A 112,634-nucleotide genomic window follows, 5' to 3' on the forward strand; every position below is an offset into this window, starting at 1 on the left:
CGGCCGTCCCGGGCGTCTCCGGCACCTGGCGCGACCTCACCGACTCCGTGAACTTCATGGCCGGCACGCTCACCGCGCAGGTGCGCAACATCGCCGAGGTGACCACGGCCGTTGCCCGGGGCGACCTGACCCGCACCATCACGGTCGAGGCCCGCGGCGAGATCCTCGAGCTGAAGACGACCGTCAACACCATGGTCGACCAGCTCTCGTCGTTCGCCGACGAGGTCACCCGCGTGGCACGCGAGGTGGGCACCGAGGGCGTCCTCGGTGGTCAGGCCGACGTGCACGACGTGTCGGGCACCTGGAAGGACCTGACCCAGAACGTCAACATGATGGCGAACAACCTGACCAACCAGGTGCGCAACATCGCCGAGGTCACCACCGCCGTCGCCAGCGGCGACCTGACCCGGAAGATCACGGTCGACGCGCGCGGCGAGATCCTCGAGCTCAAGAGCACCGTCAACACCATGGTCGACCAGCTCTCGTCGTTTGCCGACGAGGTCACCCGCGTGGCCCGCGAGGTCGGCACCGAGGGCGTTCTCGGCGGCCAGGCCCGGGTGCCCGGCGTGGCCGGCACCTGGCGCGACCTCACCGACTCGGTGAACTCGATGGCGAGCAACCTGACCAACCAGGTCCGCAACATCGCCACCGTCTCGACCGGCGTCGCCCGCGGCGACCTGAGCCAGAAGGTCTCGATCGAGGCCCGCGGCGAGGTGGCCGCGCTCGCCTCGACGATCAACGCGATGGTGGACACCCTGCGCGCCTTCGCCGACGAGGTCACCCGTGTGGCCCGCGAGGTCGGCACCGAGGGCATCCTCGGCGGCCAGGCGCACGTGCGCGGCGTCGCCGGCACCTGGCGCGACCTCACCGACTCGGTGAACTCCATGGCGAACAACCTGACCAGCCAGGTCCGCAACATCGCCGAGGTCACCACCGCCGTCGCGAGCGGCGACCTGACCAGGACCATCACCGTCGAGGCCCGCGGCGAGATCCTCGAGCTCAAGACCACCGTCAACCGGATGGTCGACCAGCTCTCGTCGTTCGCCGACGAGGTCACCCGCGTGGCCCGCGAGGTGGGCACCGAGGGCAAGCTCGGCGGCCAGGCGCAGGTGGCCGACGTGTCGGGCACCTGGCGCCGGCTGACCGAGAACGTCAACCAGCTCGCCAGCACGCTCACCACCCAGCTCCGGGCGATCGCGGAGGTCTCCACGGCGGTGACGCAGGGCGACCTGAGCCAGCAGATCTCCGTCGAGGCCCAGGGTGAGGTCGAGGAGCTCAAGGACAACCTCAACGAGATGATCGACAAGCTCCGCGAGACCACCCGCACCAACGAGGAGCAGGACTGGCTGAAGACCAACCTGGCGCGGTTCACCGGCCACATGCAGGGCGGACGGGACCTGCTCGACGTGACCACGCTGATCGTCAACGAGCTGACGCCCCTGGTGGGCGCCCGGCAGGGGTCGTTCTTCATCAGCGACGGCGGGATGAACGGCGACGGGTCGCTGCGTCGGCTGGCGTCGTACGGCTACCGGCAGCGCAAGTCCGTGCCGAGCACGTTCGCGTTCGGCGAGGGCCTGGTCGGCCAGGCCGCGGTGCAGCGATCCCCGATCGTGGTGACCAACGTGCCGCCCGACTACATCCGCATCGCGTCGGGGCTCGGCGAGGCGACCCCGCTGAGCGTCGTGGTCCTGCCGGTGCTGTTCGAGGACCAGGTGCTCGGCGTGGTCGAGCTGGCGTCGTTCCATCCGTTCAGCGAGGTGCACATGCAGTTCCTCGAGCAGCTGATGGAGATCATCGGGGTGTCGCTCAACGCGATCATCGCGAGCTCCCGCACCGGCGAGCTGCTGGTGGAGTCCCAGCGCCTCGCCGCGGAGCTGCAGGACAAGTCCGAGGAGCTCCAGACCCAGCAGGTCGAGCTGCAGCAGACCAACGCCGAGTTGGAGGAGAAGGCCCGGCTGCTCGCGGCCCAGAACCGCGCGATCGAGATCAAGAACCTCGAGATCGAGGACGCCCGGCGCGGCCTGGAGGACCGGGCCGAGCAGCTCGCGCTCTCGTCGCGGTACAAGTCGGAGTTCCTGGCCAACATGTCTCACGAGCTGCGCACCCCGCTCAACTCGCTGCTCATCCTCGCCAAGCTGCTGACCGACAACGTGGAGGGCAACCTCAGCGCCCGGCAGGTGGAGTACTCCCGCACCATCCACAGCGCGGGCACCGACCTGCTGCAGCTGATCAACGACATCCTGGACCTGTCCAAGGTGGAGGCCGGGAAGATGGACGTGCACCCCTCCGACGTCGCCGTCGCCGGGATCGTGGAGTACGTCGAGGCGACCTTCCGGCCGCTCACCGCCGAGAAGGACCTGAAGTTCTCGGTCGGCGTCGCGCCCGACGTACCGCGGGCGCTGCACTCCGACCAGCACCGGCTGCAGCAGGTGCTGCGCAACCTGCTGTCCAACGCGGTGAAGTTCACCTCGTCCGGCGAGGTCACCCTCGAGATCCACTCCGCGTCGACCGAGCGCTTCACGACCCCCGACCTGCGCGACGCCGAGCAGATCGTGGCCTTCGCGGTGACCGACACCGGGATCGGCATCCCGCCGGAGCAGCTCAAGGTCATCTTCGAGGCCTTCCAGCAGGCCGACGGCACGATCAGCCGGAAGTTCGGCGGCACCGGCCTCGGGCTCTCGATCAGCCGCGAGATCGCCCGCCTGATCGGCGGCGAGATCCACGTGGACAGCGAGCCGGGTCGGGGCAGCACGTTCACCCTCTTCGTCCCCAGCCGCTTCTCGGGGGACGGGTCCGGTCCGCGCGAGGTCGGGACCACGCCCTCCGGGCACGCGGTGGAGGCGGCGGCCTCCCTCCCGGAGCCGGTCGACGACCTCGAGGACGACCGCGCCAGCATCGGGCGCGACGACACGGTCCTGCTGGTGGCCCTGTCGGCCCGGCCACTGCGTGAGGCGGCCGTCGAGCTCGGCCGCGAGCACGGCTTCAAGGTGGTCACGACGGAGAACTCCGAGCAGGCGGTCCGGGCTGCCCGGACGCTGCAGCCGGCCGCCCTCCTGGTCGGGATGGAGCTGGTGACCGACACCGGGACCTCGCTGCTCCGTGCGCTCAAGAACGACCCGGAGACCCGGCACCTGCCGACGATCGCGGTGCACTCGCCGCACGCGCCCGAGGACGTCCTCGTCGGGCGGCACGTCGGCGCGATCGGGATCGTGGAGGACCCCGCGACCCCCGAGCGGCTCGACACGGCGCTCGCGGACCTCACCGGCTACCTGTCCCGCAAGACCAGGTCGCTGCTGGTGGTGAGCGGCGCTGGGGCGGACGAGCCGTCGGCCGTGGTGGCGCTGTTCGGGGCCGTGCCCGACGTGGACCTGCACGTCGCCACCTCCGTCGCCGAGGCCGCCGACGCGCTGGACGCGCGCAGCTACGACTGCGTCGTCGTGGAGCTCAAGCTCCCCGGCGGTACCGCCTTCGACGTGATCAAGCGGATGCGCTCGCGCAAGGCGCTTCGGGAGATCCCCGTGGTGGTCAGCACCGGCGGCCCGGTCTCGGCGAAGGACGGCAACCGCCTGCGCCAGTACGCCCGGTCGATGGTGGTGCGGTACCCCGCCACCGACGGGCAGCTGGTCGAGGACGTGGCGCTGTTCCTGCACCGGTCCGGCGTCGAGCTGCCGGACCGGCCGGCCGAGGAGTCACGGCTGAGCGGCCACTCCTCGTTCGCGGGCCGCCGGATCCTCATCGTCGACGACGACGTGCGCAACGTCTTCGCCCTCGCCAGCGCGCTGGAGCAGTTCGGGATCGACGTCGTGTACGCCGAGAACGGCGAGTCCGGCATCGCCCTGCTCGAGCAGGACGCCGGCATCGACCTGGTGCTGATGGACGTCATGATGCCGGGCATGGACGGCTACACCGCGATGCGTGAGATCCGGAGGATGCCGGCGTACGCCGACCTGCCGCTGATCGCCCTCACCGCCAAGGCGATGCCCGGCGACCGGGAGAACAGCCTGGCGGCGGGTGCGTCCGACTACGTCACCAAGCCGGTGGACCTGGACCACCTGCTGTCGCGCTTCCGGGCGTGGCTGGCATGACCGAGCGCGCGCGGATCCTGCTCGTCGACGACCGCCAGCAGAACCTGCTGGCCCTCGAGGCGGTGCTCGGCTCGCTGGACCAGACCCTCGTCACGGCGTCCTCGGGCGAGGAGGCCCTGCGGGCGCTGCTCAAGGACGACTTCGCGTTGATCCTCCTCGATGCGCAGATGCCCGGCATGGACGGGTTCGAGACCGCGTCGCGGATCAAGGCGCGGGTGCGCACGAAGGACGTGCCGATCATCTTCCTGACCGCCGTCGACAAGGACCAGCAGCACGCCTACCGCGGCTACGCGGCCGGCGGGGCCGACTACATCTCCAAGCCGTTCGACCCCTGGGTGCTCCGCGCCAAGGTGCAGGTGTTCGTCGACCTGTGGCTGGCCGGTCAACGCCTCGCGACGCAGGCGACGCTGCTGCGGCGCCGGCTCGAGGGCGACGTCGACGTGGTCGGCGAGCTCGACGACCGGCTCGGGATGGTCGAGGAGTCGGTGGCCGCCCTGCGCGAGCAGGCCGGCAGCGCCGACCCGGTCGTCGAGACGCTGGCCCGCCGGGTGGCGGCGCTGCGGCAGGCACTCGACGTGCTCGACGACGGGCCGTCCCCGACCGGGGCGACCCGCCGCGAGTTCGGCTAGGCCGGGAAGCGGCCGCCGCTCTCCGCGAGGTCGACCAGGTACGCCGGGGGCTCGAAGCGCTCGCCGTACGTCGCCGCGAGCTCACGCGCACGGGCGACGAAGGCGGTCAGACCGCCCGGGTAGCCCTGCATGAGCTGGACGGCGCCGCCGGTGTTGGCGGGGTAGCCGATGCCCATGATCGAGCCGATGTTGGCCGCGGCCGCCGACTCGATGACGCCCTCCTCGAAGCACCGCGCGGTCTCGACCGCCTCGATGAACAGCATCCGGTCCTTGAGGTCGACGAGGTCGTCGAACAGCGGGGTGCGGTCGCTGACCGGGAAGGTGTCGGCGAGGCCCTTCCAGAGACCGAGCCGCTTGCCGGACTCGTCGTAGTCGTAGAACCCGGCGCCGCGGAGTCGGCCGGGCCGGCCGGCCTCGATCATCGTGGCCACGACCTGGTCGGCGGGGTGCGCCGGCACCTCCTGGCCCGCGGCCGCGAGGGCGTCGGCGGTGGCCTTGCGGATCTTGGCCATCAGCTCGAGGTTGAGCTCGTCGGAGAGCTGGAGGGTGCCGACCGGGTAGCCGGCCTGGGTCGCCGCGCGCTCGACGGACACCGGGTGGTGTCCCTCGGCGAGCATCGCGAGGCCCTCGTTGACGAAGGTGCCGATCACCCGCGAGGTGTAGAAGCCGCGGGAGTCGTTGACGACGATCGGCGTCTTCTTGATCAGCTGCACGACGTCGATCGCCTTCGCGACGGTCTCGTCGGACGTCGCCTCGCCGCGGATGATCTCGACGAGCGGCATCTTGTCGACGGGCGAGAAGAAGTGCAGGCCGACGAAGTCGGCGGGCCGGTCGACGCCCTGGGCCAGGCCGGTGATCGGCAGGGTGCTCGTGTTGGAGCAGAGCAGCGCGTCGGGGTTCACGACCTTCTGCACCTCGGCGTACACCTCGGTCTTCAGCCCGGGGTCCTCGAACACCGCCTCGATCATCAGGTCGCAGCCGGCCAGGTCGGCGTAGTCGGCGGTCGGAGTGATCCGCTCGAGGACCTCGGCTGCCTTGTCGTCGGTGAGCCTGCCGCGGGACACCTGCTTGTCGAGGACCTTCTGGGAGTAGGCCTTGCCCTTCTCGGCGTTCTCGATCGCGACGTCCTTGAGCAGCACCTGCGCGCCGGCGCGGGCGCAGACGTAGGCGATGCCGGCGCCCATCATCCCGGCGCCGAGGACGGCGACCTTGGTGGGCACGAACCTCTCGAACCCATCGGGCCGCAGCGACCCGGAGTTGATCGCCTGCAGGTCGAACCAGAACGCCTGGATCATGTCCTTGGAGTTCTGCCCGGTGACCAGGTGCGTCAGGTACCGCGACTCGATCCGGCTCGCGGTGTCGAAGTCGACCTGGGCGCCCTCGACTGCGGCGCAGAGGATCGCCTTCGGGGCGGGGTAGTCGGCGCCCTTGAGCTGCTTGCGGAGGTTGGCCGGGAACGCCGGCAGGAACGCGGCCAGCTTCGGCGTCGACGGGGTGCCGCCGGGCATCTTGTAGCCGGGCCGGTCCCACGGCTGGGCCGCCGCCTCCTCGTCGTCGCGGTGCGCGTTCACCCAGCCCTTGGCGGCGGCGAGCAGCTCGTCGGGGTCGTGCACGAGCGCGTCGACGACGCCCTTCTCCTTGGCCTCGGCGGGCTTCATGCGCGGGCCGAGCAGCAGCACGTTCATCAGGGCGTCGGTCAGACCGAGCATCCGGACGGTCCGGGTCACGCCGCCGCCGCCGGGCAGCAGGCCGAGGGTGACCTCGGGCAGGCCGAGCTGGACGCCCGGCGTGTCCACGACGATCCGGTGGTGGCAGGCGAGCGCGATCTCGAGGCCGCCGCCGAGCGCCGTGCCGTTGATCGCGGCCACGACCGGGCGGCCGATCGTCTCCAGACGCCGCAGCTGCGCCTTGATCTCCATGCCGAGCGCGAAGACCGACCCGGCGTCCTCGGGGCCGGCCTTGACCATCTCGCGGAGGTCGCCGCCGGCGAAGAACGTCTTCTTCGCGCTGGTCACGACGACCCCGGCGACGCCGCCCTCGGCCACGTCGGCCTCGAGCCGGTCGACGGCGGCACCCATCGAGTCCTTGTAGAGCTGGTTCATCGTGTTGGCGCTCTGGGTGGGGTCGTCGAGCGTCAGGGTGACGATGCCGTCGGCGTCCTTGTCGTAGCGGACGGCGGTCTGCTGGGCGGTCTCGGTCATCAGAAGTTCCTCTGCGTGGTTCGGACGAGCTCTCGACGGGTGGTTCCTGAGCCTGTCGAAGGGCTCGACCACCCGGGGGGTGGTCGGTCAGGCCCGCTCGACGATGGTCGCGATGCCCATGCCGCCGCCGACGCAGAGCGTGGCGAGGCCGTAGCGCAGGTCGCGGCGCTCCAGCTCGTCGACGAGGGTGCCGAGGATCATGGCGCCGGTCGCGCCGAGCGGGTGGCCCATGGCGATCGCGCCGCCGTTGACGTTGACCTTGTCGTGGGACAGGTCGAGGTCGCGCATGAACCGCATCGCGACCGCCGCGAACGCCTCGTTGATCTCGAACAGGTCGATGTCGTCGACGGAGAGCCCGGCCTTGGCCAGCGCCTTGCGCGAGGCCGGTGCGGGGCCGGTGAGCATGATCGTCGGGTCGGCGCCGGACACGGCCGTGGCGACGATGCGGGCGCGCGGGGTGAGGCCGAGCTCCCGGCCGACCTGCTCGGTGCCGATGGCGACGAGGGCGGCGCCGTCGACGATGCCGGAGGAGTTGCCGGCGTGGTGGACGTGGTCGATGCGCTCGACCCAGTGGTACTTCTCCAGCGCGACGGAGTCGAAGCCGCCCTGGTCGCCGATGGCAGCGAACGACGACGGGAGCGACGCGAGGGACTCGACGGTCGTGCCGGGCCGGATGAACTCGTCGTGGTCGAGGACCGTGAGGCCGTTGAGGTCCTTGACCGGCACGATCGAGCGGTCGAAGTAGCCGTTGGCCTGCGCCTTGGCGGCCCGGGCCTGCGACTCGGCCGCGAACGCGTCGACGTCCGCGCGGCCGTAGCCCTCCAACGTGGCGATCAGGTCTGCGCCGATGCCCTGCGGGACGAACGACGTACCGATGGCGGTGGCGGGGTCCATCGCCCAGGCGCCGCCGTCGGTGCCCATCGGGACCCGGGACATCGACTCGACGCCGCCGGCGAGGATCAGGTCCTCGAAGCCGGAGCGCACCCGCTGGGCGGCCTGGTTGACGGCCTCAAGTCCGGAGGCGCAGAAGCGGTTGAGCTGCACGCCGGCGACGGTCTCGGGGTAGCCGGCCGCGAGCGCGGCGGCCTTGGCGATGTCGCCGCCCTGGTCACCGATCGGCGTGACGACGCCGAGCACGACGTCGTCGACGCGGGCCGGGTCGAGCGACGGGTTGCGCTCCTTGACCTCGTCGAGCAGGCCGACGACCAGGTCGATGGGCTTCACCTCGTGGAGGGAACCCGTCTTCTTGCCGCGTCCGCGCGGGGTGCGGAGGGCGTCGTACACGAACGCCTGAGGTCCCTGGTCGGTGCTGAGCGCCATCAGCGCGTCCTCTCGGTCGGTGACTGGACGAGGTCATGCGATTGTGACACTCATACTGTTAGCGTCGTCAACCACGACCCCCCTGTGACGTACCTCTCGAAAGGTCCCGATGTCGCTGCCGCAGACCGCCACCGAGGCCGGTGAGCTGATCTCGCTCGAGGAGCTGACCCGGCGCACGGGCATCAGCGTGCGCAACATCCGCTTCTACACGACGCGCGGCCTGGTGCCGGCGCCGATCCGCAAGGGCCGGTCCGGCTACTACTCGAGCGACCACCTCGCGCGGCTCGAGCTGGTCCGTGAGCTGCAGGCGCACGGGTTCACGCTGGCCGCGATCGAGCGGTACGTCGCCAAGATCCCGGACGACGCGTCGCCCGAGACGATCGCACTGCACCGCACGCTGCTGGCGCCGTGGATGGCCGAGCTGCCGGAGACGCTCACGCGCAAGGAGCTGACGAAGCGGGCCGGCCGCGCGCTGTCCGACGACGACCTGGACACGCTCAACGCACTGGGCATCGTGTTCCCCACGAAGCAGGGCCGCTACCAGGTCGCGCTGGCGCACCTCTCCGTCGGCGTCAGCCTGCTCGACCTCGGCATGCCGACCGACGCCGCGCTGGCGGCGCAGGACATCTTCCTGGCCCACGGCCGGGCGATCGCCGACGAGCTGACCGACCTGTTCAAGACCAAGGTCTGGCCGGCGTACGTCGAGGGCGGCGCGACGCCCGACCAGATCCGCGAGGTCGTGGAGCGGTTCAAGCCGGTGACGGTGGCCGCGCTGGTGGCGGCCTACGAGTCGGCCGTCAACGAGACCAAGCGCGAGACCGTCGCGCGCCGCGCGCGATGACCACCGGGGCCGGCCCGCTCGCCGGCGTCCGGGTCGTCGAGCTGGCCGGGATCGGCCCGGGCCCGCACGCCGCGATGCTGCTCGCCGACCTCGGCGCCGACGTGATCCGCATCGAGCGTCCTGGTGGTGCGACGTCGGCCGGCCCGCGCGAGTCGGACCTGCTGACCCGGGGCCGGCCCAGCGTCGCGCTCGACCTCAAGCACCCCGACGCCGTCGTGACCGTGCTGACCCTGGTGGAGCGGGCCGACGTGTTCCTCGAGGGGATGCGGCCCGGTGCGGCCGAGCGTGCCGGGCTCGGGCCCGACGAGCTGCTCGCCCGCAACCCGCGGCTGGTCTACGGCCGGATGACGGGCTGGGGGCAGGACGGCCCGTGGGCGTCGGTGGCCGGGCACGACCTCAACTACATCGGCGTCGCCGGCGTGCTGCACGGCCTGGGCCAGTCGGCGGACCGGCCGCAGTTCCCGGCCAACCTGCTCGGCGACTTCGGCGGCGGCTCGACGTACCTCGTCATCGGCGTGCTGGCCGCGCTGCTCGAGGCACGCACCTCCGGGCAGGGGCAGGTGGTCGACGCCGCGATCGTCGACGGCGCCGCGCACCTCGGCACGATGCTCGCCGGGATGCTCGCCGGCGGGGTCCAGCACGAGCGCCGCGTCGCCGGGCTGCTCGACGGCGGGGCGCCGTTCTACGACGTGTACGAGACCGCCGACGGCCGGCACCTGTCAGTCGGCCCGCTGGAGCCGCAGTTCTACGCCGAGCTGGTCCGGCTGCTCGGTCTCGACGACGCCGCCCCCGACCAGTGGGACGTCGCCCGGTGGGGCGAGCTGCGCGAGCGACTGACAGCGCGGTTCAAGGAACGCACCCAGGCCGAGTGGGCCGAGGTGTTCGCCGGCACGGACGCCTGCGTTGCGCCGGTGCTGCCGGTGTCGGAGGCCGCTCGGCACCCGCACCTCGCCGCGCGCGGCACCTGGGTCGAGCGGGACGGGCTCACCCAGCCCGCCCCGGCGCCACGGTTCTCCCGCACCCCGGCCGCGCTCGGCGCCGGGCCCAGCGTCGCCGGCGGCTCGACCCGGGAGGCGCTCACCGCCTGGGGGATCGAGGACGTCGACGCCCTGATCGACTCCGGGGCGGCCGTCCAGGGCTGAACAGCCGCGGAATGGCTACTGTCGGTCCCACGAACGAGGGACGGGACCGAGACGTGGCAGCAGCCGGCACACGAGCACCATCGCCCCGCGGTCCGCTCGCCCTGCTCGCCGCCACCCACCCGGGCCCGGCGCTCGCTGTCACCGCGGTGGCCGGACTGCTGGCCGCCGCCGAGCAGGCCCCGCCCGACCGGGTCGCGCTGGTCGCTGCCGCCGTCCTGGCGGGACAGCTGTCGATCGGCTGGTCCAACGACCTCCTCGACCTCGCCCGGGACCGGCAGGTCGGCCGGCTGGACAAGCCGCTCGCGACCGGAGCCGTGGACGCCCGGTCGGTGCGCGTCGCGTGCGCCGTGGCGGTCCTGCTGGTCGTCCCGCTGTCCCTCGCGTGCGGGGTGGCGGCCGGCCTCGTGCACCTGGGGTGCGTGGCCTGCGGCTGGGCGTACAACCTCGGCCTGAAGGCGACGGCCTGGTCGTGGCTCCCCTACGCCCTGGCGTTCGGCGGTCTGCCGGTCTTCGTGAGCCTGGCCGCCGGGGTGCAGCCGGCGTGGTGGGCGGCCGCCGCGGGCGCGCTCCTCGGCGTCGGTGCGCACCTGGTCAACACGCTGCCCGACCTCGCCGACGACCGCGCGACCGGCGTGCTCGGGCTCCCGCACCGGATCGGCGCCGGGCCGACGCGGGTCCTCGCGGTCGCCGTGCTGCTGGCGGCGTCGGTGCTGCTCGCCACGGCCGCACCCGACCTGCGGACGGCCGGACGGGTCGTGGTGCTCGCCGCGGCGGCCCTGCTGTCGCTCGTCGCGCTGCGCTCACAGGGACGCCGGCCGTTCCAGGCCGTCGTCCTGCTCGCCGTGGTGGACGTCGTGGCGCTGGTGGTGGGGCGATGAGGACGGCTGCTCACACGTGGGACCTCGTGGTCGTCGGAGCCGGTCCGGCGGGCAGTGCGGCGGCGCTTTCCGCGCTGCACCGCGCGCCCGACCTGCGCGTCCTGCTCGTCGACCGCGCCGACTTCCCTCGCGACAAGGCCTGTGGCGACGGCGTCGCGCCGCACGTGCTCGACGTCCTCGCGACCGTCGGTGTGCACGACCTGCTCGACGACCTCCCGTCCCTTCGACGGCTGCGCATCTCCCAGGGCGGGCACGTCGCCGACCGGCGGCTCGCCCGACCGGTGTGGGTCGTGCCGCGCACCGACCTCGACGCCCGCCTGGTCGCGCGCGCCGCAGCGGCCGGAGCCCGGCGCGAGCGGCACCGCGTGCGCAGCCTCGACGAGCTGGACGCCCAGGTGGTCGTCGGGGCCGACGGCGTGCACAGCGTCGTCCGTGGCGAGCTCCTCGGGGGACGGCCCGGACGGCGCGCCGTCGCGATCCGCGGCTACACCCCGACGCCGCCAGAGCTGGCCGGCCTCCAGGTGATCCGGTACGGCGACCGCCGGCAGCCGTCGTACGCCTGGTGCTTCGACCGCGGCGACGGTCTGGCCAACGTCGGCTACGGCGAGCTGGTCGACGGCGGGGACGACCTGACCCGCTCGCGCCTGCTGGGCGAGCTCGAGCGGCTGCTGCCCGGCACCGTCGCGGACGGGCGCGCGTGGCGGGCCGCCCACCTGCCGCTGTCCGGCCTGCCCCGTCCGCACGCCGCCGGGCGGGTGCTGCTGGCCGGCGACGCCGCCCACCTGGTCAACCCGATGACGGGTGAGGGGATCTACCACGCCGTGGCCACCGGGGTGCTCGCCGGGCGCGCGGCCGCGGACGCGCTGACCGCCGGCCGTCCCGAGTCTGCGGGGCTCGCCTACACGCGGGCCGTCCGTCGGCTTCTCGACCGTCACCAGCGGCACACCGCCCTGACCGCCCGGCTGTCCGCCGTGCCCCGGGTCGTCGCCGCCGCGATCGACGCGGCGTCGCGCCACCAGGGCATCTTCGACGACCTCGTCGAGATCGGCCTCGGCCCGGGCACCATCTCGCCCCGGCTGGTCGGCGGCCTCGCGCACGCCCTCGCCCGGCCCGCACCACTGACCGGCCCGACCGATGTGGAGTCGTCATGGAGATCCTGACCGTCCGCGGTGCGCTGCCCCCGCACCGCTACCCGCAGGGCGAGATCACCGACGCGTTCGCCGACGTGATCGCGCGGACCAGCCTCGACGAGGGCCTGCTCCGCCGGCTGCACGGCAACGCCGGCGTGCAGACCCGGCACCTGGTCCTGCCCCTGGAGGAGTACGGCGGGCTCCGCGACTTCGGCCAGGCCAACGACCTGTTCATCGAGCACGCCGTGCGGCTCGGGTCGGAGGCGCTGGTGGACGCGCTCAAGGCGGCCGGGCTCACCCCCGGCGACGTCGACCTGGTCGTCTCCACCACGGTGACCGGCCTGGCGGTCCCGTCGCTCGACGCGCGGATCGCCGCGGCGGTCGGGCTGCGACCCGACGTGAAGCGGGTCCCGCTGTTCGGGCTCGGCTGCGTCGCCGGGGCGGCCGGGATCGCGCGTCTGCACGACTACCTGGTCGGCCACCCCGACCACGTCGCCGTGCTCCTGTCGGTCGAGCTGTGCTCGCTCACCGTGCAGCGCGACGACACGTCCGTGCCGAACCTCGTCGCCAGCGGTCTCTTCGGGGACGGCGCCGCGGCCGTCGTCGCCCGGGGCGGGCCCCCGTCGGGCACGACGGGAGGCGTCGAGGTGCTGGCCTCACGCAGCCGGCTGTACCCCGACTCCGAGCGCACGATGGGCTGGGACATCGCGTCGTCGGGCCTGAAGATCGTGCTCGACGCCTCCGTGCCCGACCTGGTGCGGCGCTACCTCCGCGAGGACGTCGAGCAGTTCCTGGCCGGGCACGGGCTCGACGTCGGCGATGTCGGCTGGTGGGCCTGCCACCCCGGCGGCCCCAAGGTGATCGAGGCGATCGAGGACTCGCTCGGCCTGCCGCGCGAGGCGGTCCAGCTGACCTGGGACTCGCTCGCCCGGATCGGCAACCTGTCGTCCTCGTCGGTGCTGCACGTCCTCGAGGACACGCTGCGCGACCGGCCGCCGGCACCCGGGTCGTGGGGGGTCGTGATGGCGATGGGCCCGGGGTTCTGCTCCGAGCTCGTGCTGGCCCGCGGGGTCGCGGCATGAGCATGACGTCTCTCGCGTTCTTCACGGTCGTCGTCGGACTCGTCGCGCTGGAGCGGCTGGCCGAGCTCGTCGTGTCCACCCGCAACGCCCGGTGGAGCCTGGCGCAGGGCGGCCGCGAGACCGGTCAGGGCCACTACGTCGTGATGGTCGTGCTGCACACGGGGCTGCTGGCCGGCGCGCTGGTCGAGGCCTGGTGGCGGCGGCCCGCCGTACCGCTGGCGCTGGCGGCCTCGATGCTCGCCCTCGTGCTCGCCTCGCAGGCGCTGCGCTGGTGGTGCATCGCGACGCTCGGCCGGCAGTGGAACACCCGGGTGATCGTCGTCCCGGGCCTGCCGCTGGTCCACGCCGGTCCCTACCGGTGGCTGCGGCACCCCAACTACGTCGCCGTGGTCGTCGAGGGGTTCGCGCTGCCGCTCGTGCACGCCGCGTGGTGGACCGCGGCGGTGTTCACCGTCGCCAACGCTGTCCTGCTCACCGTGCGCATCCGGGTCGAGGAGCGTGCGCTCGACGGCCTCGACGGGGAGGTCACGTGCGCGACCTCCTGATCGCCGGCGGCGGGCCGGTCGGTCTCGCCACCGCGTTGTACGCCGCCCGGGCCGGGCTCGACGTGGCCGTCCGCGAGCCGCGCGCGGGCAGCATCGACAAGGCCTGCGGCGAGGGGCTGATGCCCGGGGCGCTGGCCGCACTGCGCGACCTCGGCGTCGACCCGGCGGGCCACGAGCTCCGCGGCATCCGGTACGTCGACCGCTCCCGCGAGGTCGAGGCGGCGTTCCGGCACGGTCCGGGCCGTGGCGTGCGGCGCACGGTGCTGCACGACGCCCTGCGCGCGGCGGTCGACGCGGCCGGCGTACCGGTCGAGCAGCGGCCGGTGCGCACGGTCGGGCTGCGCGCCGACCACGTCAGCGTCGACGGCGAACCGGTGCGCCACCTGGTCGCCGCCGACGGCCTGCACTCCCCGCTGCGCCGGATGCTCGGCCTCGACGTCACCGCCACGACCACGCGCCGGTACGGACTGCGCTGCCACGTCGACGTCGCGCCCTGGACGGCGTTCGTCGAGGTGCACTGGTCGCCGGTCGGCGAGGCCTACGTGACGCCGGTGGCCGACGACCGGGTGGGGGTGGCCGTGCTGAGCACGGTGCGCCGGCCCCTGCCCGACCTGCTGTCGTCGTTCCCGCGGCTGCTCGCGCACCTGGACGACGCGCCGGTCGGCGCGGTCCGCGGAGCCGGGCCGCTGCGTCAGCGGGCGCGGCGGCGGGTGGTCGGCCGGGTGCTCCTGGTCGGCGACGCCGCCGGGTACGTCGACGCGCTGACCGGCGAGGGCATCGCCGTCGGGCTCGCCCAGGCCCGGGCGGCGGTCGAGGCCGTCCGGTCCGGCCGGCCGGCCGGCTACGAGGCCGCGTGGCAGCGCATCACCCGCCGGCACGACCTGATGACGGCGAGCCTGCTGGCGGCGACCCGGCGGCCGGCGCTGCGCCGGCGCATCGTCCCGGCGGCGGCAGCGCTGCCGCGCGCCTTCGACGCGGCCGTCAACGCGCTGGCGAGCCCGGCATGAACGGTCCGGTCGAGGAGGTCGTGCTGCTCGACGAGGACGGGCGCGCCGTCGGGACGTCACCGAAGGGGTCCGTGCACCACGCCGCGACCCCGCTGCACCTGGCGTTCTCGTGCTACGTCTTCGACGGCGACCGGCTGCTGGTGACACGCCGGGCCCTGCACAAGCCGACGTGGCCCGGTGCCTGGACCAACTCCGTGTGCGGCCATCCCGCCCCGGGCGAGGCGTTGGACGACGCCGTACGCCGCCGGGTCCGCCAGGAGCTCGGGATCGGGCTCGGCGAGCTGCGGCTCGTGCTGCCCACGTTCCGCTACCGCGCCGTGATGCCCGACGGGACCGTCGAGAACGAGATGTGCCCGGTGCTCGTCGCGTCCACCACCTCGGGGGACGCCGTACGGCCGGACCCGGAGGAGGTCGCGGACGCGGTCTGGGAGCCGTGGCCGGCGTTCCGGTCCGACGTGCTCGACGGCAGCCGCGAGGTCAGTCCGTGGTGCCGCGAGCAGGTCGCCGCGCTGCCGGCCGAGCCGTGGACGGCCGCTGCCGCCGACCGATCGACCCTGCCGGAGGCGCTGCGCTGACGGCTCAGTGGTGCTGCATCTGCTCGTGCACCTTGGCGTGCCCGAGGCCGCGGCCGATCATCCAGTGGTTGACCGGGACGGTGACGACGAAGGCGACGAGCAGCGAGAACACGAGCGCGGCCCAGAAGATCCAGTTCGCCAGCCCGGCGTGCAAAGCGCCGGGCACGGTGACCATCACCGCGTTGTCGACGACCTCCATCACCGCGATCGAGACGGTGTCGGCGGCCAGCGCGACCCGGACCGCCGCCGCGAACGGGAGCCCGGCGCGCAGCACCGAGCTCATCGTGAGCAGGTAGCCGAAGAAGAACGCGAGCACCACGGCCAGCGCCACGCTCGGCCACGTCGACCAGCCCCACCAGGTGGCGAGCACCATGCCGAGCACCTCGCCGATCGCACAGCCGGTCAGGCAGTGCAGGGTCGCGCTGATCGCCGTGCGCCAGGCTGAGTCGGTCCGGGTGTCCATGCCCGCCAAACTACCCCCTAGGGGTATCTATTCCCAGCGCTGACCCTCACAGGACTCGCCGGAGGAACTGGCGGGTGCGCTCCTCGCGCGGGTCGCCGAGCACCTGCGCCGGCGGGCCCTGCTCGAGGATCACGCCCTCGTGCAGGAAGCACACGTTGGTCGCGACCTCGCGGGCGAAGCCCATCTCGTGCGTGGCGAGCAGCAGCGTGGTTCCGCGCTCGGCGAGGTCGCGGACGATGTCGAGCACCTCGCCGACGAGCTCGGGGTCGAGCGCGCTGGTCACCTCGTCCAGCAGCACCAGCTCGGGCTCCATCACGATCGCGCGCACCATCGCGACGCGCTGCTGCTGGCCGCCCGAGAGCCGGTCGGGGTGCTCGTCGGCCTTGTCGGCCAGGCCGAAGCGCGCGAGCAGGGTCCGGGCCCGGTCCTCGGCGTCGGCGGCGCTGAGCCCGTGGACCTTGCGCGGCGCGAGCGTGACGTTCTCCAGCACCGTCATGTGCGGGAACAGGTTGTAGGCCTGGAACACCATCCCCATCCGGGAGCGCACGGAGCGTACGTCGACCAGCGGGTCGGTGATCTCGACGCCGCCGAGGTGGATCTCACCGTCGTCGACGGGCTCGAGCAGGTCGATGCACCGCAGCAGCGTCGACTTGCCGCTGCCGGACGCGCCGATCAGGCAGACCACGTCGTGCTGCCGCACGGTGAGCTGGACGTCGTGCAGCACCACCTTGTCGCCGTACGCCTTGCGTAGGTTGGTGATCCGCAGCAGCGGCTCGCCGGTCATCGCGCCCCCGCCCCCTCGCGCCGGGCGTACCGCGCGGCCAGCCAGTCGGTGTAGCGCGCCATCGGCACGGTCAGCGCGACGAAGAACGCCGCCGCCACGACGTACGGCGTGAAGTTGAAGTTGAAGTTCGTGTAGTCGCGCGCCGCGAACAGCGCGTCGAACACACCGACCGCGCCGACCAGCGCGGTGTCCTTCTGCAGCGAGGCGAAGTCGTTGAGCAGCGGGGGTACGACGCGGCGCACCGCCTGCGGCAGCACGACGAAGCGCATCGACTGCGCCGACGACAGGCCGAGCGCGTCGGCGCTGGCGACCTGCGACGGGTGGATCGACTCGATGCCCGAGCGGAACACCTCGGCGACGTACGCGCCGTAGGACAGCACGAGCGCGGTGATGCCGAGCCAGAAGATGCTGGTGGTCACGCCCTGGAGCCGCAGCGCGGGCACGCCGAACACGAAGATGTAGATCAGCAGGATCGTCGGGATGCCGCGGAACACGTCGGTGTAGACGGTGGCCAGCAGCCGCAGCGGGAACAGCGCCGGGGAGACCGTGCTGCGGGTGACGGCGACGAGCGCGCCGAGCAGCAGGATCAGCGGCTCCGCGACCAGGAACATCAGCACGTTCCAGGCGAAGCCCTTGAGGATCGCCGGGAACGACGCCTTCGCGTGGTCCCACGACAGGAAGGTCTCCTGGAACGTCTCCCAGCCCGGCGACAGCACCAGGACCGTGACGAGTCCCCCGACGACGACGAGGGTGGCGACGCTGGCGACCAGGCGTCGACGCGTCCGGAGGCGTCGTCGTACGGCGTCCCGCTCGGCCTGGCGCGGGCTGGGGGTCCAGGCCGTCACTTCAGGACAGGCACGTCGACCACGTCGGACAGCCACTGCTGCTCGAGGTCGGCGAGCGTGCCGGACTCCTCGAGCGACGCCAGCGCCTGGTCGACGCAGCCGACGAGCTCGTTGCCCTTCTCGAACAGCAGGCCGAACTGCTCGGGCTCGCCGCCCTCGGGCTGGAACTGCCCGACGATCGTCGCCTTCGGGATCTCGACGGCGGTGATGTAGAAGGCGGTCGGCAGGTCGACGAGGAAGCCGTCGATCTGGCCGTTGTTGAGCGCCTGCTTGGCCTGGTTGGTGTCCTCGAACGGGTTGATCGTCCTGCCCGGCTGGATCACCTCGCGGAGCACGGTCAGCGACGTGGTGCCGGTCTGGGCGCTGAGGTTCAGGTCCTCGAGGTCGGCGATCGAGGTCGCCTTGCCGGCGGGCGAGTCCTTCAGCGCGACGAGCGCCTGCGCGGCGGTGTAGTAGCCGTCGGAGAAGTCGACGACCTCCGCGCGCTGCGGCGTGATCGAGATCTGGTTGATGTCGAAGTCGAAGTTCTTCGGGCCCGGCGCGTAGGAGTTGTTGAACGGGACCTTCACCCACTCCACCTGGTCGTCGGTGAAGCCGAGCTCCTCTGCGACGGCATACGCCACCGCGGACTCGAAGCCTTCGCCGTTGGTGGGGTCGTTGTCCTTGAACCAGGGCTCGTACGCCGGCGAGTCCGTTCCGATCGTGAGGGTGCCGGGGGTGGTCAGCGGGAGCGAGTCGGTGGCGCAGGCGTCCGCGCTCTCCGACGCCTCGGCCGAGGCGGAGGTGGTGGGCTCCTCGGCGGTGCCGGTGTCCTCCTCGACCGGCGCGCACGCGGCGAGCGAGAGCGCCGCCAGCACGGCGACGACCGGAGCGGCGGCAACGCCGGGACGGAGGCGGGAGGAGCGGGGCACGCGCATGCGCTGAGCCTAGGCCGGGGCGGACCCGGCAGGGCAGGAATCTCGCCGGACGCCGGAGTGACCCAGACCACCTGTGCAACTCGTTGCATAGGGTGCCGCCTGACCGGCACAGTGGGGCCATGGCCCTCGAGCACGCCCTGCTGGTCTCGCTCAGCGAGCGGCCGGCGTCAGGCCTGGACCTGACCCGGCGCTTCGACCGGTCCATCGGGTTCTTCTGGAGCGCGACCCACCAGCAGATCTACCGGGTGCTCGCCCGGATGGAGACCGACGGCTGGGTGCGCTCGGAGGTCGTCGCCCAGACCGGCCGGCCGGACAAGAAGGTGTACGCCGTGGCGCCCGCCGGCGCGGAGGAGCTCGCCCGCTGGCTTGCCGAGCCCGCCCCGGCCGAGTCGTTCCGCAGCGAGGTCGCGGTCCGCCTCCGCGGCGCGTCGTACGGCGACCGGCGCGCGGTGCTGGCGCAGGTGGAGGCGCTGCTCGCCGACCACCGCACCCGGCTCGGGCACTACGAGCACCTGGCCGAGCGCGACTTCCCCGAGCCGGACCGGCTGTCCGGCCACGACCTCGACGTCTACCTCGTGCTGCGCGGCGGCATCCGCCTCGAGCAGTTCTGGGTGGGCTGGCTGACCGAGTACCGCGACACCCACGCCCGCGCCCATGAAGGAGCCCCCGCATGAGCCCGTACCCGCACCTGCTCGAGCCCCTGACCGTCGGCGGCGTGACGCTGCGCAACCGCGTGGTGATGGGCTCCATGCACACCGGCATGGAGGACCGCGCGAAGCACCTGCCGGAGCTCGCGGCGTACTTCGCCGAGCGCGCCCGCGGCGGCGTCGGCCTCGCGGTGACCGGCGGCTACTCCCCCAACCTGCGCGGCTGGCTGCTGCCGTTCGGCTCGATGATGACCCGGCGCAAGCACGCCGACCGGCACCGGCTGGTGACCGACGCCGTGCACGCCGAGGGCGGCGCGATCGCGCTGCAGGTGCTGCACGCGGGTCGCTACGGCTACACCCCGCTCAACGTCAGCGCCTCGAAGTCGCAGAGCCCGATCACGCCGTTCAAGGCCGGGGCACTGAGCGGCCGCGCGGTCGAGCGCACGATCGAGGACTTCGTCGACGCGGCCCGGCTCGCGCGGCGCGCGGGGTACGACGGCGTCGAGATCATGGGCTCCGAGGGGTACCTGATCAACCAGTTCCTCGCGCCGCACACCAACCGCCGTACCGACCGCTGGGGAGGCAGCGCCGAGAACCGGATGCGCTTCCCGGTCGAGATCGTCCGCCGCACCCGCGAGGCGCTCGGCGACGACTTCCTGCTGATGTTCCGGATGTCGCTGCTCGACCTGATCCCGGCCGGCCAGACCTGGGACGAGACCGTCGCGCTGGCCACCGCGCTCGAGGAGGCCGGCGCCTCCGTCATCAACACCGGCATCGGCTGGCACGAGGCCCGGGTGCCGACGATCCTGACCCAGGTGCCGCGCGCGGCGTGGACCTGGACGACCGCGCGGCTGCGGCCCGAGCTCGGCATCCCGGTCTGCGCGTCCAACCGGATCAACACCCCCGACGTGGCCGAGCGGATCCTGGCCGACGGCGAGGCCGACCTGGTGTCGATGGCCCGGCCGCTGCTCGCCGACCCCGACTTCGTCACCAAGGCGGCCACGGGCCGGGCCGACGAGATCAACACCTGCATCGGCTGCAACCAGGCCTGCCTCGACCACACGTTCTCGAACCAGCGCGCCTCCTGCCTGGTCAACCCGCGCGCCGGTCGCGAGACCACGCTCGTGCTGTCGCCGACCCGCACGGCGCGGTCGGTCGCGGTCGTGGGCGCCGGCCCCGCCGGTCTCGCGGCCGCGGTCACCGCCGCCGAGCGCGGCCACCGGGTCACGCTGTTCGAGGCGCAGCCCGAGATCGGCGGCCAGTTCCGGCTGGCGATGCGGATCCCCGGCAAGGAGGAGTTCGCCGAGACGCTGCGCTACTACACGAGGCGCCTGGAGGTGCTCGGCGTCGATGTCCGGCTCTCCACGAAGGCCGACACCGCCACCGTGCAGGAGTACGACGCCGTCGTGGTCGCCACCGGCGTGCGTCCGCGCGTGCCCGACCTGCCCGGCATCGACCACGCCAAGGTGGTCGCCTACCCCGACGCGATCACCGGGGCCGTCCCCGTCGGCGCGACCGTCGCGGTGATGGGCGCCGGCGGCATCGGGGTCGACGTCAGCCACCTGCTCAGCCACGCGGAGGGCGAGGGCGACCCGGAGTGGTTCGACCACTGGGGCGTCGGCGACCCGGCCGTCGACCGCGGCGGCCTGAAGGAGAAGAAGCCGCGCACCTCCCCGCGCGAGGTCCACCTCCTGCAGCGCAAGACGACAGCGATCGGCAAGGGCCTCGGCAAGACCTCCGGCTGGGCGCACCGCGCGGTGCTCAAGGACTCGGGCGTGCACCTCGTGCCCGGCGTGAGCTACGACCGGATCGACGACGAGGGACTGCACGTCACGGTCGGCGAGGGCGAGCCCGGGCGCCCGGGCGACCGCCGTACCCTCGCCGTCGACCACGTCGTCGTCTGCGCCGGCCAGGAGTCGGTGCGCGACCTGTACGACGAGCTCGTCACCGCCGGGGTCGAGGCGCACCTGGTCGGGGGCGCCGACGTCGCCGCCGAGCTGGACGCGAAGCGCGCGATCCGGCAGGGCACCGAGGTCGCCGCGCGCCTGTGACCGCGCTGGGCTGGTATGAAATGGCCATGCCCCACAGCGCGGTGCAGATCCCGGTGCCGGACCTCGAGCCGGTCGTCCGGGCGCGCCTGGAGCGCCGCGACCCCGACGCCGTCCCCGCCGACCCGGACGACACGGTCGCGCACATCACGCTGCTCGGGCCGTTCGCGGGGCTGAGCGACCTGACCGACGGGGTGCTCGACGAGCTGGAGCGGTTCTTCTCGGACGTGACGGCCTTCGACTTCCGGCTGACCGGGATCTCCTCGTTCCCGGGCGGGACCGTCTACCTCGCGCCCAGCCCGGCCGCGCCGTTCCGCCAGCTCACCCACGAGCTGTCCCGGCTCTTCCCCGAGCACCCGCCGTACGGCGGCGCCTTCGACGACGTGGTCCCGCACCTGACCGTGCCGATGCCGGAGGGCGAGGACGTCACGGCCCTGGAGTTCGAGCTCGGCTCGCGCCTCCCGATCAGCACCTACGCCCGGGAGGCGGTGCTGTTCTGGTGGGAGCCGGGCGCGAGCCGGACGATCGCCACGTTCCCGTTCGGCACCTCGGCCGCCTGAGCCCGCGGCAGCGCGGGTCCCCGACCAGCTGTAACGCGGGGTTATGGACGCTCCACCAGGCGCATGCCGCTGGGGAAGCGTGCCTACGCCTGGGGAAGTGCCCCTGGGCGGCGGTCAGCGCGGCCGGCCGCGAGGGGCAGGACGCGCCGACTCGACCGCCTCGCCAGGGCAGGATGCGCCGACTCGACCGCCTCGCCAGGGCAAGACGCGCCGACTCGACCGCCTCGCGAGGGCAAGACGCGCCGACTCGGCAGGTCCGCGAGGGCAAGATGCGCCGACTCGCGACGTCAGGCGCCGATCCGGGCGTAGACGGCCTCGGCGAACTCGTCGAACGCCGCCACGCACTCCTTGAGCAGCGCGTCCGTCTCACCGCGACCGGAGGAGCCGAGCAGGTCGCGCGCGCGGACGTCGCGGTACCAGCGCCGGAGCCGGTCGAGGCTCTGCTCCTCCTCCTCGAGCTCGGCGAGGGAGTACTTCTCGGTGCGGTGCTCCTTGGCGATCTCGGCGAGGTAGCGGCGGCACTCCGAGGCCAGCTCGCGCCACTCGTCGTCGCGCGCGGCGGCGAACATCGCCGCCATCGCCGCCTCGTCGGCCTCATCCCAGCCGCCGGCGCGCAGCCGGACCAGCTCGCCGTCCTCCGCTCTCGCCACGAGCGCGGCGACCCGGTCGACGACCGGCGCCACGACCGGGAGGTCGGGCAGCGCCCAGGTGCCGGAGGAGAGCGGGACCGCGCCGGCCTTGCGCAGCTCGCGCCAGGCGGCGACCCGGTGCCGCGCGGGCTCGCTCGGCAGCCTCAGCACCAGCACCAACCAGCTCAACGGTCCTCCCGCTACGCGGAGCGATGTAACGGCTGTAACATCGAGGCGTGTCCGACTGGATCAGGGTACTCGTCATCGGCGTCGCGGTCATCGCCGCGACCTACGTCGTGCTCGCCGTCCTCGCGCGCCGGCTCCCGCCGGGCATCCTGCGCGACCTCGTCGCGTTCATCCCGGCCTGCCTCACCACGGCACGGGCGCTGCGCAACCACCCTGCGGTCCCGCGCCGTGCGAAGGTCGCGCTGCTCGGCGCGATCGTCTGGACGGTGTCGCCGATCGACCTGATCCCGGAGTTCCTGCCGGTGATCGGACCGCTCGACGACATCGTGGTGATCGCGCTGGCGATCCGGTACGCCGCCCGCGCGGTGCCGCGCGACGTGCTGCTCGACGCCTGGCCCGAGGAGCCGCGCCTGCTGCTCCGGCTCCTGGGCGAGCGGAGCCCGAAGCCGGCGGCCTGACCGGCGTCAGCGGTCTCGTTTCAACCCGGCCAGCACGAAGCCCACCCCGAGCCCGGCGATGATCGAGCCGGTGATCGCCCAGAACGCCGAGTCGGTCATCGGGCTGCCCTTCAGGTAGCCCATCCCCTGGAAGCTGAAGACCGCGCCGACCACGAACATCAGGACGCCGAGGGTGACCGGCAGGGTGCGCTTCATGGGGCCGATCGTAGGGCGTCGGCCGTTATCACGACCCGCGGGTACGGCGGGGCGGAATCGACCAGGTGAGTAGCGGATCTTGACCATCGTCAAGACCGACACGCCGATCTAGACCACTTTCTCGACGAAGCGCCTCAAGCGCCTCGGGGGGCCTGCCGATGACCCGGGAGAAGCACCCCAACCGCCCGCCCCCGAAGCTGCCCTGGGATCCGCATGTCGTCCGCGCCGCCCCGCCCGCTCCTGCCTGCCCGCACGCTCCTGCGCCTGCGCCGACTCGCGGGGCTGGTCGCCGCGCTGGTCGTGCTGGTGCCGGCCGCCGCGAACGCCGTACCCATCGAGGACTTCTCGGGCTACCAGCCGCAGACGACGTGCAGCCCCGACCCCAAGCCGGGGACCGTCGCGCTGTCGAAGTGGCTGATGAGCAAGTACCCGGGCAGCGGCTCCAGTGGCATCTCCCGCGCGTGCGGCGCCAGCGGGGTGTCGGAGCACAAGGAGGGCCGGGCCTTCGACTGGCGGGTCAGCGCCACCTCGGCGCGCGACCGCGGCTACGTCAAGGACTTCTTCGCGACGATCTTCGCCCCCGACAAGGACGGCAACCAGGCCGCGCTCGCCCGCCGCATGGGCATCATGTACCTGATCTGGGACGACCACATCTACGCGTCGTACCGCGGCTTCGAGAAGCGCGCCTACACCCACTCCGGCTGCCGGACGAAGAAGTCCTGCTCCCCCACGCTGCGGCACCGCGACCACGTGCACATCTCGCTGTCGCGCGCGGGCGGTGCCGGCGAGACCAGCTGGTACCACCGCAACGACGCGGGCTGGCAGTCGCCGGTCACACCGACGCCGACGCCGACCACCCCGACGCCGCCCCCGAGCACCCCGCCGCCGGTCGGCGACCCGACGCCGATCCCGGTCGGCCCGCCGGTCGAGGGCGAGCTGCGGTTCACCAAGAAGAAGCAGCTCGCGCGCGTCGCGGTGCCGCTCGACAAGTCGACGTACACGTCGAAGTGGAAGCTCCGCAAGGGCAAGCAGTACAAGATCACCGTCGCCGGCCTCGTCGGGTACGGCGCGCCGGACCAGGTCGGCGACGCCAACTGCGTCTGGTCGCCCACGACGCGCTCGTGGCTGCACAGCGGCAACGGCGTGAAGGTCAACGGTGACCTGCTGTTCGGCCGGACCTGCACGGGCGACCACGTCTACGCGACGACGTACGTCCCGACGAAGTCCAAGCCGATGCGGGTGAAGCTGGCCTCGACCACGGCCGCCGGGACCGGCCGGCTGGTGCTGACGGTGTCGAGGAAGGAGACCGACGTCTCCGCGAAGCTGCCGACCTACCCGGCGCTGGCCGCGGCCCCGGCCGTGCTGCCCTCGAGCCGCGGCAGCCTCAACACGCTCGCCGAGACCGTGCAGGTGCCGGCCGACGCAACGACTCCGGTGCTGACCACGCAGGAGGTCGAGGCCGGCGCCCGCTACCGGATGACCGTCTCGGGCGTCGCGGACCTCGGTGGCGGCGTGCAGACCGACGGCCAGTGCATCGGGGTCGGCGGCGCCTGGTACCAGGCTGCCTCACTCGACCTGCGGTCGCCGGGCGACGACCACGGCAACCTCTACGTCAACGGCTACCCGTTCGGCGGCGACCCGACGACCGACTGCGCGGCGCACTCGCACGTCATGGAGTTCACCGCCGCCGAGACCCGGCAGCTGCAGCTCGCCGTGTGGGACCCGTTCCCGGTCAGCGACAACAGCGGCGCCCTCACGGTGACGGTGCAGCGGCTGTCGTCGCTCGCCTCTCCCCAGAAGGCCCGGGGCGAGTCGCCGCAGAGCGGCGGCATCTACTGGTCGATGCCCGTCGACACGTTCGCGGTCAACCTCGCGAGCCCGGAGGGCACCGTCTCCAACATGCGGCTGCGCAAGGGCGAGCGGGTCACGCTCGTCGTGTCGGGCGCGTTCACCTCGCACGGCGTCACCGCCGACGCGACCTGCGTCAACACCGGCGCCGGCTGGGTGCCGCGCGACCCGGGCCTGGCCCTGGAGCAGGACCCGCTCGAGCTGTGGGTCGACGGCGTCGCGCGGCCGTGGGGCGCGTGCAACGACGCGCACACCTACTCGACGTCGTACGTCGTGGAGAAGAGCGGCCCGATCCGCCTCGCGGTCATGGACCTCGACTTCCGCGACAACGCCGGCAGCCTCGAGGTCGCGCTCACCCGCGGCTAGCTCACGCCACGGAGCGGATCCGGGTGACCAGCACGGAGCCGAGGACGCAGACGGCGGCCGCGACGGCGTACAGCGTCACGTAGCCGCCGGCCTGCGCGATCAGGAACGCGCCGAGGAACGGCGCGAACACCTGGGGTAGCGCGTTGGCGATGTTGATGACGCCGAGGTCCTTGGCGCGGGACTCGGCGTCGGGCAGCACCTCGGTGCACAGCGCGAAGTCGACGGAGAGGTAGACGCCGTAGCCGACGCCGAGCACGGCGGCGCCGACGAGCGCGCCGGTCCAGGTGGGCAGGAGCGCGAGCACGAGGGCGGCGGCGCCGGTGACGATGCCGGCGACGATGACGAACACCTTGCGGCGGCGGAGCCGGTCGGACCAGATCCCGAAGACGACGGTGCTGGCCACGATGAACACCGCGTAGACCACGGTGAGCACGAAGACACCGGTCTCGGGGTCGGAGTAGCCGACGGCGTCGTCGAGGTAGAAGTACAGCAGCAGCGTGCCCATCGCATTGCCGAGGTTGACCAGGAACCGGGTCAGCCAGGCCCACGCGAAGTCGGGGTAGGCGCGCGGGCTCAGCCAGAAGCCACGCAGGAACGCTGCCGTGGACCAGGCCGGGCGCAGCGCCTCCGGCAGGGGTACGTCGTGGCTCCGGAGGAGGTACGGCACGGCCAGGACGACGACGGCGGTGGCGGTCGCGACGTAGCCCGTGGTGAGCCCGCCCGTCGCGGTGGCGATGCCGACGCCGCCGACGATGCCGAGCGTCTGGGACACCGCGACCCAGCCGCCGACCACGCCGCGCTGGCGCACCGGCACGAGGTCGGGGACCGTCGCGGTGAGCGCGGCGTACATCGCGTTGAGCGCGGCCTGCGCCAGGCACCAGCCGAGCACCATCACCGGGACGGAGTCGGCGACCGCCAGCACGAGCAGCGCGATCGCGCCCACGACGCCGCCGCCGAGCACCCAGGGCACCCGGCGCCCGAACCGCGACGTGGTCCGGTCCGACAGCGCCCCGAACAGCGGGTTGGCGACGACGGACACCGCCGACCCCAGCCCGGTCACCAGCCCGAAGACGAACTCCTTGTCGCCCGGTGCGACCGCCTCGGCCTGCTGGGCGAGAAGCACCTGGATCGGGCCGAAGAAGCCGGCCCACACCCCGAGGCCGGCCAGCGTCACCCGGGTCACCCAGCCGCGGCCGACGAGCTGCTCGGGCTCGGCGAGCGCGGTCGCCGCCACCGGCCGGGTCGTCACCGGCGGGCGCGGATCACGCGGGCGTACCAGTCGTAGGAGTCCTTCGGCGTGCGCCGCTGCGTCGCGTAGTCGACGTGCACCAGCCCGAACCGCTGCGTGTAGCCCTCGGCCCACTCGAAGTTGTCGAGCAGCGACCACGTGTAGTAGCCGTCGACGTCCACGCCCGCGCTCACCGCCTCCTCGACCGCGCGCAGGTGGCCGTCGAGGTAGGCGATCCGGCGGTCGTCGTGGATGCCGTCGGCCTCGACCGGGTCGTCGTAGGCGCAGCCGCTCTCCGTGATCGTCACGCTCGGGAGCCGGTCGCCGTACCGCTCGCGGAGCTGCAGCAGCATGTCGCGCAGGCCGTCGGGCACGACCGCCCAGCCGAAACCGGTGCGGTCGTAGCCGTCGAGCTCGACCAGCACGAACGGCAGGTCGCCCGAGGGGGTCTGCCCGATCGGGGTCAGGTCGGTGCCGGGCGCGGCGACCCGGGTGGGGTTGTAGTAGTTGACGCCGTAGAAGTCGAGCGGTGCGGCGATCGTCGCGAGGTCGTCGGCGACCGGGCCGGGCATCAGGTCGCCGAACCCGGCCGGGTAGGAGCCGAGCAGCATCGGCTCGGCGAAGAGCCGGTTCCAGAGGGTGTCGTAGAGGTCGGCGGCGTCGCGGTCGGCCTGGCTGTCGGTCCCGGCGACGACCGGCGTGTGGTTGTTGGCGCAGCCGACGGCCTTCGCCCCCGCGGCCCGCAGCGCCTGCACCGCGAGGCCGTGCCCGAGGAGCAGGTGGTGGGCAGCGGGCAGCGCGTCGAACATCAGCGTGCGGCCCGGCGCGTGCACCCCGGTGGCGTAGCCGAGCATCGTCACGACGTTCGGCTCGTTGACCGTCACCCAGCGCGCCACCCGGTCGCCGAGGGCCTCGCCGACCACGGCGGCGTACTCCGCGAACCGCTCGGCCGTCGCCCGGGACAGCCAGCCGCCCCCGTCCTCGAGCGGCTGGGGCAGGTCCCAGTGGAACAGCGTCGCCATCGGCGCGACGCCGGCCTCGAGCAGCGCGTCGACGAGCCGGTCGTAGAAGGCGAGCCCGGCCGCGTTCACCTCACCGGACCCGGCCGGCAGCACCCGCGGCCACGCGATCGAGAACCGGTAGCCGTCGAGGCCGAGCCCGCGCATCAGCGCGACGTCCTCGGCCCAGCGGTGGTAGTGGTCGCAGGCCTCGGCGCCGCTGCTGCCGTCGCGGACCCGACCGGGCTCGGCGCAGAACGTGTCCCAGACGCTGGGGCCGCGACCGTCGGCCATGACCCCGCCCTCGATCTGGTACGACGCGGTGCTGGCGCCGAACCGGAAGCCCGCGGGCAGTCCGGTGAGGGGAGGGGTGCTGCGCTCGACGGAGGAGCGGGACGGGCGTTCCACGCGGCTACTCTGTCAGCCGGGGCGGGGGCTGCGAAGCACCGACGACCCAGTGGACGGTCGGGCGAAAGGTGAAATCTCACGCGATTCGTCGCGTGGATTGGGGGGATTCGTCACAATCGTCCGGGGTGGCACACAGCAGGGGGGTCTGCATGCGCCGAAAGGACGCCGACGAGAACCGGATCAGGAGTCTCGCCGCGCTGGCGCGCGTCCTCAGCCGGCCGGACACGTTGCACCGGCTTCTGGAGCTGAGCGCGGAGGAGGCGCTGCGCACGCTGCGCGCTGCGTCGGTGTCGGTGTCCCGGCTGCAGCCCGACGGTGTCTCCGTGCGCACCATCGTCAACGTCGGCGACCTCGGCCCGCACGAGGAGCGGTGGCCGCAGAACGAGGTGCACGAGATGCAGGAGCTGACGGGCCTCGACGTCGCGTCCGAGCACCTGGTCACCTGGTCCTACCACCTCGACAGCCCGGCGACCCCGCCCGCCGAGAAGGAGCTGCTCCGCGCGCTCGGGAAGGGCAGCTCGGTCTCCACCCCGCTCGTGGTCGAGGGTGAGCTGTGGGGCGAGGTGTACGCGACGCGGCACCGGTTCGACGACCCGTTCGACGCCGACGACATCGCCTACCTCGAGGCGATGATCGCGATCATGGCCGGGGCGATGGCCCGGGTCGCCCGTGAGGAGTCGCTGGCCCAGCTCGCCTACCACGACCCCCTGACCGGGCTGCTCAACCGCCGCGCGATCGACGACCACGCCCGGATCGCGTTCGAGGTGCCGCGTGGCATGACCCGGCAGGTCGGCGTCGTCGCGCTCGACATCAACGGGCTCAAGCTGACCAACGACCACTACGGCCACCCGGCCGGCGACGAGCTGATCCGCCGCGTCGCCGGCGACCTGGTCCGCTCGTTCGCGGTGCTGTCCGCCTGCGTGGTCGGCCGCGTCGGCGGCGACGAGTTCACGGTGCTCTCGGTCGACCGCTCCGTCGACCCCCTCGTCGAGGTGGCCGACCAGGTGATCGCACGCAGCTGGGAGAAGAACCCGACGACGGCGCTGTCCGGCGGGGTCGCGCACGCGGAGCTGTCGGACCACCTGCGGATCACGCCGTCGGAGATGTTCGCCGCCGCGGACCGGGCGCTGTACGTCGCCAAGCGGGAGCGCCGCCGGCACGCCGTCATGGCCGAGCCGCTCGAGCCGGCCGCCGAGCACGACGAATGAGCGGGCCGAACGCCTCAAGCCGCACCGACGACGGCCGATCACGACCGACAAGGGCACCGCACCCACCCGGAGACCGACCGTTGCTGCCGAAGGACGAGCTTTCTCGCATCCGGAGTCTCGCCGCACTCGCGCGCGACACCGGACGGTCCGGCACGCTCGAGCAGATCCTCGAGGTGGCCGCCGAGGGCGCCCGCGAGGCGATCGGCGCGGCCAGCGTCTCGGTGAGCCGGCTCGAGCCCGGCACCGGCGTCGTCCGCACCCTGCTCAACGTCGGTGAGCTCGGCCCCACCGAGGAGCGCTGGCCCGAGGACGAGACCTACGGCGCCGACGAGTTCGTCTGCCTCAACCTGCTCACCCAGGGCGCGATCTCGTGGGTGACGACGCTCGACGACCCGGACTCCGACCCGCGCGAGGTCGAGCTGCTCCGCGAGCTCGGCAAGGGCTCGTCGATGGGTGCGCCCCTCGTCGTCGACGGTGTGCTGTGGGGCGAGTTCTACGCCACCCGCAACGTCGGCGAGCCGTCGTTCGGGCCCGACGAGACGGCGTACCTCGAGGCCCTCACCGCGATCCTCGCGGGCGGCATCTCCCGCGCGCTGCGCGAGGAGTCGCTGGAGGAGATGGCCTACCACGACCCGCTGACGGGCCTGGCCAACCGGCGCGCGCTCGACGAGCGGGCGGAGTGGGCGTTCGACCACGCCGAGGCCGTGCCGCGCCCGGTCACCGTCGTGGTCGCGGACATCAACGGGCTCAAGCGCGTCAACGACACCCAGGGCCACCTCGTCGGCGACCAGCTGATCAAGTCGGTGGCGAGCGCGATGCGCAAGCACTTCGCGCGGCTGCCCGGCGCGCTGGTGGCCCGCGTGGGTGGCGACGAGTTCACCGTCCTGGTCGTCGGCCACGACCCGGCCGCCGTGGTCGCCGTGTCCGACGAGCTGTGCGGCCTGACCTGGAACCTCGGCATCACGGCGAGCCTGTCGTGCGGTGCCGCGACCGTGATGGTCGGCCGGGGCACGGAGCTCAACCCGCGCGAGCTGTTCGCGGCCGGTGACCGGGCACAGTACGTCGCCAAGCGCGGCCGGCTGCGCACCACCGTCGTGACCGGTGACGTCGCGCACGAACAGGCCGACGAGCCGGCCCTGCCCGCCTGACCCCGTCGGCCTAGGCGCGACCCCACAGGTCGACCGGCGAGCGCCCGGGCCGGAAGCCGCACGCCTCCGCGAGCCGCACCGCGTCGGCGAACCCGTGGGCCAGGCCGTCCGGGTCGTGGGTGTCGCTGGCGAAGCTGACCGCGTCCCCGCCGAGGTCGTGCCACCAGCGCACGACCACCCGCTCGATCGGGCGCTTCGTGCTGACCTCCAGGGCGCGGCCCGACGCGGCGAGCACGCGCAGCACCTCCCTCAGCTCCGCCTCGAAGGCGGTGACGTCGACCGGGCCGGCGTCGTCCGGCCAGGCCCGCAGCGGGAAGTCGACGTGCGCGAGCACCGAGAAGACGTCGCTGCCCTCCAGCAGGGCGACCACCTCGTGCAGGTAGTCGCGCACGACCTGCGCCGGGTCGTCCTGCCGGGCGAACAGCGCCGGCGGCTCGGCGTACCCGTCTCCGCCCACCGGTATCCCGTGCACCGATCCGAGGACCCGCTCGAAGTCGCCGGTCGCGAGGACCGCGGCGACCTGCTCGGCGTGCCGGTGCGGCTCGCCGAGCTCGGCGCCGGTGAGGATCCGCAGGCCCGGGAACCGGTGCCGGCACTCCTCGACCGCGGCGAGATAGCCCTCGGCGTCGAACGGCGGCGGCACCATCGGCTCGTCCGCCGGCCCGGCCTGGAACCGGGCGTGGTCGACGTGCTCGGTGAACGCGACCGCCGGCACGCCGAGCGTCACGGCTCGCGCGCAGGTGGCGACCATGTCGCCGGCGTGCGCGTCCCAGGACCACTCGGTGTGGACGTGGCTGTCGGCGGGCAGCATCAGGCCCACGTCACGAGCGCCACCGGGTCCGGGCGCTCGCGACCTTCTGGTCCTTCGGCGGCAGCGGACCGACCTGGATCTCGGCGCCGTACGACCAGCCCGGCAGCACCGGCAGGGACTCCCCGCTCCAGAACGTGCCGGGGTCGAACCACGACGCCTTCCAGTCGTCCTCGACGACACCCATCTCCTGCAGGGTGATCGCCACGGTCTCGGCGCAGAACGCCGCCTCCGGCCGGACCCGCCTGCCGCGCTTGCGGCGGGGCTGGTAGGCGTCGCGCGCGGTGAGCCAGCGGCCGGCGAGCCGCGCGGTGCTCGGGAACGACACCCCGTCGAGCCGCGCGATGACCTTGAGCATCGCGTCCTCCTCGGGACGGCCGACCTCCGGGCTGAGCTGCCGGAACCACGCGGCCTGGCCGTAGGTCTCGCGCCACCGGGTGACGGACTCGGTCAGGTCGTGCAGCTGGACACCGCGGTGGTGGGTGCCCGACCAGTGGTCGACGAGCGTCTTGCCGAGCTCGGCGTGCCACATCAGGGGCGGCAGGTCGTCGATCACGACCGCCATCCCGACGTGGTTGACCGGCGCGTTGGTGAGGGTCTGGATCGCGCGGTCGGCGGCGGTGCGGCCGCGGAACAGCCACAGGTCGCCGGTCCGGGTCACGCGGGCGGCCTCGTCGACGGAGACGGCTCCGGCAGGCAGGTCGGTCACCCGGCTCATCGTGCCGCATCGTCGACCGGGCGTGGCCTAGCGTGGTCCCATGCGCGCGGCGACCTGGTGGAAGCTCCTCGGCCTGGCCGGCGTCGCCGGCGTGGTCGCGACCGGCGCGGTCGTCGCGCGGAACGAGCGCCAGCGGGCGTCGTACACCCCGGAGCAGGTGCGCGAGCGGCTGCACCAGCGGTACGCCGAGATCGAGGAGCACCCGGAGCCGACGCCCGGGTGACCCCCGCCATGACCATCGACGTACGGCGAGCGGCGGACCGCCCGGCGACCCGGGCGGACGGCCTGGTGTCGCGGCACTCGTTCTCGTTCGGGACCCACTACGACCCGGCCAACGTGGACCACGGCGTGCTCGTCGCGCACAACGACGACACCGTGGAGCGCGGGCTGGGCTACGACACCCATCCCCACCGCGACCTGGAGATCGTGACGTGGGTGGTCGACGGCGGGCTGCGGCACGCGGACGCCGACGGGCTGTCCGAGCGCGCCGGCGTGGTGGTACCGGGCCGGGTGCAGCGGCTCAGCGCGGGCAGCGGGGTGCGGCACTCCGAGCACCACGACCCGGGGTCCGGGCCGATGGTGCGGTTCGTGCAGATGTGGGTGCTGCCGGACGAGCCGGGTGGCGAGCCGTCGTACGCGCAGGCCGACGTGGCGACCGCCCTCGGGGACGGCGGGCTGGTGCCGGTCGCGTCCGGTCGCACGGACGCCGCCCTGCGGATCCGCAACCGCGACGCGACGCTGCACGTGGCGCGGCTCGGCGCCGGGGCGAGCGTGCTCCTGCCCTCCGCGCCGTACCTCCACCTCTTCGTGGCCCGCGGCAGCGCCACCGTCGAGGGCGCGGGCCGGCTGGGCGAGGCCGACGCCGCCCGCTTCGCCGGCGCCGGTCAGGCGCGGGTGACCGCGGGCGCCGACGGGAGCGAGGTCGTGGTCTGGGAGATGCACCGCGGCAGCACTTAGGCTTCGCGGAACAGCACACGACCGACTCGGGGGAACCACACGTGCGTACCGTCTCGCGGCTGCCGGCCGCCCTCCTCGCCCTCGCCCTGCTGGCCGCGACGGGCGGCGCGACCGCGTCGACCAGGACCGTCGACGACGCCGACGACACCGTCGGAAAGCTCGACGTGCGGACCGCGACCGCGGGCCATGCGGGCGACCTGGTCGCGCACACCCTGACCATGCACGAGCGCTGGGCGTCCAAGGCGCTGCAGGCGGGCACCGCGACGATGATCTTCCGGATCGGCAAGCGGACCCGCACGATGAACATCGACTTCCGCCACGGCGCGCTGTTCGCGGAGATCTGCACCGAGGCCGCCGACAGCAGCTTCAGCGACTGCTCCAAGAACGTCGGGCTGAGCCGCCCGGACCGGAAGTCGATCCGGATCACGCTGAAGAAGCGCCTGCTGGAGAAGGGGCTCACGTCCTACCGGTGGACGGCCTCCACCTACCTCAACCAGGGCGAGTCCGGCTGCACCGAGCTGAGCTGCCTGGACTCCGTGCCCGACGACAGCAGCGGGATCAGGCACCGCCTCTGACCGGAGCCGGCGGCGCGAGCACCGTCAGGGCCGCGGGGCGCACGGTCGCGGTGAGCGGCAGCGGGACCAGCCGCTCCCCGTCGCCGTACGCCGTCACCCGCTCGTCGCTCGCGAGCGTGACCTCGCGGCCGCGCAGCACGAGCACCTCGTCGAGGTCGACGTGGCTGCCGTCGTACAGCCGTGGCAGCGCGCGGACCAGCCGGAGCCGGGAGGCCGCGCGCACCACCACCACGTCGAGCAGCCCGTCGTCGACGACGGCGTCGGGTGCGATGCGCATGCCGGCGCCGTAGTAGGCGGAGTTGGCGACCACCACCGTCGCCGCGCGCTCGTCGTGACGCTCGCCGTCGACGGTCACGGTGAAGCAGGTCGGGGTGTAGCGGGCGACCGCGCGCAGCGCGGCATAGGGGTACTGGAGCGACCGGGGCAGCCGGTGTGACCGGTCGACGACGGCGGACGCGTCGGAGTCGACGCCGGCGTAGACGCTGCCCAGCACGAGCCGACCGGCCGCCTCGACCGCGTCGACGGGGCGGGGCGCCGCGGTGAGCAGGAGGTCGGCCAGGACGTCGGGCCGGGCCGGGACGCCGAGCATCCGGGCGAAGTCGTTGCCGCGCCCCGACGGCACGATTCCCAGGACGCCACCGGCCTGGCTGACCGCGGCGGCGACCGAGGCGAGCATGCCGTCGCCACCGACCGCCACCACGACGTCCCCGGCTTCGGCGGCGCGGCGGGCGAGGTCCGCGCAGCCGACCGGTCCGGGGCTGTAGGTGACCCGCACCTGCGCGCCGGCGTCGCGGAGCAGCCGGGTGACCGGCACCACCGCTCCGGGGGCCGACCCGCCGCCCGAGAGCGGGTTGACCAGGCAGTGGAAGGATCGGGTCACGGCACCAGCGCCCCCGGGTTGAGCACGCCGAACGGGTCGACCCGTTCCTTGACCGCGCGCAGCATCTCGACGCCGACCGGCCCGATCTCGCGCGCCAGCCACGGCTTGTGGTCGCGACCCACGGCGTGGTGGTGGGTGATCGTCGCGCCGGCCGCGATCATCGCGTCGCTCGCCGCCCCCTTCGCCGTGGCCCACTGGGCGAGGCCGTCGCCGTCCTGCTTCGCGGCGACGGTGAAGTACAGCGAGGCGCCGGTCTCGTAGACGTGCGAGACGTGGCAGAGCACGATCGGCCCGCCCTGCTCGTCGGTCAGCGCGGTGGTGAGCGCGTCCGCCACGGCGGCGTACAGGCGCGGGAGGTTGGACCAGAACGTCGCGGTCTCGAGGGTCTCGACGAGGACGCCGATGTCGAGCATCGCGTCACGCAGGTAGGGACCGTGGAAGCGTCCGGCGGCCCAGGCCGCGCCGTCCTCGGCGCCGAGCGACGTGCCGCCCGCCTTCTCCAGCCGTGCGGAGACGGTCGCGCGCCGGCGCGCGACGTCGTCGGGCGTGCCCTCGAAGCCGGTGACGACCAGGCAGCCGCCCGCGCTGTCGCCGCCGACCTCGTCGGGCTTGGCCAGGTTGAGGGCGGTCTCGTTCTCGTCGGACAGCCGCAGCACGGTCGGGGCGCAGTCGTGCTGGACCAGGTCGCGCAGTGCGGCGGCGCCGTCGCCGAACGACGCGAAGCGCCAGGTCTCGTAGACCTTCTGCTCCGGGACGGCGCGCACCCGGACGGTGACCGACGTGATCACGCCGAACGCGCCCTCCGAGCCCAGCACCAGCTCGCGCAGGTCGGGACCGGCCGCGTTGGCCGGCGCGCTGCCGAGCTCGAGCGTGCCGATCGGCGTCGCGACGGTGAGGCCGACGACGAGCTGGTCGAACCGTCCGTAGCCCGCCGACGCCTGCCCGCTGGAGCGGGTCGCGGCGAAGCCGCCGATGGAGGCGTACTCGAACGACTGCGGGAAGTGCCCGAGCGTCAGGCCGTGCTCGGCGAGCAGCTCCTCGGCGCGGGGGCCGCGCACCCCCGCCTCGAGCACGGCGGTCATCGACACCGGGTCGACGGACACCAGCCGGTCGAGCCGGCGCAGGTCGAGCGCGACGACACCCGCATAGCCGTCACGCCGCGCCGCGAGGCCGCCGACGACCGACGTACCGCCGCCGAACGGGACGACGGCGACCCGGCGCTCGCCGCACCACGACACGACGGCCGCCACCTCGGCGTGGTCGGCCGGCAGCACGACCGCGTCGGGGGCGTCGCTGCCGTCGCCCTGGCGCATCCGGAGCAGGTCCGGCGTGGACTTGCCGCGCGTGTGCCGCACCCGGGCCTCGTGGTCGGTGCGGACGTGGTCCGTGCCGAGCAGGTCGACGAGCTCGCCGAGGAGGGCGGGGTCGAGCGCCGGCTCGGGCAGGCGTACGTCGGGCAGGGGGGTCGTGGCCCGCTCGACCGCCGGGCCGAAGGCGAGCTCGACGAGCCCGCGGGCGGACGCGGCCAGGGGTTGGGCGGCCTCGGGGTCACCCCAGCGCGCCCAGTGCATGTCGGGAACCTGGGGCATGTCGGGAGACGTCGTCATGCGTTACACTGTGACACATGACGTCACTTCGTCACAACACCTCGTCGGAACCCTCCTTGAGTGACGGCGACCACGCCCTGCTGGACGCCGCTCGCGCGGCGATCCTGGCCGTGGGCTGGAAGCGCACGACCCTCACCGACGTGGCCCGCCGCGCCGGCGTCTCACGGATGACGCTCTACCGCCGCTGGCCCGACATGCAGACGCTGCTGGCGGATCTGATGACCCGGGAGTTCTCCGGCGCGGTCCGCGAGGCCGACGACCTGGCCGGCGGGATCACCGCGACCGTCACCGCGCTGCGCACCAACGAGCTGTTCCGCAAGATCGTGGAGGTCGACCCCGAGCTGCTCGTCCCGTACCTCCTCGACCGCCGCGGCCGCACGCAGGACGTCCTGCTCTCGCTCGTCGAGGCGGCCATCGCCGCGGGCCAGGAGGCCGGCGAGGTGCGCGCGGGCGATCCGGGCCTGCTGGCCCGGTCCCTCCTGCTCGCGGCGCACGGCTTCGCCATCTCGGCGCAGACGATGACCGACGCGGGCGTGTCCGAGGCCGACCTCGACGCCGAGCTCGCCCATCTCGTCGAGAGGTACCTCGCCGCATGAACGCCACCGCCCTCTCCGCCGCCCGCCGGGTCCGCGAGCTGCCCGAGGCGACCGACGGCCGCACGGTCGACCTGCTCGTCGTCGGGCTCGGCGTCACCGGCGCGGGGGTCGCCCTCGACGCCGCCTCGCGCGGCCTCGACGTGGTGGCGGTCGACGCGCACGACCTCGCGTTCGGCACCTCGCGGTGGAGCAGCAAGCTCGTGCACGGCGGGCTGCGCTACCTGGCGCACGGCCAGGTCGGCGTCGCCCACGAGTCGGCCGTCGAGCGCGGCGTCCTGATGACCCGGACCGCGCCGCACCTGACCCGCGCGCTGCCGATGCTGATCCCGCTGGTGCCGATGGTGACGGGCGGCCAGGCCGCGATCGCCCGCGCCGGGCTGGTCGCCGGCGACGCGCTCCGCGCCGGCGCCCGCACCCCGCACAGCGTGCTCCCCCGACCGCGCCGGCTGGGCCGCACCGAGACCCTCGCGCTGGCCCCGTCGTTGCGCCCGACCGGCCTGCGCGGCGGCCTGCTGTCGTGGGACGGGCAGCTCGAGGACGACGCCCGGCTGGTCGTCGCGCTGGCCCGCACCGCCGCCGGGCACGGCGCCCGGGTGCTCACCCGGACCCGGGTGCTGGCCCTCGACGGCACCGGCGCGCAGGTCCGCGACGAGCTCACCGGCACCGAGCACACGATCCGCGCCCGCGCCGTGGTCAACGCGAGCGGCGTCTGGGCCGGCACCCTCGACCCCGAGGTGACGCTGCGGCCGTCCCGCGGCACCCACCTCGTGCTGCGCGGTGAGAGCCTGCCGGGCCTGCGGGTCGCGGTGATGGCGCCGGTGCCGGGCGAGCGCAACCGGTTCGTGTTCGCGCTGCCGCAGCCCGACGGGCAGGTGTACGTCGGACTGACCGACGAGCCGGTCGACGGGCCGGTGCCCGACGAGCCGGTGCCGACCGAGCCGGAGATCGGCTTCCTGCTCGACGTGATCTCGGCCGTGCTCGACCGGCCGCTCGGCCGGGAGGACGTGGCGGGCGCGTACGCCGGGCTCCGACCGCTGCTCGACGTGCCGGGCCAGGGCCGCACCGCCGACCTCTCCCGACGGCACGCCGTGCTGACCTCTCGCAGCGGCGTGGTCACCGTGGTCGGCGGCAAGCTGACGACGTACCGCCGGATGGCCGAGGACGCCGTCGACGCCGCCGTCCCCACGGCCGGCCGCTGCCGGACCCGCGACCTGCCGCTGGTCGGCGCCGCGCCCCGGGCCGAGCTCGCGCTGCTGGAGGAGCCGGCCCGCCTGGTCCGCCGGTACGGCGCCGAGGCCGGCGCGGTGCTCGCCACCGCGCGGGAGCGGACCGGTCTCGACGACGCGACGCTGCTCGCGCCGGTCGCCGAGGGCGTGCCGACGACGCTCGCAGAGCTGGCCTGGGGGGTCAGCCACGAGGGCGCGCTCGGCGTGGACGACCTGCTCGACCGGCGCGTCCGGGTCGGACTGGTGCCCACCGACCGGGCGGCCGCCGAGCCCGCGGCACGAGCGGCGCTCGCGCAGGTTCAGGCCTGACGGATCGCCGACACCTCGGCGCCGGGCAGGTCGGCCAACAGGCCGCCGGGCACGAGCAGCTTGGAGCGGCGCACGCCGCTGCCGATGATCGCGACGTCGATGTCGACCACGAGGTCGTCGACGAGCAGCCGCCAGCCGTCGGGCAGGCCGAGCGGGGTGATCCCGCCGTACTCCATGCCGGTCTCCTCGACCGCACGCTCCATCGGGTGGAACGAGCACTTGCGGACGTCGAGCGCCCGCTTCACCACGTTGTTGACGTCGGCGCGGGTGTCGGCGCGGACCAGGCACGCAGCCAGTCGCTCCTGGCCGTCACGCCGGCCGGACACGACGACGCAGTTGGCGCCGGAGTCCAACGGCAGGTCGTAGGCCTCGGCGCAGGCGGCGGTGTCCGCGAGCTCCGGGTCGATCTCCGCGACGCCGACCTCGCCGGCTCGGGCCCAGCCGGACAGGAACGCGTGCACGGAGTCTGCGAGCAGGTCGGGCCGGTCGAGGGCGGGCACGCCGGTCAGCCGGCCGAGGACGGGGGTGCTCATGGGCGCAACGATAAGGAACCGGTAACGGTGCGCCGACCCGACGTCCGCGCCTCTCAACATCGTCCGCGTTCTGGGCTAGGGTGCCGGAGCATCTGGCTCGTGGGGGCCCGGGGACACAAAGTTCGTCTGCGGTTCGCGCTCTGTCTCCACCGTCGATCCCTCGGGTCCGATCCACTTGTGGAGCCTGCCCACGCGCCGTTCCGACTGCCGGGCGGCAGGCCTGGAAATCGGAGGGAACCCTTTTGTCAGCCAACCCCAAGAAGCGAGCCCTGAGCCTCGTCGCCGCGGCGGCCGGTCTCGGTCTCGTCGCCAGCCCGCTGGCGCTCTCGTCGGCCGTCGCCGACGACGCGTCCGGCACCGCGGCCGCGTCCAGCTCCCAGGCGAAGAAGAAGTCCAAGGTCATCAAGGTCGACCTCTTCGCCCTCAACGACTTCCACGGCCAGCTCGAGGTCGTGCCCTCGTCCAGCTCCGGCGGGCGCGTGGGCACCGAAGCGGCCGGTGGCGCGGAGTACCTCTCCACGCACCTCAAGGCGCTGCGCGCCGCCTCCGCCGACCGCGGGGTCAGCAAGACCTTCACGGTCGCCGCGGGTGACCTCATCGGCGCGACGCCGCTGCTGTCCGCCGCGTTCCACGACGAGCCGACCATCGAGGCGATGAACGAGATCGGTCTCGACGTCTCCTCCGTGGGCAACCACGAGTTCGACGAGGGCTACCGCGAGCTCAAGCGGATGCAGAAGGGCGGCTGCCTCGACGACGGCGCCGGCGCGAACAACCAGAACTCCTGCCCCGACGCGGCCCACGCGTTCGAGGGCGCGGACTTCAAGTACCTCGCGGCCAACGTGAAGTTCGAGAACACCCGCAAGCCGATCTTCGCGCCGTTCAACGTCAAGAAGGTCGACGGGCAGAAGATCGCCTTCATCGGCATGACGCTCGAGGACACCCCCAACATCGTCACGAAGGCCGGCGTCCAGGGCCTGGTGTTCAAGGACGAGGTCGAGACCGTCAACAAGCTGGTCCCGCGCCTCAAGGAGCGGGGCGTCAAGGCGATGGTCGTGCTGCTGCACGAGGGCGCGACCCCCGGCCCGGCCAGCGGCTACAACGAGTGCCAGGACGTCGCCGGCCCGGGCCTGGAGATCGCCAAGCAGCTCGACCCGGCCATCGACGTGGTCATCTCCGGCCACACCCACCAGCCGTACAACTGCGTGGTGAAGGACCCGAAGGGCAAGAATCGTCTGGTCACCAGCGCGTTCTCGACCGGTCGCGTCGTCACCGAGGTCCGGCTGAAGCTCAAGGCCAGCAACGGTCAGGTCATCCGGCCCAAGTCCCGCGCGATCAACCACGTCGTCACCAACGCCGACGGCACCACGCCCGACGCCGCGATCACGGCGCTGATCTCCCGCTACAACGGCCTGGTCGCCCCGATCCGCGACAAGGTCCTCGGCAAGCTCAAGGACCCGGCCGTGCCCAACGAGTCGCTCGCCCGTCCGTCCTCGGTGACCGAGGACTACGAGCTGGGCAACCTGATCGCCGACAGCCAGAAGACCGACCCGTCGGTCGTCACGGGTGGCAAGACCCCGGTCATCGCGTTCATGAACCCGGGCGGCATCCGTGCCGACCTGCGTGAGGACGCCGCCGGCAACGTCACCTACGGTGCGGCGTTCAGCGTGCAGCCGTTCAACAACTACGTCGTCTCGATGGACCTCACCGGCGCCCAGGTGCTGGCGGTGCTCAACGAGCAGTGGAACGGCCGCAACGAGGCGGCGCGCAAGATCCTGCAGCCCTCCGGCATCCAGTACTCCTACGACCTGTCCGACGCCGCCGGCACGGGCAACGCGGTCGTGGGTACGCCGAAGGTGGACCTCGACGGCAACGGCACCTACGAGGCAGACCTCAGCCCGACCACGACGTACCGCGTCGTCGTGAACTCGTTCCTGTCCGACGGCGGCGACGGCTTCGGCACGCTCGACCAGGGCACGAACAAGTACTTCGGCGGCCTGGACATCGACGCGCTGGCGCGGGTCCTCGGCTCGACCCCGGCCTACGTGCCGGGTCCGGCCGACCGGATCACGACCCAGCCCTGATCCGCAGGCATTGAGAAGGGGGTGGCCCGGCGGGCCACCCCCTTCGTCGTGCTCGCGGGCCGGTCGGCCCGGTCGTCCGGTCAGCCCTCGGCGACCTCCTGGCGCAGCCGCAGCCCGGCGAGCGCCGCGAGCAGCAGCGTGACACCGGTGGCGAGCAGCACGCCGGCCGCGCCGAGCGCACCCTCGAACCAGTCGCTGAGCGCCTCGGGCACGGCGATCGTGACCGCCACGACGCCGGTGGCGAGGTAGGGCCAGGCCCGGCTGACGACGTACAGCCAGAACGCCGCGACACCGACGGCGGCGGTGGCGACGTACCCCGGCCACGCGAGCGTGTCGAAGACCGGCACCTGCGCGCCGAGCACCGCGACCACGCAGCCGATCACGCGGGCGGGAAGCACCTCGCGCCACACGCCGCGCTCGGCGAGGACCAGCCAGACCACGCCGAGGAGCAGGTACAGGGCGGCGAGCGGCAGCGGGCTGCTCGAGTCCGTGTCGAGCGAGTCGAGGAACGTCGGGACCGCGACGAGGGCGGGCACCATGATGCCGAGCTGGCCGACCGTGGTCGGCGCGACCAGGTAGCCGGCCAGCGACACGACGAGGCCGACCAGGGCGGCGAGGGCGACGGCGAGGGAGCCGTCGTCCAACCGGTCGGCGAGCAGCAGGCCGGCCCCGAACGCCGCGGAGCCCGCGGCACCGGTCATCAGCACCGACGCGAGCCGGCGGCGGACGGCCTCGTGCCCGGCGGCGAGCCCGCCGCGTCCCCGGGCGGCCGCGGCGAGCGCGAGCGCGGCCGCGACGAGGATGGCGGCCGTGCCGAGCAGGAGCCCGACCTGGACGCCGAGGGTGAGGTCGGCCCAGGTCGCGGAGAAGAAGAGCACCGCGGCGCCGACGACGAACGCGCCGCCGACGTACCCGGCGATCTCCGCCATCCGGCGGCGCAGCGAGCCGGCCATCGGTGAGGGGGCGCCGCTGCCGAGGGCGTCGCGGACCACGGTGTCGGCCTCGCCGCGGCGGGCGGGGTCGACGAGGCCGGCGTCGACGAGCCCGTCGACGACCCGGCGCAGGGTGGAGGTGTCACTGGTCATGGCACCAGGGTGGCGGTCGGCGACCCGGGCGGGACAGAGTCGATGTACTCAGATCGCGGCGTGTCGCGAGCGGGTCTCAGCGGCGCGGCAGCTGCAGCCGGAACGACGTGGTCGGCCCGTCGCCGAGGAACAGCCGGCCACCCAGCGCCTCGGCGATCTCGGCGGCGACGGTGAGGCCGATGCCCAGGCCGTCGTCGCTCGACCCGACGTTGCGGTGGAACACCTCGTCACCCGGGCGGCCGCGGCCCTGGTCGCTGACCCGGACCTCGACGGCGTCGCCGTCCTCGAACACGGCGACGGTGACCGTGCCGGAGCCGTGCACGAGCGCGTTGTCGATGAGCACGTCGAGGACCTGCTCGATGGGGCCCGGCGCCAGGTGCACCTGCACGCAGCCCGGGACGCCCAGCGCGATGTCGCGGGTGCCGGCGGCGGCCCGCCAGCGCTCGACCGAGGTCTTCACGAGCGTGCTCAGGTCGAGGTCGGTGGACCCGCCGATCCGGCGCGTGCGGGCGAGGTCCAGCAGGTCGTTGACGGTCGTCTGCAGCCGGTCGACCTGGCCGAGCGCGCGTCCGAGCTCGTCGGCGACGGGCTGCGGGGTGTCCGGCCACAGCCGGACGTCCTCGAGCTCCAGCCGCAGCGCGGTGATCGGGGTGCGCAGCTGGTGGGAGACGTTGGAGGCGAACTCGCGCTCCCGCCGGACCAGGTCGTGCAGCTGCCCGGCGCTGTGTTCCAGGGCCTGCCCGATCGTGTCCGCCTCGGGTACGGCGTACCGCGGGATGCCGAGGTCGAACCGGCCGCGGCCGAGGGCGAGGGCGTGGTCGCGCAGCTCGATGAACGGACGGGAGAGGGTCCGCGCGGCGACGAACGCGAGCGCCGCCGCGAGCCCGACCAGCACGGCGCCCAGGATCACGAGCGAGGTGATGACGTCGGAGACGCGCTGGTCGATGAGGTAGTCGGAGCTGCGCAGGGTGATCCGGCCGCCACCCGGCACGTCGTGCGACACGACGACGTCGGAGGAGGCCTCGGCCGGGCGGTAGCCGTCGCCGTCGACCCGCAGCCGGCGGCCGTCGGGGGCGACGAAGTCGACGCGCTCCCCGCGGGCGAGGTGAGCGCGGAGGTAGGCCCGGTCGAGCTCCTGGTCCGCCTCGTCGCGCGAGGCGACCAGCTCGGAGAGCAGCTCGACCGACCGGTCGGCCTTGCGCTGCTCTGCTTGGGTGAGCACGCCGTCGGCGGTGTAGGCGCGCACGAGGGTGAAGGTGACCAGGATCCCCAGCGTGAGGAGGACGAAGGCACCGACGATCCGTTCACGCATCGGGTGCGCTGTCCTCCAGCCGGAAGCCGACCCCGCGGACGGTGACGACGCGGTCGGGGCTGCCCGCGTCGTCGAGCTTCTGCCGGAGCCGGCCGACGGTGACGTCGAGCGTCTTCGTCGAGCCGTACCAGTTCTCGTCCCACACCTCGTCCATCAGCCGGGTGCGGGTGACCACGTCGCCGCGTGACTCGTCGAGCAGGGCGAGCACGTCGAACTCCTTGGAGGTCAGCGGGACCTCCCGCTCAGCGACGTGCACCCGGCGGGCGCCGGGGTCGACGCGGAGCCCGGTGGCCGGGCCGGCGTCGGCGGTGGCGGACGGGGCGGGGTTCTCGGGTCCCTGGCGCCGCATCACCGCACGGAGCCGGGCCAGCAGCTCCGCGAGCCCGAACGGCTTGGCGAGGTAGTCGTCGGCGCCGACGTCGAGACCGACCACCCGGTCGAGCTCGCCGGCGCGGGCGGTGAGGACGAGGATGCCGACCCGCTCGTCGAAGGCGCGGACCCGTCGGCAGACCTCGAGGCCGTCGATGTCGGGCAGGCCGAGGTCGAGGATCATCACGCCGACGTCGCCCTCCCGGACCCGGTCGACGGCGGGCAGCCCCTCGGCGACCCGCTCGGCGTCGTACCCCTCGCGCTCCAGGGTGCGCAGGAGCGGTGCGGCGATCCCGTCGTCGTCCTCCACGAGCAGCACGGTGCGGGGCATGGCAGCCAGGGTAGAGGTGTCGGGCGTCGTCACCGCCGCGCTCTCGGACGTGGCGCGCGAAGGAATGCCGCGCGCGCGAGCAGGGAGAGGATGACGACCTCGGCGGCGAGCGCGGTCAGCATCGCCCAGCCGACCTGGCCGCGCAGGTCGGTGGCGGCCGGCAGCCCCGCGAACGTGTTGAGCGCCTGACCGACGAGGGCGAGCGCGACGACGGTGAGGGCGAGGGCGCGCCCGTCGCCGTGCCCGGTGAGCAGGCGGGCAGCGGCGACGAGCGCACCGAGGGCGACCCCCGCGACCACGAGGCCGAGGTACGGCGCCACGTGGACGGTCAGGGGCAGTCGCCAGAGGAGCACCAGCCCCAGGACGACGCAGGCCGCCGCGGTCACGCGGGAGAGGTGCGTGACCGGGGAGTCGGCGGTGCGGGTCGGCTGGGACATCTGTGCTCCGGTGAACGGGGCCCTGGCAGGGACTCGGGGGTTGTGCCCCTGCCAGGGGCTCGGGGTGAGGTGGTGACTCCTTCGACCCGATACGAGAACGCTACGGAGCCGTGTGCCACACCCCTGCCACGCGAGGGCAACGCCCGTTCCACACTTCCACCACAGGGACGGGCCGCACCCCGGCGGCGCCTAGGGTGTGGCTCTCAATTCTGGCCGTCGCGAGCGTCGTCCGGTGCGTGCGATGGCAAGGGGCCGGCGGCCCGTCGAGTGATGTCTTTGTCGGGGTCCCCGCGGGAGCGCGAGCTTGCGAGCGTCTCTCGTGGGGTGACACTGAACGCCGCCAGCGTGCGTGTCCGGGCGGCGCGCAGCAGGCCAATTGAATTGAGAGCTGCGCCCTAGCGAGCGGCGCGGAGCAGCTGTTCCAGCAGCGGGCCGGCGGTGCCGGAGCCCGAGTCGCCGTCCTCGACGAAGGCCGCGACGGCCAGGTCCCCCTGGGCGGCGATCATCCAGGCGTGCGTGCGGAGGCTGCCGTCGCCCTGCGGCTCGCCGTACTCCGCGGTGCCGGTCTTGGCGATGACCGGCGGACCAGGTACGTCGGCGAGGCCACGGCCGCTGCCGCCGCTGACCACGCCGCGGAGCAGGCCGTGCAGCGCCATGGCCTGGGCCTCGTCGAGCGGCTCGCCGGGGCCGGCCGCCTCGTCGGGGGTCTGGTCGGTGAGCAGGTACGGCACGACGGTCCGGCCCTCCTCGACGGACGCGGCGACCGCGGCCATCACCAGCGGCGAGGCGAGCACCTGGCCCTGGCCGATCATCGCGGCGGCCTTGGACGTCTCCGACTCGGGCTCGGGGACCTGGCCGAAGTACGCCGGGAACCCGAGGTCGTGGTCGACGCCCAGCCCGAGCGACGCCGCGGCGCCGGCGACGTCGTCGGCCCGGTCGCGCAGGTCGACGAAGGCGGTGTTGCAGGAGTTGGCGACGGCCTCCGCGAACGTGACCCGGCCGTTGGCCCCGGCCGGGTAGTCGTCGTAGTTCTCGAAGGTCTTGCCGTCCACGACGGTGCTGCGTGGGCAGTCGACGGCGCTGTCCGGGGTGAGCGACGCGCGCAGCAGCGCCAGGCTGCTGACGGCCTTGAAGGTGGACCCGGGGGCGTACTGACCGATCGTCGCGGTCGAGTAGCCGGCCGAGCCCGGTCCGCTCGCCGCGGCGAGGATCTCGCCGGTCGACGGCCGGACCGCGACGAGCGCGGAGGGCGGACCGACCGGGGCGAGGATCTCCTCGGCGGCCTGCTGGAGTCGAGGCACGAGCGTGGTCGCGAGCGGGTCGCCGGGGGCGGCCTCGGTGCTGAACAGGGTGCGCCGGTCCTCGCCCTTCACGGCGGCGACGGAGAGGCCCGGCGTGCCGCGGAGCTGCTCGTCGTACCGCGCCTGGAGGCCGGAGAGACCGGCCTCGTCGCCGGCCCGGTATGCGCCGCCGGACTCCTTCACGATCTCGGCGGAGACCGGGCCGACCGAGCCGAGGATCGGCCGGGCGAACTCGCGGGTCGGCGCGAGCGGGAGCGCGTCCTGCACCGCGCCGATCCCGTCGACCCCGGCGACCTGGGCCAGGGCCCGGCCGGCCTCCTCCTTGCGCAGCACGATCGCCTCGACGAACGCCTGGTCGCCGGCCTCCTGCACGCGCTTCACCAGGGACGCGGCGTCGACGTCGACGATGCCGGCCAGGGTGCGCGCGGCGTCGGCCCAGCCGGCCTCGTCCACCTGGGCCTTGTCGACCCCGAAGCGGACCACCGGCCGGTCCTTGACGATCTCCTCGCCCCCGGCGGCGAGGATCGGGGCGCGCTCGGGCAGGTCCACGGTGAGGTCGAGCCGCTCGCGCGGCTTCACCCCGAACAGCCCGGGCTCCAGCCGCACCTTCCAGCTCGGCTCCGCTCCGTCGCCGTCCGGCACCACCCGCACCAGCCGCGCCGTCGCCTCCTGCGTCCAGGTCTCGTCGGTCAGCGGCAGGTCCCAGGCGTACGTGAGCGGCACCGTTGCCGACCCGCCGTCCTCGGCCTCCTCCACCTCGCCGGCCGTGACCTCGGCGGTCGCTCCGCGCAGGCCGTCGGTGGTCCGGTCCCAGGCGCGCTGCGGCTTCGTGCCGGTCTGCCCCTCGAACAGCGCGGCGTCGAGCCTGCCGCGGGTCAGCTGCTCGGCGAGCGCGCCGGCGGTGTCCTCGGGCGGTGGCCCGTCGTCCGACGTACAGGCGGCGAGGGTGCCGGAGGAGAGCAGGATCGCGGCGGCGGCGAGGCCGGCCCGAGAGGTGCGCACGGGTCGATCCGACCACGCCGCACCGGCCCGGACAAAGTTCTGTGCCGCGCGCCGATGAGTTTCGGGCGCGGCGACGGTCGTACCTGTCGAGGCGGGACGAGGGCGTTCCGCTCGACCCTCCGCCGACCTAGGGTGGAGCCCGACGAGGGGAGAGGCGATGACGGCGACGGAGACGGCCCCGGAGGCGGCGGAGTTCCCGCAGGACGCCGACCAGTACCGCCGCGAGCTGCTCGCGCACTGCTACCGGATGACCGGGTCGGTGCACGACGCCGAGGACCTCGTCCAGGAGACCTACCTGCGCGCGTGGCGCGCGTACCACTCGTTCGAGGGCCGTTCGTCGGTCCGCACCTGGCTCTACCGGATCGCCACCAACGTCTGCCTGACCGCGCTCGAGGGCAAGGACCGCCGCCCGCTGCCGACCGGCCTCGGCCAGCCCGGCAGCACCGCGGGCGACCCGCTCGACCGCCGCGAGGAGGTGCCCTGGCTGGAGCCGGTGCCCGACGCGATGGTGGGCGCGACCCAGGCGGCCGGCCCCGAGGCGGCCGCCGAGGCGCGGGAGAGCATCCGCCTCGCGTTCATCGCGGCGCTGCAGCACCTGCCCGCCCGGCAGCGTGCCGTGCTGATCCTGCGTGACGTGCTGCGGTGGAAGGCCGCCGAGGTGGCCGAGGCCCTCGAGACCAGCACCGCCGCGGTCAACAGCGCCCTCCAGCGCGCGCACGCGCAGATGGAGAAGGTGCAGGCCAGCGGTGTCGACAGGGACACCGTCGCCGAGCCGACCGCGGAGCAGAAGGCGATGCTCGAGCGCTACGTCCAGGCGTTCTGGGACAAGGACATCGACGCGATCGTCTCGATGCTCACGCAGGACGCGATCTGGGAGATGCCGCCGTTCGCCGGCTGGTACCAGGGCGCCGCCAACATCGGCCGCCTCATCGACACCCAGTGCCCGGGCGGCGTGCACGACATGCGGATGGTGCCGACGCTGGCCAACGGCCAGGTCGCCTACGGCCTCTACATGCGCCACGAGGACGGCGGGTACCTGCCGTTCCACCTGCAGGTGCTCACCCTCGACGGCGACCGCGTCACGCACGTCGGCGCGTTCTTCGGCGACGACGTGTTCCGCACCTTCGGGCTCCCCGACTCCCTGCCCGCGGACTACGAGCCCCGCGGCGCCCTGCCCATCCCGGTCTGATGTCCACGGACTTCGCCGCCGGCGGTGCGCTGGGGGCGGTGCTGCTGGAGGGACCGGCGCTGCTGGAGCGCGCCGTCGGCTACACGCGGATCAGCCTCGGGCTGCTCCCCGGCGCCGCACCGAACGCACCCACGCCTTGCAGCGACTGGGACCTCACCCGGCTGCTGCGCCACATGGACGACTCGCTCGCGGCGTTCACCGAGGCCGCCGAGACCGGGTACGTCGCGCCCGCAGGACCGCCCGAGCCCGAGCCCGCGCTGCTCGCCGCCTCGCTCCGCGACCGCGCGTGCCGGCTGCTCGGCGCCTGGGCGCACCAGTCCGGCCGCGCCCGCGTGTCGGTCTTCGGCCACGACGTCTCCGGCTCGCTGGTGGCCGCCACCGGCGCCCTGGAGATCGCCGTGCACGGCTGGGACGTCGCCCGCGCCTGCGGCGTGGACCGGCCCCTGCCCGAGGAGCTCGCCGCGACGCTGCTCGCCATCGCGCCGCTGGTCGTCGACCCGGCCGACCGGCCGCGCCGGTTCGCACCGCCGTACGCCGTACCTCCGACAGCGACCGCGTCCGAGCGGCTCCTGGCGTTCCTGGGCAGGCGCTGAACCGGCGTCCCCTCACAGCGGGCGCACAGCGAGCGGCCGGGTCCCGACCAGGGTCGCCGCACACCATGGACGCATGACAGATCCTCGCTGGCTCGACGCCGACGGCCGCCCCCTCGACGAGGAGGACCGCGGCCTCGTCTACGACGTACGCACCCTGGTCGCGCGCCGCCGCGTCCTCGGCCTCTTCGGCGGCGTGGGCGCCGCCGCCCTGCTCGCCGCCTGCGGCAGCGACGACAGCAGCGCGACCCCCTCCTCCTCGAGCACCCCGACCGCGACCACCGACAGCGGCGCGAGCGGCGGCGACCTCACCGAGGTACCCGACGAGACCGGCGGCCCCTACCCCGGCGACGGGTCGAACGGCGTCGACGTCCTCGACGACTCGGGCATCGTCCGCTCCGACATCCGCTCGTCGTTCGGCTCCTCGACCACCACCGCCGAGGGCGTGCCGCTGACGATCCGGCTCACCGTGCGCGACGCCGCCACCGGCCGCGCGTTGTCCGGCGCGGCCGTCTACCTCTGGCACTGCACCGCCGACGGCAGCTACTCCCTGTACAGCCCCGGGGTGGAGAACGAGAACTTCCTCCGCGGCGTCCAGGAGACCGACTCCTCCGGCACGGTGCAGTTCACGTCGGTCTTCCCCGGCTGCTACTCCGGCCGCTGGCCGCACATCCACTTCGAGGTGTACGGCGGGGTGGACGACGCCGTCTCGTCGGGTCCGATCGTGAAGACGTCGCAGATCGCGCTGCCGCAGGAGGCGTGCGAGGCGGTCTACGCGACGGGCGGCTACGAGGCGAGCGTGCCGAACCTCGCCGGTACCAGCCTGACCCAGGACATGGTCTTCGGCGACGACGGCGGCATCCACCAGCTCGCCTCGATGTCGGGCGACGCCGACGACGGGTACGTGGCGGCGCTGACCATCGGCGTCTGAAACTCCCGTTTCCCGGACGACGGGCCGTGAGTTCGGTCACCCTGGAGCGGTGTCCGCCCGGCTGCCCCGAGGTCGGCGTCGCCACGGTTCTGCACAGCGACCTCAGGTTCCTCAGGAGGCCCGGGGGGCTGCCGAACAGAATTGGGTGAGCCCGTCGACGGTTGGGTACCTTTCCCTGGTGCCCCGGATGCCCAGTCGCGTGAGCCTGCTCGCTCACGCAGCAGCGACCACCCTCGTGGTGGTCGCTCTTGGCATCCTCTTCCACCCGGTCGACCAGGGCGCCGACGCGCAGCTCGCGGGCGCCTACCAGGCCGAGCCACGCGGCGTGGACCGTCCCCCGGTGGGCATCGACGACGGCGACGGCGCCGCGGAGGACTCCGGCCCGGCCGAGCCCCGCCAGCACGTCGCCCGCCAGGTCACGATCGAGCGGATGTCGAAGCAGCAGATCCTGCGGATCGCCCGCAAGAAGGCCGAGGTCGCGGCCCGCGCCGAGATGGTCGCCACGTCGGCGGAGCTCACGATCAGCTCGTTCAACGTGCTCGGCTCCAGCCACACCTCCGGCGGCGGCAAGAACGCCCGCATGGCCTCCGGCGCCGCCCGGATCCGCAACGCCGCCACCCTGCTCAACATCCACGGCGTCGACGTCGTCGGCTTCCAGGAGCTGCAGGGCGACCAGTACCGCTCCTTCCTCGGCGCGGCCGGCGGCGCGTTCGACATCTACCCCGGCCTCGCAGCCGGCCCGCTCGGCGTGGAGAACTCCATCGCCTGGCGCACGTCGGAGTGGACGCTGAAGCAGGCGGGGACCGTGCAGATCCCCTACTTCGACGGCCGGCTCCGCCCGATGCCGTACGTCCTGCTCGAGCACAACGCGACGGGCCGGATGGCGTGGTTCGCCAACTTCCACAACCCGGCGACCAACAGCAAGCGCGGCAACAACGACGGGCACCGCGCCGCGGCCACCGCCCGCGAGATCGCGCTGGTCAACGAGCTCCACGGGTCGACCGGCTACCCGGTCTTCGTCACCGGCGACATGAACGACCGCGCCGTCTACTTCTGCCGGATGACCGCCGGCGCCCCGATGGTCGCGGCCAACGGCGGCTCCAGCAGCGGCGGCTGCGTGCCACCGTCACGGATGCCGGTCGACTGGATCTTCGGCCACGAGATGGTGACCTTCAGCAACTACATCCGCGACGAGGGCCCGCTGGTACGCCGTACCACCGACCACCCGATGATCGTCGCCACCGCCACGCTCGACGAGCAGGACGGTGTCCCGGCCGGCTGAGCCGCCCGTCCGGGCTCGCTCCTCGCGGCCCGTGCCTGCCGGAAAACCTGGGGACAGCGTCCCCGCCGATGAGATTTCCTGTCGGTCCAGGTCGATCTGATGTCGACCTGACCCCAGGAGGATCCATGACCGTCACCCCGGCAGCCACCCGCGCACCGCTCGCCCTCGGCGAGGACCTCGCCCCGATCGCCGTGCGCGACGGGCACGCCGACTACCCCACCGCGCGGGCGACCTACGCCGGGTCCGGCTCCCCCGACGTCGTGCTGCGCGCGACGACGCCCCAGCACGTCGCCGCCGGCATCCGTCTCGCCGTCGACACGGGCCGGCCGCTGTCGATCCGCAGCGGCGGCCACAACGCCTTCGGCTACGGCACCAACGACGGCGGTGTCGTCGTCGACCTGAGCGGCATCGCCGACGTCGAGGTGATCGACGCCGAGGCGCGGCTGGTCCGGGTCGGCGCCGGCGCGACCTGGGGCGCTGTCGCGGCCGCCCTGGCACCCCACGGCCTCGCCCTGACCTCGGGCGACACCACCTCCGTCGGCGTCGGCGGGCTCGCGCTGTCCGGCGGCATGGGCTGGATGGTCCGCAAGCACGGCCTCACCCTCGACCTCGTCCGCGCCGCCGACGTCGTCACCGTCGACGGCCGGGTGCTGCGCGCCAGCGCCGACGAGCACCCCGACCTGTTCTGGGCCGTCCGGGGAGGCGGCGGCAACGTCGGCGTCGTGACCCACCTCGAGCTGGAGGCCGCGCCGGTCAGCCAGGTCGTCGCGGGCATGGTCACCTTCGCGCCCGACGACGTGCCCGGCCTGCTCCGGGGCTACCGCGAGGCGATGCGGGCGGCGCCGGAGGAGCTCACCACCGCGATGCTGCTGATGCCCGGCTTCGCCGAGTGGCCCGCGGCCGTCAGCGTGTTCTGCTGCTGGGCCGGCGACGACGAGGAGGCCGCGGCGGCCGCGATCGCGCCGATCCGCGCGCTGGCCGAACCGACCGCCGACACCGTCGCGCTGCAGCCCTACGCCGACATCCTCGAGGAGGCGCACCCGCCGCCGGGCGTCAGGGGCCTGGTCTCCAACGCGCTGTTCGACGACCTCGACGACCGGGTGCTCGACGCGATCGCCGAGCGCTACGCCGCGGGCTCCGGCGGCGCCGTGGTCTTCGTGCGCTGGCTCAGCGGCGCCCTCAACCGGGTCCCGGCCGACGCGACCGCGTGGGGGCACCGCGGGATCGAGGCCCTCGTCGCGCACGCCGGCTTCGTCCCGGTCGACGCCGACGACGCCACCGTCGAGGCCGTGGTCGCCCCGGGGCGGGCGATCGACGCCCTCGGGGTCGGCGCCTACGCGGGGTTCCTCGGCATCCCCGGCGACGAGGCGGTCACCCGGATCTACCCGCCAGAGACCCTGGACCGGCTCCGCCGAGTCAAGCGCGACTACGACCCCGACAACGTGCTGCGGCTCAACTTCAACGTCGAGCCCGCCTGAGTGCGTCGCGTCCGGTGACCCTCGCCCTGCTGCTCGGCGGGTGCTGCCTGCACCTGGGTTTCCAGGCCACGGTCACCCTGCTGGTCTACCCCGCCCTCGGCCGCGTGCCGGACGAGGAGTGGGCGGAGGCACACGCGGCGCACTCGCGGAGGATCGCCCCGGTGGTCGCCGTCGTCTACCTCGCCGTCGCGGCCGTCGGCACGATCGCCGTCGTCGACCGGCCGGGCGACGGGTGGGTGTGGGCGGCCGGCGGGGCCTCGCTCGTCGCCGGCCTGACCACGGCCGCGCGTGCGGCCCCGCTGCACCGACGACTGGAGCAGGGACGCGACGCGGCAACGTTCACCGCGCTCCTCCGCGTCGACCGGGTCCGGCTGGGCGCGGCGGCGGTCGCTGCCGTCGCCGCCCTGGGGGCCGTGCTGGCGGGCTGACGGCAGCCGGGTCACACGTCGACCGTCGTGACCACGCTGGTCACCGACGGCCGCCGCGGCGTCGACGAGAAGCCGAACCGGCACGGCGGGTCGACGTCCGCGAGCGTGCCGAGGTCCGTGCCGTCGAAGCGGCCCTGCATGCGCACGACGGCTCGTACGTCGGTGGCGCCGTACCACTCGCGCCTCCCCGCGACCGCCGCACCACGGGTGCGGACGCCGCGCAGCACGACGCGGCTGAACGGGTCGGCCGCGCTCGCCCAGGCCGGATGGGTGGCGACCGGCGCCGGCACCAGGGCGAGGAGCCGGCCGAGGAACGTGCTGTCGCCGACACCGAGCGTCAGTGCCAGCGAGCGCGAGGTGACGTGCCAGACCGCGTCGGGGCCGGTGACGGCGACATCCTCGACGCGGACCTCGTCGAAGGAGTACGTCGCCGCGACGTAGTCGGCGACCTCGCGGGTCGGCGCGACCAGCACGCGGTGACCGGACGCGGTCTCGACCATCACGTCGGCGAACGGGCCGAAGGGGCTCTCGCGCCAGCGCCCCACCACGACGCGCACGCCGCTGGAGGAGCCGACGCCGGCGATCGCGCCGACGAACCGGTGCCGGGTCACGCCGGGTCCAGCGCGCCACGCTCCGCCGCGTCACCCGAGCCGTCGCCGGCCTTCGCGAACTGGGTGCGGTACAGCTCGGCGTAGCGGCCGTCCCGTGCCAGCAGGTCGCCGTGGCGGCCCTGCTCGACGACGCGGCCCTCCTCGACGACGAGGATCTGGTCGGCCTGCCGGATCGTCGAGAGGCGGTGCGCGATGACGATGGCGGTGCGGCCGTCGAGGGCCTCGGCCAGCGCGGCCTGGACCGCCGCCTCCGACGTCGAGTCGAGGTGGGCGGTGGCCTCGTCGAGGACGACCACCCGGGGCTGCGCGAGCAGCAGGCGCGCGATGGTGAGCCGCTGCCGCTCGCCACCGGAGAGCCGGTAGCCGCGCTCCCCGACGACGGTGTCGAGCCCGTCGGGCAGCGAGCGGACGAGGTCGGCGAGCCGCGAGCGGGTCAGCGCCGACCAGATCTCGTCGTCGGCCGCCTCCGGCCGGGCGAGCAGCAGGTTTGCGCGGACGGTGTCGTGGAACAGGTGGCCGTCCTGGGTGACCATGCCGAGCGTGTGCCGGATCGCCTCGAACGACAGGTCGCGGACGTCGACGCCGCCGAGACGCACGGCACCGCTGTCGACGTCGTAGAGGCGCGCGAGCAGCTGAGCGAGGGTCGACTTGCCGGCACCGGACGAGCCGACGAGGGCGACGACCTGGCCGGGCTCCGCACGGAACGAGATGCCGTGGACGACCTCGACGCCGCCACGGGTGTCGAGGGTGGCGACCTCCTCGAGCGAGGCGAGGGAGACCTTGTCGGCGGAGGGGTAGGCGAAGTGCACGTCGTCGAGCTCGACCGCGACGCCGCCGGCGGGGACGGTCGTGGCGTCGGGCTTCTCCTGGATGAGGGGCTCCAGGTCGAGCACCTCGAAAACCCGCTCGAAGGACACCAGTGCGCTCATCACCTCGACGCGTGCGCTGGCGAGACCGGTGAGCGGCGCGTAGAGCCGGGTGAGCAGCAGCGCGAGCGCGACCACGGCACCCGGGTCGAGCGTGCCCTGGAGCGCGAACCAGCCGCCCAACCCGTAGACCAGCGCCAGGGCGAGCGCGGACACGAGCGTCAGCGCGGTCACGAACACCACCTGCACCATCGCCGTCCGGACGCCGATGTCGCGCACCCGCGTCGCCCGGGCGACGAACTCGTCCGTCTCGCGCTCCGGCATCGCGAACAGCTTGACCAGCGTCGCGCCCGGCGCCGAGAAGCGCTCGGTCATCTGCGTGCCCATCACCGAGTTGTGGTTGGCGGCCTCGAGCTCGAGCGTCGCGAGGCGACGGCCGAACCGGCGGGCCGGCAGCACGAACACGGGGAGCAGCACCAGCGCGAGCAGCGTGATCTGCCACGACAGCGTGAGCATGGCGATGAGGGTCAGCACGAGCGCGACGATGTTGCCGACGACCCCGGACAGCGTGTCGGAGAACGCCCGCTGCGCGCCGATGACGTCGTTGTTGAGCCGGCTGACCAGGGCACCGGTGCGGGTGCGGGTGAAGAACGCGACCGGCATCCGCTGGACGTGCTCGAAGACCACCCGGCGCAGGTCGAGGATCAGACCCTCGCCGATGCTCGCGGACAGCCAGCGCGAGACCAGCCCGACCGCCGCCTCGGCGACCGCGATCACCGCGATGACGAGCGCGATCACCAGCACCTCGTGGAAGTCGCGGCCGTCGATGATCGCGTCGACCACCCGCCCGGCGAGCAGTGGTGTGGCCACGGCGAGCACCGCCAGCACCACGCTCGTCACCATGAACCAGGCGAGCATCACCCGGTGCGGACGGGCGAAGGTGAGGATCCGGCGCACCGTCGCCCAGGAGAACGGGCGGCGTTCCTGCTGGGCGACCATCAGGTTGTAGAGGGAGTTCCAGGCCGCGACTTCCATGCTCATGCTGCGACCGTAGGACGTCACGCCGACATGAGGTCAAGGACGGCCGGCGACCGTTCTTGCGCACCTCGGCGGAAGCCGGGGCACCCCGCCTCGAGGCCGGTTGCGCGATACCCCTGGGGGGTGTATCGTCCCAGGTTATTGATACCCAGGGTGGGTATCAGGGCGCGGGAGGCAGCGGTGACCGAGCACGAGCAGCACAGCCACTACGGCTACATCGGCCGCAAGGACGACTACCTCCGCCGGCTCAAGCGCATCGAGGGGCAGGCGCGCGGTCTGCAGCGGATGGTCGAGGACGAGAAGTACTGCATCGACATCCTCACCCAGGTCTCCGCGATGACGAGCGCGCTCCAGTCCGTCGCGCTCGGGCTGCTCGACGAGCACCTCAACCACTGCGTCGTCGACGCTGCCCGGCAGGGCGGCCCCGAGGCCGACGCCAAGATCGCCGAGGCGTCCGCGGCCATCGCCCGCCTCGTGAAGTCCTGACCCGCCTCACCACGTCCGAGGAGACAGCCATGAGCGACACCCACACCTTCACCGGCACCGTCACCGGGATGACCTGCGGCCACTGCGTCGCGTCGGTGACCGAGGAGGTCCAGGAGATCGCCGGCGTGGAGGACGTCGACGTCGCCCTGGCGACCGGTGCCCTGACCGTGACGAGCGCCCAGCCGCTCGACGAGGGCACGGTGCGTGCCGCCGTCGAGGAGGCCGGGTACGCCCTGGCGCCGTGAGCGCCCGGGACCGGCTGGACCGGCCCGCCGTCCGGGTGGGCGCGTTCGCCGTGGGCCTGCTCGCCGTCTTCGCGCTGGCGCTCGGCGCCGGTTCGTTGTGGGGCCCCACCGTCGCCGCCCCCGACTCCGACGACGAGGCGATGGCGCACGGCGGCATGGCCGAGGACGAGCCGGCCGGCCACGACGAGGGCGGCCACGTCCCGGGTGGCCTGATGCGCAGCCAGGACGGCTACTCCCTGGACCTGGCGTCGGCCACCGCCGACCGGGGCCGCGACGTCCCGCTCGCCCTGACCATCAGCGGGCCCGACGGGCACGTCCTCGACACCGAGGCCGGCTACGCCGTCGAGCACGACAAGCGCCTGCACCTGATCGTCGTACGCCGCGACCTGACCGGCTTCCAGCACGTCCACCCCGAGCTCGGCGACGACGGCCGCTGGACGACCGCGGTCGACCTCGCGCCGGGAACCTGGCGGGTGTTCGCCGACTTCACGGCCGCCGACGGTCCGGCGCTCACGCTCGGCACCGACCTCACCGTGCCCGGCCGCGTCCCCGATGTGCAGCCGGTGGGCGACGACGCGAGCACCTCGTCGGTCGACGGCTACGACGTCACGCTCGACGGGGAGCTCGAGGGCGGTGCGGCGTCCGACCTCACCCTCACGGTCACCCGGGGCGGCCGGCCCGTCACCGACCTGCAGCCGTACCTCGGCGCCTTCGGCCACCTGGTCGCCTTGCGCGAGGGCGACCTCGCCTACCTCCACGTGCACCCGCACGAGGAGGCTCATGCGGGCGACCGCGGCGGGCCGGCGATCGACTTCACCGCCGAGGTACCCAGCGCCGGCCGCTACCGGCTGTTCCTCGACTTCAAGGCGGGCGGCGTCGTCCGCACCGCGACGTTCGACCTCGCGGCAGGAGGTGACCGCGGCCATGACTGACACCCACACGCGCGAACCGGGCACCCGACAGGTCGACCTCGCCATCACCGGCATGACCTGCGCCTCCTGCGCCAACCGCATCGAGCGCAAGCTCAACAAGCTCGACGGGGTCACCGCCTCGGTCAACTACGCCACCGAGAAGGCGCACGTCGAGTTCCCGCTCGACCTCCCGCCCGCGCTGCTGCTCGACACGGTCGAGGCGGCCGGCTACGCCGCGACGCTGCCGCAGCCCGAGACGCCCGGCGAGCCCGCGGCCGAGGAGCGCGCCGCCGACCCGCTGCGCGACCGGCTGCTGATCTCCATCGTGCTCACCGTCCCCGTGATCGCGATGGCGATGGTGCCGCGCTTCCAGTTCGACTACTGGCAGTGGGCCTCGCTGACCCTGGCCGCGCCGGTCGTCGTGTACGGCGGCTGGCCGTTCCACCGGGCCACGTTCCTCAACCTGCGCCACGGCAGCACGACCATGGACACCCTCGTGTCGGTGGGCACGCTGGCCGCCTTCGGCTGGTCGCTCTACGCGCTGTTCCTGGGCACGGCCGGCACTCCCGGCATGACCCACCCGTTCCGGTTCACGATCGAGCGCGGCGACGCCTCCGGCGACATCTACCTCGAGGCCGCCGCGGGCGTGACGACGTTCCTGCTCGCCGGCCGCTGGTTCGAGTCCCGGTCCAAGCGCCGCGCCGGCGCCGCACTACGGGCACTGATGGAGCTCGGCGCCAAGGACGTCGCCGTCCTGCGCGACGGCACCGAACGGCGCGTGCCGATCGGCGAGCTCGTCGTGGACGACCGGTTCGTCGTGCGGCCCGGCGAGACCATCGCCACCGACGGCGTCGTCGAGGAGGGCACCTCGGCGGTCGACGCGTCGATGCTCACCGGCGAGTCAGTGCCGGTGGAGGTCGGGCCCGGCTCGCCCGTCGCCGGCGCCACCGTCAACGCCGGCGGCCGGCTCGTCGTCCGCGCGACCCGGGTCGGCGGCGAGACCCAGCTGGCGCGGATGGCCCGGATGGTGGAGGACGCCCAGAACGGCAAGGCCGACGCGCAGCGCCTGGCCGACCGGATCAGCGGCTTCCTCGTCCCGGTCGTGATCGCGCTGGCCGTCGCCACGCTCGGCTTCTGGGCCGGATCGGGCAACGGCTGGACCGCGGCGTTCACCGCCGCCGTCTCGGTGCTGATCATCGCCTGCCCGTGCGCCCTCGGCCTCGCGACGCCGACCGCGCTGATGGTCGGCACCGGCCGTGGCGCCCAGCTCGGCATCCTGATCAAGGGTCCCGAGGTGCTCGAGGACACCCGTCGCGTCGACACCGTGCTGCTCGACAAGACCGGCACCGTCACCGAGGGCCGGATGTCCCTGGTCGACGTCGTCACCGTCGAGGGCGCCGGCGCGGACAGCGGCGTCGACGAGGTGCTGAGGCTCGCCGGGGCGCTGGAGGACGCGTCCGAGCACCCGATCGCCCGGGCCGTCGCCACCGCGGCGGTCGAGCGCGTCGGCCCGCTCCCCTCCGTCGAGGGCTTCCAGAACGTCGAGGGCCTCGGCGTCCAGGGAGTGGTGGACGGTCACGCCGTGCTGGTCGGCCGGCCCCGGTTGCTCGCCGAGTGGTCGCAGCACCTGCCCGACGACCTCGACCGGGCCCGGCAGCGGGCCGAGGCCGCCGGACGGACCGTCGTCGCGGTGGGCTGGGACGGCGCCGCCCGGGCGCTGCTGGTCGTCGCCGACACCGTGAAGCCGACCTCGGCCGAGGCGGTCACGTCCCTGCGGGCGCTCGGGCTGCGGCCGATGCTGCTCACCGGCGACAACGCCGCCGTCGCCCGTCAGGTGGCGCGCGAGGTCGGCATCGACGAGGCCGACGTGGTGTCCGACGTGCTCCCCGGCGACAAGGTCGACCAGGTCAAGCGGCTGCAGGCCGAGGGCCGGGTCGTGGCGATGGTCGGCGACGGCGTCAACGACGCTCCGGCGCTCGCCCAGGCCGACCTCGGCCTCGCCATGGGCACCGGCACCGACGTCGCGATCGAGGCCGGCGACCTGACCCTGGTGCGCGGCGACCTGCGGGTCGCGGCCGACGGGATCCGGCTGGCCCGGCGGACCCTGGCCACGATCAAGGGCAACCTGTTCTGGGCGTTCGCCTACAACGTCGCGGCGATCCCGATCGCGGCGGCCGGCCTGCTGAACCCGATGCTCGCGGGTGCGGCCATGGCGTTCAGCTCGGTGTTCGTGGTCAGCAACAGCCTGCGGCTGCGCGGCTTCCGGCCGCTCGTCGAGGCTTAGTCGGCGAGCGTGAGGGGCCGCCGGGCGAGGGCGGCCCGGGCGGCCTGCTCCACGAAGAACGGGTTCGCCTCCCGACACGCACCCGCACAGTCGCAGACCGCCTCGACCACGACGTTCCAGGGCAAGCTGTTGAACTCCTGCACCAGCCGCTCGGCGATGCTCGCTACTTCACGCTCCATGAGACCCGTCCCGGATAAGCCCCGTTCGCGTAATCTGCCCCGGTCCATGACGGTCCAACCACGGCCCTGCCAGGTGGTCTGGACCGCGCGGCGGTGACCGATATCCGGTTGCCGCCGACTCCGTAGGCGGACAGGGTGGCCGCCATGGGCCTGCACGTGCACAACCTGACGTTCGACTGCGGTGACGCGCGCTCGCTCGCGACGTTCTGGTCGCGGCTGACCGGCTGGAACCTCTACTACGACGACGACCCCGAGGTCGTGGTCGCGCCGTCCTTCCCGTACGACGGGGTGGGGCTGCTGTTCATCCCCGTGCCCGAGGGCAAGACCGCCAAGAACCGGCTGCACCTCGACCTCCAGCCCGACGCCGGCACCCGCGACGAGGCGGTCGAGCGGGCCGTCGCCCTCGGCGCCACCGTGACCGGCGACCACCGTCAGGACGACGGCACCGGCTGGGTGACGATGGCCGACCCGGAGGGCAACGAGTTCTGCATCGAGCGCGGCGCCGAGGAGCGCGGCCCGGCCGAGCCCCGGCAGTTCCGGATCGGCCAGTAGCTAGTCGGTGCCGGTCGGTTCAGCCGGCCCCGTCGGCTCCGGCGTGGTCGTCATCTTCTGCAGCCGGGCGCGGAGCAGCTCCTGCCGGTGGGCGTTGCCGTGCAGCGCGATGAACCGGTCGCCGAACACCGCGAGCAGCGCGTCGTCGAGCCGGCGGACCGCGCCGGCCGGGTACTTGTAACCCATCCGGGTGTCGATCGCGCCGTGCTCGACCGTGCTGAGCAGCCCGGCCAGCTCGTCGAGCGAGGTGATGCCGAGCTCGAGCAGCAACCCGGAGATCCACGCGTAGTGGTCGGTGCGCGACCAGCCCGCGTCGGCGTACTGCCCCGCCAGGAACGCGGCCAGGTCCTGCCCGCTGATTCGCGGGTCGACCGTCTCCTCGGCGGCCGGTGCCTCGGCCGACGGCAGCTCCGCCGTCGACGCCGTCATCGAGGACTGCAGCAGGTTGCGGATCGTCGTGAACTCGTGGTCCGCGAGCTCGAGCAGGCCGGCGGCGAGGGTGAACCGCCGGTCGAGGTCGGGCGCGTGCTCCTCGGGAACCGTGCCCTTGTAGCGGATGTCGTGCTCGAACTCCGCCCACGCGTGCTGCAGCGCCGTGCGCACCTGCACCTGTGCGGTGCGACCGAGCAGCGGCGCCGCGAAGTCCTCGGGCCCCGCGTCCGGCGGCACCGTCACCAGCAGGTGCCGGCTGGCGTAGCCCCACCGGCCCTCGCTCGCGGTCTCCTGTCCCATGTCGCGGTCGTCGAGCACGCGCAGCTGGTCGGCGAGCAGGTCGGCCACGGCGGTCACGTCGGGGTGCAGGTAGGTGATGACGCGGACGCCGATCTGGTCGGTGATCTGCTCGAGCGGCTCGGGGTAGACCGGCTTGCCGTCGAGCACCCGGTCCGCCTTCGCGGCGAACGACGCGATGCTCTTGGTCCGGCCGTCGACGCTGAGGTAGTTGATGCCGGCGTCGTCGAGCAGCCGGGTCACCAGGTCGACATAGCCCTCGGTGGCCTCCTGGAGCGCCGGCTGCAGCGCGGCGTAGGCCTGCACCGCCCGCTGCACCGGGTCGGCCCGCGGCGCCCGCGGGCTGGGTTTGTGGCCCGGCGGCAGCGTCGGCGTGACGATGGCGCCGGTGTCGGCGTCGCCGTACGTCGTGGTCAGCTCCGGGCGTCGTACGGCGAACAGGGCGACGTACGCGCAGACCACCGCGTCGACCTGGTCCTCGACCCTGCGCAGGTCGCTCTTGCGCTCGGCCCGCTCGACCATCGACACGAGGTCCCGCCACGCGTCGTGCTGGGTGAGCCGGAGCGGCGCCGGAGCGTCGGCGAGCCCCTCGAGGCGGTGCATCAGGTCGAGCAGCGCGCTGCGCAGCTGGGGCAGCGTGCGGCCCGGCTTGTTCTTGTACTTCAGCGTGCGGCCCAGCCGGAACAGCGCGACCGTCGCGGCGTGCGGGTAGACCTCGATCGCGCGCCGGTCGGTGGTCGTGAACGGCAGCGTGGGGTCGAGGTCGAGCCCGAGGTGCTCGGCGATCCGAGCGCCGCGGGGCACGTCGCTGAACTCCGGCTTGCCCGTGTTGGCCGGGTGCGCGCCGGCGTCGAAGCGGGCGAAGTCGCGGTTGAGCGCCGCCTCGCACGGCCGGTTGCCCGTGGGGTTCGTGACCACCAGCGGGGCGTCGATGCCGACCACGCACGGCCCCGCGACGTGCTCGCCGAGCGCGGCCAGGATCTCCTCGTCGCTGCGGACGGCGCCGATCGTCAGCAGCCGGCCGTCGTCGTCGAGCACGGCGACGCCCGTGGGCTGACGGGTTCCCCAGGCGAGGTCCAGGCCGACGAAGTGCATGAGCACACCCTGCCGTATCGGGCCGACGTCCCCGGACTCCGATGAATTCGGTCGCGACTGTCGGTCCTCTCTTCCAGAATGGAAGGACCACCATGACGACGACGCCCACCGCCCCCGCCTCCGGCATCGCGCCCGAGCCGCAGCCGGAGACCCCCACGCCCCGCGAGCTGCCCCGCCTGCTCCGGCCGTTCCGCACGTCCGCCTACCGGCGGCTCGCCGTGGCGCTGGTCCTCACCAGCTTCGCCGGCGGCGTGTGGATCGTCGGCCAGGTCTGGGAGGTCATCCGGATCGGCGGCGGTCCGGCCCAGCTGTCCGTCGTCTCGACCGCGGCCGCGCTCGGCGTGCTGCTGCCCGCCCTGGTCGCGGGCGTCGTGGCCGACCGGGTGCCGCAGAAGACCATCCTGGTCGGCGTCACCGTCCTCCAGCTCGCCGGCATGGCGACCATCGGCGCGCTGTCGCTGACCGACACCACCCGCGTGTGGCACCTCGGCGCGGTCGCGTTCGCGATCGGCGTCGGGATGGCGTTCTACTACCCCGCCTACTCCGCCTGGCTGCCCGCGCTCGTCCCCGAGCGCGACCTGATGGCCGTCAACGGCTTCGAGGGCATGGTCCGCCCGACCATCGGCCAGGCGCTCGGCCCGGCCGTCGCCGGTGCCGCCGTCGGTGCGGTGTCGTCCGGCTTCGCCGTGATGATCGCGGCCGCCGCGATGGCGCTCGGGCTCGTCGCCCTGGCGTTCGTGCCCGCGACGCCGGTGCGCCGCGACCTCACGGACCTGCCGGCGTCCGACCCGGTGCGCGCCGCGCTGTCCGACATGCACGAGGGCTTCGTCTACATGGTCCGCACGCCGTGGCTGCTCGCCACGCTGCTGTTCGCCAGCCTGATGATCCTGGTGATCATGGGCCCCTTCGAGGTGCTCATCCCGTTCATCGTCAAGGACGGGCTGGGCGGCAACGCCGGCGACCACGCCCTGGTGCTCGCCTCGTTCGGCATCGGCGGCGCGGTCGGCTCGCTCGCGATGGCGTCGTTCAGGATGCCGCGGCGCTACCTGACGGTCATGAACCTCATGTGGGGTGTCGGCTGCCTCCCGCTCGCGTTCATGGGATTCGCCACCGCCGTCTGGCAGCTCGTCGCGGCCGGGTTCGTGCTGGGCGTCATGTTCTCCGCGCCGATGGTGATCTGGGGGACCCTGCTGCAGCGCCGGGTGCCGCCGCACCTGCTCGGCCGGGTCGCGTCGCTCGACTTCTTCGTCTCGGTCTCCCTGATGCCGGTGTCGATGGCGGTCGCCGGACCGGTGTCGGAGGCGATCGGCCTGCGCACGACGTTCGTGGTCGCGGGGCTCGCGCCCGCGGTGGTGGCGGTGGTCGCGATCCTCTGGGCGCGGCTGCCCCAGGACGAGATCGCGCACCCGCTGCGCGACGACGAGGACGGCGAGAGCACCGGGGACGGCGCCGAGACCCCCGCGGGTCTGGACCCCGCCACCGTCGAGTGATGGGCTGAGGTCATGCCGGACGAGCCCACCACGGTCGACGCGTACGTCGCCGGCGTCACCGACGACCAGCGGCCCGCGCTCGCCGCGCTGCGCAGCCTCGTCCTCGAGCTGCTGCCCGGGGCGGAGGAGCGAATCAGCTACAGGATGCCGACCGTGACGCTCGAGGGCCGGCCCGTGCTGCACTACGCCGCCTGGACGAAGCACCTGAGCCTCTACCCCGTGCCGCGCGGCGACGACGACTTCGAGGCCGTCGTGGCGCCGTACCGCGCCGCCAAGGACGCCGTCCACCTGCGCTACGACCGACCCCTGCCCACCGACGTCGTCACCCGCATCGTGCGGCTGCTCGCCGAGCGGCACGCCACAGCCCGTCCACAACCGACCCGACCCTGAAGGAGTCCTCATGGCCCGGCTCAACCCCTACATCGGCTACCTCGACAACGCCCGCGAGGCGATGGAGTTCTACCAGTCCGTGTTCGGCGGCGAGCTCGCCGTGAACACCTTCGGAGAGTTCGGCGCCGCGAGCGGCGGCCCCGAGGCCGACAAGGTCATGCACGCCCAGCTCGAGACGCCCCAGGGCTACACGCTGATGGCCTCCGACACCCCCGAGGGCATGGAGCACAAGCCCGGCAACAACATCTCGGTCAGCCTCAGCGGCGCCGAGGGCGACGGCCTCGACGAGCAGTTCGCCAAGCTCGCGGAGGGCGGCACCATCACGATGCCGCTGGAGAAGCAGATGTGGGGCGACACGTTCGGCATGTGCCTCGACAAGTTCGGCATCTCCTGGATGGTCAACATCGCCTCCCCCGAGAACGCCGCCGGCTCAGGCTCCTGACCGGCGGGCGGCGCTGACGGCGGCGGCCGCTCCCGTGGCGGCCCCGCCGGCCACCAGCAGCTCGACGCCCGCACCCGTGAACGCGTGCACAAGGCAGGCCGCGGCGAGCACGCTGCCCCACCCCGCGCCGGGACCGCAGCCGAGGCGCCGCCAGACGCGGGCCGCCACGACGCCGACGACGATTGCGACCGGCACCAGCGCGGCGAGCGCCGCCATCCCGGTCGTCGCGCAGGCGAGGCCGTCGGCGCAGTCAGAGCCCGGTGTCCACCAGGCCGCGAGCAGCGCGAAGCCCGCCGCGAGGCCGACACCGACCCCGGCGGCGCGCACGAACAGGCGTGAGTCGACGTCGACGGCCGTGGGCTGGTCCATGGACCCAGCCTGCGAGAGGACCGCGGCGCCCCGCATCCGCCGGCGTACTCAGGTCGGGGGTGACGGTCGCGCCGCGTCGCGCCATGATCGGGCCATGACCGACAACCACGACGCCGCGGTCGACGCCTGGTTCGCGGACTACGACAACCCGCAGAAGGACCTGGTCCTCGCGGTGCGCGAGGTCGTGCTCGGAGCCGACCCGCGCGTCTCGGAGACGATCAAGTGGAAGGCCCCGACCTTCATGTACCGGGGCAACCTCGCGTCGTTCTACCCGAAGTCCAAGCAGCACGCCTCGCTGATGTTCCACACCGGCGCGACCCTGCCCGACCCGACCGGTCTGCTCGAGGGTGAGGGCGACACCTCGCGTGTCGCCCGGTTCCTCGACGCCGACGACCTGGCGGCGAAGGCCGACGCGCTGCGCGGCCTCGTGCACGCCTGGATCGAGCAGCGCGGCTGAGCGATGAGTTCCGGGCACCAGCGAGGTCAGACCGGCACCACCACCGACACCCACCGCAGGAGCGCACCATGGGCCGCATCGTCTCCAACTTCTTCATCTCCCTCGACGGCGTCGTCGAGCGTCCCGACCAGTGGCACTTCCCGTACTTCGACGACGAGATGGGCGCGGTCATCGGCGCGGGCATGGAGACCGCGGGCGCGTTCATGATGGGCAGGACGCTGTACGGCGAGTGGTCGGAGTACTGGACCAGCACCGACCAGGACCAGGACTTCGCCGGCTTCATCAACGCCATCCAGAAGTACGTCGTCAGCAGCAGCCTCACCGACGCCGACGTCAGCTGGAACAACACGGCGCTGATCACCGGCGACGAGGACACCGTCCGCGCCGGCATCCAGTCGGCCAAGGACGCCACCGACGGCGACATCCAGATCTCCGGCAGCCCGACGCTGGTCCGGTCGCTGCTCGCGATGGGCCTGCTCGACGAGCTCGCGCTCCTGGTCCACCCGATCGCGGTCGGGTCAGGTGAGCGGCTGTTCCAGGACACCCCGACGTACCCCCTGGAACTCACCTCCCACCGGGCTCTCGGCTCGGGCGTTCTGCACCTGACGTACGCGCCGGTCCGGTCCTGACCGGTTTGCCCTCGATGTGACAACGGCGGGCGGGTCTGCCTACTTTGTCGCGATGACCTCGCACAGACCCGTCCGTCACGTTCGTCGTCTTCTCGTTCCGCTCGTGGCGGCGGGAACCGCCGCCGCGCTCACCCTGGGCATCGCCCCGGCCTCGCAGGCCCACCACGCGGACCCACCCGGCCCGGTCAACGCGCAGACGACGTACGACTGGGGCAAGCCGATCTGGCAGGACGACTTCGTCGGCGGGCTCAAGGACATCTGGCGCACCAGGTCGCCACACGGCAACGTGCGCAACCAGCACGGCATGCTCACGCTCAACACCGGCAAGCGTGGCTCGGTCAGCGCCAAGCTGAAGGGCACCGGCCACGAGACGGGCCGCTGGGAGATCCGGCTGCGGTCGCGCCAGTACGGCCACGACCACGGCCACTACAAGGTGCGCACCGAGCTGGTCCCCGCCGCGAAGCGCCCGCAGAACTGCGGCGCCCGCAACGTCGCGCTGAACAGCTACACGCTCGGCGGCAACCGCGCGCACCACTACATCCGCTCGCTGCCGGCCAACCAGTCGACCTCGCACACCGGGCTCAACCTCGGCAACGACCGCTGGCACACCTTCGCGGTCGAGGTCACCGAGAAGCGGATCTCCTGGTTCGTCGACGCGCACGTCATCTCCACCGAGACCCGCCCCGAGGCCCTGTCGAACGTGCCCTACACCGTGCGCTTCACGATGCTCGCGCCCAACGCGGACAAGCGGATGAACCCCTCGCGGATGCAGATGGACTGGCTGCGCTACTTCACCCTGCGCAAGCCGAACTCCCAGTCGGTCGAGGCGCCGCTGCCGCGGTCCGGCTCGTACGCCGACGCCTGCTGAGGAGAAAACCACTCGCAGCGCCCGGTCGGGCCGTGCCACGCTCGTGGCACGGCCCGATCGTCGTCTCACCAGGAAGGCCCACCGATGCGAGCAGCTACCACGCCCCGGACCCTCATCCGTCCCACCGTGGAGCTGCTCCTTGGCAACGACCCCTTCCTCGACACCCTCCCTGAACCTGGGCATCGTCGCGCACGTTGATGCCGGCAAGACCAGTCTGACCGAGCGCCTGCTGTACGACGCGGGCGTGATCGACGCGCCCGGCAGCGTCGACGCCGGCACCACCCGCACCGACTCGATGGACCTCGAGCGGCGACGCGGCATCACCATCCGCGCCGCCGTCACCTCCTTCGACATCGGCGACCTGGCCGTGAACCTCGTCGACACGCCCGGCCACCCCGACTTCATCGCCGAGGTCGAGCGGTCGCTGACCGTGCTCGACGCCGCCGTGCTCGTGCTGTCGTCCGTCGAGGGCGTGCAGCCGCAGACGGTGGTGATCTGGCGCGCGCTGCAGCGGATCGGCGTGCCGACCGCGCTGTTCGTGAACAAGGTCGACCGCTCGGGGTCCGACGTCGCCGCCGTGGTCGACCAGGTGCGCCGCCGGCTCACGCCGCACGTCGTCCCGCTCGCCCGGCCGGTCGCGGAAGGCACCCGGGACGCGACCGTCGCGCCGGTCCCGCTCGACGACGACGCGGTCGTCGAGGCGGTGGCGGACGTCGACGACCGGGTCCTCGCGGGCTGGGTCGACACCGGCCGGCCTCCGACCGACCGGGTGCGGTCCACGTTGCGCCGCGGCACCCGGGAACGCACGCTCACGCCGCTGCTGTGCGGGTCGGCGCTCACCGGCGTGGGCGTCCCGCTGCTGCGCGACCTCGTCCACGACGTGCTGCCCCGCGCCCGGGAGCGCGGCGGCGCCGTGTCCGGCACGGTGTTCGCCGTCGACCGCGACGAGCGCGGCCGCCGCGCGTGGGTGCGGCTGTGGTCGGGCGAGGTGCACGTGCGCGACCGGCTGCGGATCGCCGGCGCCGCCCGCCCCGTGCCCGTGACCGAGGTCGGCGTCAGCGCACCCGGCGGGGTCGCGGTCCGGCGCTCGGCCGGGGCCGGCCAGATCGTCGCGCTCCGCGGACCCGAGGCGCGGATCGGCGACGTCCTCGGCCGGCCGCCCCGGCGGCGTACCCACCGGTTCCCGCCGGCGACCCTGCAGGCGCTCGTCGAGCCGGAGGACCCGACGCAGCGCGGCGCGCTGTTCGCGGGGCTGACCGAGCTGGCCGAGGAGGACCCCCTCATCGACCTGCGCATCGACGACGTCGACGGCGAGGCCGCGCTGAGCCTGCACGGCGAGGTGCAGAAGGAGGTGGTCGGCGCGCTGCTCGAGGAGCGGTACGGCGTCCGGGCGCGGTTCGCGCAGACGTCGACGGTCTGCATCGAACGGGTGGTCGGCACCGGCTGCTCCACCGACCTGATCGGGCAGCGCGGCAACCCGTACCTCGCCGGCATCGGCCTGCGCGTCGAGGCGGCCCCGGTCGGGCACGGCGTGGAGTTCTCGCCGGGTGTCGAGCGCGGCAACCTCCCGCCGGCGTTCGTCGCGGCGACCGAGGAGGGGGTCCGCGCCGGCCTGCGCCAGGGCCTCCTCGCCTGGGAGGTCACGGACTGCGTGGTCACGATGACCTCGTCGGCGTACTTCCCCCGGCAGAGCAAGCCGCACCAGAAGTTCGACAAGTCGATCTCGACGGTCGCGGGCGACTTCCGGCATCTCGCGCCCGTCGTGATCGCGGCGGCGCTGGCCCAGGCCCGCACCCAGGTGTGCCAGCCCGTGGACCGGTTCGACCTCGACCTGCCCGAGCAGGCGCACGGCCAGGTCGCGGCGCTGCTCGGCCGCCTGGGGGCGGTCGTGCTCGAGGCGGCGTCGACTCCGGGCTACACCCGGCTGGCCGGCGACCTGCCCACGGCCCGGGTGCCCGCCCTCGCCGCGCGGCTGCCGGACCTGACCGGTGGGGAGGCGGTGCTGGTCACCCGGCTCGACCACTACGCGCCGGTCACCGGCGCGCAGCCGCCGTCACGGCGCCGTCGCGGTCCGGACCCGGGTGACCGGGAAGCGTGGTTCCGCGACGTGCCGCGCTAGGAGGTGGCGGTGCGGGGCGTCTCGCAGACCGGGAGCGGGGCGCCCTCGCAGCACGAGGACTTGAGGTGGCAGCGCGGGCACAGCCAGCGGTAGGAGGTGCCGTCGTACACGTGTCCGCAGCCGTCGCACTCGATCATGCGTCCATGGTCGGCCCCCGACCGGTCGGCGGACGGCCGACCCGCCGGGGTCATCCGGTATAGCCGGGGTGGGTCATGTGTCGACATTTCCCGGACGTGCGGCCGAGCGCTGCCGCAGCCTGGTCGTGTGACGTCCCCCGCTCCCGCACACCGTCCCGCGCGCCCGTGGCAGGTCGCGCTGCGCACCGTCTGGCTGGCGCTCGCCGCCCTGGTCGCCGCCGTCGGCACGAGCGCCGCCTTCGTCCGGCCGGGCCCCGTGGTCGCCTGCGTGGTCGCGGGGATGCTCGGCCTGGTCGCCGGCGGCTTCACCTTCGCGTTCGGTCGCGAGGACATGTCGGGACTGTGGCGCGGGCTGCGCGTCGGTGCCTGGGTCGCCGGTACGACGGTGGTCGCCATCGGCCTGGGCCGCCTGGTCGGGGCGTGGAGCGCGCTGGTGCTCGGGCTGCTGGTCCTCACCTCGCCCCTGGTCCCGATGGTCGTGCGGTCGTTCCGCAACCGGAAGACCGGCGACCTCGACCCCGAGCCGGAGCGTGAACGTCGCGCCGACGCACGGGACGTCCCGGTCGTGGTGGTCGAGCAGACCCACGGCCAGGTCGACATGACGGAGTTCGAGATCGCACTGCTCGACACCGAGCAGGAGCCGATCACGGACGCGCCCGAGGAGGAGGCGCCGCTGGCGGGCCTCGACCTCGACGACCTCTGCCGGCTGTGGCGCCGGACGTCGGTGCTGCTGCGGCAGAAGCTCGACTCCCGGCGGCTCGCCGAGGTGCTCGACGCCCGTCAGCACTGCCTCGACGAGCTGCTCCGTCGCGACCCGGCCGGCACCCGCGCCTGGCTCGACGCGGCCGGCACCCGGGCCGACGACCCGCGACCGTTCCTCACCGAGGAGCCCGAGTCGATCTAGCGCGGCTCCCCGGGGGCGGTCAGCCGACCGTCACCGGCTCGCGCTGCTCCCTTGGCTGCCCGGCGGGCGGCAGGAGCTTCGCCAGCCCGGCGCCCTCCACGTCGACGTCGGGCAGGATCCGGTCGAGCCAGCGCGGCAGGTACCACGCATGCCTGCCGAGCAGGTGCATGACCGCCGGCGTCAGCGTCATCCGTACGACGAACGCGTCGACCAGCACGCCGATCGCGAGCGAGAACCCGATCGCGCGGATCATCGTCAGGTGCGAGAAGACGAAGCCCGCGAACACGGCCGTCATGATCAGCGCCGCGGCCGTGACGACCGGGGCGGCGTGCCGGAAGCCGGACCGCACCGCTGAGCGCGCGTCCTCGCCGTGGGCGTACGACTCGCGCATCGCCGACACCAGGAACACCTGGTAGTCCATCGCGAGGCCGAACAGGATGCCGGTGAGCAGGATCGGCAGGAAGCTCATGATCGGTCCGGGTGTCGCCACGTCGAAGACCTGGCTCAGCCAGCCCCACTGGTAGACCGCGACGGTCGCGCCGAACGAGGCCGCCAGCGACAGCAGGAACCCGAGCGTCGCGACGACCGGCACCACGACCGAGCGGAAGACCAGCAGGAGCAGGACGAGCGAGAGCCCGACGACGATCGCGAGGTACGGCGGGAGCGCCTCGGACAGCTTCTCCGACACGTCGATCTGCGCGGCCACCTGGCCGGTGAGCGAGATCGTCGACCCGGTCTCGTCCGCGATGCGCTGCTTGTCGGCCCGCAGGTCCTGGACCAGCTGCTCGGTCGCGGCGCTGGCCGGGCCGTCCTCCGGGATCACCTGCAAGATGCCGATGGCGTTGTCGTCGTCGACCCGGACCGGCACCGCGGCCCGGACGCCGTCGGTGCCGCGGATCGCGTCGGCGACGTCGAGGTTGGCCTCGCGCGCGCCCTGCCTGTCGAGCCCGGCCGGGAGGTCGGCGACGACGAGGACCGGGCCGTTGTAGCCACCGCCGAAGCGGTCGCTGATCGTGTCGTAGGCGGTCTTGGCGCTGGAGCCGGGCGGCTCCGCCGAGCCGTCGGGCAGTGCGGTGCGGAGAGAGCCGGCCGGGACCGCGACCACGCCGAGCAGCGCGACGGTGGCGAGGGTGGTGAGCCAGGGGTGCCGCGTCGCGACCCGGCTCCAGCCGCGGTCGGCGGTGGCGTCGGCGGCGTCGGCGGCGTCGGCGGTGGCGGCGGTGGCGGCGGTGGCGGCGGTGGCGGCGGTGGCGACCGTCGTCCCGGCGGCGGCCTTGCGCCACGCCCGCCTGCTGACCAGGCGGCGGCCGATGAAGCCGAGCATGGCCGGGGTGAGGGTGAGGGCCATCAGCACGGCGACGGCGACGGTGAACGCGGCGGACGCGCCGAGCACGGTCAGGAACGGCAGGCCGGGAACGGCGAGCGCGGCGAGCGCGATCACCACGGTCAGCCCGGCGAACACCACGGCGTTGCCGCTGGTGCCGATCGCGCGGCCGACCGACTCCTCGAGGTCCATGCCGCGCAGGATCTGCCGGCGGTGCCGGTGCACGATGAACAGCGAGTAGTCGATGCCGACCGCGAGGCCGAGCATCAGCGCCAGGGCCGGGGTGATCGAGGCCATGTCGATCGCGCTCGAGAGGGCGAGGGTGCCGCCGACGCCGGCGCCGACACCGAGGATCGCCATGAGGAGCGGCAGGCCGGAGGCGATGAGGGTGCCCAGCATGACGAGCAGGACGATCGCGGCGACGGCGAGGCCGATGACCTCGGCGGGCCCGAAGATCGAGCTGATGTCCTGGACGATCTCCTTGGAGTAGGAGACCTCCACGCCCTCGTCGGCGGGGGCGCCGGCCACGTCCTGGATGTGCTCGCGCTGCTCGGCGGTCAGCGCGTCGGTCTGGCCGACGAAGGTGACGCTGGCGGCGGCGGTCGTGCCGTCGGCGGAGACGAAGCGGAGCCCGTCGGACGCGGCGGCCTGCCGCTCGCCGAACGCCAGCTTCTCCTCGCCCTCGGCGATCCGGTCCTCGGCGCGCGCCAGGCGCCGCTCCGCGCGGGGCAGCTGGGCGGACCTCTCCTGCAGCGTCGCCTCGCCCCGGTCGAGTCGGGCCCGGCCGGACTCGACGCGGGCGGTGCCGGCCTCGAGCCGGGCGCGCGCGTCGGCCAGCTCGGTGCGGCCGGCCTCGAGCTCCCGGCGCTTGGTGTCGAGGGTCCGCTGGGCCTGCGCGATGCGCGCGGCACCGCTGTCGAGCCGGGCGTCGGCGCGACGGAGCTCGGCGAGCCCGGCGCGGCCCTCCCGGACCTGGGCGCGGGCGGCGGTGATCGCCGGGGCGATCTGCTCCTTGCCCTGCACGCCCAGCGAGGCGGCGAGCCGGGCGTAGCCGTCGTCGATCTGCTTCTGCGCGTAGGCGCGCGAGACCGGGTCCATGCTCTGGTCGGCGTCGAGCTGCGCCTGCTGCCGGTTGAGCTCCTGGTACGCCGCCGTGGCCTGGTCGAGCCGGACGTCGGAGCGGTCGAGGGCCCGGTCGGCCTGGGCCAACGTCGAGACACCGAGACCGCTGAGCAGCTTCGCCTTGCCGGCGTCGTACTGCCGGCGGCCCTGGGCCAGCTGCTTCTTCTTGGCGTCGAGGGTGCGCTGCCCGTCCGCGAGCCGGGCGGCACCGTCGCGGAGCCGTGCCTCGCCGGCCGCGAGCCGTGCGCGGCCGTCGGCGAGCCGGGCCTCCGCGTCGTCGAGCCGGTCGCGGCCGGTGGCGACGTCTTCGCGTCCGGCGGCCAGCCGCTTCCGCCCGTCGGCGAGCCGGGCCTTCCCGTCCCGCACCTGCTGCGTGCCGGCGGAGAGGTCGTCGCGGGCGTCCGCGAGGCGCTTCGGGGCCTGGTCGAGCCGCCGCTGCAGCGCGAACGGGTCGTTGACGCTGCGCACGCCCTCCGTGGAGGCGAGCTCGGCGAGCGCGTCCTTCACGGCCCGGCGCTGCGTGACCGTGAACTCCGTCCCGTCCTTGGTCGTGTAGACGACCGAGCCGGTGCCGCCGGCGGCGGAGGGCAGCTCCTCCTGGAGCCGGTCGAGGGTCCGCTGGGTCTCGGTGCCGGGGATGGTGAAGGTGTTGGACAGCGTGCCCATGAAGGCCGCGGCACTGCCGCCGATCGCGACGAGGACGGCGAGCCAGCCGGCCACGAAGGCCCAGCGGCGGCGGTAGGCGAGCCGGCCGAGCCGGTAGAGGAAGGAGGCCACGTCAGCTCTCTCGGTCGGGGGTGCCCGGGTGCGGGGTCGTCAGGTTGCGGAGCGCGGGGAAGCCGTCGCGGAGCTGCTCGAGCGCGACCATGAGGAGGCGCTGGAGGTCGGCGAGGGCGGCGGCGGAGCGGTGGTCGTCCGGGTGGCGCTCGGCCCAGGACTGGAACGCCGCGCGGCCGGCGCCGACGACGGCGTGGACGTAGACGGCGAGCTCGAACCCGGCCTCCGCGGGGACCCGGGCGCTCATCGCCTCGTGGATCTGGGCGGCGCACTGGTCCCACGCCTCGAGCTGCAGGCGGGCGAGCTGGGGGTTGCCCTGCGCGAGCACGAACACGTCGGCGACGGTGGCCAGGCCCTCGCTCTCCCCCGCCAGCGCCGCCAGCGCGTCGACCGCGGCGATGGTCGGCGGCAGGTCGGCGGGGAGCTCCTCGAGCCCGGCCGCGGCCCGGTCGAGGAACGCGGTGAGGGGCGCGTTGAGCACGGCCTCGACCGAGGGGAAGTAGTTGAACAGGGTGCGGCGCGAGACGCCGGCGGCGTCGGCCACCTTCTCGGCGGTCAGCGCGTCCGCGCCCTCGTCCTGCAGCAGCCGGCGCGCGGCGCCCGCGATCGCGGCGCGCGTCGCCGCCTTGTTCTGCTCGCGCCGCCCCGGGGTGGCGCTCGTGCTCGTCCTCGCGCTCGGCATGAAACTTACACTACGTGCAAGTTTGCTCGGTGTGCAAAGTTTCGGGCGTCTCGGTCGGTGCGAGCCGCGTCACGCCGGCTCAGCCCGGCACGTGCGCGAGGACGGCCTCCTCCACGATGGCGAGCAGCACCTCGACCTGGATGCCCTGCCGGCTCAGGTCGTCGAGGCTGACCTCGCTGGTGGTGACCACCACCAGGTCGCGGTCGGGCACCACCACGAGCAGCTGACCGCCGTACCCGATCGCCTCGGCGACGGCGTCACCACCGACCTCGTCGGTCCACCACTGGTAGCCGTACCCGGTGCGGAGCCCGCCGACCGCGACCTGCGGGGAGGTGGCGTCGTCCAGCCACGAGCCGGACACCAGCTGGACGCCGTGCCAGATCCCGTCGGCCAGCACCAGCCGGCCGATCTCGACCAGGTCGCGCGGGCGCAGCTTGAGCCCCCACCAGCCCGTGTGGACCCCCTGCGGGTCCCGCGGCCAGGCGAACGCCGCGCGCTCGTAGGCCCCGGTGTTGGCCCGCGTGGCCTCGGCCTGCATGGCCGGGCGCGTGTCGATCTCCAGCGGGTCGAACAGCCGCGACCGGGCGAAGTCCAGCACGGACATGCCGCTCGCCTGCTCCACGATCGCGGCGAGCAGGTGCGCGGTGCCGTTCGAGTAGACGAACCTCTCGCCGGGTGGGCCCTTCGGCGCGCGCAGGATCGTCCGCACCCAGTCCTGGCTGTCCATGAACTCCGGCCCGAGCGGGCCCAGCCCGGCGGGGAAGCCGCCCTGCATGGTCAGGAGCTGGCGGAGGGTGGTGCGCGCGACCGCCGGCGGCATCGCGACCGCATCCCCGGGCAGCAGTCGCTCCAACGGTTCGTCGACGCTGTCGATGAGGCCCTCGTCGACCGCGATCCCGACCAGCGTCGACACGACGCTCTTCGTCACCGACTGCAGGTCCCAGGTCGTGGCCCGGTCCGCGCCGTAGTACTTCTCGAGCAGGATGTCGTCGGACGTGGCGACGACGATCGCCCGCACCTCGTCGAAGTTCGACGTGTCCCGCGCGAGCTTCCTGAGGTCCGCGCGCATCGCGGCGACGTCGGGCCCGGTCGACCCGGCCGACGGGTCGCTGCCCGAGCAGCCGAGCAGCACGAGCGCGGAAGCCACGAGCAGTGCGGGGAGCCTGGTCCTTCGTCGCCAGTCCGGCATGGCACGCTCCCCTCCGGCTCCCGTGAGCGCCGCTCCCCCCGCGCTCCGAGCGTGGTCCCCGCCCCGCCGTCGGGCAATAGCCCCAAATGCGTAGCCGTGCGTAGGCGAGCCCCGGCGACCCGGGCCGCCCGCTACGCCGCGCGGCGGCGGTAGACGCCCCTTGCGAGGGCGTAGGCGAGGACGAGGATGCCGACGCACCAGGCGAGCGCGGTCCAGATGTCGGCGCTGACCGGCTGGCCGGCGAGGAGCGCGCGGATCGTGTCGACGATCGAGGTCACGGGCTGGTTCTCCGCGAAGGCGCGCACCGGTCCGGGCATGCCCTCGGTGGGCACGAAGGCCGAGCTGACGAACGGCAGGAACACGATCGGGTAGGAGAACGCGCCCGCGCCGTCCACGGTCTTCGCGGTCAGGCCGGCGATGACGGCGATCCAGGTGAGCGCGAGGGTGAACAGGGCCAGGATCCCGATCACCGCGAGCCACGCCAGCACTCCGGCGCCCGAGCGGAACCCCATCAGAAGGGCGACGGCCACGACGACCGCGAGCGAGATCAGGTTGGAGACGACGGACGTGAGCACGTGCGCCCACAGCACGCTCGACCGGGCGATGGGCATCGACTGGAACCGCTCGAAGATGCCGCTGCTCAGGTCGGTGAACAGCCGGAACGCGGCGTACGAGATGCCCATCGCGATGGTGATGAGCAGGATCCCGGGCAGCAGGTAGTCGACGTACCGCTCCGAGCCGGCGTCGATCGCCCCGCCGAACACGTAGACGAACAGCAGCATCAGCGCGATCGGCATGATCGCCACGGTGAGGACCGTGTCCAGGCTGCGGGTGATGTGGCGCAGGGACCGGCCGAGCAGGACGGTGGTGTCGCCGACGAAGTGCGTGCTCATCGTTGCTCCTCCAGGGTGATGACGTCGGCCGGCTCCGAGTCGGGGTCGGTCCCGACGATGGCGAGGAAGACGTCCTCGAGGCTCGGCTGCTTCTCGACGTACTCGACGGTGGCGGGCGGGAGGAGCCGCTTGAGCTCCGCGAGCGTCCCGTCGGCGATGATCCGTCCGCCGTGGAGGATCGCGATCCGGTCGGCGAGCTGTTCGGCCTCGTCGAGGTACTGGGTGGTGAGCAGGACGGTCGTGCCCCGCTCGGCGAGGGCTCGGATGCCGGCCCAGACGTCGAGGCGGGCCTGCGGGTCGAGGCCGGTGGTGGGCTCGTCGAGGAAGATCACCGGTGGGTCGCCGATCAGGCTCATGGCGATGTCCAGGCGGCGGCGCATGCCTCCGGAGTACGTCGCCACGCGGCGCTCGGCCGCGTCCGTGAGGCGGAACCGCTCGAGCAGGTCGTCGGCCACGACGCCCGGGTCGGGGAGGTGCCGCAGCCGGGCGACGAGCACGAGGTTCTCGCGCCCGGTGAGGATCTCGTCCACGGCGGCGAACTGCCCGGTGAGGCTGATCGACTCGCGCACCTCGCCGGGCCGGGCGGCGACGTCGAAGCCGTCGACCGTGGCCGTCCCGGCGTCGGACCTCAGAAGGGTCGAGAGGATCCGCACGACGGTGGTCTTGCCGGCGCCGTTGGAGCCGAGCAGCGCGAAGACGCTGCCGCGCGCCACGTCGAAGTCGACGCCCCGCAGCACCCGGAGGTCGCCGTACGACTTCACGAGCCCCTGCACCCGGATGGCGGGGGCGGCGACCGTCGCGGTCATGACCGGTCCGCCTCGTCCTCGGCGCGCTCGATGGCGTCGGTGAGCCGCTGCTTCTCCTTGTTGATCCACGAACCCGCGGAGTAGTTCGCGAGGAACGTCTCGGCGAACTCGACCGGGTCGTCGCCGACGACGTCGCGGATCGGGGTCTCGTTGGCCGCGCTCTGCTCGAAGAGCTCCACGAGGTCCTCGAGCATCCGGATCGCGAGCTCCCCGTCGGCGATGCCCGAGGCGTGCATCGCAAAGCGCTCGACAGCCTCGTCGGCCGCACGGTACGGCTCCGGCAGCTGCTTCACCCGGGCCTTGTAGCGCCGGTAGCGCTTCTTCTGGTCGAGCGAGCCCGTGACCTTCTCCAGCCAACCCATGCTCATGACTGCTTCCCTTCCGTCCGGAGCTGCTCCAGGCGTTCTGCGAGGAAGCTCCAGGTCCTCCAGAACTCGTCGAGGTGGTCACGACCCTGGGTGTTGAGCGAGTAGACCTTGCGCGGCGGTCCCTTCTCCGACGGCACCTTCTCCACGTCGACGAGACCGCGCTGCTCGACCCGGACGAGCAGCGCGTAGACGGTGCCCTCGGCGATGTCGGTGAAGCCCTTGTCGCGAAGCCAGGCGGTGATCTCGTAGCCGTAGGCGGCGCGGCCGGCCAGGATCGCGAGAACGATCCCCTCCAGCGTCCCCTTCAGCATCTCCGTGACCTGCTTGCCCATCGACGCCCGCTCCTCTCGATCAACTACTCAGTGTCAGTGACTACCAGTAGATAGTAACACTGAATAGTGGCGCGAGCGCAAGCGCCGGAAGCAAGTTCGCCGGGATGGCGCACGAGGAGGCCGCAGGTCAGCGTTCCGCTGCTCCTGCGGCCTCGGGCCTGCCCACGACGGCGCGGCGGTCAGGGCGCCTGCCGGCGCCTACCGAGAGGGTGTGCGTCAGTCCCGGGACCCGTACGACGCGGGCAGGATGTTGTTGTTCCGGCGGAAGAAGTTGTCCGGGTCGTAGTGCGCCTTGATCTCCTCGAGCCGCTGCAGGTTGGCCTTGTCGAAGGCGCTCTCGACGCCCACCGTGACCGCCTCGTCGGCGACGCCCGTGAAGTTCAGGTACAGCGAGCCCGTGCCGCGCTCGTGCACCTCGGCCCACGCGCCGCGCACCCAGGCGATCACCTTGTCGTCGTCGCGCGGGTCGTCCCAGTTGCCGTCCATCGACACCATCCAGTTGGCGGACCGCTCGCTGTAGGCGGTCTCCTCCACTCCGACGCGGTTGATCGCGCCGCCCATGAGGAAGGTGACCACGAACGTCCGCTTGCTCGGCCGGCTGCGGGCCTTCGTCACGAGGATGTCGATGATCTCGTCCGTCAGCTCCTCGACGTACGTCGCCTTCCAGTAGCTGCGCAGCGTCCCGCGCCGGAAGAACTCGTCGAAGGCGCTCTGGACCCCGCTGAACGGCAGCGGACCCGAGATGTCCACGAGCGGGGTGCCGATGTCGCGCAGCGGCTGCAGGACCCGCATGCCTTCGTCCGGATCACCGGAGTAGACGGCGCCGGTGACGACGAACGGCGTGTCGTGGATCTCCGGTGGCGTGTGCTCGCTCGGCGGCAGCGTCGTGCACCCGATGAGTGCCGACACCTCGTCGGGCGCCGTCGCGGCCCAGTCGCGGAACCGTCGATAGACGTTCTCGGCGTCCTCGACGGGATGGAACACCCCGGCGAAGGCCACCGTCGGGCCCACGGGGTGGCAGCGGAAGGTGAACGACGTGACCACGCCGAAGTTGCCGCCGCCGCCGCGGAGGGCCCAGAACAGGTCGGGGTTCGTGTCCGCCGAGGCCGTGCGTACCTGCCCGTCGGCGCACACGACCTGGGCCGCGAGCAGGTTGTCGACCGCCATCCCGTGCTTGCGGCGGACCCAGCCCTCGCCGCCCCCGAGGGAGAGACCGGCGACGCCGGTGTCGGAGACGATCCCGGACGGAGCGACCAGGCCGAACGCCTGGGTCTCGTGGTCCAGATCGCCGATGAGCGCACCACCCTGGACGCGGACGGTGCGGGCCTCCGGGTCGACGTCGACCCCGTTCATCCGGGCGAGGTCGAGGAGCAGGCCACCGTCGACGCTCGACAGCCCGGCGATCGAGTGCCCGCCGCCCCGGACCGCGACGAGCAGCTGGTGCTCCCTGGCGAAGTTGATCGCGCTGACCACGTCGGCGGTGCCGGTGGGCCGGACCACCAGGGCCGGCTTCCCCGGGTGCATCGCGTTGTACGGCGGTCGGAGCCGGAGGTACTCCGCGTCCCCGGGGGTCAGCACGTCACCCCGGACCGCGGCGCGCAGCTCGTCGAGGCTCTCGTCGCTGATCTCCACCTCGGTGTTCGTCAGGGTCGCCATGGTCACGGTCATCGCAGGCTCCTTCTCCGCGCAGGGGTGGACCGGCCAATTAACGACACTAGGCAGGCGCGTCGCGGCAAGGAATGGCCTGGCTGGGCGGTTCGCGCCGCCCAGACGGCCCGGCGCCCGGGGCGGATCTGTCAGCCCGCGGGCGTGAACAGCTCGACGAGGTTGCCCGCCGGGTCGGCGAGCAGGATCTGCCGTCCGCCCGGCCCCTCGACGAGGTCGCTGCGGAAGGACAGCCCCGCGTCGCGGTGGTGCTCGATCTCGGCGTCGAGGTCGTCGACGACGAGGTGGATCCGGTTCCGGCCGGCCGTCGCGGCGTCCGGAGGGGTCGCGCGGGCGCCGGAGCTGGCCGGCCCGGACAGCAGCAACCGCAACGAGCCACGCCTGACGTCGGCGAACGCGGGCAGGTGCTCGCTGTGCAGGGTGAAGCCGAGGTGGCCGGTGTAGAAGTCGATGGCGGCCTGCACGTCGTCCACGATGTAGCGGACGCTGACGACGTCGTCGTCCATGTCGGTCATGGCGTGTCAATCCCTTCGACCATCGGGTCGAGACTCGACGTACGTCTTGAGCCCTACCCAGTTGCGCCGTTCCCAACGCGGGCCGACCAGTGCCAGCACCGGCGACAGCACCCGCATCGGACCGACCAGGGACATGTCCCAGTCCCACCTCAGGCGCGTCCCGCCCTCGACCTCGTCGAAGTCCAGCGTGCCGTCGACCCGCAGGTACGACGACCGCACGACGTTGTGCAGCCGGTGCGGTCGGTCGTACTCCACGATCTCCAGGGTCATCTCGCCCCGGGCACCCATCCCCTTGGGCTGCGCGACGAACCGCGCGCCGGCCTCGACCGGCCCCGCGCTCACCTTCTCGGCGCGGGCGATCCGTGGGTTGTAGCGCGGTTCGTTCCGCTCGTCCGCGACGAGGTCGAAGACCGCCTCGACCGGAGCGGCGATCACGACCTCGCCGGCGATGCGCGTCATCGTCCCCGGCTAGTTGAGGGACAGCGCCACGTCGTCGGCGTAGTACGACGTCCCAGGGGCGGCGCTGTAGACGGCGGTGGCCAGCTCGAGGGACGAGCCGGGCGCCGTCGGCACGAGCGTGGCGCTCACCTGCTGCCACGAGGTCGAGAGGGTCACGCCCACGACCTTCTCGGAGAGCTTGGTGCTGCCGCTGTACTCACGCAGCCGGAGGTACAGCTTGGCGCCCGGGGCGTCGGCCCGCACCCAGACGCTCCCGGAGTAGGTGCCGGCCGCGGTCGAGGCGACGACGTTCGGGTTGTCGTTCAGCGTCTCGGTGACGGTCGTGGTGCCGGTGTTCGTGAGGCGTGCGGCCCAGGAGCCGGAGTGACCGCCGGCGACGCGCTCCAGCGCGACCGCCGCGGCGTTGTTGGTGTCCCAGCCGGCCAGGTTCGTCTCGAAGCCGGGATTGGGCACGAGGTTCTGACCCGAAGGCGGCGGCGTGACGGAGCCGACGGTGATCTGGCGGGTCGCGCTGGTGGACCCTCCGGCGTTCGACGCGGTGAGCCTGACGTTGTACGTGCCGGGGTCGGTGAAGGTGTGGGTCGGGTTCTGCGCGGTGGAGGACTGCCCGTCACCGAAGGACCAGCTCCAGGCCGTCGGCGACCCCGTCGAGGTGTCGGTGAACGAGACGGCCAGCGGTGCCTGACCGGAGGTCGGGTTGGCCGTGAACGACGCGATCGGTGCGGGCCCCGGCGAGGCGCCGCCGGAGACGTTGAACACGAAGACGGCGTGGCTCTTCGGGTCGCCGGCTGCCCGGTGGTCGTAGCCGTCGGAGACGTAGAACCGGTCGTTGATGAGCGCGGCCGCCCGCGCGTCGAGCATGCCGAACTTCGTCAGGTCGAACGTCCAGCCCGGCACCAGCGTCTTGGTCGCCCAGTCGACGCGGCTGAGCTGCGCGGGGCTGCGGGCGACGAAGAGGTCCGAGCCGTCCGCGGAGAAGTCGAACCCCTGGATGCCGGTGAGCCCCGACACCTGGAACGTGGAACCCACGGCGTTGGTGGCGTAGTTGTAGGTGCGGATGGTCTTGCTGATGCCGACGTAGAGCTTGTGGTCGGCGGGGTTCCAGTCCGCGGCGGTGAAGTCGCTCCCGGTCGGCAAGGGCTGGTAGGAGTCCAGCTGCAGCGACCCGTTGCGACGCGTGAGCCGGAACACCGTCGGCAGCACGGTGGACGTGCAGCAGGAGCCACTGAACGCGTAGAGCGTGTCCGTCGCCCGGTCGTACGCCAGGCTCTCGAGGTCGCGGTTGCGGTCCGTGCCCGCCGTCGCGGTCCCGGAGAAGATCGTGGTCGCCGCGAGCTGGCTCCGCGTGATCGTGCGCTTGAGGGCACCGGTGTCCGGGTTGACCTCGTAGATCATGCGACCGTCGTCGTCGACGAGCCAGAGCGAGTTGTCGCGGGCGACGTACGCCGAACCCTCGTCGTCTTTCACCGACACCGCCGAGCCCACGAACGGGGTCGTGACCAGGAGGTGGTCCAGGCTCAGCTCCGGAGTCGACGTCACCGGCAGCGCGGCCAGCGCGTCGGACGCGAGTCCGGCGCCGGCAGCGAGCACGAGTGCGACGAGCACCCCGAGCGTCAGCAGGCGGCGCAGGGGCTGGCGGGACAGGACGAACGACGACATGGACGGCTCCCGATGTGCAGGCAGGGCCCTCGTTGGGCCGCTCACCAGTGAAGGTCCGGCGTCGCTGGGCTGCCTCGTCCCTTGTGCTGAGGTCGCGTACGTCGCTTTCTGGCCGATCCGTCCGGTGTACGGGCTATTGACGACGCACGTGGTGCCCAGGTCGCGACGGCCGAAAAAGCAGGCGTGCCGTCCTCGGCGGGGGTCATCCGCTCAGCTTGTCCCCGATGACGGCGTCGAGCCGGCCGGCGAGTCCGGCGAGGGCCGCTCCAGGTCGTCGGCGACGACGAGGTCGTCCAGCACCTCGGGCCGGAAGCCGCCCGCGCCGTACACCAGGCCGATGCCTCGCTCGGCGAGTCCGCGGCCGACGTCGTAGGAGCGGCGCGCCACCTCCGGGTCGACGCCGGGACTGGAGCCGCAGAACACGGCGACACGTCGGATGGCACGGCTCACGGGGCCGAGTCCAGGAACGGGGCAGGGCCGGCGACCCCGGGCCTCGCGCAGGTCTCGACAGCCGCGGTCGTGCGCGCTGTGCTGGTCCCGAGGGAAAGGGGTGGACCATGAGCGACACCACCGGCAGGTACCTGAGCCCCGGCGTCTACGTCGAGGAGGTCTCCAGCGGGTCGAGGCCGATCGAGGGGGTCGGGACCGCCGTGGCCGCGTTCGTCGGCCTGGCGGAGGCGGGGCCCGTCGTCCTGGTGCTCCGGACGGTCGCGCTCGCCGGGCTCGCGGTCCTGGTCGTGACCGTGCTCCGCCGCCGGCGCTCGTCGCACTGAACGCGCAGGCGCCGCGCCGCCCGGGCTCAGCGCCTGGCCAGCAAGGCGACGCCCCGGGACGCGCCACCGGCGGCCGGGCTGACGCCGTCGGCAGACCAGTCCCAGCGGTCTCGGCCGCCATCACGGCGACGGCCCGACCAGACCTGCCGTACGCCGACCCACGGGTGGCGTCGCGTCGCGCCTGAGGCCGGTTGCGGGCGCCTACGGTTGAGGTGCAGGGCATGGCTGTGGAGCGCGTAGTTCATGAGCTGATCCGTTCGAGATGGGCCGGCTGCGCGGGTCGTGACGCTTCTGACGCGGCGTGCCGGGCGATGGAGGTCGTGGTGCGGAATCGGTCTCGGTACTCCGAGGGCGCGATGCCGACCAGCCTGTGGAAGGTGCGGCGCAACGTCTCGGCGGTGCCGAAGCCGTAGCGCCGGGCGATGGTCTCCAGCGGGTCGTCGCGTTCCGCGAGGGCACGCTGCGCCGCCTCGACGCGCACCCGCTCGACGTACACCGCCGGGGTGAGACCTGTTTCCTGGGTGAAGCGCCGCTGCAGGTGTCGTGGGCTCAGCCCGGCGAGCGACGCCAGGTCGTCGATCCCGTGCCCGACACCGGGGTCGAGGTGGATGGACTCGACGACGCGACGCATCACGTCGCTCTCGGGCTGGGTGGACCACAGGGGCACGCTGAACTGCGACTGGCTCCCCGGCCGGCGCAGGAACATCACCAGCTCCCGGGCGACGTCGAGCGCGGTCTGGGGTCCGAGATCCGCCTCGACGAGCGCCAGTGCCAGGTCCATGCCCGCTGTCACGCCGGCCGAGGTCCAGATTCGCCCGTCCTGGATGAAGATGGGGTCGCGGTCGACGATGACGGCCGGGTACTCCCGTGCCAACCGCTCCGCTTCCCTCCAGTGCGTGGTCGCGTGGCGACCGTCGAGCAGCCCGGCCTCGGCGAGGATGAACGCGCCGGTGCAGACGGAGGCGACCCGGTCGGTCCTGCCGGCGGCGGTGGCCACCCAGTCGACGACGCTGCGGTCGTACCTCGCCTCGGGCACGTCCTCCCCGCCGACGACCAGCAGCGTGCCGCGCAGGCTCGGATCCAGGCTCGCCACCGAGCTGTCCGCCTGGATCGTCAGACCCGTGTCCGAGCGGATCGGACCGGCCGTCGGGGCCACGACCGCGAGCTCGTACCCGGCCTCACCGAAGACCTCGAACGGGCCCGCCAGGTCCAGGGCGTCGAAGCCGTCGAAGATCACGAAGGTGACTGCGGGAGACGTCATGCCTCCACCGTGCGCCCGGGGACTGCGTGTCGGCTACGACAACCGCCCCACAGATCGCGCCATCGACGACTGCTCTCGGCTCCGATGCCCTGTTTGTGCCCACCTCCGGCTGGTAACTCCCAGGAGGTCAACGACGACCAGGCGCTCCCGATCCAGGCGCCCCCACGTCGATCACCACCGGGGGGCCGGACACAGGGAGGGCGACGCCTTGGCTCACATCACGACCTCGCACCCGTCGCGGATGCTGGAGCCGCGGCTGCTGGAGGACGCGATCCCGCGGCTGCGGGGGTCGCTCCACGCGATGGCCGCCCCCCTGTCGGTCCTGGCCGGGATCGTCCTGGTCGCGCTCTCCCCCACCCCGGCGATCCGGATCGGGTCGGCGATCTTCGCGGTCTCGGCCGTCGTCCTGTTCACGGCCTCGGCGACGTTGCACCGGGGCGGTTGGTCCGCACGCACCAACGCGATCCTGACGCGGCTCGACCACTCCAGCATCTTCCTGCTGATCGCCGGCAGCTACACGCCCTTCACCTTGCTGCTCCTCGACGGCGCCGCCCAGGCCACGCTGCTGTGGGTGGCGTGGGGAGGGGCCGCGGCCGGGATCGCCTTCCGGGTGCTGTGGAGCACCGCCCCGCGCTGGGTCTACACGCCGGTCTACATGGCCCTGGGCTGGGCCGCGGTCGTCTTCGCCGGGGACTTCGTCCGCAACGGCACACCGGGCGTCGTCCTGCTGCTCGCCGCGGGCGGGCTGCTCTACACGGTCGGCGCCGTGGTCTACGGCGTACGGCGACCGAACCCGTACCCCTCCTGGTTCGGGTTCCACGAGGTGTTCCACGCCCTCACCGTCGCTGCGTTCGCCGCGCACTACACGGGGATCTCGATCGCCACCTACGCGCTGCGCTGACTCACCGGCCGGCCAGCTCCGTCATGTAGAGCGGGTTGCCGTCGGGGTCGGCGAAGAAGGCCAGCTTGAGCCGGGCGGCGTCGTCGACGACCGGTCCCTCGAGCGTCACACCGCGCTCCTCCAGCGTCGCGATCACCTGTTCGATCGGCTCGTCGACGGTGAACCCCACGGTCACCGCACCGACCGTGCCCGGCGTCGGACCGTGCGCGGTGGCGGGGTGCAGGCCCAGCTGGAGCCCGTCTCCGGCGTCGATGCTGGCCCAGTGGTCGCCCGCACGGAACAGCAGCCGCAGACCCAGGGTCTCGGTGTAGAACGTCACGGCCCGGTCCATGTCCGCGACATAGATGGTCGCGTTGCCACCCTTGAGCACGGGCCCATTGTCCTCCCGGTGTGACGTTCCGCCCACCGAGCCGCTCTAGATGGGTACGCCGAACGCCCGCGCAGACTTACAGTGATTCCATGATCCCGGGGTCGGAGCGCACGCCGGTGGACCTCGGCTCGCTCGAGCCGGGCACGCACCTGTGCGCGTTCCACCGCGACGAGAGCCAGCTGGCCCGGCTCGCGGAGACCTTTGTCGGGCACGGCCTGTCGGCCGGGGACCAGCTGCTGTACGTCGCGACCGACGAGCAGGCAGACGCGCTGCTGGGCGTACTGCCGGACCACGTGCACACCGCCGACGCCGCCGATGCCCTCGCCACCGGCCAGCTTCTGGTCCGCACGTTCGCGGACGCGTACGGCACGCGGCGGCCCGACGACCTCGGCACCGTCGCCGACGGGTTCCGGGCCGCGGCCGAGCTGGCCCGCAAGGACGGCTTCCCGGCGCTCCGGGTCGCCGCCCAGATGGACGGGCTCGCCCCGCTCCTCGGGTCCGCCGAGGAGGTGCTCCGCTGGGAGCGGATGTCGACGGGGCTGCAGCACGACCTGGGGGTCACCTCGGTGTGCCTCTACGACGTCGACCGGCTCGACGAGGAGCACATGACGTCGCTCGCCGGTGAGCACGACGGACTCTCTCCCGAGCGCGCGGAGACTCCGTTGGCCAGCTTCCTCGCGGTGGATGAGCCGTGGGGGCTGCGGATCAGTGGCGAGGTCGACCTCTCCAACCGGGACCTGCTCCATCGGGTGCTGGTGGCGCGGGCCGAGGTGATGCCACGGCTGCACCTCGACGTCCGGGGGCTGACCTTCGCGGACATCGGCTGCCTCCTCCGGCTTCACGCCGTCGCGGACGACCTGCCCGACGACGGCTGGCTGCTGCTGGACGGCGGCCCGGCCATCCTGCGCCACGCCCTCGACGTCTGCGGGCTGGGGCACCCGCGGTTGCGGCTGGCGCCATGACCAGCTCGATGACCGCCTCCCCGGCCACGCACACCGGCCTGTTCTACGGCAGCGACGGTCAGTACTCCCGCGAGGTGGGCCAGTTCCTCCGCGCGGGGCTCGAGCAGGGACATCGGAGCCTGGTCATCGCGCCCTCGAGCCGGGTGGACCTGCTGCGCGCCTCGCTGGGGCGTGCCGCGGCCGAGGTCAGGTTCATGGACGACAGCATCGGCTACGCGCCGCAGTGGAACGCCTACCGCGTGCTGCTCGACTTCGCGGCCGAGTCGCCCGGCGTCCGGTCGCGCGTGGTCGCGGAGCAGACACTGGCCGCCCGAGTCCCGGCCGAGGTGCTCGACTACCGCCGGCTCGAGGCGGCGGTCAACCTCGTCTTCGCCGACAGCCCCGTCGACGTTCTCTGCCCGTACGACGCCGGCTCGCTCCCGGCGCACCTGCTCGAGATCGGGCTCCGCACGCACGCGACGGTCCTGGCCGACGGCGACACCTCTCCGAACTCCCGCTTCGACGACCCGGCCGCGCTGCTCGCCGGCCTGTCCGCGGTGGTGCCGCCACCCCCGGACGCCACCACCGTCGACTGCTCGGGTCCGGCCGACGTCGCCCTGGCCCGGCGACTGGTGCGCACGCGAGGCACCGAGGTCGGGCTCGATCCCGAGGTGGTCGCCGACGTCGCCATGGCCGTGACCGAGGTGCTCACCAACGCCCTGCTGCACGGCGCGCCACCCACCCTCCTGCACGTGTACCAGGCGGGGCCCACCTGGGTCTGCCACGTGCACGATCGCGGTCGGGGGCCGGTGGACCCGCTCGCCGGCCTGGTCCCGCCGACCGAGCCGTCGGACCACGGCTATGGCCTGTGGCTGGCGCGGCAGCTCTGCACCGCGGTGGACGTCGGCCACGACCGGACCGGCACCCATGTCCGGCTGCACATGAGGGTCCCGCCCGGGAGCTCGGGCGCGCAGCGCTGACTGGTCCAGCCGGGCCCGCGGTCCGCGCGTCCGATACATTCGCGCCACGTGAGTGCCCAAGCCCCTTCCGCAGTCATCCTGGTCCGCGCCGAGCGGTTCGTGCCCAACCCGGCGACCGCGGCGGACAACGCCTTCCAGCACGACGCCCCGGCCGGGCAGTCCGTGGACGTGACGTCCGCCAAGGCGCTGGCCGAGATGGACGCCGTCGCGACCGCTCTGCGGGCCGCGGGTGTCCGCGTGCACGTCTTCTCCGACGAGGACCACACGCGGCCCGACAGTGTGTTCCCGAACAACTGGTTGTCGACGCACGCCGGCGGCTACGTCGCCGTCTACCCCATGTACGCGTCGAACCGTCGCCACGAGCGTCGCGCCGACGTGCTGGAGCTGCTGAAGTCGTCGTACCGGGTCCAGGCGATCGTCGACTACTCGGGCCTCGAGCCGGACGGCATCTTCCTCGAGGGCACCGGTGCGATGGTGCTCGACCACGTCTCCCGCGTCGCCTACACCGCCGTCAGCCACCGGGCCGACACCCACGTGCTGGAGCGGTTCTGCAGCGACTTCAACTACGAACCGATGGCGTTCGAGGCGGTCGACTCCGACGGCGTGCCGGTCTACCACACCAACGTGATGGCGTGCGTCGGGACCGACGTCGCGCTGATCGCGCTGGGCATGATCCCCGACGAGCACCGTCGCGAGCAGGTGCGTGAACGGCTGACCGTCAACGGCCGGAAGGTCGTCGAGCTCACCGAGCAGCAGGTCCAGGAGTTCGCCGGCAACGCCGTCGAGCTGTGCGGCCGTACGCCGGACGGTCGGCGTCGCTACATCATGGCCATGTCCGCCCGGGCCCGGCGCAGCCTGCGTCCGGACCAGGTCGCGGCCATCGAGGAGTCCTGCGAGATCGTCGCCGTGGACATCCCGACGATCGAGCTCGCGGGCGGGTCGGTGCGCTGCATGATCGCGGGCGTCCACCTCGACCGCCGTCCGACGCAGGAGCCGGAGCCGCTCACCGAGGCGGTCGAGGCGATCAACGAGGCCCACCCCGTGACCGCCGACGGCCAGGACGTCCTCGTCGACGCCTGACCGCGGCTACGAGCGGCCGTGCTGGCCGTCGGGGTGGAGCATCAGGTCGACCAGGGCGTCGACGTCCAGGTGCGCCGTCTCCGCCCCGGCCGGGACCGTGTCGAGCACGCCGCGCACGAACGCGCCCACCTCGCGGGCAGGGAGCATTCCGACGAGTGACCCGTCCGGGGAACGCAGCTCGATCACGACGACCGCGCGCCCCGCGTCGTCGAGGGACGGCGAGACCATCACGTCGCCCTCGCCCACGGGCTCGTGGAGCCCCCCGACGAGCAGCTCGCGGCCGAACGTCCAGCGCACCGCCGCCGGGCCGACGTACAGGTCCAACGCCACGGCCCAGGGATCGGCGGGGTCGTAGGACAGGGAAACAGCGATCCACCGCCGCTCGCCGTCGGGGAAACCCAGCCGTTCCATCGTCAGGTGTGCCTCGACGACGTCGAGCGTGGAGGAGTTGTGGTGGGAGTGCACGAAATGTCCTTTGCTGCTACTTGCGGGTTCCCACGTAGAACGACGAGACGCCCCTCATGACTCCCACCTGGACTGCGATTCGTGTCACCGCTCGGCGGTCGGCCCGCCTACTCCCGGGCGGCCGCGACGACGTACTCCGGCTGCTCGGACCACCAGCGGACCGCATCGACCCACGCGCCCGGCGCCGGTGACCCCTCCTCCCCCACGACCTCGTCGAGGAGGCCCTGCCGACCCAGCAGGTAGGCCCACGCCTCCCACAGGCTCGGCGTGGCCGGGCGGACGTCCGTCATCGCCTCGTGGACGGCCGTGCGGACGGCGGCAGCGGCGGCGCGCCGGTCGCTCTGCGTCAGGGCGGCGTTGCCGACCGCCCAGCTCGCCTCGATGGCGGCGTCGGGACCGAGGTCGAGGGATCCCTTCCGTGCAGCGATGGCCAGAAGGGTGTCGATGTTCCCCGGTTGGGCCAGGCAGACCAGCGCCGCCAACGTCTCGTGGACGCGCACCATGTCCCGGGCGGAGGCGGCGTCGACCAGCTCGCTGGTGTAGGCGTCACCGAAGGCCGGACCGTGCGGCGCGACCATGAGCAGCTCCAGGGCGTGGGAGCGTCGGTCGTCGTTCGTCTCGAGCGTGACCATGTGCAGCAGCCGCATCAGGTCGGGGTCCTCGGCTGCCTCGGGCCCGAGGCTCTGGCGCAGATGGGCGAGGACACGACCCCGCAGTGCGGCCACCAGCTTCGGGTGCATCGGGCCGTCACCGGCGACGATCGAGGCGACGGTCAGCTCCTCGGGCGCCATCCGCATCCGTGCCGCGATCCGCTCCCGCGAGGCCGGTGTCAGGGCGAGCAGCACGTCGGCGGCGCTGCGCCGGACCCGGTAGGGCTGCTCCTGGTCCGTCGCCAGCTCGTGGGCGCGCCGGGCCAGCGCGTAGGCGTCGTCCGGTCCGGCGCGACGCTCGCGAAGAAGCGTGGCGGTCGCGAAGAGGGCAGCCCTCGCGGCGTTCGGCGAGACCGGTTCCCGCAACGCACCCAGCAGCATCGTCGCCGTGCCGGGGTGATCGAAGTAGGCCAGCATGGACGCCGCCTCGGCGTACACCTGCGCGGACGGATCGGTCAGCAGGTCACCGGCCACCTCGAGCGCGGCATCGCGCCCCCGCGGGTGCCCGCTGAGGCGGGCGACGGCCTCGGTGCGGCGCAGGTACGGCGCACCGACGCCGGCCGCGCACTCGGTGAGGAGGCGGCTGAGCAGGCTGCGCCAGACGCTCCTCGGCGCCAGGACGTCCGGGATCTCCGCGACCGTGGCGGACAGGAAGTCCCAATCGGCCCCCGTCATCACCTCACCGGTGAGGCAGGCGTCGAGCAGCGGCGCCACCCCGGCCACGCGGTCCTCGGGCAGAGGTCGGGTCAGACGCGGCGTGTGGACACGGGGCCGCTCGTGGCGGTACACGAGGTCGACGGCCGTGACGAGGTTTCCGACCGGGATGCCGCACAGGTCCTCGTAGCGACGGACGAGGTCGTAGGTCGGCTCGGTGTGCCCGGACTCCCATCGCGAGACCTGCGACCGGTGCACGGCCGGGTGGACGTCGTCGCCCTGGGCGAACCGGCTCGCGGTCGTCCCGCGGCTGGTCGGGGAGTAGACGCGCGCAGAGCGCAGCAACCAGGCCGTCCCCGCCAAGACCATGGCGCGAGTATCCGACACGACCCCCCCTCTGCAGAGCTGTTGCACGAGCCCGGCGCGCCGCGCAACACCGGGCTGTCGCCACCAACCGCCACTCTAGAGTTCCGTTGTCCGGCCGGATGCTCGACGCGTTTCGTGGCGTCGGCTGCGTCGCCGTTCATCAGGTGCGGGGGACTTGATGAGCGGAGGGGCTGGCCGCCGATGCTCCGGCTCAGCGGCCAGCCCTGCGCGACGCTCCTAGCATGATCGGGTGGCCGACGACAGAGCCTCCGAGATCGCGCTGAACCGTGCGCTGTGGGCCGTCCTGAACGAGCGTTTCACCGACGCCGCCGCCGAGGAGATGTGGGCCCGGCCGGAGGCGGTGTGGGGTCTCTTCTCCGTCGCGGAGCGGGACCTGGGGGTCCTCGGGGACGTCCGCGACCTGGACGTGCTGGAGCTGGCCTGCGGTACGGCGTACTTCTCGGCGTGGCTCGCCCGCGCCGGAGCGAGCGTGGTGGCCGTCGACCTGTCCGGTGATCAGCTGGCCACCGCGCGGCGGATGCAGCGGCGGCGGGGTCCGGTCTTCCCCCTGGTCCAGGCGGATGCGGAGCGGGTCCCGTTGGCGGCGGGGCGGTTCGACCTCGTCGTGAGCGAGCACGGAGCGGCCGCGTGGTGCGACCCCGCACGCTGGCTGCCGGAGGCGGCCCGGCTCCTGCGACCGGGCGGACGACTGGTCTTCCTGACCAACAGCCACCTGTCCGCGCTGTGCGTCCCGGCCGGAGAAGGCGTTGCCGAGGAACGACTGGTGCGCGGTCAGCGCGAGGCCTACCGGGTGCAGTGGGACGGAGGAGGGATCGAGTTCCACCCCTCGCACGGGGACTGGGTCCGGCTGCTGCGCCGGGCCGGCTTCGTCGTCGACGCGATGCACGAGCTCTACGCGCCGCCGGACGGCGGGGACCATCCCTTCTACGAGATCGTGTCGGCCGCGTGGGCGGCCAGGTGGCCGGCCGAGGAGCTCTGGGTGGCCACGCGAGGGTGACGCTCGCCGTCCACCGGTTCCGGGGGAGGCCGGGCGCCACCGGCCCTTCCCACCCTGGGTGGGTGGCACGAAGCCAGGCCGCGGGCGCGAGCCCGTTTCCTCCCATCGCCGAGTACGCGTTCCTGTCCGACTGCGAGACGAGCTGCCTGATCGCCCCCGGCGGTGAGGTGGAGTGGATGTGCGTACCTCGGCACGACTCGCCCAGCGTGTTCGCGACGATGCTGGACCGCGGCGCGGGCTGCTTTCGCGTCGCGCCGTACGGCGTCCGGGAACCGACCTCGCGCCGTTACCTGCCCGGCAGCCTCATCCTCGAGACGACCTGGCAGACCGAGACCGGGTGGATGATCGTCCGGGACGCCCTGGTGATGGGTCCGTGGCACCACGTCGACGAGCGGGCGGCCCGCTACCGCCGGGTCCCCACCGACTACGAGGCCGAGCACTGCCTGCTCCGCACGATCCGCTGCGTCAGCGGCAGCGTGGAGCTGTCCGTGCTGTGCGAGCCGGTCTTCGACTACGGCCGAGGGCGAGCCGGCTGGGAGTACGACGGCGCCGGCTACGGCGAGGCACGCGCGACGTCCGTGGACGACGCCGCGGGGACGACGCTCCGGCTCACCACCGACCGTCGCCTCGGTATCGAGGGGTCGGCCGCGCACGTCCGCAGTCGCATGGTGGAGGGCGAGCAGGCGTTCGTCGCGTTGTCGTGGGCTGCGATGACGCCGGCCCGCACCTGGGCCGAGGCCATGCAGAAGCAGTGGCAGACCACGGAGTTCTGGCGGCAGTGGATCTCCATCGGCTCGTTCCCCGACCATCCCTGGCGGGAGCAGCTGCAACGCAGCGCGCTGACCCTCAAGGGGCTGACCTACGCGCCGACCGGGGCGCTGATCGCGGCCGCCACCACGTCGCTCCCGGAGGCGCCGGGAGGTCAGCGCAACTGGGACTACCGCTTCGCCTGGATCCGGGACTCGACGTTCGCCCTGTGGGCCCTGTACACGCTCGGGCTGGACCGGGAGGCCAACGACTTCTTCGCCTTCATCCGCGACGTCGCGGCCGAGGACGACCTGCAGCTGATGTACGGCATCGGCGGCGAACGAGAGCTGACCGAGACCGTCGTCGCCGAGCTCGACGGGTACGACGGTGCCAAGCCCGTGCGGATCGGGAACGCGGCCGTGCACCAGCGCCAGCACGACATGTGGGGCGCGATGCTCGACTCGGTGTACCTCCACGTCAAGTCCCGCGACCAGCTCCCCGAGACCCTGTGGCCGATCCTGCTGCGACAGGTCGAGCAGGCGGCGGCGCACTGGCGGGAGCCCGACCGAGGCATCTGGGAGGTTCGCGGGGAGCCCCAGCACTTCACCTCGTCCAAGCTCATGTGCTGGGTCGCCCTCGATCGCGGCGCCAAGCTGGCGCAGCTGCACGGGGAGGCCGAGTACGCCATGAAGTGGCAGGCGATCGCCGCCGAGATCCACGACGACATCTGCGCCAACGGTGTCGACGACCGCGGGGTCTTCGTGCAGCGGTACGGCGCGACCGCCCTCGACGCGTCGCTGCTGCTCGTGCCGCTCGTGCGGTTCCTCCCGGCCGCCGACCCACGCGTCCGCGCCACCGTCCTGGCCATCGCCGACGAGCTGACCACCAACGGACTCGTGCTGCGCTACCGGGTCGAGGAGACCAACGACGGCCTGCCCGACGAGGAGGGCGCCTTCACCATCTGCTCGTTCTGGCTGGTCTCGGCCCTCGTCGAGATCGGCGAGGTGGGACGCGCCAGTGCGCTGTGCGAGCGGCTGCTCGCCTACGCCAGCCCGCTGGGCCTGTACGGCGAGGAGATCGACCCCACCAGCGGTCGCCACCTCGGGAACTTTCCCCAGGCGTTCACGCACCTGGCCCTCATCAACGCGCTCATGCACCTCATCCGTGCTCGCGAGCGCCAGGTCGCCGGTCAGTTCACGCCCGCGCACCGGACCGGACGCTGAGCTCGTTCCGTCTGGTCACGACCCCGTGGCCCCGAGGTGTCATTGTGGGCCGCGGTGGCCGGGACTAGCGTTCCAAGACGGATGGCCGGCTCGTCGACCCCATGTCGACGTGCGGCCGCGCCCGGGCACGTCAACGGTCGTCTGTCACCGCGCCAACCGCTGGCGCGGCCGGTGAGCCGAGACGAGTCGCTCATGCCGTACGGAATCGTGCACCACTTCCCCGGGGGAACCAGAGAGCAGTACGAGGCGTCCCTCGCGGCCGTCCACCCCGGCCCGGACAAGCTGCCCGACGGCCAGGTCTTCCACGTGGCCGGCCCGTCCGCCGACGGCTGGACGATCATGGCCGTGCACGACTCGCGGGAGAGCTGGGAGCGGTTCCGCGACCAGACCCTGATGCCGGCGATGGAGGCCGGCATCGAGGGCGGCTTCACCGGCCAACCCGTGGAGACCACCTTCGAGGTGCACACGCTGCTGCCGGCACCGACGAACGGCTAGTCGTCCCACCGGCCGCGGCCACGAGGGGACGCGTCGCCATGCCCGAGTCAGCCCTGTCCCGGCTCGCCGGCCCCTGCGGGCTGGCCGCCGGCGTGCTCATCGTCGCCGCCCAGGCCGTGATGCTCCCGTTCGATCCGACGGACCACGTCGGCACCTCGACAGCCCCGGCGTTCCAGATCGGTGGCGTCGTCTACCTTGCCGGTTTCGTCGCGCTCCTCCTCTTCGCGGTCGCCTCGCACGGCTGGCACGAGGAACGCTCAGGCACGTTCGGCGTCGTCGCCACGGTCGCCGCCCTCGTCGGCACCTTCATGCTGGGCGGCGACCTGTGGTTCGAGACCTTCGCCATACCCTGGCTCGCCGACCAGGCTCCCGGCGCGCTCTCCACCGAACCCACGACCCTGCTCGCCCTCGGCGCGATCGCGAGCTACCTGCTCTTCGCGATCGGCTGGCTCCTGTACGGCGTCGCGGCCTTCCGTGCCCGGGTCTTCCCGCGCTGGATCGCCGTGATGGTCGCCGTCAGCGGCGTCCTGGGCTTCAACGCCCTGCTGTCGCCGTGGGCCATACCGCTCGGGCTGTCGGTGCTGTGCCTCGGCGTCTGGATGATCCGCCCGCAGCCGTCGACGGCCGCCCGGCCGGTCTCCGCCTCGCCGCAACCGCGGCCCTGACGGGGGTCGTGCCGTCCCTGCTTTGCCGCTCGGGTCAGCCGTGCGCCATGTCGACGAACCGGCTGTAGTGACCCTGGAACGCCACCACCACGTCGCGGGTCGGACCGTTGCGGTGCTTGGCGACGATCAGGTCGGCCTCGCCCGGACGGGTCGACTCCTTCTCGTAGACGTCCTCGCGGTGCAGCAGGATCACCATGTCGGCGTCCTGCTCGATGGAGCCGGACTCACGCAGGTCGGACATCATCGGGCGCTTGTCGGAGCGCTGCTCGGGACCGCGGTTGAGCTGCGAGAGTGCGATGATCGGCACCTCGAGCTCCTTGGCGAGGAGCTTGATCTGGCGGGAGAACTCCGAGACCTCGAGCTGGCGGGACTCGACCTTCTTGCCCGACGACATCAGCTGCAGGTAGTCGATCACGATGAGGCGCAGGTCGTGGCGCTGCTTGAGCCGGCGGGCCTTCGCGCGGATCTCCATCATCGTCATGTTGGGCGAGTCGTCGATGAACATCGGCGCCGAGGAGACCTCGCCCATCTTGCGGGCGAGCTTGGACCAGTCCTCGTCGTTCATGTGGCCGTTGCGCATGTGGTTGAGCGGGATCCGCGCCTCGGCCGAGAGCATGCGCATGGTGATCTCGTTGCGGGTCATCTCCAGGCTGAAGATGACGCTGGTCAGGCCGTGGTGGATCGAGGCGGAGCGGCAGATGTCGAGGCCCAGCGTCGACTTACCGACCGCGGGGCGGGCGGCGACGATGATCATCTGGCCGCCGTGCAGGCCGTTGGTGAGCTCGTCGAGGTCGGCGAAGCCGGTGGGGACGCCGACCATCTCGCCGTCGCGGTTGGAGATCGCCTCGATCTCGTCGAGCGTCGCCTCCATGATGTCGCTCAGCGGCGCGTAGTCCTCCGACGCGCGCCGGTCGGTGACGCCGTAGACCTCCGCCTGGGCGCGGTCGACGACGTCGTCGACCTGGCCCTCGCCGGCGTACCCCATCTGCGCGATGCGGGTGCCCGCGTCGACCAGCCGACGGAGGATGGCCTTCTCGCGGACGATCTCGGCGTAGTAGCCGGCGTTGGCGGCGATCGGCACGCTCGCCGACAGCGTGTGGAGGTACGGCGCGCCACCGACCTTGACCAGGTCGCCCCGGCGCTGCAGCTCGGCGGCCGTGGTGATCGGGTCGACCGGCTCGCCGCGACCGTAGAGGTCGACCATCGCGTCGTAGATGGACTCGTGCGCCGGGCGGTAGAAGTCCGTGCCGCGCACGGACTCGATCACGTCGGCGATCGCGTCCTTCGAGAGCAGCATCGAGCCGAGCACGCTCTGCTCGGCGTCGTTGTCCTGCGGCGGGGTGCGGTCGGCGTACCCGCTGGCGCCGCGACCCGGCTGGGCGACGTCACCGAGGGCGGCGAAGTCGTCCGCGGAGGGGGCGAAGTCGCCGTCGTAGCCACTCGTTGGTGCGGTGCTCACGCGTTGGGGCTCCCCTGTCGGCGGCGGCGGAAGATGCTGGTGGAACAGTCCCGGCAGGCACCGACAGTTCCGGGCCGAGGCTCCGGGTGCCGATCCCCTCGACCGGTCGGGTGACGGCAAGGTGGGGGCACCGGTGACCGTGGGTCCGGCGGGTGCGCGATCGCAGACATTACGGGCGCGGACCACGGGAGCGGAAGCCCGTTGTCCACAGGGCCTGGGGACAACTGTCGCGACGGTGTGGAACACGCCCACGAGGCATGTGCACAGGGTGGGGACACCGCTGTGGACGGGTCTCCTTGTGAACGTTCCACAACCCGCTGACCTGCGACGATGTCGTCCACGGAGTGTGCACGGAAGAAACCTTCGTTCACGTCTCGTTCACCGGATGGGTCATCCGCGGTAGCCCGGGCGGGGGCGCCGGGACCTCCTCCGTTCGGCTCGACTATGCACAGAAGAGGACTAGTTCTACACAAGCGGCGCGGCTCGTCCCGCGGGCCGGGCCACCGTCCGTGATGTGACACAGGCGTGAGGCGCTGTGGTCCTTACCTCGCCTAGGCTCTGACGGTGACCTCCGACCAGGGGATCGTGCCGCCCCGGACCCCGGCCCGGCCCGACCGCGAGATCCTGCGGCTCGCGGTCCCGGCCTTCCTCGCCCTGGTCGCGGAGCCGATGTTCCTGCTCGCCGACGCCGCGATCGTCGGGCACCTCGGCACGCCGGAGCTGGCCGGCCTCGGCATCGCCGGGGCGGTGGTGCAGACGGCCGTCGGCCTGTGCGTGTTCCTGGCCTACGGCACCACGGCGTCGGTGGCCCGGCGGATCGGGGCCGGCGACACCCGCGGCGCGTTGGCCCAGGGCATCGACGGCGTCTGGCTGGCGGTCCTCATCGGGTCGGTCACGACGCTGGCCGGCCTCGCTCTCGCCGGCCCCCTCGTCGCCCTCTTCGGCCCCGACCCGGTCGTCGAGGAGCACGCCACGACGTACCTGCGCTGGGCCTTCCTCGGCGTCGTCCCGCTGCTGGTCATGATGGCCACGACCGGCATCCTGCGCGGCCTCCAGGACACCCGGACCCCGCTGGTCGTCGCGGTCGCGGGAAACCTGGTCAACATCGTCCTCAACGTCGCCCTGGTCTACGGCCTCGACCTCGGCATCGCCGGCTCGGCGATCGGCACCGACCTGGCCCAGCTCGCCTCCGCCGCCGCGCTGGTCTGGGTCGTCGTCCGGGCCGCTCGCCGCGAGGGTGCCCCGCTGCGCCCGGACCTGCCCGGAGTCCGGCGCGCCGCCCGGGCCGGCGTCGCGCTGGTCGTGCGCACGCTCACCCTCCGCGCGTCCCTGCTCGTGATGACGTACGGCGCCGCGACGCTCGGCGCGGCCGCGACCGCCACCCACCAGCTCGCGATCACGCTGTGGACCTTCCTGGCGTTCGCGCTCGACGCCGTCGCGATCGCGGGCCAGGCCATCACCGGGCGGTACCTAGGCGCCGCCGACCTCGACGGCACCCGGGCGATGACCCGGCGGATGGTCCAGTGGGGCCTGTGGTCCGGCGTGGCGACCGGGATCGGGCTCGCCGCGCTCTCGGGCGTACTCGGTCCGCTGTTCACCGCTGACCCGGCGGTGCACGACCTGCTGGTGCCGGTGCTGCTGGTGGCCGCGGTCTTCCAGCCGGCCGCCGGGGTGGTCTTCGTGCTCGACGGCGTGCTGATCGGGGCCGGCGACGGCAGGTACCTCGCCTGGGGCGGGGTCGTCGTCCTGGCCGTGTTCGCACCGGTCGCGTGGCTGGCCGTCGCGCTCGCACCGCCCGGGCACGGGCTGACCTGGCTCTGGGTGGCGTTCGGGGTGGCGTTCATGGGCAGCCGCACGGCCGTGCTGCTGCACCGCGCCCGAGGCACCCGGTGGATGGTGACCGGCGCCTGAACGCACGCCCTAGGGTGTCCGCGTGACCCCGATGCAGCGCGTGGCGATGGGCCTCGTGCTCGTGCTGCTCGACGCGTCCTTCAACGGCTGGGACCTCCTCGCCGACCCCCTCGGCTGGGCCCTCGTGCTGGCCGGTGTCCTGCCGGTCACCGAGCTGCTCGGCGGCCGGGTGGCGCTGACGGCGGTGCTCGCGTTCGTGACGTCGCTCGTCGTCTACCCGCCGGCGGTCGTCGAGGCGCTCGACCCGGCGGTCGCCTGGGCGCTCTCGCTGCCGCACCTCGCCTTCGTCGTCCTGCTCTGCCTCGCGCTGGCGGAGCGGCTCGCCGACTTCGCGCGGCGGTTCCGGGTCGTCGCCGTCGTGATGGTCGTCGTCGGGCTGGCGCCCGTGCTCGTGCTCGGCGCGGACCTGCTGGTGCTGGCGGGGGCCCTCGCCTTCGTCGCGGTCGTGACGCAGTGCTACCTCGTCTACCTGCTCTTCCGGGTCCACCGACTCGTGCCCGGCCCAGGGATGGCCGAGCCCGCGGTCGAGGGATGACGAGAGGGCCGCCCCCGAGCGGGAGCGGCCCTCGTCGCAACGCTGTGCTGTCAGCGCGATGTCAGCCGGTCAGGCGGACACCACGTTGAGGTTGACGGTCGCGTCGACGTCGTCGTGCACCTTCACGGTCACCTGGTGCGCGCCCAGGGACTTGATCGGGTTGCCGACGATGATCTTGCGCTTGTCCACCTCGGCACCGGCCGCGGTGATCGCGGTGGCGATGTCGTTGACGGTGACGGCGCCGAAGAGGCGGCCGCCCTCGCCGGCACGGACCGGCAGGTTGAAGGTCGTGCCCTCGAGCTTCGCCTTGACCTCCTGGGCGTGCTCGACGTCGCGGACCTCACGGGTGGAGCGAGCGGCCTTGATCGAGTCGATCGTGCGCTCGCCGCCCTTGGTCCAGCGGATCGCGAAGCCGCGGGGGATCAGGAAGTTGCGGCCGTAGCCGTCCTTCACCTCGACGATGTCGCCGGGGGCACCGAGGCCGCCGACCTCCTGGGTCAGGATGAGCTTCATCAGGTGTTCCCCCTCTCTCAGCGAGCCGTCGACGTGTAGGGCAGCAGCGCGACCTCACGGGCGTTCTTGACCGCGGTGGCCACGTCGCGCTGGTGCTGGACGCAGTTGCCGGTCACGCGACGCGCGCGGATCTTGCCACGGTCGGAGATGAACTTGCGGAGCAGCGTCGTGTCCTTGTAGTCGACGTACGACACCTTCTCCTTGCAGAACTGGCAAACCTTCTTCTTCGGCTTGCGGAGTACTGGCTTGGCCATTGTGGTGCTTCCTCTCTCGAAGCCCGGCTCACGCCGGAATGGTCATCAGTGGAATGGACTGTTCAGTTGTGCTGATCGGGCCCGGGGCTCGGTCAGAAGGGAGGCTCCTCGTTGGAACCGCCGGACGCCCACGGGTCGTTGGACTGGCCACCGCCCTGACCGCCACCCTGGTTGCCGCCCCAGTTGCCGCCGGAGCCGCCGGAGCCGCCGCCCTGGTTGCCGCCCCAGCTGCCGCCGGAGCCGCCACCCTGGGTGCCGCCGCCCTGGCCGCCACCGCTGGCGGCCCACGGGTCGTCGGACCCGCCGGAGAACCCGCCGCCGCCCTGGCCGCCACCGCCGCGGGTGGTCTTCTGGACCTTGGCGGTGGCCATCTTCAGGCTCGGGCCGACCTCTTCGACATCGATCTCGAAGACGGTGCGCTTCTCGCCCTCGCGGGTCTCGTAGGAGCGCGCCTTCAGCCGGCCCTGGACGATCACCCGCATGCCGCGCTGCAGCGACTCGGCGGCGTTCTCGGCCGCCTGCCGCCACACCGAGCAGTTGAGGAACAGGGTCTCCTGGTCCTTCCACTCGTTGGTCTGCCGGTCGAACTGACGCGGCGTCGACGCAACGGTGAAGTTGGCCACCGCCGCACCCGAGGGGGTGAAGCGGAGCTCGGGGTCGGCGGTGAGGTTGCCGACGACGGTGATCGGGGTTTCGCCTGCCATGCCAGGCCTCCTGGTCTCGAGTAGCTACTCAGCTGGTGCTTCCAGAGTGACCGGGGGAAACGGTCCGGGACGGCCCCTGGTCGCTCCCCGGATTACTACCAGGGATCGGGGACGTCGTTGCCGGGGACCGGCAGGGTCAGCGCGCGTCGGGCCGGATGACCTTGGTGCGCAGCACCGACTCGTTCAGCCCCAGCTGACGGTCGAGCTCCTTCACCGTGGCCGGCTCGGCCTGCAGCTCGATGACGGCGTAGATGCCTTCGGCGTTCTTGTCGATCTCGTAGGCGAGACGACGACGTCCCCAGACGTCGACCTTCTCCACCGAGCCACCGTCCTGACGGACGACGTTGAGGTACGTGTCGAGCGAAGGCGCGACAGTGCGCTCTTCGAGATCGGGGTCGAGGATGACCATCACTTCATAGGCACGCATAGCGGTCTTCACCTCCTTCGGACTCAAAGCGGCCACGGCGTTTCCGTGGCAGGAGGGCTGTGCGTAGTAGCCGGCCCGCACCCGCAGCACATCCTGGGGTCGAGCCGGACGACGTCCCAGCGTAACAGCGGCCACCGGGACCGGAGAAATCGTCGTCCACAGGGCTCTGCCGCCCCCGCCGCACCCTTACCGCCGCCGCCGCGGGGGTACGGCGGGGGTCCGACGCACCGACCCCGAGGAGGACCCGTGGCCCACGAAGACGCCGCCAAGATCGCCGGCCTGATCGACGGCATCCGGATCGCCATGCTCACCACCCAGGACGACGGGCGGCTGGTCAGCCGGCCGCTCGCGACCCAGGACGTGGAGTTCGACGGCGACGTGTGGTTCGTGACCGAGCGGTCGGCGCCCTGGGTGAGCCAGCTCGGGGCGCACCCCGAGGTCAACGTCGCCTACGCGGGCAGCAGCTCGTGGGTGTCGCTGGCCGGGACGGCGCGCGTCGTGGACGACCCGGACCGGCTCCGCGAGTACTGGAGCGCCTTCACCGACGCCTGGCTCGAGGGCGGCCCGGACAACCCCGACAACGTGCTGGTCCACGTGGCCGCCCACTCGGCGGAGTACTGGGACTCGCCCGGCGCCAAAGTCACCCAGGTGCTCAACCTGGTGAAGGCGAAGGTCACCGGCGAGCGCTACGAGGGCGACAACGAGGTCGTCGACCTCGACCGCCCCTGATCGCCGACAAGAACGTCGGCGCACCGGCCTAGGGTGGCCCCATGAGCGTCAAGATCGGTGCCCACGTCGACCAGACCGACCCCCTCGCGGAGGCCCGGGCCCGCGGCGCCGACCTCGTGCAGTTCTTCCTCGGCGACCCGCAGGGCTACAAGGGCCCCGAGGTCCGGTACGCCGGGGGCCCGGAGGCCCTCCGGGACGACGCGGCGGCGGCCGGCATCGACCTCTACGTGCACGCGCCGTACATCGTCAACGTCGCCACCACCAACAACCGCATCCGGATCCCGAGCCGCAAGCTGCTCCAGCAGCACGTCGACGCGGCCGCCGCGATCGGGGCCAAGGGCCTGATCGTGCACGGTGGCCACGTCAACAAGGACGACGATCCCGAGAAGGGCTTCGACAACTGGCGCAAGGCGGTCGAGGCCACCGACCTCAAGCTGCCGATCCTGATCGAGAACACCGCGGGCGGCGACAACGCGATGACCCGCTACCTCGACCGGATCGGCCGGGTGTGGGAGGCGATCTCGACGGCCGAGGGCTTCGACCAGGTCGGGTTCTGCCTCGACACCTGCCACGCCCACGCCGGCGGCAACGACCTGACGACCGTGGTGGAGCAGATCCGCAAGATCACCGGCCGGATCGACCTGGTGCACGCCAACGACTCCCGCGACGAGTTCGACTCCGGCGCCGACCGGCACGCCAACCTCGGCGCCGGCCACATCGACCCCGAGCTGCTGGCCGGGGTGGCCCGCGAGGCCGGGGCGCCGTTGCTCGTCGAGACCCCCGGCGGCGCCGCCGAGCACCAGGCCGACTTCGCCTGGCTGCGCGAGCACCTCTGAGACCGCTCGACCCCGCCCACTAGCATCGGTCGGCGTGACCCCCGCTCTCACCGTCCGCACGATCACGCCCGCCGAGCACCTCGCGCACCTGCGTGAGCAGCGCTCCGCGAGCTTCCTGCAGACCCCGGCCTGGGGGACGGTCAAGGGCGAGTGGAAGGCCGAGTCGATCGGCTGGTTCGAGCGCAACGAGCTGGTCGGCAGCGCGCTCGTGCTCTACCGGCAGCTGCCCAAGGTCAAGCGCTACCTGGCCTACCTGCCGGAGGGTCCGGTCATCGACTGGACGACCGACGACCTCCAGGGCTGGCTGGCGCCGCTGACCCGGCACCTCAAGCGCGCCGGCGCGTTCGGGGTCCGCATCGGTCCGCCCGTCGTGGTCGCCCGCTGGGACACCGCGGCGGTCAAGGAGGGCATCGCCGACGAGGCCGTGCACCGGCTCGCCGACGTCCCCCCGACCGAGCGGTCCGTCGAAGGCGCCCGCGTGGTCTCCCAGCTCCAGGAGCTCGGCTGGCGGCAGCAGGGGGCCGAGGGCGGGTTCGCCGCCGGGCAGCCGCGCTACAACTTCCAGATCCCACTGCGCAGGACCGAGGGCCGCGACGCCGGCGAGGCGCGCACCGAGGACGAGGTCCTCGCCGGGATGAACCAGCTCTGGCGGCGCAACATCAAGAAGGCCGCGAAGGCCGGCGTCGAGGTGCGGGTCGCCCCGGCCGGCGACGAGGCCGAGCTCGCGCGGTTCCACGAGCTCTACCTGCACACCGCCGAGCGCGACGGGTTCACCCCGCGACCGCTGGCCTACTTCCGGACGATGTTCGAGGCGCTCGGCGCCGAGGAGGACGACCGGATCCGGCTCTACCTCGCCGAGCACGAGGGCGACCTGGTCGCCGCCACGATCGCGATCCGGGTCGGCGGGCACGTCTGGTACTCCTACGGCGCCTCGTCCACCGAGAAGCGCGACGTGCGCGGCTCCAACGCGGTGCAGTGGCGGATGGTCCAGGACGCCGTCGCCGCCGGAGCCGACGTCTACGACCTGCGCGGCATCACCGACACCCTCGACGCCGACGACCCGCACGTCGGGCTGATCCAGTTCAAGGTCGGCACCGGCGGCGAGGCCGTCGAGTACGCCGGCGAGTGGGACCTGCCGCTCAACGCCGTGGTCTACAAGGCGTTCAGCGTCTACATGGAGCGCAGGGCAGGGGGTCGATGACCATGTCGCTCACGCTGTACGTCGACGGCGACCGCTGGCGGCGGCACATGAAGGAGGTGCGCGACGCGCACCCCGGCATCGTCCCGGTGGCGAAGGGCAACGGCTACGGGTTCGGGCTGGCCCGGCTCGGCGAGCTCGCGACCTGGCTGGATGTCGACACGCTGGCCGTCGGCACCTACCCGGAGGTCGCTCGGGTGAGCGCAACCTTCGACGGCACCGTCCTCGTGCTCACGCCGTGGCGCCCGCACGAGCAGCGCGCGGTGTACGACGACCACGTCATCCACACCGTCGGCCGGCTCGAGGACCTGCGCGCCCTGGCCGGGCGCAGCGAGCGGCCGCGCGTCGTGCTCGAGCGGATGACGTCGATGCGCCGGCACGGCTTCTCCGCCCGCGAGCTGCGCGAGGCCGTGCAGCTCTGGGCCCAGGTCGGTGGCGTGCGCCTGGAGGGCGTGGCCTTCCACCTGCCGATCAGCCAGGGCTCGCACCTCACCGAGGTCGACCGGCTGATGACCGACGTCGTCGCCGCCGGGATGCCGGCCAAGCGGGTGTGGGTCTCGCACCTGAGCGACACCGAGCTCGCGGACCTGCGCCACCGGTACGCCGACTTCGAGTTCCGGCCGAGGATCGGCACGGCGCTGTGGCTCGGCGACCGAGACGCGCTGCGGGTGCGGGCGACCGTGCTCGACGTGCACCCGGTCGAGCGCGGCGAGGTGTTCGGCTACCGCAGCCGCACCGCGCCGAAGGCAGGGCACATCCTGGTCGTCTCCGGCGGCACCGCCCACGGCATCGGCCTCGAGGCGCCCACCGGTGGCGCCTCCCTCAAGGACCGTGCGGCCCGCGTCGCCAAGGGCGGCCTCGATGCCGCCGGGTTCGTGCGGTCGCCGTACACCATCGGCGGGAAGCAGCGGCTGTTCGCGGAGCCGCCGCACATGCAGGCCTCGATGCTGTTCCTGCCCTCGGGCGCCCGGGTGCCCGAGGTGGGCGAGGAGGTCGACGTGCGGGTGCGCTACACCGCCACGTCGTTCGACGAGACCGTCATCTCCTGACGCGCGCGGCCGAGCCGCCGGCGGGGCAGCATCCGGGCGCTCGGCTCCATCGGGTCGTCGGTGCGGCCGTCGGCGCGCACCGGGTCGTGGTGCGGCGCCACGATGTCGCGCACCACCACGAAGACCAGCCACAGCTCGGCGAGCACCCGCACCACGATCGCCACCCAGTAGGCGTGGTCCTGCGCACCGGACGTCGCGGACGCGGTGTAGCCGCCGAGGTAGAACCACACGGCCACGAAGTAGAACGCCTCGCCCGCCTGCCAGATCAGCAGGTCGCGCCAGCGCGGCCGGGCGAGGACGGCGAGCGGCAGCATCCACAGGACGTACTGCGGTGAGTAGACCTTGTTGACCAGCAGGAAGCCGATCACGATCAGCAGCGCGAGCTGCGGGATGCGCGGCGTGCGCGACGACACCAGGCCGAGCGTGAGCACCGCGAGGCACACCGCGCCGAACCAGATCAGCGACGCGAGGTTGATCGCGCCCGCCGACACGGCGTGGCCGGACTGCTGCCAGATCAGCCACACCGAGCCGAGGTCGGCGCCGCGGTCGTCGTTGAACGACCAGAACACCTTCCACTCGTCGAGGCCGTAGAGCACCGGGGGCAGGTTCACCACCAGCCAGGAGCCGACGGCGGCGACCGCCGCGGCGCCGAAGGCCGGCAGCCTGCCCCGCCGGATGCACACGACCAGCAGCGCCCCGAGCAGGAACATCGGGTAGAGCTTGGTGGCGGTCCCGACCCCGATCAGCACGCCCGCCAGCACCGGCCGGCCGCGGGACCACGCCCACAACGCGCCGGCCACGGCCGTGACCGCGAGCAGGTCCCAGTTCACGAGGCCGGTCAGGACCAGCGCCGGGCTCAGCGCGAACGCCGCCGCGTCCCACGGCCTCCCCTCGTGGGTGCGGGCGAGGAACCAACCGGCGAGCAGGGCGAACGGCGCCAGCAGCACGGCGGTGAGCATGAAGAACAGCCACGACTCCTGCTGCACGCCGGGGAGGCTGCCGACCAGGTCGGGCACCGACTGCCGGCGCACCTCCAGGTCGGGGAAGCCGCTCAGCGCGTGGGTCGCCACGGCGGTGCCGTAGGCGAAGTAGCCGATGACGACCGGGTACTCCAGGGTCCGCCAGCGGTCGCCGTTGTCGGCGTACGGCACGCTCAGGTCGGCGAAGCCGCGCCCCACGTAGAGGTACGGCACGTCGGAGTAGCAGAGCGCGGCGTACCGGTAGTTGTCGCCCGGCCAGTCGTCGGCGACGCACGGCGACTTCTGCACCATCGCGAGCAGGAAGCCGACGCAGGTCAGCGCCAGCACGACGCGGACCGGCGTCCACCAGGGGTGCCCCGCGGAGTGCTCGCCGGACGGGCCGCCGATGCTCTCGCTGCCCGCGCGCACCAGCGGGTCCTCGTGCGACGGACGCACGACCGGCGGCGGGAAGCGGTCGCCGGCCCCTCGCGTCGTCACCCGAGAACCCTACTGACCGGGCGGGCGGCTACTGCGGTGGCGGTGGTGTCGGCTCGGTCGTCGGCGTGGGCGACGGCGAGTTGCCGTTGCCGTTGCCGCCGCCGTTGCCGTTGCCCGGGTCGCAGAGCAGACCGGTGCAGGTCTCCGTCGGAGCCGGGGGCGACGGCGTCTCGGTCGGCGTCGGCGTCTCGGTCGGCGTCGGCGTCTGGGTCGGCGTCGGCGACGGCCGCTTGGTCGGCGTCGGCTTCGGCGTGAACGTCGGCAGCGGCTCGTGGTCGTCGTTGGTCGCCTCGAGGTTCGCCGGCTCCGGGAAGTCGAGCACGGGAGCGCCCGCGAGCGCACCCTCGGTGATCGCGGCCCACGTGCGGGCGGGGTACTCGCCGCCGTAGAACGTCGGCAGGAAGTCGTCGAGCGGGGCCTGCCCCTTGCCGCGCACGTACATCACCGCGGTCGAGAGCTGCGGTGTGTAGCCGACGAACCAGGACGACCGGATCCGGCCGTCGTCGTTGGTGGCCGTCCCGGTCTTGCCGGCGATCGGCCGGTCGATCGTGTTGGCGTTGACGCCCGTGCCGACCGCGGCGACCTGCTGCAGCGCGTAGCTCACGTCGGACGCGACGTCCGGGGACACGACCCGGTCGGTCTCGCGCTGGTGCGCGTAGCGGGTCTGGCCGTCGGAGTTCTGCACGCGGTTGACGACGTACCAGTCCTTGGCGCGACCACCGTCGGCGATGGTGCCGTAGGAGTTGGCCATGTCGATCGGGCTGACGATGGCCGAGCCCAGCGCGACGCCCGCCTCGGGCCGCAGGTCGGTCGAGTCCTCCGGGATGCCCATGTCGACCGCGGTGTCCACGACGTCCTGCGGGCCGCCCTTCAGCGACAGCGTGAGGTCGACGTACGCGGTGTTGATCGACTCCTCGGTCGCCTTCAGCAGCGGTACGGCGGAGCCGTAGTCGGAGCCGCCGTCCTCGCCCTGGTTCTCGAACTCCGCGTCGCCCACCTCGAACGGCGAGTTGCCCTCGAAGGTGCTCTTGAGGGAGTAGCCGTCCTTGAGTCCCGCGGTCAGCGCGAACGGCTTGAAGCTCGATCCCGGTGCGCCGCCGGCGACCGCCCAGTTGGTGCCGCCGTTGCTCTTCAGGTAGTCCTGCCCGGCGAAGAAGCCACGCAGCGCGCCGGTGCGCGGGTCGACCGACGCGCTGGCGACGTGCAGGCCCTTGAGCCCGGTCGGCCGCTGGCCCTGCACGCCTCGGGTCGCCGCGGCCATGGCCTTGCGGGTGAACGTCGTGGTGACCCGCAGGCCGCCGCCCTGGATCTCGGCGTCGCTGAAGTCGGCCGAGCGCAGCTCGCGCTTGACCATCTCGAGCATGTAGCCCTTCTGGCCACCGAGCGAGTCGTTGTCGACGATGCGCGGGAACTTCGGCAGCTTCACCCGCAGCTCGGCGCCCTCGGCCGCGTCGAGCTCGCCCATGTCGACCATGCCGTCGATGACGTACTGGTAGCGGCCGAGCAGCCGCTCCTTGGTCTCCTTGCCGGAGGCCGGGTCGTAGTTGTTGGGCGAGTTGAGGATCGACGCGAGCGCGGCGCCCTCGCGGACCGTGAGGTCCTTGGCGTCCTTGTCGTAGTAGGCCTGCGCCGCGGCCTGGATGCCGTAGGCGCCGCGGCCGAAGTAGATGGTGTTGAGGTAGCCCTGCAAGATCTGGTTCTTGCTCTGCTGCTGCTGGAGCTTCAGCGACAGGAACGCCTCCTTGACCTTGCGGGTCAGGGTGCGCTCCTGCGAGAGGTAGAAGATCTTGACGTACTGCTGGGTGATGGTCGACGCACCCTGGGTCGCGTTGCCCTGCGCGTTGGAGAACGCCGCGCGGATGATGCCCTTGGGGTCGATGCCGCGGTTGGTGTAGAAGGTGCGGTCCTCGGCCGCGATCACGGCGGCCTGGACGTGCGCGGGCACGTCGGACAGGGAGACGCTGGTGCGGTTCTGCTCGGCGAAGCGGCCGAGCTCGGTCTTGCCGTCGGCGTAGTAGACGACCGTCGTCTCGGTCTGGAAGTCCTCGTTGGGGTCCGGGATGTCGGTCGACATGTACCCGTAGGCGAAGGCCGCCGAGCCGAGCAGGAAGCCGACGAAGGCGAGGATCACGCCCCACTTGAGGATCGCGCGGCCGACCCGGCGTCCGCCGCCGCCCTGGCCGCCCTTGCCGCCCTGGCCGCCCTTGCCGGCCGCGGCCGTACCTCCCCGGCTCGCGGACGCGCGCCCGCTGGTGCCTCCCGAGGTCGGTCGGGCCGCACGGCGGCCGCCGTTCGGGGCAGGGCCGTCGGCCTTGCGGTGTGCGCTCACGAGTACTCCGGAGGGACGGGGACACGGTCGGGTGCAGGCACGCGCGCCTGGACCGGCGGAGGGCCGGTCGGCGCTGGTCCCAGCAGAGGTTGCCCGGCCGAAGGCCGGCAAAACCCCGATCCAGGGTACGGGGGCCCGCCTCGACGGTGAAAAGGCGCAGGTCAGGACGCACTTCCTCGTGCGCGCCGCCCTGGCCGCCCGGGCCGGACGGCGCGTGCCACGTCCGCGCGAGATGACTCGTTCGGGCCCTGCCCCGCGCTTCGATATATCGATACGATAGGTTGCTTCGATAGGCGTGCACGACATATCGGAGCGAGGTGACAGGCATGACCCGGCGGGGTGAGACGCTCGAGCTGGCCGTCCTCGGCCTGCTCCACGAGTCTCCGCTGCACGGCTACGAGCTGCGCAAGCGGCTCAACGTCGTGCTCGGCTGGAGTCGGCTGCTGTCGTACGGATCGCTGTACCCCGCGCTGAAGAAGCTGCTGCGTGCCGGGTACATCGCCGAGGACGTCAGCGCGGCCCCGCCGTCGGCGAGCCGTCGGCAGCGCATCACCTACGCCCTCACCCCGGCCGGCCAGGACCGGTTCGCGACGCTCATGGCCGAGTGCGGCCCGGCGTCGTGGGAGGACGACAACTTCGACGTGCGGTTCGCCTTCTTCAGCCGCACCGACATCGCCGTACGCCTGCGCATCCTCGAGGGCCGGCGCTCCCGGCTCGAGGAGCGGCTCGCCCGCGTGCAGGCGCAGCTGGACAAGACCCAGCAGAAGGTCGACCGCTACGCCGTCGAGCTGCAGCGGCACAGCGTGGAGTCCGTCGAGCGCGAGGTGCGCTGGCTCTCCGACCTGATCAACGCCGAGCGCGACGGTGCGCTCGACGACCGGGGCGACCAGTCCCCGCCCGAGAATCCCGAGACCAGCCAGACCAGTCCGACCGGCCAGCAGGACCAGCAGGTCGGCAGCACGTGAGCACACAAGCGAGGAGCAGACCGATGGGAACGGTTCGAGTAGCAGTGGTGGGAGTGGGCAACTGCGCCACCTCCCTCATCCAGGGTGTCCAGTACTACCGCGACGCCAGCCCCACGGAGACCGTCCCGGGTCTCATGCACGTCGAGTTCGGTCCGTACCACGTGCGTGACGTCGAGTTCGTCGCCGCGTTCGACGTCGACGACAAGAAGGTCGGCAAGGACCTCTCCGAGGCGATCAACGCCTCCGAGAACAACACGATCAAGATCTGCGACGTCCCCACGCTCGGCGTGGAGGTGCAGCGCGGCCCGACGCTCGACGGTCTCGGCAAGTACTACCGCGAGACCATCGAGGAGTCGGCCGCCGAGCCGGTCGACGTCGTCCGCGCCCTGAAGGAGACCGGCGCCGACGTGCTCGTGTCCTACCTGCCGGTGGGCTCCGAGGAGGCCGACAAGTTCTACGCCCAGTGCGCCATCGACGCGGGCGTCGGCTTCGTCAACGCGCTGCCGGTGTTCATCGCCAGCGACCCCGAGTGGGCCAAGAAGTTCGAGGACGCCGGCGTCCCGATCGTCGGCGACGACATCAAGAGCCAGGTCGGTGCGACCATCACCCACCGCGTGATGGCCAAGCTGTTCGAGGACCGGGGCGTCACGCTCGACCGGACCTACCAGCTCAACGTCGGCGGCAACATGGACTTCAAGAACATGCTCGAGCGCGAGCGCCTGGAGTCCAAGAAGGTCTCCAAGACCCAGGCCGTCACCAGCAACCTGCACGGTGAGCTCGCCGGCAAGACCAGCGACCGCAACGTGCACATCGGCCCGAGCGACTACGTCGCCTGGCTCGACGACCGCAAGTGGGCCTACGTCCGCCTCGAGGGCCGCGCCTTCGGTGACGTCCCGCTGAACCTCGAGTACAAGCTCGAGGTCTGGGACTCCCCCAACAGCGCCGGCATCATCATCGACGCGATCCGAGCCGCCAAGATCGCCAAGGACCGCGGCGTCGGCGGCCCGATCCACGCCGCCTCGACCTACCTGATGAAGTCGCCCCCCATCCAGCGCCCGGACGACGAGGGTCGCGCCCAGCTCGAGAAGTTCATCAGCGGCGAGATCGACCGCTGAGGCAACCAGCACAGGCAACCACTGGCGGGAAGTGACCCACAGAGGTCACCACACACCCGCCAGGACGTCGCGCGTGCCCGTCGAGGACGCACGTGGAACGTCGAGCGAGAGGCCACTCAGCCTGCACACCGCACGCGCGCACCGGGCTGAGTGGCCTCTCGCTACCAACAAGTCTGACCTCGGGACCGCGCGACAGAGGCGCTCGTCCTCCCGGCGGTGGTGGGCTATACCTCGTCCCGGAACTTCCGGATGTACTCCACCCTCCGCGCGTTCAGGTCGCCGAGGTACGGCCGGCTCTCCAGCACGGCCAGCGCCCAGCACCACTGGCGCAACCGGTCGGCGTCGAGCTCGGGGCGCAGCGCGAGCACCTCGTCCTGGCAGGACGTCAGCGCGTGGTCGCGCGGGCACTTCACGACGTACAGCGCGACGTCGTACATCGCAGGGCCGACGGCGGGCAGCGGGTCGACGACCGCGAGGCCGGCGTCGGAGACGATGAGGTTCTTGGGCTGCAGGTCGCCGTGCAGCAGCACCGGGTCGCCGTCGGCGAGCGTGTCGACGAGGGCGGCCAGGATCTTCTCCGCCGCGTCGACGTCGGCGAGTGCCTCGTCGTCGGAGACCTCGGCGAACCGGTCCCGCGCCCAGGCGACACGGCGGGCCAGGTTGGCGTCGAGGGCAGGGAAGAGGTACGGCGCCGGGTCGGCGCGGTGCAGCCGGTCGGCGAGGTCCAGCACCTCGGGCAGCGTGTAGCTGCCCTGCCCGACCCAGCCGAGGAAGTTCATCAGCATGACGCTCTGCTCGGGCTGCTCGCGCAGCACCCGGGCCGCGCCGTCGCCCTGCCAGGCGTGCAGGGCCGCGATCTCGGCGGCGCCGCCGGGCACGCTGGCCGGCAGCTTGAGGACGCTGTCGCCATCGGCGCCGGTGCACTTCACGCACAGCGACTCCGAGCCGCCGCTGAGCACCTGCTCGGGCTCGAGGTCCCAGGCCTCGAAGAGCTCCTCTGCCCGCTCGACCGCGTCGGCGAGCCAGCGCTCGGCCTGCTCCGAGCCCAGCCCGTAGGCGAGGTTCTCGCGCAGCGAGTCCGGAATCGCCGGTACCGCATGTCCCACTGGTCGCCCCCCAGACGCCCTCATCGTGGCCCGAGCCCTTGTCTGAACAACGAGCGAACGGTGAAAGCATGCACGGTATGCGTGCGGCCCGCCACCTGAACCACCTCTTGCGTGGTCAAGGTTTCCGCAAGCTGTTCCTGGTGCGGGTCAGCAGCCAGCTCACGGACGGCGTGTTCCAGGTGGCGCTCGCGGCGTACGTCATCTTCTCTCCCGAGCAGCAGCCCTCGCCCTCGGCGATCGCGGCCGCGCTGGCCGTCGTGCTGCTGCCGTTCAGCGTGCTCGGCCCGTTCGTCGGCGTGCTCCTGGACCGCTGGTCGCGGCGCCAGGTGCTCGCCTGGTCCAACTTCGTCCGGGTGGGCCTGGTGGCCCTGGTGGCCGCCGCGGTCCAGCTCGACTGGCGCGGCCCGGCGCTGTTCGGGCTGATCCTGGTCTGTCTGTCGGTGAACCGGTTCCTGCTCGCCGGCCTGTCCGCGGCGCTGCCCCACGTGGTCGAGCCCGAGGACCTGGTCACGGCCAACGCGGTCACCCCGACGGCGGGGACGCTGTCGTTCCTCGTCGGGCTGGGGCTGGGGTCGCTGGTGCGGACGGCGTACGTCGCCGCGCTCGGCCGGGTCGTCGAGCCGCACCAGTTCGACGCGAACGTGGGCGTGCTGCTCACCGCCGCCGCGCTGTACGGCGTCGCGGGCCTGCTCGCGCTGCGCATCCCGCGCGACGACCTCGGCCCGGACTACGACCCGGACCGGCCGGCCGTGCGTGAGGCGGCGCGGCACGTGGCCGCCGGTCTCGTCGACGGGCTGCGCCACCTCGGCGAGCGGCGCGCGGCGGCGTACGGCCTGGCGACGATCGGGGCGCACCGCTTCTTCTACGGCATGTCCACGGTGTCGCTGATCCTGCTGTACCGGAACTACTTCCACACCCCCGACGAGACCGACGCGGCGTTCGCCGGCCTGTCGATCGCCGTGCTGGTCAGCGGCGTCGGCTTCGTCACCGCCGCGTTCGTCACCCCGGTCGTCACCGACGTCGTCACCCAGCGCACCTGGGTGCTCACGCTGCTCGTGACCGCGGCCGTCACGCAGGTGTTCCCGGGGGCGCTGTTCACGGAGCCGGCGCTGCTGGTGTCGGCCTTCTTCCTGGGCGTCGCCTCGCAGGGCATCAAGATCTGCGTGGACACGTTCGTGCAGACGCACGTCGACGACGCCTACCGCGGCCGGGTGTTCTCCCTGTACGACGTCATCTTCAACGTCGCCTTCGTGGCCGCGGCTGCGGTGGCGGCGGCGGTGCTGCCGCCCGACGGCAAGTCCTACGCCGTCGTCGCCGCGATCTCGGTGGGCTACCTGCTCACCGCGCTGGGCTACGCCCGGGCCGAGGGGCTGCGGGAGTAGCGGGAGCAGCCGGACGAAATTTCCCGGAGCGGACGTATCAGGGCCGACCGGACCCGCTCCTCGCTGACGTGACCACCTCCCAGGAGCCCGCCGCCCACCCTCAGGGGCCGCGGACCCGTCGGTCACGCCGGCGTCGTGGGGGCGCGATGCCGGGGACGTCCGGCCGGCTCGTTCAGGGGGCGGCCCAGGCCGGTGTCCGTCGGAGCCCGCACGGGGGCGGGCTCCGGCGGACGGTTCTCCCACCGGAGCACTGACGCCGGGCGCACGACGGCTTTATCCTCCGGAGCAGTCCGGTCGGGCCCGTCGAACGCAGGCCGACCATCGAGAAGAGAGCGACCGACATGCAGGAGCCCACGTCGGGTCCGCAGCCCCCCGAGTCCGGGAGCGCGCCGGCCCGGTCGCCGTTGTCGACGACCCCGCCCTACCTGCGGGAGTACCCGCGCCAGTACCTCAACGTCCGGGTCCTCGACCCGTTGACCGCCTACCAGGTCATGGACCAGGCCGACGTCCAGCCGTCGGCGTTCGTCGCCGACACCCTGCTGGTCCGCGGCTTCCACGAGGAGACCGCGTCGGCGCTCGCCGAGGTGGCCGCCGAGGCCGGCTTCGCGCTGCGCTGGGACCCGCGGGGGGAGCGCGAGCTCGAAGTGCTCGACGGCGCCGACCTGAGCGACGAGGAGCGCGAGCGGGTCCGCGACATCTGGGTGCGCCGGGTGCGCCTGGTCCCGGCCGACCCGCGCGACCCGGTCTTCCGGCCGATCGACACGTGGCGGCTGCTGCAGGCCTACCGGGTGAAGGTCGGCGGCCGCCGCTCGCCGCGCCACGCGGACGTCGGGCTCGAGCACCCCGCCGTCGCCGACCCGGCCACGTCCGGCCACCCGATCACGGGCGGGCACCCCATCACGGGCGGCCACCCGATCACCGGCGGGCACCCGATCACGGGTGGGCACCCCATCACCGGTGGCCACCCCATCACCGGCGGGCACCCGATCACGGGTGGGCACGCCATCGGCCAGTACGTCGAGCCCGGCTGGGGCGGCCGGCAGCCGGTCTCCTGGCTGGGCGCCGAGCCCGCGCCGTCGTACCCGCTC

At 72.9% G+C, this 112,634-nt stretch carries 111 protein-coding genes (1 of these 111 running past the window's edge); 61 read left to right on the forward strand and 50 right to left on the reverse strand.

Annotation, left to right across the window (positions count from 1 at the left end; genetic code table 11):
* A partial coding sequence (locus ETU37_RS17080) for a HAMP domain-containing protein (RefSeq protein WP_165372577.1) occupies positions 1-4,085 on the forward strand: 4,085 nt, incomplete at its 5' end.
* Complete coding sequence (locus tag ETU37_RS17085; protein WP_129988568.1) at positions 4,082-4,714, forward strand: response regulator; 633 nt, start codon at positions 4,082-4,084, stop codon at positions 4,712-4,714. The genes ETU37_RS17080 and ETU37_RS17085, both read left to right, overlap by 4 nt.
* Here the strand turns inward: ETU37_RS17085 and ETU37_RS17090 are convergent.
* Both ETU37_RS17090 and ETU37_RS17095 read right to left on the reverse strand, forming a co-directional pair.
* Positions 4,711-6,915: a 3-hydroxyacyl-CoA dehydrogenase NAD-binding domain-containing protein gene (locus tag ETU37_RS17090; RefSeq protein ID WP_129988569.1), complete on the reverse strand. Its 2,205-nt coding sequence runs from the start codon at positions 6,913-6,915 to the stop codon at positions 4,711-4,713. The two genes, ETU37_RS17085 and ETU37_RS17090, sit on opposite strands and share 4 nt — an antisense overlap.
* An 87-nt stretch (positions 6,916-7,002) precedes the next feature.
* Entirely contained in the window at positions 7,003-8,235 is a 1,233-nt protein-coding gene (locus ETU37_RS17095) for an acetyl-CoA C-acetyltransferase (RefSeq protein ID WP_129988570.1), read from the reverse strand.
* 109 nt (positions 8,236-8,344) lie between these two features.
* On the opposite strand from ETU37_RS17095, the gene ETU37_RS17100 reads away from it, so the two are divergent.
* From ETU37_RS17100 to idi, 8 genes are read left to right on the forward strand one after another with little or no spacing between them, the layout of a single operon-like run.
* Complete coding sequence (locus tag ETU37_RS17100; protein WP_129988571.1) at positions 8,345-9,076, forward strand: MerR family transcriptional regulator; 732 nt, start codon at positions 8,345-8,347, stop codon at positions 9,074-9,076.
* Positions 9,073-10,218, forward strand: a complete 1,146-nt coding sequence (locus ETU37_RS17105) for a CaiB/BaiF CoA transferase family protein (protein ID WP_129988572.1) — start codon at positions 9,073-9,075, stop codon at positions 10,216-10,218. The genes ETU37_RS17100 and ETU37_RS17105 overlap by 4 nt, the downstream gene beginning before the upstream one ends.
* A 53-nt stretch (positions 10,219-10,271) precedes the next feature.
* Positions 10,272-11,096 carry a UbiA family prenyltransferase gene (locus tag ETU37_RS17110; RefSeq protein ID WP_206054000.1) on the forward strand — a complete coding sequence of 275 codons (825 nt, stop codon included), beginning with the start codon at positions 10,272-10,274 and terminating at the stop codon, positions 11,094-11,096.
* Positions 11,093-12,256: an NAD(P)/FAD-dependent oxidoreductase gene (locus tag ETU37_RS17115; protein ID WP_129988574.1), complete on the forward strand. Its 1,164-nt coding sequence runs from the start codon at positions 11,093-11,095 to the stop codon at positions 12,254-12,256. The genes ETU37_RS17110 and ETU37_RS17115 overlap by 4 nt, the downstream gene beginning before the upstream one ends.
* Positions 12,244-13,308, forward strand: a complete 1,065-nt coding sequence (locus tag ETU37_RS17120; RefSeq protein ID WP_129988575.1) for a type III polyketide synthase — start codon at positions 12,244-12,246, stop codon at positions 13,306-13,308. Before ETU37_RS17115 ends, ETU37_RS17120 begins: the two co-directional genes overlap by 13 nt.
* On the forward strand, positions 13,305-13,853 hold the full coding sequence (locus ETU37_RS17125; protein WP_240755796.1) for an isoprenylcysteine carboxyl methyltransferase family protein: 549 nt from the start codon (positions 13,305-13,307) through the stop codon (positions 13,851-13,853). Before ETU37_RS17120 ends, ETU37_RS17125 begins: the two co-directional genes overlap by 4 nt.
* Entirely contained in the window at positions 13,838-14,860 is a 1,023-nt protein-coding gene (locus ETU37_RS17130; protein ID WP_129988576.1) for an NAD(P)/FAD-dependent oxidoreductase, read from the forward strand. The genes ETU37_RS17125 and ETU37_RS17130 overlap by 16 nt, the downstream gene beginning before the upstream one ends.
* Positions 14,857-15,435 carry an isopentenyl-diphosphate Delta-isomerase gene (gene idi / locus ETU37_RS17135; protein ID WP_129988577.1) on the forward strand — a complete coding sequence of 193 codons (579 nt, stop codon included), beginning with the start codon at positions 14,857-14,859 and terminating at the stop codon, positions 15,433-15,435. The genes ETU37_RS17130 and idi overlap by 4 nt, the downstream gene beginning before the upstream one ends.
* Positions 15,436-15,439: 4 nt before the next feature.
* On the opposite strand, the gene ETU37_RS17140 is transcribed toward idi, so the two are convergent.
* From ETU37_RS17140 to ETU37_RS17155, 4 genes are read right to left on the reverse strand one after another with little or no spacing between them, the layout of a single operon-like run.
* Positions 15,440-15,898 carry a DUF4396 domain-containing protein gene (locus tag ETU37_RS17140; RefSeq protein WP_129988578.1) on the reverse strand — a complete coding sequence of 153 codons (459 nt, stop codon included), beginning with the start codon at positions 15,896-15,898 and terminating at the stop codon, positions 15,440-15,442.
* 46 nt (positions 15,899-15,944) lie between these two features.
* The gene (locus ETU37_RS17145; RefSeq protein WP_129988579.1) at positions 15,945-16,682 is read right to left on the reverse strand and encodes an amino acid ABC transporter ATP-binding protein; all 738 of its coding nucleotides are present in this window, start codon (positions 16,680-16,682) and stop codon (positions 15,945-15,947) included.
* Positions 16,679-17,527 (reverse strand): amino acid ABC transporter permease, encoded by an 849-nt coding sequence (locus tag ETU37_RS17150; protein WP_206054001.1) that lies wholly within the window; start codon positions 17,525-17,527, stop codon positions 16,679-16,681. The genes ETU37_RS17145 and ETU37_RS17150 overlap by 4 nt, the downstream gene beginning before the upstream one ends.
* A complete protein-coding gene (locus tag ETU37_RS17155) occupies positions 17,524-18,444 on the reverse strand; it encodes an ABC transporter substrate-binding protein (RefSeq protein ID WP_129988581.1) in 921 nt (306 codons plus the stop codon). Before ETU37_RS17155 ends, ETU37_RS17150 begins: the two co-directional genes overlap by 4 nt.
* A 119-nt stretch (positions 18,445-18,563) precedes the next feature.
* Between ETU37_RS17155 and ETU37_RS17160 the strand changes: the two genes are divergently transcribed.
* The 3 genes from ETU37_RS17160 to ETU37_RS17170 are packed head-to-tail and all read left to right on the forward strand — an operon-like array spanning position 18,564 to position 21,699.
* On the forward strand, positions 18,564-19,118 hold the full coding sequence (locus ETU37_RS17160) for a PadR family transcriptional regulator (protein WP_129988582.1): 555 nt from the start codon (positions 18,564-18,566) through the stop codon (positions 19,116-19,118).
* On the forward strand, positions 19,115-21,142 hold the full coding sequence (locus ETU37_RS17165; RefSeq protein ID WP_129988583.1) for an NADPH-dependent 2,4-dienoyl-CoA reductase: 2,028 nt from the start codon (positions 19,115-19,117) through the stop codon (positions 21,140-21,142). The genes ETU37_RS17160 and ETU37_RS17165 overlap by 4 nt, the downstream gene beginning before the upstream one ends.
* A 26-nt stretch (positions 21,143-21,168) precedes the next feature.
* Positions 21,169-21,699 (forward strand): 2'-5' RNA ligase family protein, encoded by a 531-nt coding sequence (locus ETU37_RS17170; protein ID WP_165372578.1) that lies wholly within the window; start codon positions 21,169-21,171, stop codon positions 21,697-21,699.
* Positions 21,700-21,986: 287 nt separating this feature from the next.
* On the opposite strand, the gene ETU37_RS17175 is transcribed toward ETU37_RS17170, so the two are convergent.
* Positions 21,987-22,517, reverse strand: coding sequence for a Chromate resistance protein ChrB (locus tag ETU37_RS17175; RefSeq protein ID WP_129988585.1), 531 nt, complete (start codon positions 22,515-22,517; stop codon positions 21,987-21,989).
* Between the two features lie 47 nt (positions 22,518-22,564).
* Here ETU37_RS17175 and ETU37_RS17180 point away from each other — a divergent pair, with 47 nt between their 5' ends.
* Complete coding sequence (locus tag ETU37_RS17180) at positions 22,565-22,972, forward strand: YkvA family protein (RefSeq protein ID WP_129988586.1); 408 nt, start codon at positions 22,565-22,567, stop codon at positions 22,970-22,972.
* Positions 22,973-22,978: 6 nt separating this feature from the next.
* On the opposite strand, the gene ETU37_RS17185 is transcribed toward ETU37_RS17180, so the two are convergent.
* Positions 22,979-23,167 (reverse strand): hypothetical protein, encoded by a 189-nt coding sequence (locus tag ETU37_RS17185; protein ID WP_129988587.1) that lies wholly within the window; start codon positions 23,165-23,167, stop codon positions 22,979-22,981.
* A gap of 213 nt (positions 23,168-23,380) precedes the next feature.
* Here ETU37_RS17185 and ETU37_RS17190 point away from each other — a divergent pair, with 213 nt between their 5' ends.
* Positions 23,381-25,381, forward strand: coding sequence for a VldE C-terminal domain-containing protein (locus tag ETU37_RS17190; protein WP_129988588.1), 2,001 nt, complete (start codon positions 23,381-23,383; stop codon positions 25,379-25,381).
* Between the two features lies 1 nt (position 25,382).
* On the opposite strand, the gene ETU37_RS17195 is transcribed toward ETU37_RS17190, so the two are convergent.
* The gene (locus ETU37_RS17195; protein ID WP_240755797.1) at positions 25,383-26,615 is read right to left on the reverse strand and encodes an MFS transporter; all 1,233 of its coding nucleotides are present in this window, start codon (positions 26,613-26,615) and stop codon (positions 25,383-25,385) included.
* An 11-nt stretch (positions 26,616-26,626) separates the two neighbouring features.
* The gene (locus ETU37_RS17200) at positions 26,627-28,015 is read right to left on the reverse strand and encodes a GH1 family beta-glucosidase (RefSeq protein ID WP_129988589.1); all 1,389 of its coding nucleotides are present in this window, start codon (positions 28,013-28,015) and stop codon (positions 26,627-26,629) included.
* Between the two features lie 149 nt (positions 28,016-28,164).
* On the opposite strand from ETU37_RS17200, the gene ETU37_RS17205 reads away from it, so the two are divergent.
* Together ETU37_RS17205 and ETU37_RS17210 are read left to right on the forward strand one after the other, a co-directional pair.
* Entirely contained in the window at positions 28,165-29,223 is a 1,059-nt protein-coding gene (locus tag ETU37_RS17205) for a GGDEF domain-containing protein (RefSeq protein ID WP_129988590.1), read from the forward strand.
* 80 nt (positions 29,224-29,303) lie between these two features.
* Positions 29,304-30,371, forward strand: coding sequence for a GGDEF domain-containing protein (locus ETU37_RS17210; protein WP_165372579.1), 1,068 nt, complete (start codon positions 29,304-29,306; stop codon positions 30,369-30,371).
* 10 nt (positions 30,372-30,381) lie between these two features.
* On the opposite strand, the gene ETU37_RS17215 is transcribed toward ETU37_RS17210, so the two are convergent.
* Both ETU37_RS17215 and ETU37_RS17220 read right to left on the reverse strand, forming a co-directional pair.
* Entirely contained in the window at positions 30,382-31,182 is an 801-nt protein-coding gene (locus ETU37_RS17215; protein ID WP_129988592.1) for a PHP domain-containing protein, read from the reverse strand.
* Between the two features lie 10 nt (positions 31,183-31,192).
* Positions 31,193-31,897 carry a hypothetical protein gene (locus tag ETU37_RS17220; protein ID WP_206054002.1) on the reverse strand — a complete coding sequence of 235 codons (705 nt, stop codon included), beginning with the start codon at positions 31,895-31,897 and terminating at the stop codon, positions 31,193-31,195.
* Between the two features lie 40 nt (positions 31,898-31,937).
* Between ETU37_RS17220 and ETU37_RS17225 the strand changes: the two genes are divergently transcribed.
* Genes ETU37_RS17225 through ETU37_RS17235 form a run of 3 tightly spaced genes read left to right on the forward strand, consistent with a single transcriptional unit; the run spans position 31,938 to position 33,429 of the window.
* Positions 31,938-32,120 (forward strand): hypothetical protein, encoded by a 183-nt coding sequence (locus ETU37_RS17225; RefSeq protein WP_129988593.1) that lies wholly within the window; start codon positions 31,938-31,940, stop codon positions 32,118-32,120.
* A complete protein-coding gene (locus ETU37_RS17230) occupies positions 32,117-32,854 on the forward strand; it encodes a pirin family protein (RefSeq protein ID WP_240755799.1) in 738 nt (245 codons plus the stop codon). Before ETU37_RS17225 ends, ETU37_RS17230 begins: the two co-directional genes overlap by 4 nt.
* Positions 32,855-32,895: 41 nt before the next feature.
* Complete coding sequence (locus ETU37_RS17235) at positions 32,896-33,429, forward strand: hypothetical protein (protein ID WP_129988594.1); 534 nt, start codon at positions 32,896-32,898, stop codon at positions 33,427-33,429.
* On the opposite strand, the gene ETU37_RS17240 is transcribed toward ETU37_RS17235, so the two are convergent.
* Together ETU37_RS17240 and ETU37_RS17245 are read right to left on the reverse strand one after the other, a co-directional pair.
* Positions 33,413-34,309 (reverse strand): diacylglycerol/lipid kinase family protein, encoded by an 897-nt coding sequence (locus ETU37_RS17240; protein ID WP_129988595.1) that lies wholly within the window; start codon positions 34,307-34,309, stop codon positions 33,413-33,415. The two genes, ETU37_RS17235 and ETU37_RS17240, sit on opposite strands and share 17 nt — an antisense overlap.
* Positions 34,306-35,916, reverse strand: a complete 1,611-nt coding sequence (locus ETU37_RS17245) for an FAD-binding oxidoreductase (protein WP_240755800.1) — start codon at positions 35,914-35,916, stop codon at positions 34,306-34,308. The genes ETU37_RS17240 and ETU37_RS17245 overlap by 4 nt, the downstream gene beginning before the upstream one ends.
* Before the next feature lie 17 nt (positions 35,917-35,933).
* Here ETU37_RS17245 and ETU37_RS17250 point away from each other — a divergent pair, with 17 nt between their 5' ends.
* The gene (locus ETU37_RS17250; RefSeq protein WP_129988596.1) at positions 35,934-36,512 is read left to right on the forward strand and encodes a TetR/AcrR family transcriptional regulator; all 579 of its coding nucleotides are present in this window, start codon (positions 35,934-35,936) and stop codon (positions 36,510-36,512) included.
* The gene (locus ETU37_RS17255; RefSeq protein ID WP_129988597.1) at positions 36,509-38,047 is read left to right on the forward strand and encodes a glycerol-3-phosphate dehydrogenase/oxidase; all 1,539 of its coding nucleotides are present in this window, start codon (positions 36,509-36,511) and stop codon (positions 38,045-38,047) included. Before ETU37_RS17250 ends, ETU37_RS17255 begins: the two co-directional genes overlap by 4 nt.
* Here the strand turns inward: ETU37_RS17255 and ETU37_RS17260 are convergent.
* A complete protein-coding gene (locus ETU37_RS17260) occupies positions 38,038-38,580 on the reverse strand; it encodes a YbaK/EbsC family protein (RefSeq protein ID WP_129988598.1) in 543 nt (180 codons plus the stop codon). The genes ETU37_RS17255 and ETU37_RS17260 overlap by 10 nt on opposite strands.
* Before the next feature lie 242 nt (positions 38,581-38,822).
* Between ETU37_RS17260 and ETU37_RS17265 the strand changes: the two genes are divergently transcribed.
* Entirely contained in the window at positions 38,823-40,661 is a 1,839-nt protein-coding gene (locus ETU37_RS17265; protein WP_165372580.1) for a bifunctional metallophosphatase/5'-nucleotidase, read from the forward strand.
* A gap of 80 nt (positions 40,662-40,741) precedes the next feature.
* Here the strand turns inward: ETU37_RS17265 and ETU37_RS17270 are convergent, their stop codons facing one another.
* From ETU37_RS17270 to ETU37_RS17290, 5 genes are all read right to left on the reverse strand, one after another.
* Complete coding sequence (locus tag ETU37_RS17270) at positions 40,742-41,746, reverse strand: hypothetical protein (RefSeq protein WP_129988600.1); 1,005 nt, start codon at positions 41,744-41,746, stop codon at positions 40,742-40,744.
* A 76-nt stretch (positions 41,747-41,822) separates the two neighbouring features.
* Entirely contained in the window at positions 41,823-43,058 is a 1,236-nt protein-coding gene (locus tag ETU37_RS17275; RefSeq protein ID WP_129988601.1) for a sensor histidine kinase, read from the reverse strand.
* Complete coding sequence (locus ETU37_RS17280; RefSeq protein ID WP_129988602.1) at positions 43,051-43,758, reverse strand: response regulator transcription factor; 708 nt, start codon at positions 43,756-43,758, stop codon at positions 43,051-43,053. The genes ETU37_RS17275 and ETU37_RS17280 overlap by 8 nt, the downstream gene beginning before the upstream one ends.
* Positions 43,759-43,787: 29 nt before the next feature.
* Positions 43,788-44,195: a hypothetical protein gene (locus ETU37_RS17285; protein WP_129988603.1), complete on the reverse strand. Its 408-nt coding sequence runs from the start codon at positions 44,193-44,195 to the stop codon at positions 43,788-43,790.
* 395 nt (positions 44,196-44,590) lie between these two features.
* Positions 44,591-46,498, reverse strand: coding sequence for a penicillin-binding transpeptidase domain-containing protein (locus ETU37_RS17290; protein WP_129988604.1), 1,908 nt, complete (start codon positions 46,496-46,498; stop codon positions 44,591-44,593).
* Positions 46,499-46,655: 157 nt separating this feature from the next.
* Between ETU37_RS17290 and ETU37_RS17295 the strand changes: the two genes are divergently transcribed.
* The 6 genes from ETU37_RS17295 (at position 46,656) to ETU37_RS17320 (ending at position 52,396) form a co-directional block, all read left to right on the forward strand.
* Complete coding sequence (locus ETU37_RS17295) at positions 46,656-47,687, forward strand: sigma-70 family RNA polymerase sigma factor (RefSeq protein ID WP_129988605.1); 1,032 nt, start codon at positions 46,656-46,658, stop codon at positions 47,685-47,687.
* Positions 47,687-48,280, forward strand: a complete 594-nt coding sequence (locus tag ETU37_RS17300; protein WP_129988606.1) for a TIGR03086 family metal-binding protein — start codon at positions 47,687-47,689, stop codon at positions 48,278-48,280. Before ETU37_RS17295 ends, ETU37_RS17300 begins: the two co-directional genes overlap by 1 nt.
* A 73-nt stretch (positions 48,281-48,353) precedes the next feature.
* Complete coding sequence (locus ETU37_RS17305; protein ID WP_129988607.1) at positions 48,354-49,208, forward strand: intradiol ring-cleavage dioxygenase; 855 nt, start codon at positions 48,354-48,356, stop codon at positions 49,206-49,208.
* 199 nt (positions 49,209-49,407) lie between these two features.
* A complete protein-coding gene (locus ETU37_RS17310; RefSeq protein ID WP_129988608.1) occupies positions 49,408-50,490 on the forward strand; it encodes an endonuclease/exonuclease/phosphatase family protein in 1,083 nt (360 codons plus the stop codon).
* Positions 50,491-50,615: 125 nt separating this feature from the next.
* A complete protein-coding gene (locus ETU37_RS17315; protein WP_165372581.1) occupies positions 50,616-51,968 on the forward strand; it encodes an FAD-binding oxidoreductase in 1,353 nt (450 codons plus the stop codon).
* 14 nt (positions 51,969-51,982) lie between these two features.
* Complete coding sequence (locus ETU37_RS17320) at positions 51,983-52,396, forward strand: hypothetical protein (RefSeq protein ID WP_129988610.1); 414 nt, start codon at positions 51,983-51,985, stop codon at positions 52,394-52,396.
* Positions 52,397-52,407: 11 nt separating this feature from the next.
* Here the strand turns inward: ETU37_RS17320 and ETU37_RS17325 are convergent, their stop codons facing one another.
* Both ETU37_RS17325 and ETU37_RS17330 read right to left on the reverse strand, forming a co-directional pair.
* The gene (locus ETU37_RS17325; RefSeq protein ID WP_129988611.1) at positions 52,408-53,007 is read right to left on the reverse strand and encodes a hypothetical protein; all 600 of its coding nucleotides are present in this window, start codon (positions 53,005-53,007) and stop codon (positions 52,408-52,410) included.
* Positions 53,004-54,914 carry an ABC transporter ATP-binding protein gene (locus ETU37_RS17330; RefSeq protein WP_129988612.1) on the reverse strand — a complete coding sequence of 637 codons (1,911 nt, stop codon included), beginning with the start codon at positions 54,912-54,914 and terminating at the stop codon, positions 53,004-53,006. The genes ETU37_RS17325 and ETU37_RS17330 overlap by 4 nt, the downstream gene beginning before the upstream one ends.
* A 177-nt stretch (positions 54,915-55,091) precedes the next feature.
* On the opposite strand from ETU37_RS17330, the gene ETU37_RS17335 reads away from it, so the two are divergent.
* From ETU37_RS17335 to ETU37_RS17350, 4 genes are read left to right on the forward strand one after another with little or no spacing between them, the layout of a single operon-like run.
* On the forward strand, positions 55,092-55,397 hold the full coding sequence (locus tag ETU37_RS17335; RefSeq protein ID WP_206054004.1) for a metal-sensitive transcriptional regulator: 306 nt from the start codon (positions 55,092-55,094) through the stop codon (positions 55,395-55,397).
* A gap of 29 nt (positions 55,398-55,426) precedes the next feature.
* Complete coding sequence (locus ETU37_RS17340; protein ID WP_129988614.1) at positions 55,427-55,642, forward strand: heavy-metal-associated domain-containing protein; 216 nt, start codon at positions 55,427-55,429, stop codon at positions 55,640-55,642.
* Positions 55,639-56,574, forward strand: a complete 936-nt coding sequence (locus ETU37_RS17345) for a hypothetical protein (protein ID WP_206054006.1) — start codon at positions 55,639-55,641, stop codon at positions 56,572-56,574. Before ETU37_RS17340 ends, ETU37_RS17345 begins: the two co-directional genes overlap by 4 nt.
* Positions 56,567-58,837, forward strand: a complete 2,271-nt coding sequence (locus ETU37_RS17350; protein WP_129988615.1) for a heavy metal translocating P-type ATPase — start codon at positions 56,567-56,569, stop codon at positions 58,835-58,837. The genes ETU37_RS17345 and ETU37_RS17350 overlap by 8 nt, the downstream gene beginning before the upstream one ends.
* Here ETU37_RS17350 and ETU37_RS17355 read toward each other — a convergent pair.
* Positions 58,834-59,016 carry a hypothetical protein gene (locus ETU37_RS17355; protein WP_129988616.1) on the reverse strand — a complete coding sequence of 61 codons (183 nt, stop codon included), beginning with the start codon at positions 59,014-59,016 and terminating at the stop codon, positions 58,834-58,836. The two genes, ETU37_RS17350 and ETU37_RS17355, sit on opposite strands and share 4 nt — an antisense overlap.
* 144 nt (positions 59,017-59,160) lie before the next feature.
* On the opposite strand from ETU37_RS17355, the gene ETU37_RS17360 reads away from it, so the two are divergent.
* Positions 59,161-59,568 (forward strand): VOC family protein, encoded by a 408-nt coding sequence (locus ETU37_RS17360; RefSeq protein WP_129988617.1) that lies wholly within the window; start codon positions 59,161-59,163, stop codon positions 59,566-59,568.
* Here ETU37_RS17360 and ETU37_RS17365 read toward each other — a convergent pair whose 3' ends face one another.
* Positions 59,569-61,392 (reverse strand): DUF429 domain-containing protein, encoded by a 1,824-nt coding sequence (locus ETU37_RS17365; protein WP_129988618.1) that lies wholly within the window; start codon positions 61,390-61,392, stop codon positions 59,569-59,571.
* A gap of 92 nt (positions 61,393-61,484) precedes the next feature.
* Between ETU37_RS17365 and ETU37_RS17370 the strand changes: the two genes are divergently transcribed.
* The 3 genes from ETU37_RS17370 to ETU37_RS17380 are packed head-to-tail and all read left to right on the forward strand — an operon-like array spanning position 61,485 to position 63,714.
* Positions 61,485-62,882: an MFS transporter gene (locus ETU37_RS17370; RefSeq protein WP_129988619.1), complete on the forward strand. Its 1,398-nt coding sequence runs from the start codon at positions 61,485-61,487 to the stop codon at positions 62,880-62,882.
* Between the two features lie 12 nt (positions 62,883-62,894).
* Positions 62,895-63,272, forward strand: a complete 378-nt coding sequence (locus ETU37_RS17375) for an iron chaperone (protein ID WP_129988620.1) — start codon at positions 62,895-62,897, stop codon at positions 63,270-63,272.
* A 10-nt stretch (positions 63,273-63,282) separates the two neighbouring features.
* Entirely contained in the window at positions 63,283-63,714 is a 432-nt protein-coding gene (locus ETU37_RS17380; RefSeq protein WP_129988621.1) for a VOC family protein, read from the forward strand.
* On the opposite strand, the gene ETU37_RS17385 is transcribed toward ETU37_RS17380, so the two are convergent.
* Positions 63,703-64,083, reverse strand: a complete 381-nt coding sequence (locus tag ETU37_RS17385; protein ID WP_129988622.1) for a hypothetical protein — start codon at positions 64,081-64,083, stop codon at positions 63,703-63,705. The two genes, ETU37_RS17380 and ETU37_RS17385, sit on opposite strands and share 12 nt — an antisense overlap.
* 94 nt (positions 64,084-64,177) lie before the next feature.
* Between ETU37_RS17385 and ETU37_RS17390 the strand changes: the two genes are divergently transcribed.
* From ETU37_RS17390 to ETU37_RS17405, 4 genes are all read left to right on the forward strand, one after another.
* Entirely contained in the window at positions 64,178-64,540 is a 363-nt protein-coding gene (locus ETU37_RS17390; protein ID WP_165372582.1) for a DUF1801 domain-containing protein, read from the forward strand.
* Between the two features lie 68 nt (positions 64,541-64,608).
* Entirely contained in the window at positions 64,609-65,169 is a 561-nt protein-coding gene (locus ETU37_RS17395) for a dihydrofolate reductase family protein (RefSeq protein WP_129988624.1), read from the forward strand.
* A gap of 103 nt (positions 65,170-65,272) precedes the next feature.
* On the forward strand, positions 65,273-66,037 hold the full coding sequence (locus tag ETU37_RS17400; RefSeq protein ID WP_165372583.1) for a LamG domain-containing protein: 765 nt from the start codon (positions 65,273-65,275) through the stop codon (positions 66,035-66,037).
* A 139-nt stretch (positions 66,038-66,176) separates the two neighbouring features.
* A complete protein-coding gene (locus ETU37_RS17405; protein ID WP_206054008.1) occupies positions 66,177-68,156 on the forward strand; it encodes an elongation factor G in 1,980 nt (659 codons plus the stop codon).
* Here ETU37_RS17405 and ETU37_RS23305 read toward each other — a convergent pair.
* Positions 68,153-68,293 (reverse strand): hypothetical protein, encoded by a 141-nt coding sequence (locus ETU37_RS23305; protein ID WP_165372584.1) that lies wholly within the window; start codon positions 68,291-68,293, stop codon positions 68,153-68,155. The two genes, ETU37_RS17405 and ETU37_RS23305, sit on opposite strands and share 4 nt — an antisense overlap.
* Before the next feature lie 127 nt (positions 68,294-68,420).
* Between ETU37_RS23305 and ETU37_RS23310 the strand changes: the two genes are divergently transcribed.
* Complete coding sequence (locus ETU37_RS23310) at positions 68,421-69,197, forward strand: hypothetical protein (RefSeq protein ID WP_165372585.1); 777 nt, start codon at positions 68,421-68,423, stop codon at positions 69,195-69,197.
* Positions 69,198-69,216: 19 nt separating this feature from the next.
* Here the strand turns inward: ETU37_RS23310 and ETU37_RS23875 are convergent, their stop codons facing one another.
* From ETU37_RS23875 to ETU37_RS23710, 12 genes are all read right to left on the reverse strand, one after another.
* Positions 69,217-72,420, reverse strand: coding sequence for an MMPL family transporter (locus ETU37_RS23875; protein ID WP_206054009.1), 3,204 nt, complete (start codon positions 72,418-72,420; stop codon positions 69,217-69,219).
* Position 72,421: 1 nt separating this feature from the next.
* A complete protein-coding gene (locus ETU37_RS17420; protein ID WP_129988626.1) occupies positions 72,422-73,102 on the reverse strand; it encodes a TetR family transcriptional regulator in 681 nt (226 codons plus the stop codon).
* Between the two features lie 79 nt (positions 73,103-73,181).
* Positions 73,182-74,291 carry a serine hydrolase domain-containing protein gene (locus tag ETU37_RS17425; RefSeq protein ID WP_129988627.1) on the reverse strand — a complete coding sequence of 370 codons (1,110 nt, stop codon included), beginning with the start codon at positions 74,289-74,291 and terminating at the stop codon, positions 73,182-73,184.
* A 131-nt stretch (positions 74,292-74,422) separates the two neighbouring features.
* Positions 74,423-75,184: an ABC transporter permease gene (locus ETU37_RS17430; RefSeq protein WP_129988628.1), complete on the reverse strand. Its 762-nt coding sequence runs from the start codon at positions 75,182-75,184 to the stop codon at positions 74,423-74,425.
* Entirely contained in the window at positions 75,181-75,990 is an 810-nt protein-coding gene (locus tag ETU37_RS17435) for an ABC transporter ATP-binding protein (protein ID WP_129988629.1), read from the reverse strand. Before ETU37_RS17435 ends, ETU37_RS17430 begins: the two co-directional genes overlap by 4 nt.
* Positions 75,987-76,358, reverse strand: coding sequence for a DUF1048 domain-containing protein (locus ETU37_RS17440; protein ID WP_129988630.1), 372 nt, complete (start codon positions 76,356-76,358; stop codon positions 75,987-75,989). Before ETU37_RS17440 ends, ETU37_RS17435 begins: the two co-directional genes overlap by 4 nt.
* The gene (locus ETU37_RS17445) at positions 76,355-76,690 is read right to left on the reverse strand and encodes a PadR family transcriptional regulator (protein WP_129988631.1); all 336 of its coding nucleotides are present in this window, start codon (positions 76,688-76,690) and stop codon (positions 76,355-76,357) included. Before ETU37_RS17445 ends, ETU37_RS17440 begins: the two co-directional genes overlap by 4 nt.
* 216 nt (positions 76,691-76,906) lie before the next feature.
* A complete protein-coding gene (locus ETU37_RS17450; RefSeq protein WP_129988632.1) occupies positions 76,907-78,358 on the reverse strand; it encodes an FAD-binding oxidoreductase in 1,452 nt (483 codons plus the stop codon).
* A 128-nt stretch (positions 78,359-78,486) separates the two neighbouring features.
* Entirely contained in the window at positions 78,487-78,870 is a 384-nt protein-coding gene (locus ETU37_RS17455) for a VOC family protein (protein WP_165372586.1), read from the reverse strand.
* 6 nt (positions 78,871-78,876) lie between these two features.
* Positions 78,877-79,329, reverse strand: coding sequence for an SRPBCC family protein (locus ETU37_RS17460; protein ID WP_129988633.1), 453 nt, complete (start codon positions 79,327-79,329; stop codon positions 78,877-78,879).
* A gap of 9 nt (positions 79,330-79,338) precedes the next feature.
* The gene (locus ETU37_RS17465; RefSeq protein WP_129988634.1) at positions 79,339-80,988 is read right to left on the reverse strand and encodes a PKD domain-containing protein; all 1,650 of its coding nucleotides are present in this window, start codon (positions 80,986-80,988) and stop codon (positions 79,339-79,341) included.
* A gap of 210 nt (positions 80,989-81,198) precedes the next feature.
* On the reverse strand, positions 81,199-81,438 hold the full coding sequence (locus tag ETU37_RS23710) for a hypothetical protein (protein ID WP_240755801.1): 240 nt from the start codon (positions 81,436-81,438) through the stop codon (positions 81,199-81,201).
* Positions 81,439-81,545: 107 nt separating this feature from the next.
* Between ETU37_RS23710 and ETU37_RS17475 the strand changes: the two genes are divergently transcribed.
* Positions 81,546-81,761 (forward strand): hypothetical protein, encoded by a 216-nt coding sequence (locus ETU37_RS17475; protein ID WP_129988635.1) that lies wholly within the window; start codon positions 81,546-81,548, stop codon positions 81,759-81,761.
* Positions 81,762-82,002: 241 nt separating this feature from the next.
* Here the strand turns inward: ETU37_RS17475 and ETU37_RS17480 are convergent, their stop codons facing one another.
* The gene (locus ETU37_RS17480) at positions 82,003-83,022 is read right to left on the reverse strand and encodes a GlxA family transcriptional regulator (RefSeq protein ID WP_129988636.1); all 1,020 of its coding nucleotides are present in this window, start codon (positions 83,020-83,022) and stop codon (positions 82,003-82,005) included.
* A 208-nt stretch (positions 83,023-83,230) separates the two neighbouring features.
* On the opposite strand from ETU37_RS17480, the gene trhA reads away from it, so the two are divergent.
* Positions 83,231-83,923, forward strand: a complete 693-nt coding sequence (gene trhA, locus ETU37_RS17485; protein ID WP_240755802.1) for a PAQR family membrane homeostasis protein TrhA — start codon at positions 83,231-83,233, stop codon at positions 83,921-83,923.
* A gap of 1 nt (position 83,924) precedes the next feature.
* On the opposite strand, the gene ETU37_RS17490 is transcribed toward trhA, so the two are convergent.
* Positions 83,925-84,293: a VOC family protein gene (locus ETU37_RS17490; RefSeq protein ID WP_129988637.1), complete on the reverse strand. Its 369-nt coding sequence runs from the start codon at positions 84,291-84,293 to the stop codon at positions 83,925-83,927.
* A gap of 89 nt (positions 84,294-84,382) precedes the next feature.
* Between ETU37_RS17490 and ETU37_RS17495 the strand changes: the two genes are divergently transcribed.
* The 3 genes from ETU37_RS17495 to ctlX are packed head-to-tail and all read left to right on the forward strand — an operon-like array spanning position 84,383 to position 87,294.
* On the forward strand, positions 84,383-85,255 hold the full coding sequence (locus ETU37_RS17495) for an MEDS domain-containing protein (RefSeq protein ID WP_129988638.1): 873 nt from the start codon (positions 84,383-84,385) through the stop codon (positions 85,253-85,255).
* Positions 85,252-86,214: a sensor histidine kinase gene (locus tag ETU37_RS17500; protein ID WP_129988639.1), complete on the forward strand. Its 963-nt coding sequence runs from the start codon at positions 85,252-85,254 to the stop codon at positions 86,212-86,214. The genes ETU37_RS17495 and ETU37_RS17500 overlap by 4 nt, the downstream gene beginning before the upstream one ends.
* Positions 86,215-86,262: 48 nt before the next feature.
* Positions 86,263-87,294: a citrulline utilization hydrolase CtlX gene (gene ctlX, locus ETU37_RS17505; protein WP_129988640.1), complete on the forward strand. Its 1,032-nt coding sequence runs from the start codon at positions 86,263-86,265 to the stop codon at positions 87,292-87,294.
* 6 nt (positions 87,295-87,300) lie between these two features.
* Here the strand turns inward: ctlX and ETU37_RS17510 are convergent, their stop codons facing one another.
* Both ETU37_RS17510 and ETU37_RS17515 read right to left on the reverse strand, forming a co-directional pair.
* A complete protein-coding gene (locus tag ETU37_RS17510) occupies positions 87,301-87,759 on the reverse strand; it encodes an SsgA family sporulation/cell division regulator (protein WP_240755803.1) in 459 nt (152 codons plus the stop codon).
* Between the two features lie 107 nt (positions 87,760-87,866).
* Complete coding sequence (locus tag ETU37_RS17515; protein ID WP_129988641.1) at positions 87,867-89,432, reverse strand: helix-turn-helix domain-containing protein; 1,566 nt, start codon at positions 89,430-89,432, stop codon at positions 87,867-87,869.
* A gap of 247 nt (positions 89,433-89,679) precedes the next feature.
* Here ETU37_RS17515 and ETU37_RS17520 point away from each other — a divergent pair, with 247 nt between their 5' ends.
* The 4 genes from ETU37_RS17520 (at position 89,680) to ETU37_RS17535 (ending at position 93,577) form a co-directional block, all read left to right on the forward strand.
* A complete protein-coding gene (locus tag ETU37_RS17520) occupies positions 89,680-90,447 on the forward strand; it encodes a class I SAM-dependent methyltransferase (RefSeq protein WP_206054010.1) in 768 nt (255 codons plus the stop codon).
* 62 nt (positions 90,448-90,509) lie between these two features.
* Entirely contained in the window at positions 90,510-92,417 is a 1,908-nt protein-coding gene (locus ETU37_RS17525) for a glycoside hydrolase family 15 protein (RefSeq protein WP_240755804.1), read from the forward strand.
* Positions 92,418-92,609: 192 nt separating this feature from the next.
* Complete coding sequence (locus ETU37_RS17530; RefSeq protein WP_129988643.1) at positions 92,610-92,912, forward strand: hypothetical protein; 303 nt, start codon at positions 92,610-92,612, stop codon at positions 92,910-92,912.
* A gap of 38 nt (positions 92,913-92,950) precedes the next feature.
* The gene (locus ETU37_RS17535) at positions 92,951-93,577 is read left to right on the forward strand and encodes a hypothetical protein (RefSeq protein ID WP_129988644.1); all 627 of its coding nucleotides are present in this window, start codon (positions 92,951-92,953) and stop codon (positions 93,575-93,577) included.
* A gap of 34 nt (positions 93,578-93,611) precedes the next feature.
* Here the strand turns inward: ETU37_RS17535 and dnaB are convergent, their stop codons facing one another.
* Positions 93,612-95,036: a replicative DNA helicase gene (gene dnaB, locus ETU37_RS17540; RefSeq protein WP_129988645.1), complete on the reverse strand. Its 1,425-nt coding sequence runs from the start codon at positions 95,034-95,036 to the stop codon at positions 93,612-93,614.
* A gap of 564 nt (positions 95,037-95,600) precedes the next feature.
* On the opposite strand from dnaB, the gene ETU37_RS17545 reads away from it, so the two are divergent.
* Together ETU37_RS17545 and ETU37_RS17550 are read left to right on the forward strand one after the other, a co-directional pair.
* Positions 95,601-96,947: an MATE family efflux transporter gene (locus ETU37_RS17545; RefSeq protein ID WP_240755805.1), complete on the forward strand. Its 1,347-nt coding sequence runs from the start codon at positions 95,601-95,603 to the stop codon at positions 96,945-96,947.
* 22 nt (positions 96,948-96,969) lie between these two features.
* Complete coding sequence (locus ETU37_RS17550; protein WP_129988646.1) at positions 96,970-97,482, forward strand: hypothetical protein; 513 nt, start codon at positions 96,970-96,972, stop codon at positions 97,480-97,482.
* Positions 97,483-97,551: 69 nt separating this feature from the next.
* Here ETU37_RS17550 and rplI read toward each other — a convergent pair whose 3' ends face one another.
* From rplI to rpsF, 4 genes are all read right to left on the reverse strand, one after another.
* A complete protein-coding gene (gene rplI / locus ETU37_RS17555) occupies positions 97,552-97,995 on the reverse strand; it encodes a 50S ribosomal protein L9 (protein WP_129988647.1) in 444 nt (147 codons plus the stop codon).
* Between the two features lie 17 nt (positions 97,996-98,012).
* Complete coding sequence (gene rpsR / locus ETU37_RS17560) at positions 98,013-98,249, reverse strand: 30S ribosomal protein S18 (RefSeq protein WP_128861280.1); 237 nt, start codon at positions 98,247-98,249, stop codon at positions 98,013-98,015.
* A 92-nt stretch (positions 98,250-98,341) separates the two neighbouring features.
* A complete protein-coding gene (locus tag ETU37_RS17565; protein ID WP_129988648.1) occupies positions 98,342-98,953 on the reverse strand; it encodes a single-stranded DNA-binding protein in 612 nt (203 codons plus the stop codon).
* Between the two features lie 136 nt (positions 98,954-99,089).
* On the reverse strand, positions 99,090-99,380 hold the full coding sequence (gene rpsF / locus ETU37_RS17570; RefSeq protein WP_129988793.1) for a 30S ribosomal protein S6: 291 nt from the start codon (positions 99,378-99,380) through the stop codon (positions 99,090-99,092).
* 246 nt (positions 99,381-99,626) lie between these two features.
* Here rpsF and ETU37_RS17575 point away from each other — a divergent pair, with 246 nt between their 5' ends.
* The 4 genes from ETU37_RS17575 to ETU37_RS17590 are packed head-to-tail and all read left to right on the forward strand — an operon-like array spanning position 99,627 to position 103,192.
* Positions 99,627-100,109: a pyridoxamine 5'-phosphate oxidase family protein gene (locus ETU37_RS17575; protein WP_129988649.1), complete on the forward strand. Its 483-nt coding sequence runs from the start codon at positions 99,627-99,629 to the stop codon at positions 100,107-100,109.
* A gap of 41 nt (positions 100,110-100,150) precedes the next feature.
* Positions 100,151-100,945, forward strand: coding sequence for a deoxyribonuclease IV (locus ETU37_RS17580; RefSeq protein ID WP_129988650.1), 795 nt, complete (start codon positions 100,151-100,153; stop codon positions 100,943-100,945).
* 34 nt (positions 100,946-100,979) lie between these two features.
* On the forward strand, positions 100,980-102,146 hold the full coding sequence (locus ETU37_RS17585) for a lipid II:glycine glycyltransferase FemX (RefSeq protein ID WP_129988651.1): 1,167 nt from the start codon (positions 100,980-100,982) through the stop codon (positions 102,144-102,146).
* Entirely contained in the window at positions 102,143-103,192 is a 1,050-nt protein-coding gene (locus ETU37_RS17590; RefSeq protein WP_240755806.1) for an alanine racemase, read from the forward strand. Before ETU37_RS17585 ends, ETU37_RS17590 begins: the two co-directional genes overlap by 4 nt.
* On the opposite strand, the gene ETU37_RS17595 is transcribed toward ETU37_RS17590, so the two are convergent.
* Both ETU37_RS17595 and ETU37_RS17600 read right to left on the reverse strand, forming a co-directional pair.
* Entirely contained in the window at positions 103,153-104,649 is a 1,497-nt protein-coding gene (locus tag ETU37_RS17595; RefSeq protein ID WP_129988652.1) for a glycosyltransferase family 87 protein, read from the reverse strand. The two genes, ETU37_RS17590 and ETU37_RS17595, sit on opposite strands and share 40 nt — an antisense overlap.
* Before the next feature lie 28 nt (positions 104,650-104,677).
* The gene (locus tag ETU37_RS17600) at positions 104,678-106,978 is read right to left on the reverse strand and encodes a transglycosylase domain-containing protein (protein WP_129988653.1); all 2,301 of its coding nucleotides are present in this window, start codon (positions 106,976-106,978) and stop codon (positions 104,678-104,680) included.
* A gap of 326 nt (positions 106,979-107,304) precedes the next feature.
* Here ETU37_RS17600 and ETU37_RS17605 point away from each other — a divergent pair, with 326 nt between their 5' ends.
* Complete coding sequence (locus tag ETU37_RS17605; protein WP_129988654.1) at positions 107,305-107,943, forward strand: PadR family transcriptional regulator; 639 nt, start codon at positions 107,305-107,307, stop codon at positions 107,941-107,943.
* Between the two features lie 23 nt (positions 107,944-107,966).
* A complete protein-coding gene (locus ETU37_RS17610) occupies positions 107,967-109,058 on the forward strand; it encodes an inositol-3-phosphate synthase (protein ID WP_129988655.1) in 1,092 nt (363 codons plus the stop codon).
* Between the two features lie 224 nt (positions 109,059-109,282).
* On the opposite strand, the gene ETU37_RS17615 is transcribed toward ETU37_RS17610, so the two are convergent.
* The gene (locus tag ETU37_RS17615) at positions 109,283-110,164 is read right to left on the reverse strand and encodes an aminoglycoside phosphotransferase family protein (RefSeq protein WP_165372587.1); all 882 of its coding nucleotides are present in this window, start codon (positions 110,162-110,164) and stop codon (positions 109,283-109,285) included.
* A gap of 68 nt (positions 110,165-110,232) precedes the next feature.
* On the opposite strand from ETU37_RS17615, the gene ETU37_RS17620 reads away from it, so the two are divergent.
* On the forward strand, positions 110,233-111,546 hold the full coding sequence (locus tag ETU37_RS17620) for an MFS transporter (protein ID WP_206054011.1): 1,314 nt from the start codon (positions 110,233-110,235) through the stop codon (positions 111,544-111,546).
* A gap of 341 nt (positions 111,547-111,887) precedes the next feature.
* A protein-coding gene (locus ETU37_RS17625; protein WP_129988657.1) for a S8 family peptidase crosses the window boundary here: on the forward strand, positions 111,888-112,634 show its start. Its footprint extends 957 nt past the window's final position; only the first 747 of its 1,704 coding nucleotides appear in the window; its start codon is at positions 111,888-111,890; its stop codon lies beyond the right edge, outside the window.

This window comes from Nocardioides iriomotensis (assembly GCF_004168035.1).
In the GTDB taxonomy this organism is placed as follows: domain Bacteria; phylum Actinomycetota; class Actinomycetes; order Propionibacteriales; family Nocardioidaceae; genus Nocardioides_B; species Nocardioides_B iriomotensis.

Bases quoted from the DNA above. Each gene is read 5' to 3' on its own strand.
- ETU37_RS17385 (WP_129988622.1), bottom strand. From the start codon at position 64,083: ATGGACCAGCCCACGGCCGTCGACGTCGACTCACGCCTGTTCGTGCGC.
- ETU37_RS17395 (WP_129988624.1), top strand. From the start codon at position 64,609: ATGGGCCGCATCGTCTCCAACTTCTTCATCTCCCTCGACGGCGTCGTC.
- ETU37_RS17280 (WP_129988602.1), bottom strand. From the start codon at position 43,758: ATGCCCCGCACCGTGCTGCTCGTGGAGGACGACGACGGGATCGCCGCA.
- ETU37_RS17460 (WP_129988633.1), bottom strand. From the start codon at position 79,329: ATGACGCGCATCGCCGGCGAGGTCGTGATCGCCGCTCCGGTCGAGGCG.
- ETU37_RS17605 (WP_129988654.1), top strand. From the start codon at position 107,305: ATGACCCGGCGGGGTGAGACGCTCGAGCTGGCCGTCCTCGGCCTGCTC.
- ETU37_RS17360 (WP_129988617.1), top strand. From the start codon at position 59,161: ATGGGCCTGCACGTGCACAACCTGACGTTCGACTGCGGTGACGCGCGC.
- ETU37_RS17155 (WP_129988581.1), bottom strand. From the start codon at position 18,444: ATGCGCGTGCCCCGCTCCTCCCGCCTCCGTCCCGGCGTTGCCGCCGCT.
- ETU37_RS17170 (WP_165372578.1), top strand. From the start codon at position 21,169: ATGCCCCACAGCGCGGTGCAGATCCCGGTGCCGGACCTCGAGCCGGTC.
- ETU37_RS17095 (WP_129988570.1), bottom strand. From the start codon at position 8,235: ATGGCGCTCAGCACCGACCAGGGACCTCAGGCGTTCGTGTACGACGCC.
- ETU37_RS17115 (WP_129988574.1), top strand. From the start codon at position 11,093: ATGAGGACGGCTGCTCACACGTGGGACCTCGTGGTCGTCGGAGCCGGT.
- ETU37_RS17315 (WP_165372581.1), top strand. From the start codon at position 50,616: ATGACCGTCACCCCGGCAGCCACCCGCGCACCGCTCGCCCTCGGCGAG.
- ETU37_RS17285 (WP_129988603.1), bottom strand. From the start codon at position 44,195: ATGTCCCAGCCGACCCGCACCGCCGACTCCCCGGTCACGCACCTCTCC.
- ETU37_RS17330 (WP_129988612.1), bottom strand. From the start codon at position 54,914: ATGAGCATGGAAGTCGCGGCCTGGAACTCCCTCTACAACCTGATGGTC.
- ETU37_RS17250 (WP_129988596.1), top strand. From the start codon at position 35,934: ATGACGTCACTTCGTCACAACACCTCGTCGGAACCCTCCTTGAGTGAC.
- ETU37_RS17370 (WP_129988619.1), top strand. From the start codon at position 61,485: ATGACGACGACGCCCACCGCCCCCGCCTCCGGCATCGCGCCCGAGCCG.
- ETU37_RS17085 (WP_129988568.1), top strand. From the start codon at position 4,082: ATGACCGAGCGCGCGCGGATCCTGCTCGTCGACGACCGCCAGCAGAAC.
- ETU37_RS17125 (WP_240755796.1), top strand. From the start codon at position 13,305: ATGAGCATGACGTCTCTCGCGTTCTTCACGGTCGTCGTCGGACTCGTC.
- ETU37_RS17260 (WP_129988598.1), bottom strand. From the start codon at position 38,580: ATGAGCACCCCCGTCCTCGGCCGGCTGACCGGCGTGCCCGCCCTCGAC.
- ETU37_RS17190 (WP_129988588.1), top strand. From the start codon at position 23,381: ATGTCGTCCGCGCCGCCCCGCCCGCTCCTGCCTGCCCGCACGCTCCTG.
- ETU37_RS17425 (WP_129988627.1), bottom strand. From the start codon at position 74,291: ATGCCGGACTGGCGACGAAGGACCAGGCTCCCCGCACTGCTCGTGGCT.
- ETU37_RS17255 (WP_129988597.1), top strand. From the start codon at position 36,509: ATGAACGCCACCGCCCTCTCCGCCGCCCGCCGGGTCCGCGAGCTGCCC.
- ETU37_RS17165 (WP_129988583.1), top strand. From the start codon at position 19,115: ATGAGCCCGTACCCGCACCTGCTCGAGCCCCTGACCGTCGGCGGCGTG.
- ETU37_RS17590 (WP_240755806.1), top strand. From the start codon at position 102,143: ATGACCATGTCGCTCACGCTGTACGTCGACGGCGACCGCTGGCGGCGG.
- ETU37_RS17300 (WP_129988606.1), top strand. From the start codon at position 47,687: ATGTCCACGGACTTCGCCGCCGGCGGTGCGCTGGGGGCGGTGCTGCTG.
- ETU37_RS17160 (WP_129988582.1), top strand. From the start codon at position 18,564: ATGGCCCTCGAGCACGCCCTGCTGGTCTCGCTCAGCGAGCGGCCGGCG.
- ETU37_RS17620 (WP_206054011.1), top strand. From the start codon at position 110,233: ATGCACGGTATGCGTGCGGCCCGCCACCTGAACCACCTCTTGCGTGGT.
- ETU37_RS17380 (WP_129988621.1), top strand. From the start codon at position 63,283: ATGGCCCGGCTCAACCCCTACATCGGCTACCTCGACAACGCCCGCGAG.
- ETU37_RS17440 (WP_129988630.1), bottom strand. From the start codon at position 76,358: ATGAGCATGGGTTGGCTGGAGAAGGTCACGGGCTCGCTCGACCAGAAG.
- ETU37_RS17565 (WP_129988648.1), bottom strand. From the start codon at position 98,953: ATGGCAGGCGAAACCCCGATCACCGTCGTCGGCAACCTCACCGCCGAC.
- ETU37_RS17105 (WP_129988572.1), top strand. From the start codon at position 9,073: ATGACCACCGGGGCCGGCCCGCTCGCCGGCGTCCGGGTCGTCGAGCTG.
- ETU37_RS17270 (WP_129988600.1), bottom strand. From the start codon at position 41,746: ATGACCAGTGACACCTCCACCCTGCGCCGGGTCGTCGACGGGCTCGTC.
- ETU37_RS17100 (WP_129988571.1), top strand. From the start codon at position 8,345: ATGTCGCTGCCGCAGACCGCCACCGAGGCCGGTGAGCTGATCTCGCTC.
- ETU37_RS17120 (WP_129988575.1), top strand. From the start codon at position 12,244: ATGGAGATCCTGACCGTCCGCGGTGCGCTGCCCCCGCACCGCTACCCG.
- ETU37_RS17140 (WP_129988578.1), bottom strand. From the start codon at position 15,898: ATGGACACCCGGACCGACTCAGCCTGGCGCACGGCGATCAGCGCGACC.
- ETU37_RS17530 (WP_129988643.1), top strand. From the start codon at position 92,610: ATGCCGTACGGAATCGTGCACCACTTCCCCGGGGGAACCAGAGAGCAG.
- ETU37_RS17375 (WP_129988620.1), top strand. From the start codon at position 62,895: ATGCCGGACGAGCCCACCACGGTCGACGCGTACGTCGCCGGCGTCACC.
- ETU37_RS17305 (WP_129988607.1), top strand. From the start codon at position 48,354: ATGACAGATCCTCGCTGGCTCGACGCCGACGGCCGCCCCCTCGACGAG.
- ETU37_RS17580 (WP_129988650.1), top strand. From the start codon at position 100,151: ATGAGCGTCAAGATCGGTGCCCACGTCGACCAGACCGACCCCCTCGCG.
- ETU37_RS17215 (WP_129988592.1), bottom strand. From the start codon at position 31,182: ATGCTGCCCGCCGACAGCCACGTCCACACCGAGTGGTCCTGGGACGCG.
- ETU37_RS17355 (WP_129988616.1), bottom strand. From the start codon at position 59,016: ATGGAGCGTGAAGTAGCGAGCATCGCCGAGCGGCTGGTGCAGGAGTTC.
- ETU37_RS17515 (WP_129988641.1), bottom strand. From the start codon at position 89,432: ATGGTCTTGGCGGGGACGGCCTGGTTGCTGCGCTCTGCGCGCGTCTAC.
- ETU37_RS17185 (WP_129988587.1), bottom strand. From the start codon at position 23,167: ATGAAGCGCACCCTGCCGGTCACCCTCGGCGTCCTGATGTTCGTGGTC.
- ETU37_RS17430 (WP_129988628.1), bottom strand. From the start codon at position 75,184: ATGAGCACGCACTTCGTCGGCGACACCACCGTCCTGCTCGGCCGGTCC.
- ETU37_RS17220 (WP_206054002.1), bottom strand. From the start codon at position 31,897: ATGAGCCGGGTGACCGACCTGCCTGCCGGAGCCGTCTCCGTCGACGAG.
- ETU37_RS17275 (WP_129988601.1), bottom strand. From the start codon at position 43,058: ATGCGTGAACGGATCGTCGGTGCCTTCGTCCTCCTCACGCTGGGGATC.
- ETU37_RS17295 (WP_129988605.1), top strand. From the start codon at position 46,656: ATGACGGCGACGGAGACGGCCCCGGAGGCGGCGGAGTTCCCGCAGGAC.
- ETU37_RS17500 (WP_129988639.1), top strand. From the start codon at position 85,252: ATGACCAGCTCGATGACCGCCTCCCCGGCCACGCACACCGGCCTGTTC.
- ETU37_RS17435 (WP_129988629.1), bottom strand. From the start codon at position 75,990: ATGACCGCGACGGTCGCCGCCCCCGCCATCCGGGTGCAGGGGCTCGTG.
- ETU37_RS17455 (WP_165372586.1), bottom strand. From the start codon at position 78,870: ATGACCGACATGGACGACGACGTCGTCAGCGTCCGCTACATCGTGGAC.
- ETU37_RS17495 (WP_129988638.1), top strand. From the start codon at position 84,383: ATGATCCCGGGGTCGGAGCGCACGCCGGTGGACCTCGGCTCGCTCGAG.
- ETU37_RS17420 (WP_129988626.1), bottom strand. From the start codon at position 73,102: ATGCCGAGCGCGAGGACGAGCACGAGCGCCACCCCGGGGCGGCGCGAG.
- ETU37_RS17390 (WP_165372582.1), top strand. From the start codon at position 64,178: ATGACCGACAACCACGACGCCGCGGTCGACGCCTGGTTCGCGGACTAC.
- ETU37_RS17145 (WP_129988579.1), bottom strand. From the start codon at position 16,682: ATGACCGGCGAGCCGCTGCTGCGGATCACCAACCTACGCAAGGCGTAC.
- ETU37_RS17205 (WP_129988590.1), top strand. From the start codon at position 28,165: ATGCGCCGAAAGGACGCCGACGAGAACCGGATCAGGAGTCTCGCCGCG.
- ETU37_RS17535 (WP_129988644.1), top strand. From the start codon at position 92,951: ATGCCCGAGTCAGCCCTGTCCCGGCTCGCCGGCCCCTGCGGGCTGGCC.
- ETU37_RS17465 (WP_129988634.1), bottom strand. From the start codon at position 80,988: ATGTCGTCGTTCGTCCTGTCCCGCCAGCCCCTGCGCCGCCTGCTGACG.
- ETU37_RS17610 (WP_129988655.1), top strand. From the start codon at position 107,967: ATGGGAACGGTTCGAGTAGCAGTGGTGGGAGTGGGCAACTGCGCCACC.
- rpsR (WP_128861280.1), bottom strand. From the start codon at position 98,249: ATGGCCAAGCCAGTACTCCGCAAGCCGAAGAAGAAGGTTTGCCAGTTC.
- rplI (WP_129988647.1), bottom strand. From the start codon at position 97,995: ATGAAGCTCATCCTGACCCAGGAGGTCGGCGGCCTCGGTGCCCCCGGC.
- ETU37_RS17365 (WP_129988618.1), bottom strand. From the start codon at position 61,392: ATGCACTTCGTCGGCCTGGACCTCGCCTGGGGAACCCGTCAGCCCACG.
- ETU37_RS17090 (WP_129988569.1), bottom strand. From the start codon at position 6,915: ATGACCGAGACCGCCCAGCAGACCGCCGTCCGCTACGACAAGGACGCC.
- ETU37_RS17450 (WP_129988632.1), bottom strand. From the start codon at position 78,358: ATGACCGTGACCATGGCGACCCTGACGAACACCGAGGTGGAGATCAGC.
- ETU37_RS17225 (WP_129988593.1), top strand. From the start codon at position 31,938: ATGCGCGCGGCGACCTGGTGGAAGCTCCTCGGCCTGGCCGGCGTCGCC.
- ETU37_RS23305 (WP_165372584.1), bottom strand. From the start codon at position 68,293: ATGATCGAGTGCGACGGCTGCGGACACGTGTACGACGGCACCTCCTAC.
- ETU37_RS17245 (WP_240755800.1), bottom strand. From the start codon at position 35,916: ATGACGACGTCTCCCGACATGCCCCAGGTTCCCGACATGCACTGGGCG.
- rpsF (WP_129988793.1), bottom strand. From the start codon at position 99,380: ATGCGTGCCTATGAAGTGATGGTCATCCTCGACCCCGATCTCGAAGAG.
- ETU37_RS17475 (WP_129988635.1), top strand. From the start codon at position 81,546: ATGAGCGACACCACCGGCAGGTACCTGAGCCCCGGCGTCTACGTCGAG.
- ETU37_RS17350 (WP_129988615.1), top strand. From the start codon at position 56,567: ATGACTGACACCCACACGCGCGAACCGGGCACCCGACAGGTCGACCTC.
- ETU37_RS17340 (WP_129988614.1), top strand. From the start codon at position 55,427: ATGAGCGACACCCACACCTTCACCGGCACCGTCACCGGGATGACCTGC.
- ETU37_RS17480 (WP_129988636.1), bottom strand. From the start codon at position 83,022: ATGACGTCTCCCGCAGTCACCTTCGTGATCTTCGACGGCTTCGACGCC.
- idi (WP_129988577.1), top strand. From the start codon at position 14,857: ATGAACGGTCCGGTCGAGGAGGTCGTGCTGCTCGACGAGGACGGGCGC.
- ETU37_RS17445 (WP_129988631.1), bottom strand. From the start codon at position 76,690: ATGGGCAAGCAGGTCACGGAGATGCTGAAGGGGACGCTGGAGGGGATC.